Source organism: Brevibacillus sp. M2.1A, assembly GCF_013284355.2.
GTDB lineage: Bacteria > Bacillota > Bacilli > Brevibacillales > Brevibacillaceae > Brevibacillus.
In genome coordinates this window covers 346,029-461,371 of sequence record NZ_JABSUY020000001.1, presented here as the reverse complement: position 1 = coordinate 461,371, position 115,343 = coordinate 346,029, and the positions used below count along the sequence as shown (strand labels likewise).

At 48.6% G+C, this 115,343-nt stretch carries 99 protein-coding genes and 2 pseudogenes (2 of these 101 cut by a window edge); 60 read left to right on the top strand and 41 right to left on the bottom strand.

Annotated features, from left to right (window positions below; translation table 11 throughout):
* Positions 1–272 (top strand): annotated as a pseudogene (locus HP567_RS02015) (Tn3 family transposase) (its annotated part extends 187 nt beyond the left edge of the window); the annotation flags it as partial.
* 206 nt (positions 273–478) lie between these two features.
* Here HP567_RS02015 and HP567_RS02010 read toward each other — a convergent pair.
* Complete coding sequence (locus tag HP567_RS02010) at positions 479–2,653, bottom strand: serine hydrolase domain-containing protein (RefSeq protein ID WP_173611703.1); 2,175 nt, start codon at positions 2,651–2,653, stop codon at positions 479–481.
* Positions 2,654–2,914: 261 nt separating this feature from the next.
* On the opposite strand from HP567_RS02010, the gene HP567_RS02005 reads away from it, so the two are divergent.
* The gene (locus tag HP567_RS02005; protein ID WP_173611704.1) at positions 2,915–4,705 is read left to right on the top strand and encodes a helix-turn-helix transcriptional regulator; all 1,791 of its coding nucleotides are present in this window, start codon (positions 2,915–2,917) and stop codon (positions 4,703–4,705) included.
* Positions 4,706–4,734: 29 nt separating this feature from the next.
* Here the strand turns inward: HP567_RS02005 and HP567_RS02000 are convergent, their stop codons facing one another.
* Positions 4,735–4,893: a hypothetical protein gene (locus tag HP567_RS02000; protein WP_172801873.1), complete on the bottom strand. Its 159-nt coding sequence runs from the start codon at positions 4,891–4,893 to the stop codon at positions 4,735–4,737.
* Between the two features lie 259 nt (positions 4,894–5,152).
* Here HP567_RS02000 and HP567_RS01995 point away from each other — a divergent pair, with 259 nt between their 5' ends.
* A complete protein-coding gene (locus HP567_RS01995) occupies positions 5,153–6,490 on the top strand; it encodes an erythromycin esterase family protein (protein WP_173611705.1) in 1,338 nt (445 codons plus the stop codon).
* A 55-nt stretch (positions 6,491–6,545) separates the two neighbouring features.
* On the opposite strand, the gene HP567_RS01990 is transcribed toward HP567_RS01995, so the two are convergent.
* Positions 6,546–7,136, bottom strand: a complete 591-nt coding sequence (locus HP567_RS01990; RefSeq protein WP_173611706.1) for a DJ-1/PfpI family protein — start codon at positions 7,134–7,136, stop codon at positions 6,546–6,548.
* A gap of 149 nt (positions 7,137–7,285) precedes the next feature.
* Between HP567_RS01990 and HP567_RS01985 the strand changes: the two genes are divergently transcribed.
* From HP567_RS01985 to HP567_RS01920, 14 genes are all read left to right on the top strand, one after another.
* Positions 7,286–8,158: a LysR family transcriptional regulator gene (locus HP567_RS01985; RefSeq protein ID WP_173611707.1), complete on the top strand. Its 873-nt coding sequence runs from the start codon at positions 7,286–7,288 to the stop codon at positions 8,156–8,158.
* A 183-nt stretch (positions 8,159–8,341) separates the two neighbouring features.
* Positions 8,342–9,121 carry a DeoR/GlpR family DNA-binding transcription regulator gene (locus tag HP567_RS01980; RefSeq protein WP_173611708.1) on the top strand — a complete coding sequence of 260 codons (780 nt, stop codon included), beginning with the start codon at positions 8,342–8,344 and terminating at the stop codon, positions 9,119–9,121.
* 34 nt (positions 9,122–9,155) lie between these two features.
* Entirely contained in the window at positions 9,156–10,019 is an 864-nt protein-coding gene (fba, locus tag HP567_RS01975; RefSeq protein WP_173611709.1) for a class II fructose-1,6-bisphosphate aldolase, read from the top strand.
* Positions 10,020–10,048: 29 nt separating this feature from the next.
* Positions 10,049–11,140, top strand: a complete 1,092-nt coding sequence (locus HP567_RS01970) for a bifunctional phosphoglucose/phosphomannose isomerase (protein WP_173611710.1) — start codon at positions 10,049–10,051, stop codon at positions 11,138–11,140.
* Position 11,141: 1 nt separating this feature from the next.
* Positions 11,142–12,086 (top strand): 1-phosphofructokinase family hexose kinase, encoded by a 945-nt coding sequence (locus tag HP567_RS01965; RefSeq protein WP_173611711.1) that lies wholly within the window; start codon positions 11,142–11,144, stop codon positions 12,084–12,086.
* 28 nt (positions 12,087–12,114) lie between these two features.
* Positions 12,115–13,113 (top strand): ROK family protein, encoded by a 999-nt coding sequence (locus tag HP567_RS01960; RefSeq protein WP_173611712.1) that lies wholly within the window; start codon positions 12,115–12,117, stop codon positions 13,111–13,113.
* Positions 13,114–13,131: 18 nt separating this feature from the next.
* A complete protein-coding gene (ebgA, locus tag HP567_RS01955; protein WP_173611713.1) occupies positions 13,132–16,236 on the top strand; it encodes a beta-galactosidase subunit alpha in 3,105 nt (1,034 codons plus the stop codon).
* Between the two features lie 93 nt (positions 16,237–16,329).
* Positions 16,330–18,066, top strand: coding sequence for a cache domain-containing sensor histidine kinase (locus HP567_RS01950; RefSeq protein WP_173611714.1), 1,737 nt, complete (start codon positions 16,330–16,332; stop codon positions 18,064–18,066).
* Complete coding sequence (locus HP567_RS01945) at positions 18,038–19,231, top strand: response regulator transcription factor (RefSeq protein WP_173611715.1); 1,194 nt, start codon at positions 18,038–18,040, stop codon at positions 19,229–19,231. The genes HP567_RS01950 and HP567_RS01945 overlap by 29 nt, the downstream gene beginning before the upstream one ends.
* Positions 19,232–19,349: 118 nt before the next feature.
* Positions 19,350–20,648, top strand: coding sequence for an ABC transporter substrate-binding protein (locus HP567_RS01940; RefSeq protein ID WP_173611716.1), 1,299 nt, complete (start codon positions 19,350–19,352; stop codon positions 20,646–20,648).
* A gap of 57 nt (positions 20,649–20,705) precedes the next feature.
* Positions 20,706–21,626 (top strand): carbohydrate ABC transporter permease, encoded by a 921-nt coding sequence (locus HP567_RS01935; RefSeq protein WP_173611798.1) that lies wholly within the window; start codon positions 20,706–20,708, stop codon positions 21,624–21,626.
* A complete protein-coding gene (locus HP567_RS01930; RefSeq protein ID WP_173611717.1) occupies positions 21,578–22,435 on the top strand; it encodes a carbohydrate ABC transporter permease in 858 nt (285 codons plus the stop codon). The genes HP567_RS01935 and HP567_RS01930 overlap by 49 nt, the downstream gene beginning before the upstream one ends.
* A gap of 28 nt (positions 22,436–22,463) precedes the next feature.
* On the top strand, positions 22,464–23,120 hold the full coding sequence (locus HP567_RS01925) for a YesL family protein (RefSeq protein ID WP_173611718.1): 657 nt from the start codon (positions 22,464–22,466) through the stop codon (positions 23,118–23,120).
* A complete protein-coding gene (locus HP567_RS01920; RefSeq protein WP_173611719.1) occupies positions 23,110–24,801 on the top strand; it encodes an amylo-alpha-1,6-glucosidase in 1,692 nt (563 codons plus the stop codon). The genes HP567_RS01925 and HP567_RS01920 overlap by 11 nt, the downstream gene beginning before the upstream one ends.
* 66 nt (positions 24,802–24,867) lie before the next feature.
* Here HP567_RS01920 and HP567_RS01915 read toward each other — a convergent pair whose 3' ends face one another.
* The 3 genes from HP567_RS01915 to HP567_RS01905 are packed head-to-tail and all read right to left on the bottom strand — an operon-like array spanning position 24,868 to position 27,077.
* Entirely contained in the window at positions 24,868–25,590 is a 723-nt protein-coding gene (locus HP567_RS01915) for an amino acid ABC transporter ATP-binding protein (RefSeq protein ID WP_173611720.1), read from the bottom strand.
* On the bottom strand, positions 25,587–26,240 hold the full coding sequence (locus HP567_RS01910) for an amino acid ABC transporter permease (protein ID WP_173611721.1): 654 nt from the start codon (positions 26,238–26,240) through the stop codon (positions 25,587–25,589). The genes HP567_RS01915 and HP567_RS01910 overlap by 4 nt, the downstream gene beginning before the upstream one ends.
* 51 nt (positions 26,241–26,291) lie before the next feature.
* Positions 26,292–27,077 (bottom strand): transporter substrate-binding domain-containing protein, encoded by a 786-nt coding sequence (locus HP567_RS01905; protein ID WP_173611722.1) that lies wholly within the window; start codon positions 27,075–27,077, stop codon positions 26,292–26,294.
* A gap of 196 nt (positions 27,078–27,273) precedes the next feature.
* Here HP567_RS01905 and HP567_RS01900 point away from each other — a divergent pair, with 196 nt between their 5' ends.
* The 5 genes from HP567_RS01900 to HP567_RS01880 all read left to right on the top strand — a co-directional run bounded on the left by HP567_RS01900 (position 27,274) and on the right by HP567_RS01880 (position 32,396).
* On the top strand, positions 27,274–27,975 hold the full coding sequence (locus tag HP567_RS01900; protein ID WP_173611723.1) for a response regulator transcription factor: 702 nt from the start codon (positions 27,274–27,276) through the stop codon (positions 27,973–27,975).
* Positions 27,968–29,074 (top strand): sensor histidine kinase, encoded by a 1,107-nt coding sequence (locus HP567_RS01895; RefSeq protein ID WP_173611724.1) that lies wholly within the window; start codon positions 27,968–27,970, stop codon positions 29,072–29,074. Before HP567_RS01900 ends, HP567_RS01895 begins: the two co-directional genes overlap by 8 nt.
* Positions 29,075–29,223: 149 nt before the next feature.
* A complete protein-coding gene (locus HP567_RS01890) occupies positions 29,224–30,486 on the top strand; it encodes an efflux RND transporter periplasmic adaptor subunit (protein ID WP_173611725.1) in 1,263 nt (420 codons plus the stop codon).
* Positions 30,487–30,498: 12 nt separating this feature from the next.
* Entirely contained in the window at positions 30,499–31,218 is a 720-nt protein-coding gene (locus tag HP567_RS01885) for an ABC transporter ATP-binding protein (protein ID WP_173611726.1), read from the top strand.
* On the top strand, positions 31,215–32,396 hold the full coding sequence (locus HP567_RS01880) for an ABC transporter permease (RefSeq protein ID WP_173611727.1): 1,182 nt from the start codon (positions 31,215–31,217) through the stop codon (positions 32,394–32,396). The genes HP567_RS01885 and HP567_RS01880 overlap by 4 nt, the downstream gene beginning before the upstream one ends.
* A gap of 148 nt (positions 32,397–32,544) precedes the next feature.
* Here the strand turns inward: HP567_RS01880 and HP567_RS01875 are convergent, their stop codons facing one another.
* Positions 32,545–33,093, bottom strand: coding sequence for an NADPH-dependent FMN reductase (locus HP567_RS01875; protein ID WP_173611728.1), 549 nt, complete (start codon positions 33,091–33,093; stop codon positions 32,545–32,547).
* A gap of 105 nt (positions 33,094–33,198) precedes the next feature.
* Positions 33,199–35,091, bottom strand: a complete 1,893-nt coding sequence (locus tag HP567_RS01870; RefSeq protein ID WP_173611729.1) for a serine hydrolase domain-containing protein — start codon at positions 35,089–35,091, stop codon at positions 33,199–33,201.
* Positions 35,092–35,246: 155 nt separating this feature from the next.
* On the opposite strand from HP567_RS01870, the gene HP567_RS01865 reads away from it, so the two are divergent.
* A complete protein-coding gene (locus HP567_RS01865) occupies positions 35,247–37,091 on the top strand; it encodes a helix-turn-helix transcriptional regulator (protein WP_173611730.1) in 1,845 nt (614 codons plus the stop codon).
* Between the two features lie 63 nt (positions 37,092–37,154).
* The gene (locus tag HP567_RS01860) at positions 37,155–37,496 is read left to right on the top strand and encodes a zinc ribbon domain-containing protein YjdM (protein ID WP_173611731.1); all 342 of its coding nucleotides are present in this window, start codon (positions 37,155–37,157) and stop codon (positions 37,494–37,496) included.
* A gap of 78 nt (positions 37,497–37,574) precedes the next feature.
* Here HP567_RS01860 and HP567_RS01855 read toward each other — a convergent pair whose 3' ends face one another.
* The 9 genes from HP567_RS01855 to HP567_RS01815 form a co-directional block, all read right to left on the bottom strand.
* Positions 37,575–38,522, bottom strand: a complete 948-nt coding sequence (locus HP567_RS01855) for a hypothetical protein (protein WP_173611732.1) — start codon at positions 38,520–38,522, stop codon at positions 37,575–37,577.
* Between the two features lie 226 nt (positions 38,523–38,748).
* Entirely contained in the window at positions 38,749–40,620 is a 1,872-nt protein-coding gene (locus tag HP567_RS01850; protein ID WP_173611733.1) for a glycosyltransferase, read from the bottom strand.
* A 26-nt stretch (positions 40,621–40,646) separates the two neighbouring features.
* Positions 40,647–41,570 carry an MBL fold metallo-hydrolase gene (locus tag HP567_RS01845; protein ID WP_173611734.1) on the bottom strand — a complete coding sequence of 308 codons (924 nt, stop codon included), beginning with the start codon at positions 41,568–41,570 and terminating at the stop codon, positions 40,647–40,649.
* Between the two features lie 28 nt (positions 41,571–41,598).
* Positions 41,599–42,375 (bottom strand): hypothetical protein, encoded by a 777-nt coding sequence (locus HP567_RS01840; protein ID WP_173611735.1) that lies wholly within the window; start codon positions 42,373–42,375, stop codon positions 41,599–41,601.
* Positions 42,376–42,410: 35 nt separating this feature from the next.
* Positions 42,411–42,779, bottom strand: a complete 369-nt coding sequence (locus HP567_RS01835; protein WP_173611736.1) for a hypothetical protein — start codon at positions 42,777–42,779, stop codon at positions 42,411–42,413.
* Positions 42,780–42,836: 57 nt separating this feature from the next.
* Positions 42,837–43,193: a hypothetical protein gene (locus tag HP567_RS01830; protein ID WP_173611737.1), complete on the bottom strand. Its 357-nt coding sequence runs from the start codon at positions 43,191–43,193 to the stop codon at positions 42,837–42,839.
* 321 nt (positions 43,194–43,514) lie between these two features.
* Positions 43,515–44,216 carry a hypothetical protein gene (locus HP567_RS01825; protein ID WP_173611738.1) on the bottom strand — a complete coding sequence of 234 codons (702 nt, stop codon included), beginning with the start codon at positions 44,214–44,216 and terminating at the stop codon, positions 43,515–43,517.
* Positions 44,217–44,218: 2 nt separating this feature from the next.
* The gene (locus tag HP567_RS01820; protein WP_173611739.1) at positions 44,219–44,920 is read right to left on the bottom strand and encodes a glycosyltransferase; all 702 of its coding nucleotides are present in this window, start codon (positions 44,918–44,920) and stop codon (positions 44,219–44,221) included.
* Positions 44,877–45,779, bottom strand: coding sequence for a class I SAM-dependent methyltransferase (locus HP567_RS01815; RefSeq protein WP_173611740.1), 903 nt, complete (start codon positions 45,777–45,779; stop codon positions 44,877–44,879). Before HP567_RS01815 ends, HP567_RS01820 begins: the two co-directional genes overlap by 44 nt.
* A 173-nt stretch (positions 45,780–45,952) precedes the next feature.
* On the opposite strand from HP567_RS01815, the gene HP567_RS01810 reads away from it, so the two are divergent.
* The 4 genes from HP567_RS01810 to HP567_RS01795 all read left to right on the top strand — a co-directional run bounded on the left by HP567_RS01810 (position 45,953) and on the right by HP567_RS01795 (position 50,364).
* Complete coding sequence (locus HP567_RS01810; protein ID WP_173611741.1) at positions 45,953–47,101, top strand: glycosyltransferase family 2 protein; 1,149 nt, start codon at positions 45,953–45,955, stop codon at positions 47,099–47,101.
* Positions 47,102–47,315: 214 nt separating this feature from the next.
* A complete protein-coding gene (locus tag HP567_RS01805; RefSeq protein WP_173611742.1) occupies positions 47,316–48,284 on the top strand; it encodes an ABC transporter substrate-binding protein in 969 nt (322 codons plus the stop codon).
* Positions 48,285–48,371: 87 nt separating this feature from the next.
* Entirely contained in the window at positions 48,372–49,379 is a 1,008-nt protein-coding gene (locus HP567_RS01800; RefSeq protein WP_173611743.1) for a FecCD family ABC transporter permease, read from the top strand.
* A 1-nt stretch (position 49,380) separates the two neighbouring features.
* On the top strand, positions 49,381–50,364 hold the full coding sequence (locus HP567_RS01795) for a FecCD family ABC transporter permease (protein ID WP_173611744.1): 984 nt from the start codon (positions 49,381–49,383) through the stop codon (positions 50,362–50,364).
* 51 nt (positions 50,365–50,415) lie between these two features.
* On the opposite strand, the gene HP567_RS01790 is transcribed toward HP567_RS01795, so the two are convergent.
* Positions 50,416–50,961 (bottom strand): GbsR/MarR family transcriptional regulator, encoded by a 546-nt coding sequence (locus HP567_RS01790; RefSeq protein ID WP_173611745.1) that lies wholly within the window; start codon positions 50,959–50,961, stop codon positions 50,416–50,418.
* A gap of 243 nt (positions 50,962–51,204) precedes the next feature.
* Between HP567_RS01790 and HP567_RS01785 the strand changes: the two genes are divergently transcribed.
* The 6 genes from HP567_RS01785 (at position 51,205) to HP567_RS01760 (ending at position 62,746) form a co-directional block, all read left to right on the top strand.
* The gene (locus HP567_RS01785; RefSeq protein WP_173611746.1) at positions 51,205–52,296 is read left to right on the top strand and encodes a putative 2-aminoethylphosphonate ABC transporter substrate-binding protein; all 1,092 of its coding nucleotides are present in this window, start codon (positions 51,205–51,207) and stop codon (positions 52,294–52,296) included.
* A 20-nt stretch (positions 52,297–52,316) separates the two neighbouring features.
* Entirely contained in the window at positions 52,317–53,348 is a 1,032-nt protein-coding gene (locus HP567_RS01780; RefSeq protein ID WP_173611747.1) for an ABC transporter ATP-binding protein, read from the top strand.
* A gap of 14 nt (positions 53,349–53,362) precedes the next feature.
* The gene (locus tag HP567_RS01775; protein WP_173611748.1) at positions 53,363–55,063 is read left to right on the top strand and encodes a putative 2-aminoethylphosphonate ABC transporter permease subunit; all 1,701 of its coding nucleotides are present in this window, start codon (positions 53,363–53,365) and stop codon (positions 55,061–55,063) included.
* Between the two features lie 38 nt (positions 55,064–55,101).
* On the top strand, positions 55,102–55,884 hold the full coding sequence (locus HP567_RS01770; protein ID WP_173611749.1) for an HAD family hydrolase: 783 nt from the start codon (positions 55,102–55,104) through the stop codon (positions 55,882–55,884).
* A 112-nt stretch (positions 55,885–55,996) separates the two neighbouring features.
* Complete coding sequence (locus HP567_RS01765; RefSeq protein WP_173611750.1) at positions 55,997–59,893, top strand: metallophosphoesterase; 3,897 nt, start codon at positions 55,997–55,999, stop codon at positions 59,891–59,893.
* Between the two features lie 177 nt (positions 59,894–60,070).
* Positions 60,071–62,746 carry a YhgE/Pip domain-containing protein gene (locus HP567_RS01760; protein WP_173611751.1) on the top strand — a complete coding sequence of 892 codons (2,676 nt, stop codon included), beginning with the start codon at positions 60,071–60,073 and terminating at the stop codon, positions 62,744–62,746.
* An 82-nt stretch (positions 62,747–62,828) separates the two neighbouring features.
* Here HP567_RS01760 and HP567_RS01755 read toward each other — a convergent pair whose 3' ends face one another.
* Positions 62,829–63,248: a YybH family protein gene (locus HP567_RS01755; RefSeq protein WP_173611752.1), complete on the bottom strand. Its 420-nt coding sequence runs from the start codon at positions 63,246–63,248 to the stop codon at positions 62,829–62,831.
* 120 nt (positions 63,249–63,368) lie between these two features.
* Here HP567_RS01755 and HP567_RS01750 point away from each other — a divergent pair, with 120 nt between their 5' ends.
* The gene (locus HP567_RS01750) at positions 63,369–63,719 is read left to right on the top strand and encodes a winged helix-turn-helix transcriptional regulator (protein ID WP_173611753.1); all 351 of its coding nucleotides are present in this window, start codon (positions 63,369–63,371) and stop codon (positions 63,717–63,719) included.
* Between the two features lie 40 nt (positions 63,720–63,759).
* On the opposite strand, the gene HP567_RS01745 is transcribed toward HP567_RS01750, so the two are convergent.
* The gene (locus HP567_RS01745) at positions 63,760–65,151 is read right to left on the bottom strand and encodes an MFS transporter (protein ID WP_173611799.1); all 1,392 of its coding nucleotides are present in this window, start codon (positions 65,149–65,151) and stop codon (positions 63,760–63,762) included.
* Between the two features lie 109 nt (positions 65,152–65,260).
* Positions 65,261–65,686 (bottom strand): MarR family winged helix-turn-helix transcriptional regulator, encoded by a 426-nt coding sequence (locus HP567_RS01740; RefSeq protein ID WP_048035355.1) that lies wholly within the window; start codon positions 65,684–65,686, stop codon positions 65,261–65,263.
* A gap of 168 nt (positions 65,687–65,854) precedes the next feature.
* Between HP567_RS01740 and HP567_RS01735 the strand changes: the two genes are divergently transcribed.
* On the top strand, positions 65,855–66,508 hold the full coding sequence (locus HP567_RS01735) for a glycosyltransferase (RefSeq protein WP_173611754.1): 654 nt from the start codon (positions 65,855–65,857) through the stop codon (positions 66,506–66,508).
* A gap of 65 nt (positions 66,509–66,573) precedes the next feature.
* On the opposite strand, the gene gcvPB is transcribed toward HP567_RS01735, so the two are convergent.
* The 3 genes from gcvPB to HP567_RS01720 are packed head-to-tail and all read right to left on the bottom strand — an operon-like array spanning position 66,574 to position 70,407.
* Complete coding sequence (gene gcvPB, locus HP567_RS01730) at positions 66,574–68,163, bottom strand: aminomethyl-transferring glycine dehydrogenase subunit GcvPB (RefSeq protein WP_173611755.1); 1,590 nt, start codon at positions 68,161–68,163, stop codon at positions 66,574–66,576.
* A 24-nt stretch (positions 68,164–68,187) separates the two neighbouring features.
* A complete protein-coding gene (gcvPA, locus tag HP567_RS01725; RefSeq protein WP_173611756.1) occupies positions 68,188–69,573 on the bottom strand; it encodes an aminomethyl-transferring glycine dehydrogenase subunit GcvPA in 1,386 nt (461 codons plus the stop codon).
* 51 nt (positions 69,574–69,624) lie between these two features.
* On the bottom strand, positions 69,625–70,407 hold the full coding sequence (locus HP567_RS01720; protein WP_173611757.1) for an SDR family NAD(P)-dependent oxidoreductase: 783 nt from the start codon (positions 70,405–70,407) through the stop codon (positions 69,625–69,627).
* A 252-nt stretch (positions 70,408–70,659) separates the two neighbouring features.
* On the opposite strand from HP567_RS01720, the gene HP567_RS01715 reads away from it, so the two are divergent.
* Positions 70,660–72,414 (top strand): sigma-54 interaction domain-containing protein, encoded by a 1,755-nt coding sequence (locus HP567_RS01715; RefSeq protein WP_173611758.1) that lies wholly within the window; start codon positions 70,660–70,662, stop codon positions 72,412–72,414.
* A 57-nt stretch (positions 72,415–72,471) separates the two neighbouring features.
* A complete protein-coding gene (locus tag HP567_RS01710; protein ID WP_173611759.1) occupies positions 72,472–73,248 on the top strand; it encodes an arylamine N-acetyltransferase family protein in 777 nt (258 codons plus the stop codon).
* A gap of 76 nt (positions 73,249–73,324) precedes the next feature.
* Here the strand turns inward: HP567_RS01710 and HP567_RS01705 are convergent, their stop codons facing one another.
* Together HP567_RS01705 and HP567_RS01700 are read right to left on the bottom strand one after the other, a co-directional pair.
* Positions 73,325–74,755 carry a M23/M56 family metallopeptidase gene (locus HP567_RS01705; RefSeq protein ID WP_173611760.1) on the bottom strand — a complete coding sequence of 477 codons (1,431 nt, stop codon included), beginning with the start codon at positions 74,753–74,755 and terminating at the stop codon, positions 73,325–73,327.
* A 4-nt stretch (positions 74,756–74,759) separates the two neighbouring features.
* A complete protein-coding gene (locus tag HP567_RS01700; protein WP_173611761.1) occupies positions 74,760–75,134 on the bottom strand; it encodes a BlaI/MecI/CopY family transcriptional regulator in 375 nt (124 codons plus the stop codon).
* A 113-nt stretch (positions 75,135–75,247) separates the two neighbouring features.
* Here HP567_RS01700 and HP567_RS01695 point away from each other — a divergent pair, with 113 nt between their 5' ends.
* A complete protein-coding gene (locus HP567_RS01695; RefSeq protein ID WP_217367280.1) occupies positions 75,248–75,916 on the top strand; it encodes a class I SAM-dependent methyltransferase in 669 nt (222 codons plus the stop codon).
* Between the two features lie 47 nt (positions 75,917–75,963).
* Here the strand turns inward: HP567_RS01695 and HP567_RS01690 are convergent, their stop codons facing one another.
* Positions 75,964–77,502, bottom strand: coding sequence for a hypothetical protein (locus tag HP567_RS01690; RefSeq protein WP_173611762.1), 1,539 nt, complete (start codon positions 77,500–77,502; stop codon positions 75,964–75,966).
* Between the two features lie 144 nt (positions 77,503–77,646).
* Between HP567_RS01690 and HP567_RS01685 the strand changes: the two genes are divergently transcribed.
* From HP567_RS01685 to HP567_RS01645, 9 genes are all read left to right on the top strand, one after another.
* Positions 77,647–79,050, top strand: a complete 1,404-nt coding sequence (locus HP567_RS01685) for a sigma-54 interaction domain-containing protein (RefSeq protein WP_173611801.1) — start codon at positions 77,647–77,649, stop codon at positions 79,048–79,050.
* A gap of 202 nt (positions 79,051–79,252) precedes the next feature.
* Positions 79,253–80,602 (top strand): 4-aminobutyrate--2-oxoglutarate transaminase, encoded by a 1,350-nt coding sequence (gene gabT, locus HP567_RS01680; protein WP_173611763.1) that lies wholly within the window; start codon positions 79,253–79,255, stop codon positions 80,600–80,602.
* A gap of 27 nt (positions 80,603–80,629) precedes the next feature.
* On the top strand, positions 80,630–82,054 hold the full coding sequence (locus HP567_RS01675) for an aldehyde dehydrogenase family protein (RefSeq protein ID WP_173611764.1): 1,425 nt from the start codon (positions 80,630–80,632) through the stop codon (positions 82,052–82,054).
* A 261-nt stretch (positions 82,055–82,315) separates the two neighbouring features.
* The gene (locus HP567_RS01670; RefSeq protein ID WP_173611765.1) at positions 82,316–83,770 is read left to right on the top strand and encodes a polysaccharide deacetylase family protein; all 1,455 of its coding nucleotides are present in this window, start codon (positions 82,316–82,318) and stop codon (positions 83,768–83,770) included.
* A gap of 33 nt (positions 83,771–83,803) precedes the next feature.
* Positions 83,804–85,117, top strand: coding sequence for a nucleotide sugar dehydrogenase (locus tag HP567_RS01665; RefSeq protein WP_173611766.1), 1,314 nt, complete (start codon positions 83,804–83,806; stop codon positions 85,115–85,117).
* A gap of 26 nt (positions 85,118–85,143) precedes the next feature.
* Positions 85,144–87,027, top strand: coding sequence for a glycosyltransferase (locus tag HP567_RS01660; RefSeq protein ID WP_173611767.1), 1,884 nt, complete (start codon positions 85,144–85,146; stop codon positions 87,025–87,027).
* 36 nt (positions 87,028–87,063) lie between these two features.
* The gene (locus HP567_RS01655) at positions 87,064–88,824 is read left to right on the top strand and encodes a polysaccharide deacetylase family protein (RefSeq protein WP_173611768.1); all 1,761 of its coding nucleotides are present in this window, start codon (positions 87,064–87,066) and stop codon (positions 88,822–88,824) included.
* A gap of 27 nt (positions 88,825–88,851) precedes the next feature.
* Positions 88,852–89,916 (top strand): glycosyl hydrolase family 18 protein, encoded by a 1,065-nt coding sequence (locus HP567_RS01650; RefSeq protein WP_173611769.1) that lies wholly within the window; start codon positions 88,852–88,854, stop codon positions 89,914–89,916.
* A gap of 277 nt (positions 89,917–90,193) precedes the next feature.
* A complete protein-coding gene (locus HP567_RS01645) occupies positions 90,194–91,027 on the top strand; it encodes an undecaprenyl-diphosphate phosphatase (protein WP_173611770.1) in 834 nt (277 codons plus the stop codon).
* 42 nt (positions 91,028–91,069) lie between these two features.
* Here the strand turns inward: HP567_RS01645 and HP567_RS01640 are convergent, their stop codons facing one another.
* A complete protein-coding gene (locus HP567_RS01640; protein ID WP_173611771.1) occupies positions 91,070–91,537 on the bottom strand; it encodes an OsmC family protein in 468 nt (155 codons plus the stop codon).
* 201 nt (positions 91,538–91,738) lie between these two features.
* Positions 91,739–92,070, bottom strand: a pseudogene (locus HP567_RS30095) (transposase); the annotation flags it as partial.
* On the opposite strand from HP567_RS30095, the gene HP567_RS01635 reads away from it, so the two are divergent.
* Positions 92,007–92,285, top strand: a complete 279-nt coding sequence (locus tag HP567_RS01635; protein WP_173611772.1) for a hypothetical protein — start codon at positions 92,007–92,009, stop codon at positions 92,283–92,285. The pseudogene HP567_RS30095 and the gene HP567_RS01635 overlap by 64 nt on opposite strands.
* 165 nt (positions 92,286–92,450) lie before the next feature.
* On the opposite strand, the gene HP567_RS01630 is transcribed toward HP567_RS01635, so the two are convergent.
* The 3 genes from HP567_RS01630 to HP567_RS01620 form a co-directional block, all read right to left on the bottom strand.
* On the bottom strand, positions 92,451–92,795 hold the full coding sequence (locus tag HP567_RS01630; protein ID WP_137031697.1) for a hypothetical protein: 345 nt from the start codon (positions 92,793–92,795) through the stop codon (positions 92,451–92,453).
* 55 nt (positions 92,796–92,850) lie between these two features.
* Entirely contained in the window at positions 92,851–93,330 is a 480-nt protein-coding gene (locus HP567_RS01625; protein WP_173611773.1) for a hypothetical protein, read from the bottom strand.
* A 299-nt stretch (positions 93,331–93,629) separates the two neighbouring features.
* A complete protein-coding gene (locus HP567_RS01620) occupies positions 93,630–94,307 on the bottom strand; it encodes a hypothetical protein (RefSeq protein WP_137031699.1) in 678 nt (225 codons plus the stop codon).
* 298 nt (positions 94,308–94,605) lie between these two features.
* Here HP567_RS01620 and HP567_RS29925 point away from each other — a divergent pair, with 298 nt between their 5' ends.
* Complete coding sequence (locus tag HP567_RS29925; RefSeq protein WP_370647946.1) at positions 94,606–94,896, top strand: helix-turn-helix domain-containing protein; 291 nt, start codon at positions 94,606–94,608, stop codon at positions 94,894–94,896.
* A gap of 677 nt (positions 94,897–95,573) precedes the next feature.
* Here the strand turns inward: HP567_RS29925 and HP567_RS01610 are convergent.
* The 8 genes from HP567_RS01610 to efeO all read right to left on the bottom strand — a co-directional run bounded on the left by HP567_RS01610 (position 95,574) and on the right by efeO (position 103,599).
* Positions 95,574–95,822 (bottom strand): hypothetical protein, encoded by a 249-nt coding sequence (locus HP567_RS01610; RefSeq protein WP_137031700.1) that lies wholly within the window; start codon positions 95,820–95,822, stop codon positions 95,574–95,576.
* A gap of 58 nt (positions 95,823–95,880) precedes the next feature.
* The gene (locus tag HP567_RS01605) at positions 95,881–97,569 is read right to left on the bottom strand and encodes a hypothetical protein (RefSeq protein WP_173611774.1); all 1,689 of its coding nucleotides are present in this window, start codon (positions 97,567–97,569) and stop codon (positions 95,881–95,883) included.
* A 27-nt stretch (positions 97,570–97,596) separates the two neighbouring features.
* Positions 97,597–98,037 carry a divergent PAP2 family protein gene (locus HP567_RS01600; protein WP_173611775.1) on the bottom strand — a complete coding sequence of 147 codons (441 nt, stop codon included), beginning with the start codon at positions 98,035–98,037 and terminating at the stop codon, positions 97,597–97,599.
* Positions 98,038–98,060: 23 nt separating this feature from the next.
* Positions 98,061–98,417 (bottom strand): SMR family transporter, encoded by a 357-nt coding sequence (locus HP567_RS01595; protein WP_173611776.1) that lies wholly within the window; start codon positions 98,415–98,417, stop codon positions 98,061–98,063.
* A 36-nt stretch (positions 98,418–98,453) separates the two neighbouring features.
* Entirely contained in the window at positions 98,454–99,383 is a 930-nt protein-coding gene (locus HP567_RS01590; protein ID WP_173611777.1) for a decaprenyl-phosphate phosphoribosyltransferase, read from the bottom strand.
* A gap of 222 nt (positions 99,384–99,605) precedes the next feature.
* On the bottom strand, positions 99,606–101,390 hold the full coding sequence (locus HP567_RS01585; protein ID WP_173611778.1) for an FTR1 family iron permease: 1,785 nt from the start codon (positions 101,388–101,390) through the stop codon (positions 99,606–99,608).
* Positions 101,391–101,417: 27 nt separating this feature from the next.
* On the bottom strand, positions 101,418–102,695 hold the full coding sequence (gene efeB / locus HP567_RS01580; protein ID WP_173611779.1) for an iron uptake transporter deferrochelatase/peroxidase subunit: 1,278 nt from the start codon (positions 102,693–102,695) through the stop codon (positions 101,418–101,420).
* A gap of 4 nt (positions 102,696–102,699) precedes the next feature.
* The gene (gene efeO, locus HP567_RS01575; RefSeq protein ID WP_173611780.1) at positions 102,700–103,599 is read right to left on the bottom strand and encodes an iron uptake system protein EfeO; all 900 of its coding nucleotides are present in this window, start codon (positions 103,597–103,599) and stop codon (positions 102,700–102,702) included.
* Between the two features lie 370 nt (positions 103,600–103,969).
* Between efeO and HP567_RS01570 the strand changes: the two genes are divergently transcribed.
* From HP567_RS01570 to HP567_RS01535, 8 genes are read left to right on the top strand one after another with little or no spacing between them, the layout of a single operon-like run.
* Positions 103,970–104,758 carry an HAD-IIA family hydrolase gene (locus HP567_RS01570; RefSeq protein WP_173611781.1) on the top strand — a complete coding sequence of 263 codons (789 nt, stop codon included), beginning with the start codon at positions 103,970–103,972 and terminating at the stop codon, positions 104,756–104,758.
* Positions 104,759–104,779: 21 nt separating this feature from the next.
* The gene (locus tag HP567_RS01565) at positions 104,780–106,864 is read left to right on the top strand and encodes a glycerophosphodiester phosphodiesterase family protein (protein WP_173611782.1); all 2,085 of its coding nucleotides are present in this window, start codon (positions 104,780–104,782) and stop codon (positions 106,862–106,864) included.
* A 60-nt stretch (positions 106,865–106,924) separates the two neighbouring features.
* Positions 106,925–108,025, top strand: a complete 1,101-nt coding sequence (locus HP567_RS01560; RefSeq protein WP_173611783.1) for an ABC transporter ATP-binding protein — start codon at positions 106,925–106,927, stop codon at positions 108,023–108,025.
* Positions 108,026–108,050: 25 nt separating this feature from the next.
* A complete protein-coding gene (locus tag HP567_RS01555) occupies positions 108,051–109,367 on the top strand; it encodes an ABC transporter substrate-binding protein (RefSeq protein WP_173611784.1) in 1,317 nt (438 codons plus the stop codon).
* Between the two features lie 27 nt (positions 109,368–109,394).
* Positions 109,395–110,282, top strand: coding sequence for a carbohydrate ABC transporter permease (locus tag HP567_RS01550; protein ID WP_047070124.1), 888 nt, complete (start codon positions 109,395–109,397; stop codon positions 110,280–110,282).
* A gap of 12 nt (positions 110,283–110,294) precedes the next feature.
* Positions 110,295–111,098 carry a carbohydrate ABC transporter permease gene (locus tag HP567_RS01545; RefSeq protein ID WP_047070123.1) on the top strand — a complete coding sequence of 268 codons (804 nt, stop codon included), beginning with the start codon at positions 110,295–110,297 and terminating at the stop codon, positions 111,096–111,098.
* Positions 111,099–111,116: 18 nt separating this feature from the next.
* Positions 111,117–111,938, top strand: a complete 822-nt coding sequence (locus HP567_RS01540; protein WP_173611785.1) for a sugar phosphate isomerase/epimerase family protein — start codon at positions 111,117–111,119, stop codon at positions 111,936–111,938.
* A 1-nt stretch (position 111,939) separates the two neighbouring features.
* Positions 111,940–112,506, top strand: a complete 567-nt coding sequence (locus tag HP567_RS01535; protein WP_173611786.1) for a glycerol-3-phosphate responsive antiterminator — start codon at positions 111,940–111,942, stop codon at positions 112,504–112,506.
* Between the two features lie 109 nt (positions 112,507–112,615).
* On the opposite strand, the gene HP567_RS01530 is transcribed toward HP567_RS01535, so the two are convergent.
* Positions 112,616–113,473: an S-layer homology domain-containing protein gene (locus HP567_RS01530; protein ID WP_173611787.1), complete on the bottom strand. Its 858-nt coding sequence runs from the start codon at positions 113,471–113,473 to the stop codon at positions 112,616–112,618.
* A 241-nt stretch (positions 113,474–113,714) separates the two neighbouring features.
* On the opposite strand from HP567_RS01530, the gene HP567_RS01525 reads away from it, so the two are divergent.
* Together HP567_RS01525 and HP567_RS01520 are read left to right on the top strand one after the other, a co-directional pair.
* Positions 113,715–114,812 carry a nitric oxide synthase oxygenase gene (locus HP567_RS01525; protein WP_173611788.1) on the top strand — a complete coding sequence of 366 codons (1,098 nt, stop codon included), beginning with the start codon at positions 113,715–113,717 and terminating at the stop codon, positions 114,810–114,812.
* A gap of 100 nt (positions 114,813–114,912) precedes the next feature.
* Positions 114,913–115,343: the 5' portion of an RNA polymerase sigma factor gene (locus HP567_RS01520; protein WP_173611789.1), read on the top strand. The gene runs 157 nt beyond the window's last position; the window shows 431 of its 588 coding nt (coding positions 1–431); it begins with the start codon at positions 114,913–114,915; its stop codon lies beyond the right edge, outside the window.

The following is a 115,343-nucleotide window of genomic DNA, read 5'->3' as shown; positions in this document are numbered from 1 at the left end:
ATCATATTCGTTATGGTGGGTATGGCGGAATTACTTATCATCATATTTCAGATACCTACATTGCTTTATTTAGTCATTTCATTCCCTGCGGAGTATGGGAAGCTGCCTACATAATAGATGGCCTACTAAAGAACAAATCAGACGGGGGAGATGGCGTGATCGCTGAGAATGATCCAGAAGAACAGGAAAAACGCATCAAGTACAACGATCTTGTAGCGAATGCAGTCATCTTTCAGAATGTTATAGATATCACCCTGATTTTACGGGACTTGATTTAATTGATGGGGTCATACTATATTGCCTCCTGTATTTTTTGATTGGGATACAGTTGCTATTCTAAGGTCGAGTTATCGATAAAACAAATTATGTTTTAATAGCGTATACATAAATAAATTTATCGATATAATTGAAAAGGAAAAAGGCTTATTGCTCTTGGAGTTCCCAAGGCAAAAGCCTTCTATCAATTTTCCTTTTTAACTTAACGGTTAAATTCCTTTTCGAACATGGCTTGGTTAGTGACGACAGGTTCTGGACCGACCGCATTGATGTTCGTCACCAAAATATCCTTCCCGCCTAAGGTACCACCCGCTAACGTTTCAAACCCATGAATGCCGCCTCCATGAACCCAATAGGTCTTTCCGCTCGGCAGTGTCACCCCGTAAATTCCCAGCCCATATTTGCCAAAAGGCGATTCCACACCTGTTGTCATCTGCTTCATCATCTCGTCATTTAATAATTTCCCACCCAAAAGCGCACTAAAAAAAGTGGTCAAATCTTTCCCTGTCGAAATCATTTCCCCCGCAGCATTCGCGAATGAAGGATTATACTCTGTGAAATCAAACAGTTTCCCTGCCCGATTCAAGCTATAGCCTGTGGCATGCTGGCCCGGGATTTTTGGATTACTACCACTAAAAGATGTATTTGTCATCTGAAGCGGGTCGAGGATCCGTTTCTTCATCTGCACATCGTACGTTTCTCCTGTCACCTTTTGAATAACAAGACCAGCCAGTACGGTATTTGTATTCGAATAGTCAAAGCCAGCCCCTGGTTGAAATACTGGCGGCTTAGCCAGTCCCATACGTACAAGGTCATCAACGGTATATTGAGGGAATGAGGTAGCGTACCGCATGTCTGTATTCGTATAGCTTGCAATCCCGCTCGTTTGGTTCAATAACATACGAATCGTGATTTTGTTGCCGTCATACCCATTACCCTTTACCACACCTGGGAGCCATTTTTCTACCGAGTCTTCCAGATTCAGCTTTTTCTCCTGAGCCAACTGTAAGACAAGGGTAGCAACAAACGCCTTTGTGACACTGCCAATACGGAAAGTAAAGTCTGGTTCCATCGGATTTTTATGATCGAGGTTGGCTACACCCGCTGCATAAGACCAGTATTCTCCGTTTCTTAACCCAGCGGCAATTATTCCAGGGACTCCCTCGACTTTTGCTTTCTGATCAATGAAGTCCTTCATTTCTTGCCCATGTTTTTGAGCTGCTTGATCCGGGGTGGATGGTTGCTTGGCTTGTCCCGAGAATTCAGTCATCTGGATGTTCTCCATATGAGAAACAGTATCTCCTAATGCATTGATACTCATCGCGATCACGTGCTTGCCGTCTTTTGTTCCACCTGCGAAGTTGGTGAATCCAGGAATGCCGCCTTGATGCCCCCATATGGTAGTGCCATCCGGCAATGTTACTTCCTGAATACCGAGTCCGAATTTCCCGTATGGATTAGAAACAGTGGTTAACATTTCTTTCTGCATCTCAGGTGTTAACAATTTTCCGCCCAATAAAGCGCTAAAGAACGTTGTTAAATCTTTCGTAGTCGAGATCATAGCCCCTGCTGCGTCTGCAAACGAAGGGTTAAGGTCAGTTATATCCATTAATGTACCGGCATTGTTAAAGTATCCATTCGGACTGTTTTTCGGAATGGATCGAGAGTTTTCCGGGAAAAACGTTTCTGTTAGTTGAAGCGGCTCAATCACTCGTTTCTTGATTTGTTCGGCAACCGTTTCTCCTGTGACCTTTTGGATAACGAGTTTCATCAGCACTGTATTCGTATTCGAATAGCCACCTGTGGTCGGTGTTTGCTTTAATGCGCGAGAAATGAGTTGTTCTGCTGTAAACGTTTGAGTGGAGTTCTGGATTATACTTTCCTTGAGTTCATCATCTAAGTAGTCTGCCACTCCACTCGAATGATTTAATAACTGACGAATCGTAATTTTGTTACCGTCATATCCGTTTCCTTGAACGACACCTGGCAGCCATTTTTCTACCGAGTCATCGAGGCTTAGCTTCTTTTCCTCAGCTAATTGCAGAGTCACTACACCGACGAACGATTTCGTTATACTCCCGATTCGAAATGAAAAGTCAGCTTCCATCGGTTTCTTACTTTCTATATTCGCTTCGCCGGAAGCATACGACCAGAAATCATTTCCCTTCTTTACTGCAAAGAGGACACCTGGAATGTTTTCGCTGGCAGCAGCTTTATCAATCGCTTCTTTTATTTTGGCATGATCCGTTTTCTTTTGTTGCGTGATTGCTTGGTCCACACTTGCTTCCGCACAACCGTAAGTAGGAAGTATCAGTGTCCCTATTAATAGTGCAGATAACGTAAGGGACGCTCCTTTTTGCATAGGGAATGGTTTCATTTCTCATCGCTCCTGTAAGTTGATTTGTGTTGTCTTTACACATCCACCTTATTCTCAGGGCTGTAAAATCACATAGTGACAATACCGTTCTATCTATGCATGACATCGTGCTAACCGATCATATTTACGGCATGATAGAATGTCATAAAGGCTATATGACACGGCGCATTTTGCTTGACGAATCGGGAATTGGTGAGGCATGATGAGTCAGAAACATTCGGGAAATTCCTTACCATTCAAACGAGCAGGAGTACATGACAAATGTTATCTATGATAAAAAAATGGTTCTGGTACAATTGGGTGATTTTTGCCTTGCGAACGATTTGGCTAGGTATCATCGTCATCGCAGATATGATGTATCCGGCAATGATAGCCGTTCCGTTCGGAGTCATCATCCTAATTGCCCTTTTGGTTTATGCCATTCCATTGATCGTTCAATATAGAAAAAAAGATTGGTATCTGGCAGTCGAAGTCGTAATGACAGGCTTTTTTTATCTATTTGTGGCCTTTGTAGCACCAGGATGGACTTGGCCTTTCGTTTTACTAGTAATCATTATTGGTGTGGCCAGTAGTCGCAGAACGTATATGTGGACGGGAATCTCTAGTGGGATTATTTTTCCGGCTTTAAACGGGTTGATTACCAATCGTCTCCCGTACGAGTTTATGTTTAGTTGCAGCTTTGGTTTTGCGATGGGGATGGCATTTAGCATATTAATTGAGTCACATAAGCAAGGTCGCATCATTCAAGAACAGAAGCAATTATTGGAGCAGCATATTAAGCAAATCGAGGAGCTGACACTGATCGAGGAACGTAATCGGTTGTCACATGAGTTACATGACACGATTGGCCATTCGCTAACCTCTCTGATTGTTGGCGTTGAGTCGCTCCGATCCTCGGTTCCTGATTCACAGGTCGAACGAGTTGATAAACTTGTCTCCATAGCACAGGGCAGCCTGGATGATATCAGAAAGCATTTGCATCAGCTCTCTCATGCTCATGCTCGGTTCAACCAGTCGTTAAGTGAGTCACTCCTGGAACTGACGGAAGAATTTATGAAGTCAACAGGTGTAACGGTCAACTTCCGTGTGATCGGCAGTGAGACGCTCGTTATGCAAAAAATGAGCATTTCTTTATATCGTTGCCTGCAAGAATTGCTTACAAATGCGGTTCGTCACGGCCAAGCAAGTGTGATAGCTGTTGATCTGTATTTCGAAAGTCAGCAACTCCGTTTACAAATCGAAGATAATGGCAACGGACTAGAATCCAGCGAATTCGGCTTAGAACTAAAGGGAATAAAAGAACGGCTTGAGCAACAGCAAGGTACGCTGTCCGTTCATTCACAATCAGGGCAAGGGACCGTTGTCATTTGTAATGTTCCCATACAGGCAGAAGCTGGACAGGGAAGTATCCGTCTGCTTATTGTTGATGATCAGGTGATGATTGCCGACAGCTTACAGCAAATCTTAAGCCAGCAGGACAACTTTATTGTTGTGGGTACAGCGAGTGATGGGCAAGAAGCTTTAGAACAGTGTGAGCGACACCAGCCGGATATCGTGTTAATGGACGTGCACATGCAAGGGATGAACGGACTGGAGACCTTCCTTCAAATGAAAGAACGCTGGCCGAACATGAAGATTGTGGTCATGACAACGTTTGAGGATTCGGTACAGGCAGCATCAGCGTTGGAGCACGGGGCGGAAGGATATATGCTGAAGTCTACTCGTCCAAAAGAGATGATGGAAGCGCTGAAGCTCATCTATAGCGGGGGGACGTGGCTTGATCAGTCGATCGCTACACGCGTATTTGAAGAGATGAAGCGCCAACGTGAGCAATTAGAGAAGTATAGCCCGAATGATCCATATGGATTGACGAAACGGGAAAGGGAGATTTTACAGCTTTTATCGGATGGGCTTCGTTACAAGTCGATTGCCACCAAACTATATTTATCGGAGGGAACGGTACGGAATTACTGTTCCACTCTTTACTCGAAGCTCGGTGTCAGCAACCGGGAAGAAGCAATTGAACTGGCACGAACCGAGAGTATCCTATAGATGACAAAAAGACGGGAGAAATCCCGTCTTTACTCTTCCGGCGTTCGGTCGAGGAACAGCCGCGTTACCTTTGTGTAATCCCCTTTTTCCACTTCTTTTTCCGTCGCCTTTTCTTCCAAAGGATCATGACCGTACATGCTTGGCGCTACTGTGGGCTCGTGCTCGGCAGAACCTCGCTTTTTCTCCATGATTCACCACTCCTTTTGCCAGTAGGGTGTGATGGATGGCTTATTCTTATCCCCGATTGCAGCATATGACATAGGAAATGCTATTTCAAAAGTACCGATCTTCAAGATCCGGTGCTTTTTTTGATGACAAATTGTCATATGGGGTAGGGAGAAACCGTTGGTAACAGGGCGTCTCAAACTTATGACAAAACGCTACTTGTTGTACAGGCAGTGCCCATGCGATACTTTGCGCCAACGAAGCTTTTAGGGGGAAATAGAAATGAACTTTTACAGAAGTAGCATCGTCGCGGTATCGATTTGTGGTTTACTCATAACAGGATGCACGAATACAGCTCCATTAACCGAGACGGACAGCGAACAACAACAAGGGAAGAAGGCAGAAAATCTAAGTCCAAAAGAATGGTTAGAGCTGAACTCTTTTCAATTGAATAGCGCTGAGCCTGGGACTGATCTTAAAGATATTGAACCGCTGCGCCAAATGATCGGTTCTGCTTCAATCGTAGGTTTAGGTGAGGCAAATCATGGAAGTCGTGAAATTTATACGATGAAACACCGGTTTGTTGAATTTCTCGTCATGGAAATGGGCTTTACCACCCTTGTATTAGAAGAAAACTGGGGCAACGCATTGAAACTTGATCATTACGTTCTCACAGGAGAAGGGAATCCGAGTAAATTCCTAATGCCTATATTTCAAACAAAAGAAATCGTAGACATGCTGGAATGGATGCGTGAGTACAATGTCGATCCCGAGAACGAAACGAAACTGCGGGTGGTCGGAATGGATGTACAAAATGTCAGCGAAAATGTATACGATGAGATCAGACAGTATATAAAAAAATATAAGCCTGACCTGCTGCCCCGTGTGAATAATAAAATGAAGGAACTTGCCGAAGTTACGAAGGACCTGGAAACCTATTCAGCTTTGCCACAGGCCATTCAGAAAAAACATCAGGAGCAAGCGAAAGAAATCACGGAAATATTGGAACAAAACAAAAGCAGTCTGAACGGCCAATCCAAGGAGTTCGCAAGGATTAAGCAACACGCCAAGGTCATTGAGCAATTTACTGGCATGTATTTCAACTTCTCGGAGAATCCATCTGATTTATTTTTGAAGCATGATATCGCGATGTTTGAGAATGCGAAGTGGGCTCATGAACAGCTGGGAAAAACAATCGTATGGGGTCACAATGGGCACATCGCAAAGAACAATATGTTGCAAGAGGTATACCCGAAGCTCGCCGGTCAGTATTTACTGGAGCATTATGGAAAGGAATATGTAACGATTGGAACTTCATTCGGGAAAGGCGATTATAACGCGTTTAACATTGAAAATAAAATTGTTCCAGCTACCATTGAATCGAATGATCCAAAAACATTCAATCATACTCTGGATCAAGTCTCAAAGGATCAATACTTTGTTGATTTACGGAATGCTACAGGTCTCACCCAAAAATGGTTAGAGGAAGAACGGCCGTTTTTGATCGGATTCGGTTCTGCTGATCCAAGCAAACCAAACTCTATAACAACTTCGCTTGGGCAAGCATTTGATATTCTCATTCATTTAGACACAGTGAGCGCTGGCGAGCTTGTTCGTTAAATAGCAGAAAGAAACCGGCATTTACCCAAGAGCATTGGGAAAAATGCCGGTTTTATTATACCAGAAACCCCATCAAGCGCTTCACATTGTCGGTGTTTTCGCGGGATGTCAGCGACTCCAGCAAGGTGAATGCCACATCAAAAGCGGTCGAAGGGTTGTACGAGGTGATGATATTGTTGTCGATGACGATGGATTGGTCAGGGATGACAGTGGCACCCATCGCTGCCAGCTGCTTTTGTCTCAGTTGGTTGTTCAGGTTGTAGGTCGTTGCGTTTCGTCCTTGCAAAATCCCGCTTTTCCCGAGGGGCAGAGCACCCACGCAGATGGAGGCAATCATTTTGCCTTGCTTTTCAAATTCACGTATGAAAGCGAGAACGTCCTCGCGATAAGCATCTTCATAAAAGCCCGCCTGCTCAAAACCGCCAGGCAGTGCCAGTGCATCGAAGTCATTTACATCCGCATCGTCGATCACCATCTCGGGGATCACAGTAAAATTCCACGTGCATTTCAGCTCCTTGCGCGTGCCCACCGTCACGAGCTCCGTTGTTCCGTCGCCCTCTTCCTTGTTCCAGCCGATTACGTCTGTAAATACGCTAGCCTCTACTGCCTCAAAGCCATTCGGTAATAACAAGCACACTTTTTTCATAGAAAATCAGCTCCTCTGTTCGAATCGTTCAAGCCGTACCGGTACTTATCAAGAATCATATGCTATCATTAATTATTAGTAAAAATGAAAGTTCTGAAGATGATCTTCAGGATTTCTAATAATAAACATGCGAGCAGGGGGGAGCCGGGATGGAGATTCGCCAGTTTCAAACCTTTAAGGCAGTCGTCGATTTCAACAGCTTTACGAAGGCCGCACAGGCACTGCAATATTCACAGGCGACGATTACATCCCATATTCAGCAGCTGGAAGAAGGAATGGGTGTCCCGCTGTTTGATCGACTGGGAAAGAAAATTCAGTTAACCGCCTATGGCCGTGAGCTGTATACGTACGTCGAGGAGCTGCTGGTTTCGTATGCGAAGATCAAGGATATATCGGCAAATGAGCAATCACTGCAAGGCGAGTTACGCATCGGGGCCTCGGAGACAATTACGATCTATCGGCTGGGTGACATTTTGTCCAGGTACAGAGCGTGCTATTCGGGCGTGAATATTTCGTTTGTAATGGACGACTGCATTCGCTTGCGGGAAAAGCTGCATGATGGTCTATTGGATATCGTGATCACGCTGGAGCCAAAGCTCGATGATCCGAATCTGGTCGTGGAGCCGTTCTCTACCGAGCGACTGGTTTTTATCGGTGGGCGGGATCATTCGTTTGAAAAAATAGAGGATGCTGGCGAGGAATGTATGATTTTCAGTGGAGAGCATTGTGCTCTGCGGCGGTTTTTCCTACGCTTCCTGGAAAAAAGGGAGATCAAGCCGAAGCATCACCTGGAGTTCTCCAGTATGGAAGCGATCAAGCAGAGCGTGGCAAACGGGCTAGGCGTGAGCTTGATGCCGTATATTAGTGTCGAAGCCTTGTTGAATGAGCAAAAAGTGAAAATGATAGCGTGCGAGGAAGAGCTGTTGTTCTATGCGCAAATTGCCTACCATAAAAACAAATGGCTTTCACGGGCGCATAAGAAGTTTATTGATTTCATGCTGGAAAGTCGGGATATCGGGTAAAGAGGTAAACAGCCAGTCTGTTTTGGTCGAGAACCAGAGCAGGCTGGTTTTATTTTCGGAAAATTTCATAACTTGTTTGACATTCGTTTTTCTACAATGCTAAGATCGAAGTGAAAGTAAACGAAAGATAAAAAGAAACAAAACGAAACCATACAATTTATGATCGTAAGGAAGTGAAGCAATATGCTGGCAGCCGAACGGCATAGCAAGATCCTCGAACAATTGAAGGCAGAACAGAGCGTAACCGTCAGCCAATTAAGTCTGGCGCTGGATGTGTCTGAAGTAACGATCCGAAAAGATTTGATCAAACTCGAAAATGATGGTCTGCTGACGCGCATTCACGGGGGCGCGACGATTACGAATTTCTTGCCATTGGAGCGCAGTTTCACAGAGAAGCTGGAAGAGAGAAGCGAAGAGAAGCAAGCGATTGCTCATCAAGCGCTGTCGCACATACAGCCGGGGGACACGGTTATTCTCGGGGCAGGGACCACGATGATGGAGCTCGCCAAGCTGCTGCGCGGCTTGAATGATCTGACGGTCGTGACGAATGCGGTCAATATCGCGATGGAGCTGAACAGTCAAGGCAAGCATCACGTCATCTTGATCGGGGGAGAGATGCGCCACAAGTCATTTGCGCTCGTTGGTTCTGTCGCATCGGACAATTTGCGAGGACTTTCTGTTTTCAAATGCTTTATCGGGGCAGATGGGGTTCATCCGGAAAATGGACTGACGACGCTCAATCTGGCCGAAGCGCAAATTAACCAAGTCATGATGGAACGCGCCAGAAAAGTCTATGTGCTCGCCGACCATAGCAAGTTCGGCGAGACGCATTTGGCGAAGTTCGCCGGGGTGTCCGATGTCGATCGGATTATTACAGATGCGGCGGCACGGCATCTTGTCAGTAAGTATGCGGAGCTGGGCATCAACCTGGAGCTGGCCAGCTTGCAGGGCGTGACCAGGTAAACTACGAGATCAGAAAGGAAACGGAGGGATCGATATGGCGTTGGTATCATCGACACAGATGCTGCGCACAGCAAGGGAGCAAGGATATTGTGTAGGCGCCTTCAACGTACACACGATGGAAATGCTCCAAGCAGTAGTGGAGGCGGCTTGCGAAGCAAACGCACCGCTCATTTTACAGACCACAGTCGGAACGGTCCGGCATCTTGGACCGGAGTATGTAGCAGCAATCGCCCGGGTAGCCTCAGAAGAGGCCCGGGTGCCGATTGCCCTGCATTTGGATCACTGTCATGAAGAGGAACTGATCATGCGATGTATCGAAGCGGGTTATACATCAGTCATGATCGACGCGTCGATGCATCCTTTTGCAGAAAATGCGGAGATGACGCGGCGTGTAGTGGAGCTGGCTCGGGAGCGCGGTGTCAATGTGGAGGCAGAGCTCGGCAAGGTCGGGGGCGTGGAGGACGATCTTGTCGTCGATGATGCAGATGCTGCACTGGCTGACCCGATTGAGTGCGAGAGGTTTATCGAGTTGACTGGCGTGGATACGTTGGCACCGGCGATTGGTACGGCTCACGGGATTTACAAGGGGGAGCCGCGCATTGATTTTCCTCGCATCGAGGAGATTGCCCGTCGTGTTTCTGTACCACTTGTGTTGCACGGCGGCTCGGGAATTCCCGAGGAGCAGGTGAAGCGGGCGGTTCAGCTCGGCATGGCAAAGATGAACGTAGCGACAGAGCTGCGTATCGCGTTTTCGCAAGCGATCAAGGGCGTTTTTGACAACAACCCGCAGGAAAACGACCCGCGCACCTATATGAAGCAGGCCAAGCAGGCGGTTAAAGAAGTCGCACTCGCCAAAATGGAGATGTGCGGTTGTATCGGAAAAGCGAATGTACGTTAATCCAAAAAGACAGGAAGGGACGATTTTACATGCGTATAAACCTCGATGATGCGAAAGCGTTGCGCGAACTGGACACGATTTCTGCCCTGCAAGATACGGAAAGCTACGATGAACAGTTTAAAACAGGTTTAAAATTATCTGATAGTTTAGATGTGTCTAATATTTCTGTTAAAATTGAAAATATTGTGGTGCTTGGCACTGGGGGCGGTTCGGCTGCGAGCGTCAATTTGATCAAGTCGTATTTGTTTGACGAGCTGCAAGTGCCGCTTCAGTTAAATCAAGGGTATACCATCCCGGCTTTTGTGGATGCGAAGACGCTCGTCATCGTCGTTAGCCATTCCGGCAATACAGAAGAAGTCGTCAGCGGCTACGAAGCAGCTATCGCCAAAGGAGCACAAATCGCTGTCATTACGGCGGGCGGAAAAGTATTGGAGATGGCCCGTGAACACAATCATGCGTGCTTGCTCGTGCCAGGCGGAATGATGCCGCGGATCGTACTCGGCTATATTTTCTTGCCGATTCTCGCCATCCTGACGAAGCTCGGGCTGATTTCCGACAAGCGTGCGGAGGTCGAGGAGACGATTGCCCTGTTCGAGGAGTGGAAGCACATCTACGGAACGGATTCTCCGATCGCGAAAAATGAAGCCAAACAAATCGCTATCGAGATGGATGGGCTGATACCTGTCGTGTATGGAACGCTTCCGTTTTTCGATGCCCCTGCGTGGCGTTGGAAAAACCAGCTAGGGGAAAACAGCAAACTGATGGCATTTTGGAACGCCATACCGAGCCTGCACCACGACGAGGCTGTGGGTTGGGATTCGCCGTCTGCTCTGCTGAAGGGTGTTCATTTTACACTCATTCGCGATCTGGAGGACAGCGAGAAGACGATCCAACGTGTAGAGATCAGCGCTGACATTTTGCGTGAGCGCGCTGGTGGGGTAAGCGTGGTTCATTCCCACGGCGTGTCCCGAATGGCTCGTTTGTTTTCTATCGTGTACTTGGCTGACTTCGTGTCGCTGTACGCTGCCCTGATTCGCGGCGTCGATCCAACCCCGGTAGAAGTGATCAATTTGTTCAAACAAAAAATGGGGCAGCCGCTCGTTACTGTGCAGGTGAGATAGCATGCTGGTAACGGTAACGCTGAACGCGGCCATCGATAAGACGTATCGCCTCTCGCATTTTCGTTCTGGAGAGCTACACCGCACGGGGGATGTACTGAGCTTGCCCGGCGGAAAAGGGATAAATGTAGCGCGTGTAGCGAAAGCATTGGGGCAGGATGTAGTCGCAAGCGGTTTTGTCGCCGGTCATAACGGGAGGTTCATCGCGGAAGGCTGCGAACGTGAGGGGATCACGTCCTCGTTTATCGAAACGCGCGGAGAATCCCGACTGTGTCTCGCTTTTCTCGACGAACAGGAAAAAACGGTGACAGAAGTGCTAGAGCAGGGTCCCTTGCCCAGTGAAGAAGAGATCAGTCGCTTGCAAATGCGTTTGATCGAGCTGGCGGATCAGGCACAGTACATGGTTTTTTCCGGAAGCTTGCCAGGTGGCGTTCCAGCCGAAACATACGCTGCACTCATTCGAGGTGTCGCCAGGAAAGGAACCGCATGCGTGCTGGATACGAGCGGTCAGGCACTGTTAGAAGGAATAAAGGCAACGCCCACGCTCATCAAGCCCAATCGACCGGAAGCGGAAGCGATTCTTGGATTTTCGCTGGATAGCGACGAGGCACGTTGCAGAGCGATACGCGAGCTGCGTGAGCGCGGTGCGCAGCGAGTCCTTCTCTCGTTAGGGGAGGAGGGCGCGTGGTTTGGTGATGGCCAGGAGACGTGGCGTATTTCCGCGATCCCGTTGGCGGATGCCGAAGTGAAAAATACAGTGGGCTGCGGTGATTCCATGCTTGCGGGTGTCCTTGTCGGAAAGCTGCGGGGCTTGGCTTGGCCAGATGCGATTTGGTTGGGGATGGCATGCGGCGCGGCGAATACACGGTCGTTTGGAGCAGGCATGATCGAGCTCGATGATGTGCAGCAGTTGAGGAGTCAGCCGATGCATGTGGAGCGAGTCGAGTAGAATAGCTGGTTCAGAAGGGAGGAGTAGCATGCGTCATGTAATTGGCCTCGATGTCGGTGGTACGACAATGAAAGGGGCGGTCATAGACGAGAATGGGCAAATTCTCCTCCGGGCTGCCAAGGAGACAAAAGTCCATAACAACTTGCCCATCTTGATTGAGCGAATGGCTGCCTTGATTAAAGAGCTGCGGGTTCAATCACCCGTTCCAATAGAGGCAGTAGGGATCGGATTTCCTGGTCCTTTTGATGCGGAAAATGGGATATCGGTTCACTCGCCCAACTTTCAATTGCATCAGGCAGACTTGCGGACACCACTCGCGAAGCTGGTGGAGCTGCCGCTTTTTTTTGAAAACGATTTACGGACGGCTGCGCTCGGAGAAGCCATATTCGGTGCGGGCAGGAAGGTAAGCCACCTCATTTTTGTGCCGCTTGGTACAGGGGTGGGGGCAGGGATTGTAAACGAAGGCAAGCTCGTTCGGGGCAGTCACGGATTCGCGGGAGAGATTGGTCATGTGCGTTATCCAGGGCTTACCGCTCCATGCAATTGCGGCAAGCTCGGTTGTGTGGAGACGGTCGCATCTGCCACAGGTATTGCCAGATTGGCTCGTGAGCGCTTGGACCAGGAGCTCGATGCAAATCCGCAGCAAGCAAAAGCCTCTCCTCTGTTTACTCTATGCGATGGACAGATCGAGCGGATTACGGCTGAGCAGGTGGCTACGGCAGTGGAACAAGGTGATGCGGTGGCGACCTGCGCATGGAACGAAGCGTGTGAAGTAACTGGCTGGGCCTTGTCTGTGTTGGTGAACGTGTGCAACCCGCAACTCGTAGTGATCGGCGGTGGCGTCTGCCGGGCTGGAGAGCTATTGCTGGCCCCCGTACAAGCAAGTGTACAACGGTACGCCATGGAAGTCGTTCATCAACAGACAAAAATCGTTTTGGCCGAGCTCGGTGCGGATGCAGGCATGCTCGGTGCTGGCGCCTTGGCCCTGCAAGGCATGAACAGGGAACAAGGAACCGTGAAAATGTAAAAAGAGGAGTGTACATCGATGCAGCAACGGTATGACTGGGCAAATCATCAGCTGCTAGAGCGAAACCGCTTGGCGGCGCGGGCTTACTTTTTGTCTTACCCGGAAGAATCGGGAGCACTAACGTATGAAAGAGGCGCGACACCGTGGTTTCAATTGTTGAATGGGCATTGGCAGTTTGCTTACGCAGAATCACCACTGCGTGTGCCGGAAAACTTTTTTGCCGCCGATTACGATGCGAAGGAGTGGGCGCGAATTCAGGTGCCGGGGCATTGGCAGCTGCAAGGGTACGGGAAACCGCATTACACGGACTTGTACTATCCGTTTCCGGTCGATCCGCCGCATGTCCCGTCAGATAACCCGACAGGCTGCTATTTGCGAGAGTTTACGGTTGCGTCTGGGTGGAAAGATCAGCAGGTGATCCTGCGGTTTGAAGGGGTCGACAGCGCTTTTCATGTGTGGCTGAACGGAAAGGAAGTCGGCTATAGCCAAGGAAGCCGCTTGCCATCTGAGTTTGATGTGACGGAGCTGGTGCAGGAAGGCAGGAACCGCTTGGCAGTTCAAGTGTACCAATGGTCGGACGGCACGTATGTTGAGGATCAGGATATGTGGTACTTGAGCGGGATTTTTCGGGATGTTTCCCTGATTGCCAGACCGAAGTTGCATGTACGAGATCTGGCAGTCGTGGCTGATCTGGATGATGAATTTCGCCATGGTGTGCTTCGCGTACGTGTCCATGTAGAAAACAGTTCCGCTGCTGCCTATGACGGGGTGAGCGTGACCGCAAAGCTGCTGGATCAATCCTACACGCCTATCGCTTCGCTAACCGACACCGAAGCAGGCGAACTGGCAGCCGGACAGGAAAAGGTCGTGACCTTGGAGCTTCCGGTGCAGGAGCCGAAAAAATGGTCGGCGGAGGAGCCGAATCTGTATCACCTGCTGCTTGGGATTGAGCAGGGGTCGGGCGAAAAGACAGAAGTCATCCCGATCCGCGTGGGCTTCCGACGGATCGAAGTAAAAGGAAACAACTTCTTCGTAAACGGTGTAGCGATTCGTCTAAACGGTGTGAACCGCCATGATCATCATCCCGATCTTGGGCGAGCAGTCCCGTATGAAACGATGCGCGAAGATGTGCTCATGATGAAGCGTCACAACATCAACGCTGTTCGTACCGCCCATTATCCGAACGATCCGCGTTTTTACGATTTGTGCGACCAATACGGATTGTATGTCATGGACGAAACCGATTTGGAGACACATGGCTTCCAGTTGACGGGCAACATTAGTCAACTGAGCGATGATCCAGAGTGGGAGCAGACGTACGTGGAGCGTATGGAGCGCATGGTGGAGCGCGACAAAAACCATCCGTCGATCATCATGTGGTCGCTTGGCAACGAATCCGGCTTCGGCTGCAACTTCCGGGCAATGGCCGCTTGGTGCCGACAAGCGGACCCGACTCGTCTCATCCACTACGAGGAGGATCGCGAAGCAGAAGTGTGCGACGTATTTTCCACCATGTACTCCTCGGTTGAAAAAATGATTCAGCATGGTGAAAATGAACATCTGCAAAAGCCGCATATCATGTGCGAATATGCTCATGCCATGGGAAATGGACCCGGTGGCTTGCGCGACTACGCCAATGTGTTTGACAAATATCAACGCTTGCAGGGCGGTTTTGTGTGGGAATGGATTGATCACGGCTTGCGCCAATTTACACCGGATGGGCGAGAGTATTATGCCTACGGGGGAGACTTCGGGGACTACCCGACGAATGGCAACTTCGTCATCGATGGACTGATTCGTCCAGATCGCACGCCATCTCCAGGGCTGCTCGAATACAAAAAAGTGATTGAGCCGATCGTCGTAGAAGCGACTGATTTGGAAAGCGGGCTCGTCACCATTACGAATCGTTATGATTTCCGCACGCTTGCGCACGTGAAAATGGTCTGGAGTGTGACAGCAGACGAACAAGTGATGCAGAGCGGAACGCTGTCGCTGCCGCATACAGAAGCAGGAAGTCGCACGATTGTAGCTGTTCCGTATACCTTGCCTGCACAGGTGCCGGCTCGAACCGACTACTGGCTGACGCTCTCCTTTGTGCTGGATCAAGATGAGAGCTGGGTACAGGCTGGACATGAGCTGGCTTGGGCGCAATTTGCCTTGCCAATGACTGCTGCGCAACAGGTTACGGTCGCTCCGTACCAATCTGTGTTAGGCAGAGTGGATGGAAAAGAAACGAAAACAGACGTGACCCTTACCGGAGCAGATTTTCAGTTCGTTTTTGACAAAGTGAGCGGTGTGCCGACGAGCTGGGTGTTTGCAGGCAAGGAGCTGTTGGTGGCAGGACCTCGACTCACGTTTTGGCGTGCTCCGATTGACAATGACATGTACGTAGTGGAAGAGTGGCGCAAGGTGTACCTTGATCGTTTGCAAAACCGGGTGGAGCATGTAAGCATCCAGCAGGATCGAGAAGATCGTGTGGTCATTACCTGCGATGTGCGGATTGCTCCGCCTGTATACGACTGGGGATTTGCGTGCCGCTATACCTATACCGTGTTCGGAAATGGCGAAGTGCAAGTAAATGTTCAAGGCACACCCAAAGGCACCTCGCCAGCGATGCTGCCGCGAATCGGCTTGAAGCTATTGGTCGCCAAAGATATGGAGCGCGTCTCGTGGTATGGTCGTGGTCCGGGAGAGGCGTATATCGACAGCAAGGAAGCCAATCGTATCGGGGTGTATAACGCGAGAGTGGATGAGTTGTACACGCCATATGTATTTCCACAGGAAAATGGCAATCGCACGGACGTCAAATGGATGTCGATCACGGATCAGCGAGGCATTGGACTTTTCGCGATGGGTCAACCGACACTGGAATTTAGCGCACTTCGCTATGATACGGACGATCTGGAGCAAGCAAAGCACACGACAGATCTCGTAAAACGGGAGTATGTCACACTGCATCTCGATTATCGACAAAACGGGCTGGGTAGCAATAGCTGCGGACCCAAGCAATCCGAGCAGCATGCCCTGCGTCCAGAGGAGTTCCAGTTCCAGATGAGGTTGACGCCTTTTTCGAAGGATACGATTTCTCCGGTTCAGCTGTATAAGCGGAATTTGTGTGACTAACGATGTTGCTCTCGAAGGCATCGCCGAAACGTTGTACAATCTAGTTAAAGATTGAATAGTGCAACTAATCGAAATACGGTGGTGGTTTGTCACATGAAGTCATGGTCGCTCTTCCCGCGCAGAAGCATTCATGCCAAGTTGCTCGCTTTTATGCTGATTGCAGCCATTATTCCGCTGATTACTCTGGGGAGTATGGCGTATTGGAAATCGTCGATGGTCGTTCGCGAGCAATTTAGCAAGTCAGGCGAGTATATTGCCACACAGCTGCAAATTCAGATCGATAACTACCTGAGTCAAATGAGATACATGGCCTATGACATCAATACGTACGTGTCAGACCCGACATTGGTCGTCATGCGGGAGGAACAGCCGAAGACCTACACGGGCTTCCTGGAACAAAAAAACTTCGAGCGATACCTGGGGGCGCACCGCAACCTTGATACAAAAGGCATTTTTATCGTGACGCCCTCGGGCTATTTTTTCGGGGAAAATGTCATCAATGGACAGGATCTGATGCGGGAATCGTGGTGGAAGGCACTGCCCGCCAAGCTGGATGAGGAGCGATGGATCGGCTTTTACACACCACGGCATTATGTCGGGTTTCAGGATGAGGCGGAGCTGCGCAATCAGGAGAAGGTGCTTGGTCTGGTCGTTCCTGTTCTCAGCGGTTATGGCGTGTTGAAGGACAGCCGGATTTTGATCGAGATGAAAGCGGGCAAGCTGTTTCAATTGTTTTCCCAGCTGGAAAAGGACATGAGTGCGCATGTGACGATTACAGCCAAAAGTGGCGAGCTGATTTACCAGACTGCGGGTACGTTCGTCCAGCAAGAGAGCGATATCGTCTGGAACAAACCGCTGGAGTCCAACAACTGGATGATTCAAGTGCGTTTGCCTTACGAGCAAATGAACCGCTCTGCGGAGGTGATTCAATCCTTCTTTATCGCGGCGCTGATACTTTCGGCAGTGCTGGCACTCCTTTTGGCGTATTTATTTTCCAGACGGATTACAGGAAAAATCAAACGGCTTCAAGAAACGATGCGGCTGGTAGGAACAGGCGAGCTGCAGACGCGAGCAGAAGTAGACACGGAAGACGAGCTGGGGCGGTTAGGGGTGAGCTTTAACCAAATGGTGAGGCGGATTCAGACGCTAATCGCCGAGGTGAGTCGCACCGAGCAGTTGAAAAAGGAAGCAGAGCTGCGAGCTGTTCACTACCAAATCAATCCGCATCTGTTGTTCAATACACTCAATTCCATCCAGTGGAAAGCAAGATTATCTGGTGCCAATGAAATCGGCAATATGCTCTATCATCTCATCAAGGTGCTGGAGGGCAATCTCGACATCACGCAGGAGCTCGTCCCATTGGAAAAGGAACTGCAAACCGTCGAGCATTTTCTGCAAATCCAAGAGCTGCGGTACGGGCCTGTTTTTCAATTTGAACAGACTGGAGTAGAGGCTTGCCGTCGCTATTTGATCCCGCGAATGACTCTTCAGCCGCTTTTGGAAAATATCTTTTTCCACGCATTCGAAGACGGGCAGGGAACGATTCGGATCAGTGTCAGTGAAAAAGAAGGGCTTGTGACGCTGCTGTTGCAAGATGACGGCGCAGGAATTGTACCGGAGCGATTGGCCAAACTTCTCGATCCTGATCTGGAGCGTTCTAGCAAACGGGGACTCGGCGTGTACAACGTCGATCAGAAGTTCAAGCTTCATTTCCGTATGGAGCACGGCATGAAAATTTCATCTGTCAGAGGAGAAGGAACCACAATTCAAATCACATGGCCGAAAAGGGAGGAACTTCCTGATGAGCATCAAGGTAATGATTGTGGATGACGAAGTGCTGGTGCGAAGAGGACTGAAGGCAATGGTGCCATGGAGTCGCTATGGGATGGAAGTGGTGGCGGATGCACCGAATGGTCGGAAAGGCTGGGAGGCTTTCTTGCAAGTACAGCCCGAGTTGGTGATTACGGACATCGTTATGCCGGAAATGGATGGATTGGAGCTGTGCAGGCGGGTGAAGGAGCACGCACCACAAACAAAGGTGCTTCTGCTCAGTTGTCACCGCGATTTTTCTTTTGCCCAGCAGGGAATCTCTCTCGGGGTGTCGGGATATTTGTTGAAGACCGAATTCCAGGATGAGGAATGGGGTACGTTGTTGGAAAAGCTGCGGAATGAGCTGGCAGGCGAGAGTGCGCGACCCGAGCAGATTCGTGAACGCCCTGATGAATGGAAGCGGGAATTCGGTGCGTGGTTGACTGGCTTGAGCCGGGATTTCGAGCAAAGCTTGGCCTCCCTCCTGCAATCACACTGGTCGTGGATGAACGATTCCATGCGTGTATGGCTCTTGGAAGGGATGGGCAGTGCGAACCGGGAGGAGCAGGAGCGCGCATGGGTAGCAAGTGAGCTGGAAGGCGAATGGGAATGGATTGCATGTGGCGATATCCGGTTTTTGCTGACCCCCGCAGGTACTGGCAGGCAGGTAGAATCCTTGCTCGTGGAGTGGAAGCTGGCTGGAAGGGTGACGAGTTGGGAGACAACAAGCCCGTTTGCTGGACTCGAACCGTGGATGCAGACAGTACGGATGCTCTACCAGCGCAAGGAGCGGGCGCGCAAGTACGGCGTTATTCAAGACCCGTGGCAGGAACCGATCAAGCAGGCTGTTCATTACGCACTCGATCGTCTCGATACCCCATTGACGGTCAGTGAGGTAGCTTCACAGGTGGGACTGAGCCGCAGTCATTTTAGCGTGATGTTTAAAAAGGGAGTGGGCGAGAGCTTTGGGGAGTTCCTCGACAAACGCCGGGTAAAAATGGCCCGAGCGATGCTGGATGAAACAGCTCTGTCCATTCAGGAGGTAGCAGAGCGAGTCGGTCTTCCTGACGCGAAATACTTCAGCAAGTGGTTCAAAAAATATACAGGGATGACCCCGAGCCACTACCGTTTCAAACAAAAGGAGGAGTCCAGTCGAACAATCGTCCACTCCACCGCGCAAACCTGAACGAAGCGAAAAAAAGGAAACAAATTCACACACTATTGCGAACAGTTGGCGGTTTCACCGTTTTTTTCCCTTCATTAAAATAAAGAAAAATGAGGGGCAAATCTAGGGGGGATCACAGATGAAAAAGGTTGCGTCAAAATGGATGGCAGCTGGCATGGCACTTCTATTGGCCGTCGTAGCTGGTTGTTCACAAGCCCAGCCAGCAGGATCAGACGGCACGTCTAGCAACACAGGTACGACAACGCCAGCGTCGTCTGATAAAAAGGAAACGGTTACATTGCGTTTCGCGACATGGGACACGGACCAAATGCTGAAGATCCAACAAGATATCGCGAAACAATTCGAACAGAAAAATCCGGGTGTGAAGGTACAAGTAGAGGCATATGCAGATGGTTTTGATCAGAAGCTGGTAGCGGCATTCGGAGCCAAAAACCCGCCCGATGTCATGTACATGTGGGATTTCCCCACGTACCACGCCTCACTCGAGCCATTGGATGAGTACGTAAAGAAGGACCCATCCGTGGCAATCGACGACTTTTACCAAGGCCTCCTAAACTATAATCGCTTCGATGGAAAATTGTTCGGTCTCCCGGCGGGCTTCTCGACGCGGGTCGTCTTCTACAACAAAAAGCTGTTTAACGAAGCAAATGTACCACTTCCGACAGACGACTGGACGTGGGAGGATTTCAAATCGGCAGCCAAACAGCTAACCGTTCGCGACAAGAAGCAGTACGGCTTCGCGGTTCGTTCAGAGCCGGATACGTACGATTTGCAGCAGTTCGTGTGGAGTAACGGCAGCAGCTTCATCAGTCCTGATGGAAAAACAATCGAAGGCTACATGAACAGCAAGGAAACGGCAGAAGCCCTGCAAATTTTCAGTGATTTGACGAAAGACAAGAGCGCTTTGCTCGTTGGTGGCAAAAACCAGCAGAGCGGGAATGACTTGTTCAAAGCGGGCAAGCTCGCGATGTATGACAACGGCGTATGGTCGCTCGAGTCGTACAAGAAGGCGAATGTCGACTTTGGTACGGTCGTGATGCCGCAATTCCCTGGCAAGCCTGGTAAGGGTGTCATTGCAACCTCCTCTGTATCGATCGCCAAGGATTCCAAAAACAAAGAGCTTGCTTGGGAGTTTTTGAAGTTCTTCGTTTCCAGCGATGCGATCAAGATGCGTACATCTGATTTGCCTGTCCGTATTAGTGTCGTACAAGAGAAGAAGCTCGATCAGGACCCGCTCTACGCGCCGTTCTACAAGACATTGGAGCAATCGACTGACACGCCTGCCTTCCTGTTGAATCCGCATTGGAACGAAATCAACCGGAACCTTTCCGCAGCGGTCAATGCGATCATGATGGGACAAAACGCCGAGGAATTACTGAACAAGGCAGTCAAAGACTCCCAGAAATTCTTGAAATAACGGGAAGGGGTCAGGAAATTGAATACAGAGAGTGTTGTGACACATAAACAGCCTGCCATGACCGTTCAACCGAAAAAACTCAAGGGAAGGGCGTTTCTTACGCCCTATCTTTTTATCTTGCCTTGGATTCTCGGCTTTCTCGCTTTTACACTGGGACCGATGCTGTTTTCACTCGTCATGAGCTTTTTTGATTGGCCTGTCGTTGGTGAGGTTACGTTTGTCGGCGTGGACAACTACGTCAATATGTTTACGGATGATCCATTGTTTTGGCAATCGCTCTGGGTCACGATTAAATTTGCGCTGTTGTTTGTCCCGTTGAATTTGTTCATCGCGTTGTTTTTGGCCATGATGCTGAATCAGAAGGTAAAAGGCAGCGGCTTTTTCCGCACAGTGTTTTACTTGCCGAGCGTGATTTCCGGTGTGGCGCTGGCGATGATTTGGGCGTGGGTATACGACGGGGAATACGGCATTTTCAACTATTTGCTCAGTCTGGTTGGAATTACAGGTCCAGATTGGCTAAACGATACGTCGTGGGCGCTCGTTGCCATGGTGATTGCGAGTCTGTGGGGGCAGGGCTCCATGGTATTGATTTTCCTGGCGGGGCTCAAAAGTATCCCGGAGAGCTTGTATGAAGCGGCTTCGATTGATGGGGCAGGGGCGGTGCAAAAGTTTTTCCGCATTACACTGCCGATGGTCAGCCCAACGATTTTGTTCAACCTGATTATGACGATCATTAGTGCGTTCCAGCAGCTGAGTCTAGCACTCTTGCTCACAGGAGGCGGACCGTTGCAGTCTACGTATTTCTATGCCATGTACGCGTATGACAACGCCTTCAAATACTTCAAGATGGGGTATGCTTCGGCGAACTCCTGGTTTATGTTTGTGATCATTCTGGTATTGACCTTCCTCGTATTTAAAACGTCAGGCAGATGGGTGTACTACGAGGGCGACAACCGCAGAGGAGGGGAAGAAGCTTGATACGCAAAACGGTCGCTTATGCGAGCTTGATCTTTTTCTCTTTCCTGTTTCTCGCACCGTTTTACTGGATGATCTCTACTGCGCTCAAGTCGGATGATGAGATTTTGCAGTATCCACCCAAATGGATTCCGGATGTGCTGCATTGGGAGAACTTCGGGAATGCGTGGATGTCGCAGCCGTTTCATCTGTATTTGGAAAACTCATTGACGGTGACGATCCTGACCACGATTGGCCAGTTGATTTCGTCTTCGCTGGTCGCGTACGGCTTTGCCCGGTTTACGTTTAAAGGAAGGGACTTCCTGTTCATGGTCGTTCTGGCGACGATGATGATTCCGTGGGAAGTGACGATGATCCCACTGTACATGGAGTTCAACTATCTGGGCTGGATCAACACGCTCAAGCCGTTGATTGTGCCTTCGTTCTTTGGGTCAGCGTTTTATATTTTCCTCATGCGGCAGTTTATTTTGACCATTCCGCGTGAGCTGGATGAAGCGGCGCGTATTGATGGTGCTGGTTCGTTTCAGATTTACGCCCGGATTATTATGCCGTTAATGATGCCTGCTCTGATTTTGGTGAGTGTATTCAACATCTTGGGCACATGGAACGACTATTTGGGTCCACTCATTTTCTTGAATGACCAAAGTCAGTACACGCTGACGCTGGGACTGGCGCAATTTAAAGGGATGTATGAAGTAGAGGCTACCGGGCTGATGGCGGTAACGTTCCTGATTTCGCTTCCGCCGTTACTCCTCTTTTTCCTCGCACAACGATATATCGTAGACAATTCAGCTGGCGTTGCCATTAAGTAAGAAGTTATCAGGTAAGGAGGGAGCTACAGTGGGGAATCGGGCGAAATGGGAAGGCTGGGCATGGTCATTTCATCAATTTGGTGAGCGATTGTTGCGGATGGCGGCAGCGCATCTCATGTGGGTGGTGTGCACGCTCTTGGGAGGCATCGTCTTTGGAATCTTCCCAGCGACAGCTGCTCTACACGACGTACTTAGCGGCAAGTGGAATGACCGTGGGCTTTTGTCCGCTTTCTGGCATGCTTTTCGCCACTACTTCTGGAGGAGCCAATGGCTTGGCGTAGGGACGGTGCTATCGGGGGCAATCCTGTGGGTCGATGTGGTGTTTTTCCTTCGAATGGGCACCCTGTGGGGGCTCTCGATTGCGGCCGTTTTTGCGGGGATTGGATTCTTGCATGCGGCTACTTCTTGCCATGCTTTTTCCCTGCTTGTTCGGGAGAATGCAGACGTGAAGCGGACGCTCAAGCAATCGTTTTGGCTAGTCGCGGCCTTTCCGTTGCATTCGCTCGTCACGATGGGAGGCTTGCTCCTTCTCTTGATTCTTTTGCTGGCGGTTCCCGTTTTGCCGATCTTGTTGGGAGCGAGCCTGCCCGTCTGGTGGATGAACGCCAGAATGAGTCGTCTGCTGGAAAAGCGCGATCGTACACGATCGACGAAGCAATCTCGAGGTGAGACATATGCAGTTTGATTTGGGAATGGTTCCTTTTAGCCGATACGGGTCGTATCTCGTACTCTCGCGTCTGGGTAACGCCAAGCGAAAAGAAGGACTATATTTGCGCAATATTCGTGGAGGAGACAACCACGATGGCGCGATTTTTCGAATCGAAATGGTAGCCGATAGCGTGGCGATTCCATTTGAGACGGAGGCTACGCCAACCTTGCTGCGTCTTTACGGGGATAAAGGCGAAGTGAAGCTGTGCATGAGCGAGCCGCGGCTGGTGCAGGTACGTGGTCAAGGCGTTGGTTTGCGCCTGGTGCTCGAATCGACAGCGGCAGATTATGCGATTCAAGCTGGAGCCGGATGCTGGGAAATCAATCACTTTTCCACAGAAATTCGCTTGCGATTGACTCCGCTTGCTGGAGCGCTCGTGGTAAGCCCTACGAAGGCATCGCGGGAACAGCAAGTCGTCGTAACCTTTCTTCCCGACGAGGAAACGGGTGTATTGGAAGGCGTATGGGAGGAGTTCCATACGGTATGGAAGGAGCGCAGCTATCCTGCCTTTGCCGATGGATGGGAGCAGGTAAAAAAAGAGTACGACGAGTGGCTGGAACGGACACTCTCTGTAGCTCGGGAGCATGGCGAAGGCTTGAACGAAGCAAGAGAACTCGCGGCCTACATCACCTGGTCTTGTGTGGTGAGACCTGAAGGCTATCTGCCACGGTCCGCGATGTACATGTCCAAAAACTGGATGACGAATATCTGGAGCTGGGATCATTGCTTCAATGCGATGGCACTGACGCGAGCAAACTTGCCGCTGGCGTGGGATCAGCTCATGATATTTATCGACAGGCAGGATGAGAGTGGTGTTTTCCCCGATTTTATCAATGATCGGTATGCGTTGTGGAATTGCTGCAAGCCTCCGATTCACGGCTGGACGCTGCGCTGGATGCTGAATCGGAACGACGCAATTACAAACGAGATGCTGGAAGAGGTGTACGAGCCGCTTTGTCGATGGACCGATTGGTGGTTCCGTTACCGCGATGATGATCAGGACGGGATTCCGCAGTACAATCACGGTTATGACTGCGGTTGGGACAACAGCACGATTTTCCTCGATGGGGCGCCGATTGAAAGCCCGGATTTGCCTGCGTATTTGATTCTGCAAACGGATTTGCTGGCGGATTTGGCGAAGAGGATGGGGCGTTCGGAAGAGGCGGCGAAGTGGCAGGAAAAGGCCGAAATGACACTGCAACGACTGCTGGAGAAGCACTGGAATGGCGAAAACTTCTTCGCGACCCACTCCGGCAGCGACCAGCCTACCCGAGGGGACAGCTTGATTCGCTATATGCCTCTCGTGCTTGGCGAAAAGCTGCCGCAGGACATCCGGGCCAAGCTGATTGCCGATTTGCAGGAGCGGTTTTTGACCGAGAATGGACTGGCTACGGAGAGTCCAACCAGCTCTTTCTACCGCGCTGATGGCTACTGGCTAGGCCCGATCTGGGCGCCAGTGACGATGCTTTTGGTCGATGGATTGCGGCGAGCAGGTGAAGTAGAATTTTCTCAGGAGATTGCCAGACGTTTTTGCCGAATGGCAGCACGCAGTGGCATGGCGGAAAACTTCGATGCGCGGACAGGTGATGGTTTGAGGGACCGAGCCTTTACGTGGACGTCCAGTGTGTTTTTGATGTTGGCGCATGAGTATGTGTAAAGTAGTTTCATAGGAAAAAACAAGCGGGCATGATGGATGAAAAATCGCATCATGCCCGTTGCTTGTCTACAGCACTTTACTGAGAAATGCCTTGGTTCTCTCATGCTGGGGATTGTCAAAAAGCTCGGCTGGTGTGCCTTCTTCGACGATATATCCGCCATCCATGAAAATCACGCGATCAGCTACTTCACGGGCAAAGCCCATCTCATGCGTAACCACGACCATCGTCATTCCTTCTTTGGCCAAATCCTTCATCACCTGAAGAACCTCTCCGACCATTTCCGGGTCGAGTGCAGAGGTAGGCTCGTCGAACAGCATGATGTGGGGGTCCATGGCGAGCGCACGAGTAATGGCTACGCGTTGCTGTTGACCACCAGACAACCGATCGGGGTACACGTCTCGCTTGTCCGCCAAATCTACTTTTTTGAGGAGTTGCAGCGCCTTTTGTTCATTTTGCTGGCGCTCTGAATTTTTGACATGCTTGGGCGCTAGCATGATGTTTTCCAAAACAGTGAGATGCGGGAAGAGATTGAACCGCTGAAACACCATGCCGACACGCTCCCGCAGCTTGTTAATGTCCACTTTGGGGGAAGTAACCTCCATGCCCTCAATGGTGATTTTGCCAGACGTTACTTCTTCCAACTGGTTCAGACAGCGCAGAAACGTACTTTTTCCCGAGCCGGAGGGACCAATGACACAGACAACTTCACGCTCTTGAATAGTAGTTGAGATGTCTTTTAAGACCTCCAACGAGCCAAAGCTCTTTTTCAAATTCTCTACATGAATCATTTCGCGTACCTCCTCTCAAGGGAACGGGACAGCAGACTGAGGATGTAAATCATCAGGAAATAGAAGACCGCTACTACAGCCCAAATTTCGAATGAGCGAAAGTTGCTAGAAATGATAATCTCACCACTGTTCATCAGCTCTCGGATACCGATGACCGTTAAGAGCGAGGTGTCTTTTAGCGTCACGATGAATTGGTTGACGAAAGCAGGAATCATACGGCGAACAGCCTGTGGCAAGATAACCAGGCGCATGGCTTTTCCGTGCGAGAGTCCCAGGGAGCGAGCAGCTTCCATCTGTCCTTTATCAATGGAGAGAATCCCCCCACGAAAAATTTCAGCCAGGTACGCTCCGGCATTGAGGCTGAGCGCAAGAATACCTGCGGTTGTCTCTGGAATTTTAATATCAAGGACAGGCGGCAAACCAAAATAAATAAAGAAGATTTGAACCAACAGCGGTGTGCCGCGAAGAAAGTCAACGTAAGCGGTTGCAATACCGCGGAGTATTTTGGAGCGGCTGGTGCTCATTAACCCAAAAAGCAATCCGATTAAGAGAGCGAAAAACAGGGAAATGACCGTTATTTTTAACGTGACCACAGAGCCTTGGGCCAAGACAGGAAGAGCATCGACAATGACATCCCAACTACTGCTCATTTGGACAACTCCATTCTTTCTAAGTTGAAAAAAAGGCGCGTCTTGCGCCTTTTACTTTTTCGTGCTCAAGTATGTGTTGATGATTTCGTCGTATTTCCCGTTCTCTTTCAGCTTCTTCAGACCGGAGTTGAGTTTGTCCTGCAGCTCTTTGTTCCCTTTTAAAACCGCGATGCCGTAGTGGTCACCATTGAGACGATCACCTACAATTTTCAGCTTGGAAGCAGGGTCTACCGTAATTTTATAAGAGATGACCGGATAGTCCTCGATGGTTACATCTGCGTTGCCGTTTTGAACCTCTTGGAACATGGAAGGGCTATCGTCGAAGTATTTGACAGTCGCTCCGTACTTTTTACCGAGCTCATCAGCAAAGGTCGCGCCAGTCGTGCCTTTTTTGATCGCAATCGTTTTGCCAGCCAAATCTGCCTCTCCATTGATCGTTGTGTTGTCCTCACGTACGACCAGGGAAAGACCTGCTTGATAGTAAGGTTCAGAGAAATCCAAAATTTCTTTGCGCTTATCATTGATGCTGATCCCCGCAATGGCACCGTCCAATTGCTTCGCTTGAACAGCTGGAATGATTCCTTTGAAGTCCATCGGCTTAATTTCTACCTCAAAGCCTTCTTCTTTAGCGATCGCATTGATCAGATCGATGTCAATTCCCACGTATTTTCCGTCTTTTTCAAATTCAAAGGGAGGGTATGTTGCATCTGTACCAAACACGTACTTTTTTGCACCGGATTGCCCAGATGTTGAGGCAGCCTGATCTGTGCCAGTGCCACACGCACTTACCGTAAGTGCCAACAAACCAGAAACCACAGCAAGCATTAGTTTTCTCATAAATTACCCCCAAGTATATTTATATTAGATATGATATGGACATGAATATATTAATATAGAAAAGTCTGCAAAGTCAAAACAAACCGAAAGTAATTATTATCCATAATTGTATGAATGATATCATGGTTAGATAACAGAAAAGACTTTTTATACCTGCTATAATGGTAGGAAATGTATACAAGGGATGGGAAAAACGATGAAGCATGTCACCATATTGATCGCCGACGATGAAGCGGAGATTGCGGAGCTCGTTGCCTTGCATGTGAAAAAAGAAGGTTACCACACAATTATTGCAGCGGATGGAAAGGAAGCCCTCCAAGCTGTGCAGACGCATTCGATTGATTTGGCGATTCTCGATATTATGATGCCTGGGCTGGATGGCTATGAGGTCACCCGTCTCATTCGCGAACAACACAATATGCCGATTATCTTTTTGAGTGCCAAGACGTCTGATCTGGATAAAATTTCGGGATTGGTGATGGGCGCAGATGATTATATGACCAAGCCATTCAACCCAATGGAATTGGTCGCTCGTGTGAATGCCCAGCTGCGACGCTTTAAGCAGCTGAACCAACCGGCAGTAGCAGTAGCGAGTAACAAGGTGGTAGAGGCAGGTGGACTTATCATTTATCCAGAGCAGCGAACCGTGAGCCTGTACGGAGAAACGATTGAGTTAACGCCAAAAGAGTTTGATATTCTCTACCTGCTGGCCAGCTATCCAAAGAAGGTGTTTAGCGCGGACAATATTTTCCAGCAGGTGTGGGGCGAAGCGTACTATGAAGGCTGCAATACAGTCATGGTGCACATTCGCACCTTGCGAAAGAAGCTGGGAGAAGAAAAAACCAAAAACAAGTGGATCAAAACGGTCTGGGGCGTCGGGTATTCATTCCATGGATAACATGATACGAAGCTTTCGGTTCCAAATGGTCAAGCTATTGGGCCTAAGTCTGCTTCTATCTGGTTCGGTTACCTATGTGATCTTTAAAGCGCTACAATTTTACTATCGATCACAGGTGAAAATGGAAAGTATTTTAGCGCCGATTCGTCATTTTATGCGAGAAATAGGGGACATTTACTTCTTTCTGATTATTTTTGTTCCACTCGCCATACTGTTTTTCTTCTTGCTAACCAAACGCTATGCCGTCTACTTTCAGGAGATTTCAAGAGGAATTCATCATCTTGCAAACGGCGACTTTACCCATCATGTTCAAATACCGTCAAACGATGAATTTGGAGATATTGCCAAGGACATCAATCTGGCGGGTGAAAAATTGCAGGAAGCAGTACAAAGAGGAGATTTTGCCGAAAGCAGCAAGGATCAGTTGGTTTTAAACCTGGCGCATGACCTGCGGACGCCACTGACTTCTGTTTTAGGGTATTTGGACATCATTTTGCGGAACGAGCAGTTAACGGTGGAACAAGCCCGACATTACACGAATATTGCTTTTACCAAGTCGCAGCGTTTGGAAAAGCTGATTGATGAGCTCTTCGAAATTACGAGAATGAACTACGGCATGCTCACCATCCAACAGAACCTGATAGACCTGAGTGAACTGCTCATGCAGTTAAACGAAGAGCTATATCCTTCCTTGGAGAAAAATCAGTTGGAAACGAGAATGAATGTGGCCTCACGATTGACGGTTTGCGGGGATGGCGAGCTCTTGGCACGCGTTTTCGAGAACATCATGACGAATGCCATCCGTTACGGGCACGATGGTCAATTTGTTGATATCAACGGTTTTCTTGCGGGTGACGAGGTCGTTGTGCAGATTATCAATTATGGTCACGAGATTCCCCCGGAAGATCTGCCGCATCTTTTCGAGGTGTTTTATACAGGTGACAAGGCCCGAAGCCATCAAAACGGAAGTACAGGTCTCGGGCTATTTATCGCCAAAAATATCGTCGAGCGCCACGAAGGGACGATTTCTGCGCAGAGCAATTTGATCCGCACCGTTTTTGAAATACGCTTACCTTACGAACAGACTCCCTCACTTTAAAAAAATTTAAGGATTACCCCACTTTTTCTTTTAAAAGTTTTCCTTATCCTGATCGGGTGACGAGCCAGGGTGGAACCTAATAGAAAAAGTGGGGTTTTTTGATTGGCTAAGAATGGTCGGGGTTTAAAGTTTTTGGGGAGGTAAGGAATATGAAAAAACGTTTGTGGATCTGGCTGGGGGTAGGCGTACTTGCCGCTGGGCTTGGCGGCTATGCGGCTTCTTCGGGCGAAAAGAAGAGTGGCGTTCCTGTCACGTTATCAACGGTGGTAACGGCCGACTTGGAAAGTACGATTTTGACGTCGGGAATGGTCAAAGTACGAAATGAACATACATTGTTCGCCAACTATGCAGGCGAACTGCGGAATTTCTCCATCAAGGAGGGAGACAAAGTAACGAAAGGACAGGTGATCGGCAATATCGACATGTCCGATGTCAGCAATGAAATCATGGATATCGAGGCGCAAATCACCATTCAGGAAGCGAATATCGCAAGGCTCTCCAAAGGTGTGGAACCCGAGGAAGTCACGAAAATGCAGGAGCAGCTTTCCCAGCATGAACGGGAATACCAAACGGCATTAAAAGATTACCAGCGAACGCAATCGCTGTTTACCGCAGGCGTGTCTACCCAACAGGCTGTAGAGGAGGCGAAGCAAAAGCTACAGACCGCGGAATCAAGAGTAAAGGTCGCGAAGCAAGACTTACTTTTGAAGCAAAAAGGGCCAGACAAGGCAGAGATTCGCTCCTACGAGGCACAAATTCAAAAGCTGAATTTGGAAAAAGCAAAATATGAAAAGCAACGTGTGCAAAGCAGTATCGTGTCTCCGATTGACGGGACGGTGCTCTCCATGAAGGTGAAACAAGGGAAGTACCTAAGTAAAGGCGAGGAAATTCTCACGGTTGGAGATACCAATGATGTTATGGTCGAAGCAGCAGTCGGAGAAACTGACTTGCGTAAAATCAAAATCGGACAGGATGCGGTGGTCTCAGGCATTTCCTTAGGCGGAGAACAGTTGCAAGGTAAGGTGTCGCGCATATCCCCTATGGCTGTAACCAGCAAAGAGCCGGGTGGAGAGAGTACGGGAGTGCCGGTCGCTGTCCATCTAAATGAGACGAGGGAGTATTTGAAGCCAGGTTTTCACGTCGATGTGAACATCGTCCTGCAAAAAGCAGCAAACGCCATGCAAGTCCCCATTGAGGCAGTCGTGACGGATCAAGATGGATCTTCTTTTGTCTGGGTAGCGGAAAATGGCAAGGCCAAGAAGAAAAAAGTGACGACTGGAATTGAAAGTGAATTGTTTATCCAAATTGAAAGCGGATTGGATGGCAGTGAAGAATTGGTAGCGAATCCACCGGAAACCTTGCAAGAAAATGAAGTGATCTTCCAAGCATCTCCCGAAGAGTTTGCGGAGTAAAGGAGGATACATATGCTGAACATTGAGGGGTTAACCAAACGGTACAAGACGGATGAGCTGGAGCTGTTCGCTTTGCAAAATATCAATATCCACGTGGCTCAAGGTGAATTCGTGGCGATCGTGGGACCTTCTGGTTCCGGAAAATCGACGTTTATGAACATGCTGGGTTGTCTGGATCGGCCAACCACGGGCACGTATGTCTTGGATGGGATTGATGTTACGAAGTTGAAGGATAGTGGGCTGGCGCAGGTACGCAATCAAAAAATCGGTTTTGTCTTTCAATCGTTTCATCTGTTGCCACGTGCTACTTCGCTGCGAAACGTAGAGTTGCCGATGATGTATGCGGGCGTCGGCATGACAGAGCGCAAAAAAAGAGCGAAAGCGGCGTTGCAGCGTGTCGGACTTGCCCAGCGGATGGATCATAAACCAACGCAGCTGTCCGGTGGTCAAAGACAGCGGGTAGCCATTGCCAGAGCTTTGGTCAACCAGCCTGCGATTTTACTTGCTGACGAGCCGACAGGGAATCTGGACAGTCACTCCAGCATTGAGATCATGGCGATTTTTCAGGAGTTGCATGCGCAAGGGGTAACGATTCTGCTCGTCACGCACGAGGCGGATATCGCTCAGCATGCCGAGCGCGTCATTACGTTTCGAGATGGTCATATCATCCGAGATGAGCGAGTGGAGAATCGTTTGTTTGCTACTCCGTCCGAGGAGGTGATCCTCACGTGAATTTACTCGAAAGCTTTCGTACGGCTCTGGAAGGGATTGGGACAAATAAGCTCCGAGCTACCTTGACGATGTCTGGGATCATCATCGGAATCATGTCTGTTATTGCTGTATTTACACTAGGAAACGGCAGTCAGCAGGCCTATACCGATCAGTTGGAGAAGCTGGGTGCTACTAATTTCAACGTTACTATTTGGTGGGGCCAAGGAAGCAAGATTACTGATTTGACAGTGGAGGATGCTTATGCACTTCCCCAACAATCGCCCTACATTGAAGCGGCCGTGCCGTTCTTAGATCTTTTTGGAACGATTCGAGGCCCGAAAAAGGGGAAGGACGCATATATACAAGGAACAAATGAGGATCTGTTAAAGGTTCAACCCAACTTGAAAATTGTTGCAGGCAGATATTTTACTGCGAAGGAAGTAAGAGAGGGGAAGCCGGTTATCGTTTTAACCGAAAAGCTAGCGGCAGGGCTTTTCGGACATGAAGACCCGATTGGCAAGCGTTTGACTTACCAAACAGCATCAGTCATCGTTATTGGCGTGGTAAGGGAAGCCAAGCTGATGATTGACGCTGGTCGATCCGAGGGTGCCTATGTGCCGATTACCTTTCTGCACAATATGGACGGGCTCAAATACGTTCAAACGATAACCGTAAAAGCCAAGTCGAAGGAAACAATGGAAGCAGCCAAGAGGCAGACAGAGAAATACTTAAACCGCAGGCACGATCGCGAAAACTATTACCAAATCGATAGTATCGAGAACGCACTGGGGGAGATGGATTCCTTTTCCGGTACGCTCACCACGATTTTTAGTGTTGCAGCCGGGATTGCGCTGTTTGTCGGTGGGATTGGCGTCATGAACATCATGCTCGTATCCGTCACGGAGCGGACGCGGGAAATCGGCATTCGCAAAGCGTTAGGGGCGCGTTACGGAGATATTATGCTGCAGTTTTTGATCGAGTCGATGATCGTCTGCCTGATTGGTGGAACGATTGGCGTGCTGCTCGGCATCGGGACAGCCATGTTTGCCTCGCAATATGTCGATGTGCCGCCGTTATTATCGTGGGAAAGTATCGTAATCGCTTTTGGGTTTTCCAGTGCCATCGGTATTTTCTTTGGGCTCTATCCGGCTCATAAGGCGGCGAGGCTCAATCCGATTGACGCGTTGCGATATGAGTGAGGAACGAAAAAGAAATGACTAGCAGAAATCGCTGCTAGTCATTTTTCTGTCGTATAGGAATTTATAAAATAAATTCTGGAGCGCATGGAAACTTTCCGCTAAAACGCGGTCGCTCCTCCTTGAAAAGGCCTCGATAGAGGTTTTCTTATTAGTCCCGAACCGATTTTAATGCTGTTGACCAACTAATCACTTGATTTAACATGTCGTTTACATGTGGGGTGTGCAATTCGGATGGTTTAAAAACAGTGTAATTTTCAAAATCCGTAAAAAGATTGAAGGCAGGTTGTGTACGGACGTCGGCAACCTGCAATTCTCCCAGGATTCCCCGTAAGTGCTCAGCTGCACGAGTTCCGCCTGATGAACCGTAGCTGACGATACCAGCCGCCTTGTTGTACCATTCCTTGCGGGCGAGGTCGAGTGCGTTTTTTAATACCCCTGTGATGCTGTGGTTGTATTCGGCGGTAACGAATACAAATCCATCTAGGCTGGATAGCTTTGCCGCCCATGCGGCTACTTGTTGCTCACCACTTGGATCGCCAAAGAACGGTAAGTGAAAGTCCGCAATATCAACGATTTCATACGCTGCATCTCCTCGTTGATCGGCAACTCCTTTGAGCCACGCACCTACTTGGGGACTGACTCGGCCTGGGCGAGAGCTGCCCAGAATAATCCCGATTTTTAAGCTTGAAGTACTCATGGTTCGTTCCTCCTTATGCGGCTTTGTTTAATGGTAGTTCTTTGGATCAAACATTATGCTTCAAAAAAGGCCCCAACTGTAAAACTCAGTTGCGGCCTCGGAGTCCTATGAGTAATGAATCGAAAGAAAGTTCCAGTAAAATAAATAGCCAGTATACAGGATGGAGAGTAACGCTGCTGCGCTATTCGCTACCTTCCAGCGATCCCGTTCCTTGGCTGTTCCAATTCGCAGGAGCAAATAAGCAGCGGCGGCCAACGAAACAATCGGCAGGGATGCGACAACGACTTGGTAGAAGGCCGGGTAGCCATAGACAAGCTCTGCGTTTGCATAGGTGAATTGGATGATAAAAAACAAGCTATGAAGCAGAGCCATAATCGGAACGATCTTCGAAATAGCGTGCGATTGTTTGCGCCATTTGCGTAGCCCGAAACGAGCGATCCAGACGAGCGAAAGAAGGATGAACATGGTTCCAGGAATCACATACAGAGCCAAGAGAACAGGTGGACTTTCGATGAAGGAGATACGAGGGAGCGAAAAGTTCATCGGTCCTGTCATATAAAATTTCCCTTGTTCCTCGTGAAAATATAGCTGTTCCTCACCGTCGATCTCTTGAAAGAAATGCTCGTCTACTTGCACAAACTTTTTCTCAAGGGATTGCTGTCCTTCATTCTGGAATAAACCAGTTACGGATATTGTCTGCCCATCCAATGCCTTCACTGTGTAAGGGTAGCTACTGAGCAGACGAAGCCCTTTGCCCCAGCCATTCTCGGGCGTCAGGGTAAGTAGATACTGACCCTCCAGCTTTTTCATTTCGTCTATGGTGCCATCAACAGGAGTTAGGGGCTTTCGGACTTGCTCTGTCAGTAGCTTGTCGGTAAACGCGTTCACGACATTGCTGTGCAGCTCCAAGCCCGGATGCGTGGCGTTCACCGTAACGAAGATGCCGATTGATTCTGAGGGAAGCAGCACCATTTTCGAGATAAAGCCATCAATCCCACCGTTTGCCCATAGGGTAGGAATGCCGTTTTTCGTCTCTCCTTTAAAAAAGCCGTAGCCGATCCCATACATGCGCTTATGAGCCGCGAATTGCTGGGCATGCATAAGCTGGACAGTTTCTGGTTTGAGCAGAGATGTGCCGTTATAGCTGCCGCCAGAAAGATGGGAGATCATATAGGGGGCGAAGTCGACTGGTGTCATATTAGCGGCACCACTCCCTGGGAAAATAATCCCCGAGTAAGGAATCGTTTGATAGCCGTTTCCGTCGTAATAATAGCTTTTAGCCAGCTTGCTCCTGTCCTCTGGGAGATACAATTCGGCGGAATCCATACCTAGCGGGCGGAAGATATTCTCCCGCATATAGTCATGCAAAGATTGACCGGAAGCTTGTTCGACTACACTTCCTAACAATCCGGTGCCCGCATTGCTGTATTGAAATTTGCTGCCTGGCGTGAAAATCGTCTCTTGCATCTGAAGCGTTTCATTTACGGTTTCGGTCGAGAATTCCGGTATCACACTCTGGCGGTTATCTCTTTTATAAATCTTTTCATCTATGCCAGCTGTATGTGTGAGCAGGTGGTGGAGTGTGATCGGGCCGTAACGATTATTGGTAATTTTGTAGTCTTTTAGGACGGTATTCAAATCTTCACGTAAGGAAAGCTTGCCTTTTTCCACGAGCTGCATCGCTGCAGTAGCAGTAAACGACTTGGTCACGGAACCGATTCGAAACACCGTACGCTCAGGATCAACGGGGATTTGCTGTTCGACGTCGGCAAAACCATAGCCTTTTTCAAAAATGATGCGATCTCCCTGGGTAATGACAATGGCTGCGCCCGGGATATGCAAGTTGTTCATTTCATTTTTCATGACGGGATCAACTACTTGTTCGATGGAAAGAGCGGTAAGAGGGGAGCGAGCATTGACCACAGATAGGGGCTGTATCAGCATGAGGCAGGATACGAGCAGAACGGCAAACCAATTTCGTAGAGCTAATAATGTCATGTTCATCACCTTTCGCGTTTTGCGTCCGTCAATTGTTGTAAGCCAGCGACAGGGATGAGTATAGGGGGATGAGTGTCACGGTGAGAAGTAACGGAATGTCATTGTTTATCGTGATAGTAGCTGGGCGTCATCTGAGAATATAATGGAGAGAAAGTTTGGGTGTAGATGAGGTGTGCCAATTGCTTGCATTTGTTAAACGATGGTTATGGGTCGACTGGATGATCTTCATCATCCACTTTATGTGGGGATTGACGATTATTCTCGGCTTTGTCCGCCATCACGATCAATTGCCCTATCCGATAGTGATGACATGGATCGTTTTGTTCTTCGTGCTTGTCGTCCCCAGTTGTTTGCGTCGATACTCTCGTAACCTATATTTGTTCGCTGAGATTATAGTGAGTGGAAGCTTGTGTATTGCCTTGAACTTCTTTTTTGAAGGAGTAAGATGGCAGTTCATCCCCATCGCTTTTCTCATCGGATATCACAGTGTGGAACGATCTTATCGCTGGACGGGACCATTGGCGATTTTGGCGATTCCGTTTCTTGTGGGCGAGGCAATTGGGTTTGATTTCGAGCCTATAGCCGTAAGCGATCTAATTGTGTATCATTTCGCGGCATATGCACTTGGCTTTGCCTTTCAATTGCTTAGCCGTATGCACAAGCAAGGCCTGATTATTCAACACCAGAACCAAATCTTGGAGCAATACACCTCCCAAGTGGAGGAAATCACGCTGCTGGAAGAACGGAACAAAATGTCCAGAGAGCTGCATGATACGATCGGACACACGATGACATCACTCATTATGGGGATGGAGATGCTTCGGTCTAAAATACCAGATACGGAGGCTAGTCGGCTGGATATGCTTTTGCAGATGGCCCGACAAGGTTTGGACGAGTCCAGAGGGATTTTCCACAAGTGGGCTCAGAATGGCTATGAATCTACTACGACCATGGAGTCCGCCTTCGTTGAACTGATCGAGCAATTTCAAGTGGCTACAGGGGTGTCCGTCAAGCTGCGTATGTACGGCGCTGAGTATGCATTGAGCCGGTCCATGAAGCTGACTTTGTACCGCTGCTTGCAAGAGACGCTGACCAATGCTGTGCGACACGGAAAAGCATCACAAATTCAAGTGGGACTTTACTTTGAAGAAGCCCAGATCCGATTGCAGGTCGAAGATAATGGAGAAGGAAATGGGGCGATCGAATTCGGATTTGGTTTGCAATCGATGAAGGAAAGGCTGGAAGCTCTTCAGGGACGATTATCGATCCATTGTATGGACGAAGGAGGTGTGACGGTCATTTGTAGTCTGCCAGCTAAGCAGGCTGTACAAAGTGTAGGCATACGTATCCTGATCGTCGATGATCAGCCCATTGTGAGGGAAAGCTTGCAGCTCGTTTTACAGAATCAGCAAGATTTGCAGGTGGTCGGGATCGCAGAAAACGGCTTGATGGCACTGGACATTATTCCAAAGGAAAAGCCCGACGTCGTCCTTTTGGACGTTCAAATGCCTGTTATGGACGGGGCGAAGACACTACAAGCGATACGTGAACGGTGGCCGGATATGCGTGTCATTATGTTGACGACCTTCGAAGAAACAGCCCTTGCAGCAGAAACGCTAGGGAGAGGCGCGAATGGCTACTTGTTAAAATCGGTTAGTCCGGTCGAGCTCGTAGAGGCGATACGAGTTGTTCATCAGGGTGAAGCGTTGATTAACCATAAGATTGCGGATGTCCTTTTCAAAGAAATGCGCTTGCAGCAAGAAGAGCTGATTGGACTTCGCCAAAAGCAAGGACGCGAGTGTCCCTATGGGTTGACCGAACGGGAAAGGGGCATACTGGCCTCGTTAGTAGAGGGGCTTCGCATGAAAACAATCGCGGAGAAAATCTTTCTTTCTGAAGGAACGGTACGCAATTGCACCACAGTGATTTATGCAAAACTGGGTGTAAAAAATCGCGAAGAGGCCGTTAAAAAAGCACGGGACGAAGGGCTTACTGGTTAGATGGCCAGATTTTCAGGCTAGTTATGGTAGAATGGACAGTATCGAATGGAGGTTATATCAAAGATGAGTCAATTGCCAAATTGCCCAAAATGCCAGTCAGAATACACGTACGAGGATGGAAGCTCCTTGGTATGCCCGGAATGCAGCCATGAGTGGACTTTGCAAGCAGATAGCGACAACGGTGAAGATAACAAGGTTATCAAGGATGCGAATGGGAACGTCTTGAACGATGGCGACACCGTAACCGTCATTAAAGACCTCAAGGTAAAAGGGACTTCATTGGTCGTGAAGATCGGGACAAAAGTTAAAAATATTCGTTTGGTTGAGGGAGACCATGATATCGACTGCAAAATCGATGGTTTTGGTCCAATGAAATTGAAATCGGAATTTGTGAAAAAGGTGTAAGCCGAGAATGTAACGGATAGGAAAAAGCTGACTGCATGGTAGATTGCAGTCAGCTTTTTGCATAAAGGCAAGGTCTTGTTAGGTGAGACGATGAATGGACCAGACGATGCCCTCGCCGCCTCCACCTAAGTTGAGGTCGATGGTCAATCCATTGGCAACATAGAACAAACCGAGTGTATCACCTGCATTGAGTTGAACGTCACCTGCGAGTGTGATGGTTCCAGCACCCAGAATAGCTCTCAATGTGAGTACGAGAGCAATGTTTACGTTGAGAATTGGGAAGTCACCGATAATGAGACTTGTTGCAGTAGGGGTGATTCTCTGTACTTCAAATGCAGGGGTGATTTCTGGGCCTAAATTATCGGTAATGGTCGCGGTCGTTTCATAATTAATGGTTGCTTTTATGGCGTAAGTTCCAGTCGCTGGTACTGTATAAGTGCCAGTTAGCGGATTGAAACTTGGACTGCCATAATAGGGGCTGGCTGTTGACCAGTCAACTAATTGAGAAGATTCGTTAAGGGTCACCGTTGATAAGAAGGCTGAGAAGTTTTCAGTGGTGAAAGCAGGTCCAGTCGCGCCCGTGGCCCCAGTCGCGCCCGTTTCTCCAGTGGCACCCGTAGCACCCGTAGGTCCAGTATTCCCCGTCGTACCTGTCGCCCCTGTAGCTCCAGTAGTACCAACGCCCGTAGCTCCTGTGACGCCCGTAGCGCCCGTTATGCCACCTGTGCTGCTGGATGGAACAGACAGGATGTTTTCCAGTTTCGATTGCAAGAGCATTTCTTTTTTTGCAACGTCTTGCAAGGTTTGGCGAACGCTTGCATTCACCAGAAGGAGATCGCTTACCGAAGCAGGAACAGTCAAGCCTGGTAGTGTACCAATGGCATATTCCAATTTTTCTGCTTCTGCATTCAGTATATGCCCGAGGCTGAGCTCTTCGATGGCGATGGAAGTAAGGAGGAGATTGATAGCATCGTCTCTCGTTACAGTAATGGTGGGAGTAATATTAGGAATATTGGCTTGAGACATGGCATTCATCCTTCCTGTTACATTCAAAAACTTATTACTATGCTATGAGGCTTTATCTGTGCGCGTGCCTGGCTGTATGGAAACAGAAAAAAGCCAATCTGATTTCCAGATTGACCTTTGTGTTTACTGGTAAGCACCGTGCTCATCAAAAAATAGACCACCATTGCTTCTGGCATGTATACATTCACCCACAGGGTGGGTAACTTTTTCATGATCACGAGGGGAATCAGGTCAGAGACTCAAAATACCTTTTGTTGTAGAGAATGCTAGGGTGAGTGGGGTTGTAGGAGTAGGCAATATCATTGTGGTGACGTGATTTCTCGTTTTCCCCGATTTGAGAATAGCATAAGCAGAGTTGCAGATGAGGTAGCCAGGTCCAGGCAACGTGATCGATGTGTGCGAGCTTTTCAGCAGGTCGCTCTACTTTCGTTGCAAGATCATACCAAAAAATGGCCAGTAGCCAATTTTTATCTTCGACATGAATGGCTCCAATCTGGCAGCACGCTTCCGCCCGTGGGCGATCGTAGTTGAACGTACGATATAGCGACGACAGAACATTTTGTCTCTCGTAGAGGTGGGAATAGCAACTCGCCAACTTCAAGCAAGCGTTAATGTTGTCCTCTACCCAGCCTTGTTGGGTGTTTAGGAACTTCGTATAAAAAGTAATGGCCTCTTCATAATACTGATTGTCGCGTAATTCATTCGCATAATAGTACAAGTCCCGTGGAGAGAATTCTTCCCCTTTGGCATCCCTGCGTCGATAGATTTGCAGATTGCGGTCCGTGTATTCCTTTTGCTTGTTATGCGTGATGGATATGTCACTGTTGATGATGTTTCCGCTCACTTCCAAATACTCATGGACGGGTCCGATCCAGCGAAAACCGCGGTCGCGTTTTACGAGGCGATTGCGGCGAATGCTGTATGCCACATTCCCATTGCTGTCTACAGAAAGGTTGTAGTTCATCGTGACACTGTCGATGCTGTAATTCAATGTAAACTTCAACTCGAGGAAGAGCTGGCGGTCTTTTTCCAGAAGGATATCGTCTGCATCCAGCCACAAAATATAAGGGCATGTTGCCTTGCTGAATGCATAGTTGCGTGCAGCTGAAAAATCATCAATCCACTCGAAATCATAAATGGTGCAGCCATAGTTAGACGCGATTTCTTTCGTGCGGTCGGTTGAACCCGTGTCGACGATAATGATTTCATCGACGAGATCCACAACGGTGGAGAGGCAACGCTCCAGAGCGTCTTCTTCATTTTTAACGATCATGCATAAGCTGATAGAAATCTGATTCGCTTTCCCCGCTGTCATGCCATTTTTTTTGCGATACGCGCTCACTCCTGCCAGATCCGACTGACGGTAGATGTGGTACCCAGGAAGGTGTGTATCCACATGCAAAGAAAAGCCCATAGCTACTGCCCGAACACAAAAATGCCGATCTTCTCCCCAGAACGACAAGTTCCCTATTCGTTTAAAATTGACGCCTGCCTCCAAGACCTTTCGATGGATTAACGTGCATGCACCGAGGCCTCCTACCTCATACACCCCCGGCTTACGCAGCATCTCTAAAAAGTTTTGGTTCTCCGCTGATTCGGACGCGCCTTCGCGTGTCAGCGTGTATTGATCCATCAGCCAAACTTGAGGAAGCTCAATCGAATCAGGCTGCCAGCGTGTCCAGTAAATGTTGGAGATAATATCTTTATTGGCTTGCAGCAATTGTTGCAGGGTGTGAGGGTGTAAAACGAGATCGGAATCGATCAAAAACAGGTAATCGAAACCCTCTTTGAGCGCATAGGAGATAATCGTATCTTTCATTTGCGCTACTTTCCAAATATTTCGTTCCGTCCAATAATGAGTCATTTCATTACGGACATACGTATCATCGTCTGTGTTTTTGAGGATGACGGTTCGTTTGTTCTCTTTCTCGAAATCGACCAAGAGTGTACTGGATAGTGGGTCTTTGTTATCGTCAATGAACATGTAATGAACCAGTTCGTTTTTGGTAGTCAGCTCCGTGAGGGATAGAAGGAATTCCTCCAAAATGATCGGGAATTGCTGGATGGGACTACCGATTAAAATACGTTTTTTACCCATGGTACACCCCCATACATAGCCTGTGTTCAAGTGGTTGCCGCAGGTTTGCTGAATAGCAGTAAACCATTGTCCACTTTTGCGACAATTCGCTTCTCTTGCTGTAGTTCTTTTAAATAAGAGCGGATGATCGAGGTAGTCAAACCGTAGCGGTGCAAGTCATCTTCAAACCCATACTTTTGCATGACCTTTTGGACTACTTGTTCGAGAGTGCTTGGCTGCTCATGAATCCATGCTTCAAGAAAAGCAGAGGTGTCTTTTAGTAGGGTGAGATGCTTGTTAATTAACCCCGTGACTGTCTTATAGGGCCCGCCATGGTACAGCACATAAGCGTTCAATTTCATCATCGAGAGCTTCTTGAAGCTTCTTCTGGCAGCCCTCAGATCGTTAAAAAAAAGGAGCTCCTGCTTGTTCAATGTTTTGGCGCCAAACAAGGCATCGCCGCAGTACAGGACATGATCAGGGGTAAGAATGCCGACCATTCCTGGCGAATGCCCAGGCAAGGAGACGATTTTAAATGGAATGGTATGGACGTGAAAGATACCATCGGTGGATGGCAGATAATCCGTTACGAGTGCACGTATATTCTCATTGTTTTCATCAGGCTTCGTATCAGAATCTCCACCTGCGTCGAAAGCCAAAGGCTCGAGATGTGGATTTTCAATGAGATAGGATGCCAGATGTGTCGCATAGATGCGGAGGTTGGGGAACCTTTTTTTCAAATAGGGATTGCCACCGTGGTTAACAGCGTGACCATGTGTATGAACAACGGCAAGGATTTGATACCCTCGTTCGCTGATCCTCGTGCATACTTTCTCGATGACCGTGGCATTCGGTCCGCTATCCATGAAAACAGCAGTTTTGCTGGATCTATCCAAATATACTCCGATCCCGTATTTACCGGAGACCACATAACTGTTGCCGGCCACTTCGATCAATTCCAAACGATCCATATCCCTTACTCCTTCATTAAATTCAGGTTCATATGTGGATGACCTTGGTGACATTGCCGATACGTACCTTTACGGAGTTGGGTACAAAGGGAGGCTTTTTAGGTGCAGACTCTTGCTTTGCGAGCATTTTTTTCTGGCCACGCACTTTTACCATGTTTGTTACAGGCTTGGGACGCTTGGATTTGCGTTTGTTTTTATCGGGAGTAGGGACGGAGGCAGCCTGTGCTAATAATGGGGGTTTTGGACGTACTGATTTCCGGTTGTTGGCTGTATCGATGCGTGCGTTGTTTGCGAGCAATGGAGGGGTTGGGGCAGGCATAGGTGGGACGTCAGTGGTTTTCGGTTGCTCACCTGGATCTAGCTGTACAGGTTCGTGATCTGGAATATCTCCTTCCAGCTCCAATTGCATCGGTTCGTCGCAGGGGGAATCCTCTTCTGGTTCTATTTCTATCGAGTAGAAAGCTTGTAATTGCCGGAGATGATTTTCTATCAAGGTGGTGGTTTGCTTATGTGGAAACCTCCATGTCTTTACCAATTCCGATAACTGAGCTATCGCAGCAAGGACAGGAGTGTGCATTTCACTAGTGGGATGCGATTCAAAAAGGAAGCTGTGAGCAATCTGCTTATGATGTATGTGGGTATGCAGTCTGACGAGCAGATTGATCATCGTCGATATTTGGTAGCCAAACAGCATGAGCTCGTAATCTTTGGCATGATGAAAGCGAGATTCCAATCCTTTGATCAACTGGACGATGGAATAGGTCAGCTTTAGAACGGTTTGGTCATCGATACCTTTGTTCTTCATGGCAATTGACCTCGAATTCCTGAAATGATCAGTCGTTAATAGTCGATGGTGAAGTCGTCATCCGATTCATCCCCGAAATTGGATGCTTCCATCTCAAAATTTGATTTAAGCGCCACAGGGTACATGTGAATGGCTGCATCCAGCTTTTTTAACAAAAGCCACTCAGCCATCAGCACCGAATCCAGAATCGAAATGACTGTACGATTAAAGGTGATGATTTCATCATTGGAGGGGTTGTTAGGGAAGTCCAGATTTTTGCCAACGAAAGCAAGGGCTTTGTCAGCTTCGGCGTTTAGCAATCTGGACAAGGCTTCTTCCTCTAGGGCAATCGATTGCAGCAAATGACTCAGAGCTTCTTCGCGCGTAGGCACATCATATGAAGGAACTTTATCTTGTAAGGTCATCATCATCCCTCTTCAGTAAAATTAGGATCCCATGAAAAGCAGTGTAAGTAGTAAGGGTTATTCTTTGAAGCAAGAAAGGTCGGGGATGTTAGGGGCGTCAGGCAAGTCATCGTGATGATGCTCATGATTATGCATCTGCTCCAGCTTGATAATATCCTCCAGCCTGAATTGTAGGAGCATCTCGGTCTTGATGACATTGCGCAGCATTCGTTCTACGCTGTTGTTTAAGGCAAGCGCATCATTGAGCGAGAGCGATTGCTCCTTCACGATCCTTTGAATCTTTTCCCCCTCTGTATTAATAATGTGAGAAAGTCCGATTTCCTCCAGCGCAATGGAGGTGAGAAGCAGATTTAATACTTCGTTTCGTTTCAATATGATTTCCGGTGTTATATTGGGGACCGTGGGCATTGACATCGTTATCCACATCCTTTGTTTGTATGGCTTTGTATACCTACAAAATAAGACTGGCCCAATGAAGAAGGCGATCTGCTTCCCTTTATTTGCACAGAACGCCTTCGGCCAAGTTTCTTGCAACAAAAACGATAGGATCGTCATAGGATCGCGTGATTGATAGTGAAGAAATGGAAACTTCCTCGCAGTACATGTTATGTATCCGCGATCTTAATATGACAACTTAATCGTATTGATTGGATAACGAGGTAGAGGTGCTCGGGATAATGCTAACAGTGTAATATTTGGAATGGTTGCTTGAGACATACTCATCACCTCATGGACTTAATTTTTGGTTCCCTGGAGCCTTACCAAGACCCAGCGACGATTTCCGGCTATATCTCGAAAAAGCTCTTCGTAGTGATAGATTTTTCCGAGATATGCCAGAAAGGGATAGTGATCAAAATCATCTACGAGAATAAGTGCATCGGGTTTGAGTGTGTCAACAAATAGTGGGTAGGCAAGAGAGCGACCGTTGCCATGCGGACCGTCCACAACCATGACATCTACCGAATGGCCGGATAGCGAAAGCAGTAGTTGGTCCAAATCGGCGTAAAAGGTATTTTGTATAGAAAAATGATCAAATTGATTCTCGGGAACATTCTGTCCGATGGCAGGCCACAAGCTCTTACTCTCTGCTGGATTGTCGAAGACCTTGTTCCATTCCTCTTCGGATAGTTGCTTCAAAGAGCTGGTCACCAAATCGACATGCGGTACATCCCCTAGACTCTCCTTGATTTCCTTTGCACGAATCGGATGATGTTCCACAATGGTTGCTTGGACCCGGAGCAGTTCAAGATCGCCAAGTGATTTCCAAAACAGAGCGGAGTCACCTCCACCCAACTGAAGCACCTGACACTCCTCACGTTCTTTGTTGATATGACGGCATACATGTACGAGGGCCTGTTTGCTCAACGAGAGAGAGTTGTATCGCCATTGATTACAATTGGACTGCTGCAAAGCCTTTTCGATCTCGCGAATCATCATCTTCATTCCACCCATTCCAGCAGATTGGGATGTTGATCCAAGATGGATTCATACTGTTCCTTCCAGCCATATCTGGCGTCGGGGTCGAGGAGTTGATAACGGTTGTATTTGCTTTGTCTGTCTTCGAGTCGGGCCCAGCCAAAATGTTTCACGCGTGACGGATGGCACAGGTAAGGGAACTGGTGGATCGAGAGAGGGAATCTGCCGCAATGCTGAGGGGTTTCCCTCCATAAATATGGGAAGTCAGGGCGGTACTTGACCATAAAAGGACGATAGTAATGATGGGCTTTCCAATACTCATCTTCGCGATAATGCGTGTCACTCCACATATCGTACAAACGAAAGTAGATCACCTCGTATGTCTGCTGTTCCAAAATCTCGGAGACTTTCGAGGGGAAGGAGCTATCCATGAGTTCATCGGCGTCCAGATTCAAGATCCATCCCGGATCAGTCTGAATCGTTTCTTGCCATTGTTGTTTGCGCAAGGCGACCTCGTTGGAAAACTGAGAGGTAGCGTTTTGAACCAGATGAAGAGGAATGCCCTTGAGAACCTCTCTACAGAGATCCACGGTATGATCCATACTACCATCGTCGATGATGACGGCTGCGTCAATAAAGTCTTTATGTGCTTCCAGTGCTCGTCTCAAATAGCGATTGCCTTCATTTTTCACAATCATGGAAAGAGTTAGTTTGGCTCTGGTCATCTATGTGCTGCACCTCCTGCGCTTGTCGTGTTGCAATGCAGAAGATTTCATGGCCCTGGAAGTTCGACTGAAGATTCACGGCTAGCTTCATGATGTCCTGAATCGGCAAAGTTGTTTGCGTGGTCTTGCGCAGATGGTTTTCCAATCGGTTCGTTTCTTCTCGAGAAAAGATGGAGAGAACCTCCCAGCCACCCTGATGAAGGAGTGAGATTAGATTGTCACGGGAGTAATGAAAGAGGTGGTCGTTCTCGGTATACAGCGGGGAATACACTCCAAACAATTTATTGGTGAACGAGTTTTTGTTCGGCACGCTAAAAATGATTTTTCCTCCTGGTTTAAGAAACCCTTTCAATTCTTCAAGGTATTGCTTCGGATGCGAAATATGCTCAAAGACGTGACAAAAAACGATGGCATCAAATGTACCAATGTGTTCGGGGGCGAGCACGGCGGAGTTCCACAACGAATGAACCAGTTGTAACCCATACCTGTCTTGGGCGTATGCGCATGATTGTTGTGACGGTTCTACCCCAACAACCTCCCACCCAGCCTCACGAGCAAGGAATAACAACTCTCCTGTTCCTGGACCAATTTCGAGCAACTTCCCTTTTTCCGCAAACCACATATCGAGCAGCAATGTATGGAAGATCGCGTGTTCCGTAAATGTATTCTTGGCGTATTGATCCCGCATGGAGACCCAACTCGCGTCATAAATGTCTGCAACCAGCTGTGTCACGTTGACTTGGTCGAGGTGAGGTTGAAAAACGAGATCACAATCTTTGCACGTTAGGAGTGAGAAGGTAGAGTACTGGTGGAAAAGCGCCACCTGAGTACTGTTGCACAAAGGACATGAGTCATGCATGGATACGATCCCTGCTTTCTTTGTGATATCTGCCTACAACTACCTATGCGCTGCTCCAGGAAAAGGTTCGAAAGCCAAGGAAATGGCACCGTTCTGAAAAAAGCAGTCCACTCATAGAGTAAAGGGGGGATAGACTACGATCTCAGTGATGTGTGTAAAAGGAGATGAGCATCATGTCTGAGGCGCCCAAAATTTCCTTATGTATGATGGTAAAAAACGAAGAAAAGTGCCTTCACAAGTGCTTGGAAAGCGTGAAAGATCTTGTGGATGAAATGATTATCGTAGACACGGGGAGTACCGACAAAACGGTAGAGATAGGCAAGTCATTCGGAGCGGTCGTGCACTTGTATGAGTGGCAGGATAACTTCGCAGAAGCGCGAAACTTTGGACTGGAAAAAGCAACGGGCGACTGGATTTTGTGGATGGATGCCGATGAGGAAATGAATCAGGAAGACAGCAAGAACTTAAAGGAGCTGCTTCGCGGTCAAGAAGATTCTCTTTTTTATATCCATCTAATCAATTACATTGGAGATGAAATAAATGAAGACGATGCTTTTCATATCGCTCACTCACGTTTGTTTCGCAATGGCATCGGTTTTCGCTTCCATTTTCCGATCCACGAAACGCTCAACGTAGAAGAGGTTCTTCCCAATCTGACCGAGGATTTCCACATTCCAATCTTGCCTGTACGGATATACCATTACGGCTACCTGAATGAATGTACTGGCAGAAAGAACAAATTCGAGCGCAATATTCAACTACTCATGAAGGAATTGGAAAAAGAAGGCCACTCTCCATGGATTGAGTATCATCTTGCCAGTGAATTCTCACGTATCCAGGAGCATGAGAAGACGTTCAAGTTCGTGAATCTGTCTATTATCGGGTTTCTCGAAAACCATATGATGCCTCCTTCGCTCCTTTATAAGCTCAAATACTCTACATTGATCTCGATGGGCAGTGCTGAGGGAGCGTGGCCAGGAATTGAAAAGGCAATCGAGATTTATCCTGACTACGTTGATTTACATTTGTACAAAGGGATCATTCAATATTTGAAAAAGGACTACAAACGAGCATTGATGACGTTCGATCACTGCCTGGAGCTAGGTGAGAGCAACATTCGGCATCTGACCTTGAAGGGATCAGGAAGTTTTCACGCCTGGTATTACAAAGGGCTTTGCTACGAAGGATTGGGTCAAGTGGAAGAGGCTATGGCAGCTTATCAGACGACGGTGGCGATGGCGGAGAATCATGCGCCTGCCAAGGACGCATTAGAGAAGCTGAGCTTGAAGACGGAAGTAAGTCATACGCTAAACAACAAATAGCATCGTGGCGAAAAGCCGTTTACGTCGATGGTTCAGGCGTAACGGCTTTTTTTCGTAATGGCAGAGCATGAACAAAATGACGTTAATCATTTTTATTGCGGTAAAAGGTTTAATAAGCATAATGTTTCATTTGCGGCAGCGGATTGTTACAATAAAAAACGCATTTTATCGGTAATAATAATCATTATCAATAACATCAAGTGAGGGACAAAAAATGAAGCAAACAAACGGAATGAAGCGTCTCGGCTATATGTTTTGGACGCTTGCACTGGCAGGTACAGTATTACTGACCGGGTGTGGCAGCGCAGAGCAAAAACAGCCAGCAGCAGGTCAAGATAGTGCGCAAACCGCACAAAAGCGCATCGTGAAACACGAACTGGGCGAAACAGAAATTACCGGAGACCCGAAAAGAGTCGTCGCGTTGGAGTACTCCTTTGTAGACGGGTTATGGGAGCTGGGAGTGACGCCTGTAGGAATCGCGCAGGAGAAGGATAAGGACGTAGAAGGATTGATCGGCAAAAAAATCGAGTATACCCCTGTGGGGACACGCCAGCAGCCGAGTCTGGAAGTCATCAGCTCGTTGCAGCCTGATTTGATTATCGGTGATTTGAATCGCCACAAGGACATTTACAAGGACTTGCAAAAAATCGCACCGACGATCATTTTGAAAAGCCGCAACTCGACGTATCAGGAAAACTTGAGCTCGTTTGCCACGATTGGGGAAGCGCTGAACAAGCAAAAAGAAGCAGAACAGCGCCTGATCAAGCACAAGGAGATCATCGCAGAGTTTAAAAAGAAGGTACCCGCTGAGGATTCACGCAAAGTCATGCTGGGAGTATTCCGCGCAGATTCGCTGTCTGCACATGGGGCGAAATCGTTTGATGGTGAGTTGCTCGAAATGATTGGAATCAAAAATGCCATTCAAGATGCGCCAGAACCAACAGTAAAAATCAGCCTGGAGCAAATGGTGCAGTGGGATCCAGATGTGATTTTCCTGGCGGAAGCCGACGACGCGCTGTTGAACGAATGGAAGCAAAATCCGCTCTGGAACAATATCACCGCTGTCAAAAATCAAGAAGTACACAAAGTAAATCGTGACCTCTGGACGCGCTATCGTGGGCTGAAATCTGCGGAACGCATTGTAGAAGAGGCAGTGAATCTCTTATATAGCAAAGAAAAATAACATACGATGCAAATCCTGGAAGAGACCGATCGCTGATCTGGTCTTTTCCGTGTTCCTGCACGTCGTAGTTGATCGAGGTGGCTTGTATTGCAGAAAACAACGACACGACAACGAAAAAGTACTTTCGTCCTCATTGCGATCGGCTTGGCAATCCTCTTGTTCATTGGTTTGTTGCTGAGCTTGTTTACCGGAGTAGCTTCGCTGCAAATTCGATCATTAGTGACGCATTGGTTATCGGGTGAATACTCCAAAGAGCTCTTGATTTTCCAGACCATCCGCGTTCCGAGAGCTGTGCTGGGAGCTATCATTGGGGCGAATTTGGCTGTGGCAGGAGCCGTGATGCAGGCCGTTACCCGCAATCCACTGGCATCCCCGCAAGTATTTGGCGTGAATGCGGGGGCTTGTTTGGTGGTTGTACTCGCGATTGTGTTTTTACCGGATATCGGGAAAGCCAATCTCATCTATTTTGCCTTTGCTGGAGCGATAGTCGGGGGACTTGTTGTCTTTGGATTCGCAGCTTCCAGCGGGATGACCAATCTCAAGATTGCTTTGGTAGGAATGGCGATCCACCTGCTGCTCACCTCCATTACGAAGGGAATTATCATTTTTAACGAACACATCTCGAATGTATTGTACTGGTTGTCTGGCTCTATTAGCGGAGTGGCTTGGACGGATGTGCAATTGATTTTGCCATGGTCGATAGCGGGACTCCTGCTGGCGATCTGGCTGTCCGGCTCATTGTCAGTGTTTCGACTGGGGGAGGAAGTCGCGATGGGGTTGGGACAAAAAATCGCCCGCGTCCGACTGCTGTCTTATGTTGTGGTCGTTATTTTGGCAGGCGCCTCTGTTGCTGTCGCCGGAGCTGTTGGTTTCGTCGGACTGATGGTTCCGCATATCGCAAGGAGGCTCGTGGGTTCGGACTATCGGGTCGTTATCCCTGTGTCTGCGCTTGGTGGTGCTGTCCTGGTGACAATCTCCGATGTACTGGCTCGATTGATTTCCTATCCGTTTGAGTCTCCTGTAGGAATTGTAACGGCTCTCCTGGGAACCCCGTTCTTCCTTTACTTGGCGAGAAAAAAGGGGAGGGAAAAATGATATGAGTTCGCGAAAAAACACCCTGCTCCTGGTTGGCCTCGGGGCCCTGGTCATAGTGGCAGCGTTGCTTAGCATGGGGATCGGCCCGATCTTTATCGGCCCTGATCAAATGATCCGAGTGATCATGGGCGAACCTTCGTCGCTTACATTTATGATTGAAAACTATCGATTGCCGCGGGCGCTGCTCGCGATTCTTGCCGGAGCGGGCTTCGCGATCGCTGGTGTGATTTTGCAAGGAATGATCCGCAATCCGTTGGCATCTCCGGATGTCGTAGGGGTAACCAAAGGGGCGGGCTTGTTCGCGGTTGTGGTCATCATTTTGTTTCCGCTGGCTTCACCACTTCTTCTCCCGATTGTCGCGTTTTTGGGAGCATTAGCGGTAGCAATTGCCCTCATCTATTTCGCTCGGAAAAGCGGTGCACAGCCAACTACGTTTGCCTTGGTCGGCATGGGAGTAGGGGCAATCTGCCAAGCGTTGACGGAATTCATTATGGTGAAGTATCCGATGCAAGCCAATGATTCTCTTGTCTGGCTGGCAGGGAGCTTGTGGGGGAAAGGCTGGGATGAAATTTACGCTTTGCTGCCGTGGCTGCTCGTATTCATTCCTATTAGCTTTGCCCTGCATCGTAAGCTGGACATTATCAGTCTGGATGAAGGAAGCTCTACGGGGCTCGGATTGAATGTCGTGCGAACACGCTATATGCTCTTGTTACTCGCGGTTGCTTTGGCAGGCGCATGTGTAGCGGCAATTGGCTCGATTGGCTTTGTGGGATTAATTGCGCCACATATGGCGAGAAAGCTGTTCGGTCATCAGCATCGTTATCTATTGCCGGGTGCGGCGGTTTTGGGCGCGTTGATTCTCGTCATTGCAGATGCATTGGGGAGGGGACTGAATCCTCCGATCGAGATTCCCGCGGGTATCGTGACTGCGGTCATCGGTGTTCCGTACTTCTTGTATTTGGTGCGTCAAGAGAAGAGAAAGTAAAAAGAAAAGCCATCTTTTCCTCTAGCTTTTGGAGAGAAAGATGGCATTTTTTTATTCGGGCTCCTCTTCGAAAAAAGCACCTTGTTCCAAGGCATACACAAAATTTTGCAACCACTCGTAATACTTTTTTGCATGTCTGAGCTTATGCAAATCTTGGAGAGCGAGCTTTCGTTCCTCATCAGAGATACTTTCCTGAAGGATCAGCTCGGTTAATTCAGGTAGTGCCTGATCGATGGCACCGGTCATCACATCGACTTCTCGTTGCAGCTTATATGTGAAAAAGTTTTGGAACGCTGTGAAGAAATTGGTCTCCGCCGCATACAGCTCTTTTCGTTCCTGCTTTTCCTCGAGCTTTTTGACCATACGGGATTCCATTAAGGATCTCACCGCATAACTCATATTGCTTTTGCTCATGTTCATCTGTGTTTTCATCTCGTCGAGCGTCATCGGACGATTCTCGAAGAACATGACACCGTAAAGCTGACCCGAAGAATGAGTAGCCCCATACAAGTCCATTGTTTCTGCAATGGCTTCGATCATTTGTTTACGAATATGAAGGCGTTTTTCTTCAAGTACATTTTCCTCGTTCAAAGACATGCAATATTCACTTCCCTCTCGTGCCACCGTCATCATCATTTTCGTTCAATTCTTTTTGTATGTTGCTTCTATTATAGCAAAAAGTTTTCCTACACAGTGATAAAGCTATTGTTAGGAGTATTTACGTAATCTTAATGCTCAATTAACAGTGGTTTCATGGGCGGAACACAATGCGAATGTACAATAATTTTTGAACGCAGGATGTTTTTATCCGATACTTTCTTTCAGAAGAGGAGAATCATCGTGAAAATCAAGTGGAATGTGATGGCAGCAACGTTGGTCGTTACGAGTTTGTTGGCAGGCTGCGGAGCACCGAAGACAGAGGGAACAGCATCGAGCAGTGGGCAAACCGGTTCGGAGGCTGCTGTGTCTAACGCATCTGGAGAAATCAATGTGTACACGGCAATTGAAGATGAACAGATCAAGACGTACCTGACTTCTTTTAAAGAGCAGTATCCGGATATCAAAGTAAACATCGTTCGTGACTCCACTGGCATTATGACAGCCAAGCTGATTGCCGAGAAGGACAACCCGCAGGCTGATGTGATCTGGGGACTGGCTGCCACGAGTCTCTTGGTGATGGATGATAGGCAAATGCTTGCGCCATATGCTCCCAAAGGCGTAGATCGTGTACTGCCTGAATTCAAAGACAAGGCCAACCCGCCAAAATGGGTAGGCATGGATATTTGGGAGACAGCCATTATTGTCAACAAAGCAGAGATGGAAAAACGCAATCTGGCGATCCCACAGTCGTACGAAGATTTGGTCAAACCAGAATACAAAGGCTTGATCGCCATGCCTCACCCTGCTTCTTCTGGAACGGGCTACTTGACCGTCAACGCCCTGCATCAGTTGTACGGCAAGGACAAGGCTTGGGCATACATGGACAAGCTGCATGAAAACATGATGGTATACACGCACTCTGGCTCCAAGCCGGCGAAGATGGCGTCCTCTGGTGAAGCCCCAATCGGTATCTCTTATGGATACAGCGGCATTAACGAACAGAAAAAAGGAGCGCCAGTCGAAGTCGTGTTCCCGAAAGAAGGCTCGGGCTGGGATATGGAAGCAAGCGCGCTCGTAAATAAAAAAGACATCAAGCCGGAAGCAAAATTGTTCCTCGACTGGGCGATCAGTGATGAGCCGATGAAGGAATACAACAAAAACTACGCGATTTTGAGCATCAAGCAAGAAGGAAGTCAAATTCCGGAAGGCTACAAACAAGATCCTGTATCGCAGCTGACCAAGCTGGACTTGTACCAAGCAGCAAGAGACCGCGAAGGCATTTTGAGAGAGTGGGAGCAGAAGTACGGCTCCAAGGCTGAACCGAAAAAGTAAAGAATAAAGGGGCATTTGTGATGGAGCAAGGCTATTTGTCATTACGCAATCTCGCTAAGCGATTTGGAAAGCACACGGCGCTTCAGGACATTCAACTGGACATTGCCAAGAATGAATTCATCTGTCTGCTCGGACCGAGCGGCTGCGGTAAAACAACGTTGTTGCGCATCCTTGCAGGACTGGAAAAAACGGATCAAGGGAGCGTCGTCATTGCCGGGAAAGACATTACCTCGTTGCCAGCAGGGAAACGGAATTTTGGCATGATGTTTCAATCATACGCTTTGTTTCCGAATTTGACGGTCAGTGAAAACATTGCTTACGGATTGCGTAATCGCTTCTCCAAGGCACAAATTGCTGATCGGGTAGAGGAAATGCTTCATCTGGTGGAGCTGGGAGAACACCGCAACAAAGTCCCGGCTCAATTATCAGGAGGGCAGCAGCAGCGGGTAGCACTGGCGAGGGCCTTGGCCTTTTCGCCGGACTGCTTGCTCTTGGACGAGCCATTATCTGCGCTGGACGCCAAGGTTCGTGCCAAACTCCGAAACGAAATTCGTCGACTCCATCATCAATTCGGGATGACGACGATCATGGTGACGCACGATCAGGAGGAAGCGTTGACGATGGCGGATCGCATCGTGGTTATGAACCAGTCGCGCATCATTCAGGTCGGTACGCCAAAAGAAGTGTACGAGCGTCCCAAAACACCATTTGTCGCTGATTTTATCGGAGTCATTAGTTTTATCCAGTCGGATAAGCACTCGGATCAGGCTATGCTCGCCATCCGTCCGGAGCATGTTCAGCTGCTGCGTGACGGTCATGAAAAAGGCAGACAAGGAATCGTGCGCGAGCTGGAATATCGCGGTACGCATTACCGCATTGTGGCAGAGTTGATCGGCCCACAAGGTACTTTGTTGCAACAGTTTGTCACGATTGATGTCCCGGCACATGCAATGGTGTCTCATCATGTTTGGCCTGATCAAAAAATTGCCTTCACCCTGCCGCCAGAGCATGTCATCCGTTTTGATGATACGGCAGACCTGGCTGTTGGCTAAGGAGCGCACAGAATATGGACACCTGGTTAAAACGAATACGACCGGACGCCAACCAATGGAGCCAAAACGCAATTATCATCTGTATGACCATTGCGCTGTTGTTCGCCATCCTGTTGCCGCTTGGTGAGCTGGTGATCAAGGCAGTTACCGATCAAAACGGAAACTTCATCGGGTTCATGCACTTTGCGAATTACTTCTCGACGCCGGCCCTCGTGATGTCATTGTGGAATTCCATCAAGGTGTCGACGGTCACGACGATCATCTCCGTTACGTTAGGCTTCGGATTTGCTTACGCACTGGAGAGAAGTGCGATCCGCGGCAAATGGTTTTATCGATCTGTTGGGCTCTTGCCGCTATTCGCGCCCTCTATGCTGCACGGCTTGGCGCTGACCTACCTGTTTGGCAATCAAGGGCTGATTTCTACCGGATTTTTTGGGCTCTTGCCGGAATTCCGCATTGAGCTCTACGGGCCTATCGGGATTGTAATGGCGGAAGTGCTCTATACGTTTCCACAGGCGTTTCTGATGCTGTCAGTGGCACTCGCAAGTGCAGATTACCGGATGTATGAAGCAGCAGAGACGCTTGGAGCGTCCAAGTGGCGCAGATTTTGGACGGTCACGGTACCGGGTACGAGGTTTGCGCTGATCAGTGCCATTTTTGTCTGCTTCGTTTTGACCTTTACCGACTTCGGGGCTCCCAAAGTGGTCGGAGGGCAGTACAACGTGCTAGCGACAGATTTGTACAAGCAGGTGATCGGGCAACAGAACATGCAAATGGGTGCGGCCGTTGGGGTGCTGCTGCTGATACCAGCCGTCATTTCATTTGTGATCGATCGCATCTCCCAGCGCAAACAGAGCGGCTGGTTGAGTGCGAAGTCTACCCCGTACCGAATTGAACGCAACAAACTGCGGGATGGGTTGTTCTACACGCTTTGCTCCGCCGTTTCCGCTGTGATCATCGGAATCATCCTGGTTGCTGTTTACGGCTCTCTTGTAAAAGTGTGGCCGTACAATCTATCCATTTCCTTTGCGCACTATGAAGACTTTTTGGATGGAGAAGGACCGTTTGTGACGAGCTTGCTTATTGCCTCGGCTACGGCTTTGATCGGCACAGTCGCTACTTTTTTGTTCGCGTATCTTATCGAGAAGTCACGCGGGCATCGTTTGCTGCGTCAGTCAGCGTATTTTCTGTCTATGCTGCCGCTCGCATTGCCAGGACTCGTGCTCGGTTTGATCTACGTATTCTATTTCAACAATCCGAATCAACCGCTGCACGGGATTTACGGCACGATTTGGATCGTCATTTTGTGCAACATCGTTCACTTTTACTCGGTTTCCTTCCTGACGATGACGTCCGGTCTCAAGAAGCTGGATAGTGAGTTCGAGGCTGCATCGGAATCAATGAATGTGCCTTGGTATCGGACATTGCTGCGGGTCACAGTTCCGCTGTCATTGCCGACGATTTTTGAAGTGTTCCTCTACTATTTCATCAACAGCATGGTGACGGTCTCGGCCATTATTTTCTTGTATGCACCGGACCTGAAACCGGCTGCGGTTGCGATAGTGAACAAGGAGGACTCGGGCGATATCGCGCAAGCTGCTGCGATGTCTACGTTAATCATCGTGGCGAATCTGTTGGTACGTACCGCGATCATGTGGGTTTCAGGCAAGATTCAGAAAAGAACGGATGCGCTTCTCGTCAGGACGAAAGAGTAAAGCCATATCCGATGATAAATGGAATGCAGGTGGATAAGATGCCCGACTTGCTTGTTAACAACAAGAGATATACGGTCAAAGCGATTTTGTTCGATAAGGATGGTACTTTGCTGGAGTTTGTGAGGCTCTGGGGGTACTGGAGTGAATCCGTCTATCGTCATTTTGCCAACCAGCTTCCACGGCCGACCGAGATCGCCCCTCTTGCAGAACTGTGGGGGACTGTAAACGACGAAGATGGGCACGTATGCGACTACAGCATCAATGGTCCGTTAGCGATGGGCTCGACAGGTGATTTGCTTGCGATCCTGGCATGGCAGGGATATCGCCAGGGACTATCGTGGGGAGAATCAATACAACTTGCCCGAAAGTGCAAGGAACGAGCCTATCAGGATATGGACCAGATTCGTCCTGCCTATCCGATTCCGGGGCTGATCCCGTTTCTCGAACAATGTCGCAGCCACGGAATGTTTATGGGGATTGTAACCGCAGATGAAACAGAGGAAGCGATCAAGCACATGGAATGGATGGGCATTCGCTCTTATTTTCCGGTCATTATCGGGAATGATCAGGTAGAGCGTGGCAAGCCTTATCCGGACATGGTGGTAAAAGCCTGTACTCAACTGGGCTTGAAGCCGAGAGAAGTCGCTGTCATCGGTGATACGAGCGGCGACATACGCATGGGGAAAAGTGCAGGGGTCTTTGTGACCATTGGCATTGTAAGCAAGGAAGACTCTTCTGACCGGATACAAATCCTGGAGGAAGCAGAAGCGGTGATTTCCTCCTACGCGCAGCTGAAGGTAGAGGCATCACGGCATGAATGAGGGAAGTCACTCATTGTGATTGGTGTCAATGGTCTGAAAGTCAGCAGCAAGGTCGTGTAAAAATCATCAGTCGGACTCTATCAATCTGATCGAAATGAGGTGCGCGTTTATTATGAAAGTGATAAACAAAACGATGTCGATGGTACTGGGTGTTACGGTTGCCTTTATGGGAATGACTCAACCTTTTATGATCCAGGGCGTTCAGGCAGCAGGAGAGCAAACCGTCACGATGGACAAGCAAACCTATTTGTATGGTCAACCGATTTCCTTGTCGTATACAGGAGCTTCTCTAAAGGATTGGATTGGACTGTATAATGCAGGTGCCATTCCACAGGGCAGCAACCCCTCTCTTACTTGGCAATACACGAGTGCAGCCGGTCAGCCAAACGGTACGATGAACTTTACGAAGTCATTGCCAGCAGGTAAGTACGAAGCGTTGTATATGCAAAATGATGGCTACAACATTTTTCAGCGTGCTCCTTTTTCGATCATTACCTTGAATCCTCCTGCGGGCATTACTTTTGTCGATACAGATGACGATACAGACCAGATCGCGGGCGATGTGAAAATCAAAATTCCTGCCGATCCTGCGAATGTGACTCACTACAATCTTTACTGGGGAAATGATGTAGGAAAGCTGCCAGGAGAGCCAATCATCGCACAAGTGGAGCCTCCAACTACACCAGGTGAAACGTATGCGACCTATACAATCCCAGCGAACACGGTCATTCCGAAGGGCGCGACGAAGCTCCTTGCTTACTCGGATTCAACTGCGGGTGAAACGACTGCGAGCGCTGAGATTACAATCCCTGGAATGGTGAAAGAGAAGCCATTGGTCAGTTTTGAAGTCATCACAGACATGCATGTGCAAACCAGCAAGGATCACGTTCATAATAAAAACCTCGAAGATGCCTTCAAAGATATGATTGCGCTGAATCCGGACAGTGACGGACTCATGACCATCGGGGACAATACCGAGAACGGAACCGAAGCGCAATATATGGAGCTGGCCCGGATTTTTAACATGTACAAGGACCAACTCCCAGAAACGTATTTTGTCCAAGGGAACCACGATGTTCGCTGGGGGGACTGGACACAATTTTCGGAGCTGTTCCACAAGTACACCAACATGAAGTCTAGCTACTACAATGTGTGGATTAACGGCTACCAATTCATTTTCCTTGGGACAGAAAAAGGGCTGAAGGACTTCTCCTACCTGTCGGAAACGCAGTTGAAATGGCTCGACGAGAAGCTGGCTGATTCCCAAGGCAAGCCCACGTTCATTTTCCATCACCAGCCGTTGAAGAACACGGTAGCCGGTGCCAATGATGGCTATCTCAAAAGCAATTACTGGTACGGTGTCAGACAAGATACGGAATTGAAAACGATCCTGGCGAAGCATCCTGGCGCTTTCCTGTTCAGTGGACATACACACTGGGAGTTGGGTGCGAAGGATACGATGTACAACGCCAAATACGCCACGATGTTTAATGCGGGCGCTACCTCTTATTTGTGGACAGACGCCAATACAGGCAAGGACGGAAGCCAAGGCTTTTTCGTGGAAGTTTACGGAGATAAAGTCCGGGTAAAAGGCAGAGATTTTAAAAACGACACATGGATCGCCAACGCCCAATATGAAATCGATCTATTCGAGAAAATTCCAGTGGTAGACCCTTCTTCCGATCCAGATTTGACCCTGAGTAATCCTACGGTTCAGATGGCGAAAGAGAAGTACCTGTCGTCAGAAGCGATTGAGGTGGGTTACACGAACTCGGTAAGAGAAGACTGGATTGGAATTTTCCCTACAGGCACGAAGTTGGGCAAAAATATAAAAGCAATCGCGCAGCAAAAGACGAGCGGCGTGAAGCAACCGAATGGAACGGTCTCATTCAAGGATTTGAAGCTCGCTCCGGGCAAATACGATGCGATTTATGTCGGGGAAGCTGAATATCGCTCAGATAACGACAATATTGAACTCGGTCGAGTTACCTTTACGATTGTCGATGAGACGCAGGCGCAAGGACCACAGGCAGTATCCTTTACCGATGCGGACAAGAATAAAGGTGTGATTGGCGGGGACGTCACGATCACTCCGGCGGCAAATGAAGCGAACATTGACGAGTATGTACTTTACTGGGGGAACGAAGAAGGCAAGCTGTCCGGGCAATCTGCAATCGCATCTGTAGCCAAGACAGGCGAAAAGGTCATCTATGTGATCCCGAATGGTACGGCGATCCCGAATGGCGCGACGAAAATTCTCGCTTTTTCCAAGCAAAAGGACACAGAGTCAGCGGACTTTGCCCAAACAGCATTGAAGGATGCGTTTACCGAAGTACCACCAGTCACACCACCGGTAGATCCGCCTGTACTCACGCCAGATGAGCAGTTGCGCCAAGCGAATCGTGCTGCTGCAGAGGTGATGAAGAACGCGACAGATGAGGATGTAGTAGAGGAGCAAGCAGAGAATGCGATCAAGCAATTGTCCAAGCTGATCAAGGACGACCAGCTCAGTGATTCTACGCATCTTGCATTGGTTTCCGATTCAACAGATACCGTTTTGGCAGCGATGGTTTCCAAGTGGAAAGAGGATATCGTCGATGAGGATCAAGTGTTAGAACAGACCTACTCGCTGTTGAAGGACGCTTTCTTGCCAGTTGTAGATGAGATCGAGAAAAACGATCAAGAACAATGGGAGCAAGCAGTCAAAGTCATGGCTCATGTAGCAGAGACGACGCTTGCCAAGCTGGATAAAGACGATCTCTCTGAAAAATGGGTGAAAAAGCTGAAAGAACCCATCACTGAACTTTTGGCACAGGTCAGCACAATTGAAGCAGACGATACCGAAAACACAGAGGAGATAGTCGCTCAGATCGAACGTTTTGCCCAAGCGGTAGAGGACATCGAGACAGCATTGGACAAGCAAGCATCGCTGTTTGGCTTGGAGAAGACAATCGAGATTCGCATGGATCGCGCTCGCCATGAAGTTCGTGCAGCGAAAAAATCGGAGGAAGAAGAAAAATCCTCCATGACACTAAGTGGTGATCTGGTAGATGCTTTGGGACAAAAGCAAATCAATGTGGCCCTAGTGAACAAGGAAGACGCAGGTGTGTGGCTGTCCACAGAGCTTCTTAAAGAGAATGACGGTGCGGATATCCGCGTCGAGCTCTCGAAGCCGGAAAACATCAAAAAGCCTTCGAAATCAGGCAATGCCAGCGATATGTACGAGGTTCGTCTGGAAGCAGACAACAAGGAATTCAAGCGCTTTGACAGCGAGACTGTCCGCATGATTCTGCCGTACGAGCACAAGGAAAAATATTTGATGCCTCAGTACTATGATGAATCGAAGCGAGTATGGAACGTCCTCAAGACCTCCAAAGGCAAAACAGTAGATGTGATCAAAACGGGTGACCGGGCAAGCTTCGAAATCGAGAAGCCGGGTATCTATATGGTAGCAAATACGGGTCTGCAAAGAGTGAACGTGACACCAAGCCGGGCATCCCTGTTGCCGGGTGAGAGTCTCCAGCTCGAGGTAACCGGATGGTTTTCGAACCGCACCGAGCAGGATTTGACTGATGGAGAGAGCGGTACCGTCTATGAATCTGACAACAGTGGCGTCACGGTTGATGAAAACGGCTTGATCGAGGTTTCCGAGGATGCGCGAACTGGCAAAAAAGTTACCATCAAGGTGAGCAACGGAGAAAAATCGACCAAAGTGACGTTCACGATTGCAGAGGTCAAGAGTATCAGCCTGTCCGCCAAAAAGAGTACAGTAAAGCCTGGTAGTACGGTTCAAATGAGCGTATCGGCTACCATGACGGACCGCAGCAAACGAGACATGACCAAAGAAAGCACAGGAACCACTTACACTGTCGTGGAAGCCGAATATGCTGAGATCAGCGAGGATGGCTTGGTAACCGTCCATGAAGATACACCGGACAAAACTGAAGTGACGATTGTCGCCGAAAACGATGGTCATACAAGCGAGTACACATTGAAAGTGAGAAAATAGAAAGACCGATTTACTAGGAAGAGTCTGACCAGTGATGGTTGGGCTTTTTTCATCATAATTTAGCGTACAGCGGCTCATGCTACTAGTGGCAGACTCATTCCCGACCATTTCCTTTCATGGTAAACTGTCATGTAAGTGTCATGCTTCACTCATTCTTTCCTACTAGGTGGTACATACATGCGGTCTATATGGAAGATTTACAAAACGGACTGGATTAACATTTTCAAGGTCCCGACCGGGATTTTTCTGATCATCGCCATCATTCTCATTCCTTGTTTATACGATTGGATCAACATCAAATCAGTATGGGACCCTTACGCCAATACGCAAGGGGTCAAGGTGGCAGTGACGAGCGAGGATCAGGGAGCTATGGTTGACGATAAAAAGGTCAACATCGGAGACGAGCTCATAAAGAGCTTGCATAACAACCAGAAACTAGGATGGACCTTCGTGGACAAAGAAGAGGCCAGACGAGGCGTGGAGCGGGGCGATTATTATGCCAGCATCCTGATCCCAGCTGACTTTTCCACAAGAATCACGGGAATTGTTCATGGCAACCTGACCAAGCCCGAAGTGATCTATACGGTCAATGAAAAAGTGAACGCCGTCGCACCCAAAATCACCTCATCAGGTGTTTCGGCGATTGCCAAGCAGATCAACGAGAGTTTTACGGAAAGCGTCAGTGAAGCCTTGCTCACGAAGCTTACAGAGATCGGCATTAAAATTGAAGAGCAATTGCCGACCATCCGCAAAATCGAGAGTGGCGTTTTCCAATTGGAAAAAAGCCTGCCTGAGATTCATGCCGCAGGGCAAAAAGTACTGGAGATTGAGAAGAAACTTCCCGAGATTCACGAGAAAGCGCAGATCATTCTGGAAGTGGAAAAAAGAATCCCCGAGATCAATCAAGCAGGGCAGGCCGTCCTCAAAATTCAGCAAAACTGGCCGAAAATCAATGAGGCCGCGTCTGTCATTATCGGGATGGAAGACAAGCTGCCGGTGATTGAGCAAGCCGTTGGACGAATTGAAGAGCTGGATCGAAATTTTGATAAAGTGGCAAACGCAGTGACTACAGCCACAGAAAAAGCGAGTCAGGCCATTGAGATCGTTTCGGCTGCTCAAGATGCGTTGCCGCGTATCGCTGATCTGACTGATAAGGGCGCGTCTGTTGCCGATCAGCTCAATGACTTTTTTGCGAAGCATGACGGTGCCTTTGAAACGATTGCACCGCTGATCAAGCAAAATCTCATCTTAGCCCAGCAAGCCGCGGATGCCCTCACACAGCTTACGGACAGGCTGCTGCAAATCAATCCGGATCGCCTGCCTACTGCCAGTGAGGTAAATGCCGTGAAAGACAGGTTATCCAGGGCTGCGAATGTTTTGGGGCATACCGCATCGATTGTAGAGAAAGTAAACAGTTATATTCCAGGACAGCCACTGAGTCATTTCGCAGAGCGGCTGCGTACGATTGAGAACAGAATGAACCGGCAAATCGAGATTCTCGGCATGATTGCAAGCGCGCTGGAAAACGGCAAACAGCCTGCGAAAGATTTGGTAGAGAGCCTGAATCAGCTCTCGAAAAACACTAGCGCGGAATTGGGAGACATCCTGTCCCGTTACGATAGCGAAATCGTCCCGAAAATATCCGAGGGCATTGACAGGCTAAAGGTGATCACAGGAGAATCTGCAGATCTACTGCATAAGGCTCAAGAAAAACTTCCGGATATCGAAGCGATTCTCCAAGAGACAAAGACGGGCTTGGAGCTGGGATTGGCAGAGTTGAAGCGAATCCAACAGGAGATGCCGCAAATACGGGCGCACGTCCACGAGCTAGCACAAACGCTCAGAAGCAAGTCGGATGCTTTTGCAAATGCGATTCGCGTAGCAGCGCCATTCCTGAAGAGCAATCTTCCTGCCATCGGGAAAAAGCTCAACGAGGCAGCGGCATTTGTCCAGAACGATTTGCCCAAAGCGGAGGCAGATTTGACCAAGCTGGCTGATTTTGTGCGCTACAAGCTCCCGGAAGTGGAGACAGGAGTCCATAGAGTTGCTGCATTGGTTAGAGACGATCTGCCTAAGCTGGAGAGTGCCATTGGGCATGCGGCTGACAAGCTGAGAGAAGTCGAGGCGAACAACAACTTCGCCGATCTTGCCAAGCTATTGCGCGGCGACATTAAAAAAGAGAGCGAATTCCTCTCAAGTCCCGTGCAGATCAAGGAAAACCGCCTATACCCGATTCCGAATTATGGTTCGGCCATGTCGCCGTTTTACGGTGTGCTGTCTCTCTGGGTAGGCGCGACCTTGTTGATTTCCCTGCTGAAGCCGAATGCGGAAAATCCAGGCGGCGTATACAAGCCGTATCAGTTGTACCTCGGTCGCTTGGGGACATTTGTGACAATCGGGTTATTTCAAGCGTTGTTCGTCACACTTGGTGATATTTACATCCTCGGGGCCTATGTAGCGGATAAAGCTCCGTTTGTGTTATTCGGTATGCTGGTCAGCCTGGTGTTCGTCACGATTACGTACACGCTGGTGTCCGTCTTCGGCAACGTGGGCAAAGGCATAGCGATTATTTTCATGGTATTCCAATTCTCCAGCTCGGGCGGTACGTTCCCGATCAGCATGACCGCGCCGTTTTTCCAAGCGCTGAACCCATACATGCCTTTCACGTATGCGATCAGCCTGTTGCGTGAAGGGGTGGGTGGCATTCTCTGGGAAACGGCGATTCGGGATATATTCGTACTATTTGGCTTTATCGGTATCAGCCTGTTTGTGGCACTCGCGCTGAAGCGTCCGTTGAGCGGAATCATTGAAAAGTCGATGGAGAATGCGAAGAAGACCAAGATTATTGGGTAAGGGTTACACGATAGAATAGAGCAGGGTGTCCCCACGTAGGTATCACTACGGGAGGGGCACCCTTTTTTCAAGGACTGCGTGTCTAAGCAGGAGAATGAATGACAGGCGGATTCGCGCCAAATGGATGATCTATGACATACAGCCAACTGCCATCTGGCTGCTTCCGCACGATTTCAGATGTATGGCCTTCTATTTTCATGGCGTTGCCTGCGTCATCTGTGGTATGAATGATAAAGTGAGCCCGCAATAAAGCGATATTTTCAAACGGAATACAAAATACATTCTCGGAAACCATCGTACCTTGCACTTGGAGTAATTGCTCCAGTGTTGCGCGGATGGATTCAACTCCGTGGCTCTGCTCGTTGTCTTGGGTTATGAGGATAGCCTGCGGTTCATAAAGAGCAAGAAGATTGTTGATGTCGCCAGTGTTGAATGCTTCTGCGAAGGCGGGGTTCATATCTTCCGGGTTTTTGACAGGTTGATTGCGATGAGAGAATGGCATGGGAACTCTCCTTTTTGGTATCGTTGAGTTGCGTGTTAAGCATAGCTCGAGACGATGTAAGCGAAAAGTACGCACATTATAATGACTAAGTCATAAAAAGCTGACTGTTGGGAGGCTGAGATGCCGTATCAAGATGGCGAGTTTGGATGTCCTGTCGAGGTGGGGCTCCAGCTGATCAGTGGAAAATGGAAGCCTCGAATCATTTATGAATTGCTCAAAGACACGAGAAGATTTGGAGAATTACAACGGCTGATCCCGGAAGTATCTCGACATGTGCTAACTGTGCAGCTGCGAGAACTGGAGAACAGCGAAATCGTAGTACGACAAGTGTACCCGACTGTGCCACCAAAAGTGGAATACTCACTTACAGACTTTGGTAAGAGCGTAGCGCCCATCTTGGAGCAGATGATTGAAGTCGGCGAGCAGTATATTTCCAGACAAAAAAAGAAAGCTATGCCTCCTGAAAAATAGGCATCGGAGGCATAGCTAAAAAAGTATTGGATACCTTTTTTCAAGGTGTCCTTTTTTCTTGAACAGGTACGGATCGTGTCGCCAGTCGGGCAGCAGATACCAGTCCCAGTATGACGATGAACGTCTGAAGGAGCAGGGAAACCGTAATTCCAACAGAAAGTGAAAACGCAAAGGCAGTCATCACAGATAGGATGGCGCCTCCCACCCCAATAACAATCGCAGGCGTAAATGTATCAGCGATAGATAGTTCAGCAGATACTTTTCCTTCTTCACCGGATTTTGCCAGAGAAAACGCAATAGCACCGCTTGTCGGGTGAGCCAAACCGATTCCGAAGCCCATAATGATCTGGCTAACAATCGCGGTCACGATACCCAAAAGGTCTTGTTGAATCAACGTCAGCGGTACGGTGCAAGCGACTCCGATGAGCATAATGACGAGACCGATGATAATTCGCTTTTTGCGACCAGCCCCCTGATCTCTTTTGTCCAGCTTTGCCTGTACATTGGCTGCCAGCGACCAACTAATTGCTGCGGAGGCAACAGCTAAACCAGCTTTGTCGGCGGTTAATCCTAAAATCGAAGTGAGTCCAAGGACGAGAAACGTTTGTGTGCCGTAATAGGCAGCGACAAATAGACCCCGAGACGCGATGACAGCAGGTAAGCCTGAGCGTGCGAGGAGCGTTCCTTTAGGCATCAGCTTGTATAAGGGCACACTGAGGGCGAGCAAACCCGCGATGGATAGCAGGAAACCGTAGATCGAGGGAATTTTGCCGAGTCCAAATAGCAAGGCACCAGTCCCAATGGCCAAGAAAAAGGGCAGGAGAAGACTACGATTGTTTGCAGCGCTTGCTTTAGGCGGTTGTAAGCCTCGGAAAGAGGGGGTGGTTAAGAGTGCAGACAGAAAGATAAAGGGAAGGATCAACCAGAAGACATATCTCCATGACAACTGTTCAGCAATAATCCCGGCGACATACGGTCCGAACAGTCCTGGAAGGATATAAGCGCTGGAGAAGACAGCAAGAATCTGAGGGCGAAGAGAATCAGGGTAGCGCAAAGTAATCATGGTATACACACAATTGACCAAGGCACCGGCTCCGAATCCCTGCATCACTCGCCCAAGCAGTAAAGTAAGCATATCAGGCGCAATTGCAGCAACTACAATGCCAAGGGCAAAGAGCACGATCGTGACAATAAAAGGCTGGGCAGGCCCTTTTCTATCGACGAATTGACCTGTGACTACAGTTCCAATCAGCTGAGCCAACAAATAAGCGCTGAATACCCATCCATAAAGATCCTCACCCTGTAGCTCTCGGGAAAGACCGGGGGCGATTGTCGTGACAGCCAAGCCTTCAAATGCTGTAGCAGTCACCACAATAATAATACCAATCGTCAACGCCCGGTAATGCGTGCTCCAGATCCCTTCTGTGCTCATCATTTTCACTCCTTTTTTGTATATATTTCGCCTTGAAAGTTGTTATAAATACTGTTGCTACAACAACTAATTATATACAAAAAATGACAGCCTGCAATGGTTTTTGTTTTTACAAGTTTTTTACGTTCTCATAAATGATATTGAGTGTTCTTCGAAATTGGTTCACTTCTTCTTCGGTCAATCCTGCAATGGTTTTCTCGTACGCTTCAATGGAGGGAGGAAGGACCTCGTCTTTTAAAAGTCGCCCTTTTTCCGTCAGATAGACACGTAGGGAGCGACGATCCTTTTTATCTGTTTCGCGATGAATGAATCCTCTTTCTTCCATGAGAAAGAGCATCCGTGCGATATTTGTTTTGTCCTTGTAGGTACGATCTGCCAATTCGTTCTGGGTCAGACCTTCTTCTTCCCATAACACGACAAAAATCATCCACTGATCGATGGTGATGTTATACGGATTGCATACTTTTTGATAATAGTTGTTCAGTTTTAAATCCGTTCGTTTCACGATGACGCCAATATACTCATCCAATTTCATTGCGAAACCTCCTCGGTTAGGCAGTCAGGGCAACTGTTGATAAGACAACTATAAGGATGCTTCCGAAAAGTGTCAATTTGCAGGGATGATATGTTGGACGCATGAAAAAGCCAAATTTGCTCAAAATAACAGCGGGATTTAATACTTATCAAAAAGGAGAAGGAATAGATGACTCCAATGCTCAAGAAAGTAACATTGTTGATGATTTGCGTGGCATTGCTTGGTGTGCCGGGTATGGCAGCAGCCAAGGAATCGCAAGGAAATGTAAAGCAGGCAGAATGTATAAAGCCGAAAGAAGTAAAACTACAGGGCGATATGCGCAGGCTCTGGATTGATCATTTGCTGTGGGATCACACCTATATGGTAAGCGCCTTGGCAGGGCTGGAAGACAAAGACGCCGTACAGGCACGACTCTTGAAAAACCAGGTGGATATCGGGAACGCAATCAAGCCGTATTACGGAGAAGAAGCAGGTAAAAAGCTTACCGAATTGCTGACGGCTCATATTACCATTGGCGGCAAAATCATTGACGCAGCCAAAAAAGGCGATCAGGCTACTGTGGCAAAGCTGGATAAGGACTGGCACCGGAATGCGGATGAGATCGCCAAGTTCTTGAGTAGTGCCAACCCCAATTGGAACGAGAAAGAACTAAAAGAGATGATGTACGTGCATCTGAAGCTGCTCACTGATAATCTCCAGGCGAGATTGAGAAAAGACTGGGAAGCGGATATTGCTGCGTTTGATCAAGGTGAGGATCACATCATTTCTTTGGCGGATGTACTGACAGCAGGCATCATTAAGCAGTTCCCGAATCAGTTCTAAAAGAAACTTCTCTAACGAAATGAACGCCAGCACTTATCGTAATCCGTGCTGGCGTTTCTTTCTTTTTATCCCTGTGCCGTCTTTTTCAAATAAGCTCTCCATGTGATGCACCATTGATCAGGATCATCGAGCACGGACTCTAATACACGGTGACCTGTACTATTGTGCGGCGCTGTTTTGACAATTTCCGGATTCTCATAGGCTTCCTGTGAAATATGGGTCAGTGCCGCGATGTATTCGTCCAGCTCTGCCATGGAGTAGGACTCCGTCGGTTCCAGTGTAAACGGCTCCGGCACGACGTACGGGTGGTGACTGGTCCAGTAATGGTGGGCAAAGTCGACCATGCGGCGCTGAACATCGTATGTCGTGACGCCTGTGTCTTCTTTTAGCTGCTGCCAGCTATAGCGAACCTGCTCCAGACGTCTGCCTTGTATATACGGAGCGCTCGCACCGCGGATTTGCAGGATTTTGTGATAGAGATAGTTGTTGTTGAGGCAAGCAATTTCGGCGACTTCCCTCAAGCCGTCAGCTCCAAGTGCACGGACCCAAGCGTAGGAGCGCAGGACAGCAGGTGGTACCCCATAAAAGCTGCGGACTTTTCCGATGCTGTTTTTCAAGTCACGCTTATAAAAGTAACGCTCTCCGTCGAAGTCTACGATCGGTCCCGGCAGGAATGGCGCAAGCTCGGCAGTGACCCCGATAGCGCCTGTTGCAGGTCCGCCGCAAGCGTGTGGCACGGAAAAGGTTTTGTGCAGGTTGAAGAAGCACATGTCGAAGCCTGCTTCCAGTGCGCGGGTAATGCCGAGCAAACCATTGGCGTTTGCCTGATCGTAGCAGCACAGTCCCCCTGCGGCGTGGACGACGTCTGTGAACTCCTTGATGCGGGAGTTGTAAATGCCAGTATCCTCTGGATTCGCTACGGCAAAGGCAGCGGTTCGCTCCGAGACGAGGCCCTTTAGCGCTTCCAGATCAGGGTAGCCGTTTTCATCGGCAGGTACATAAATGATTTTGAAGCCTTTGACTGCGGCCGTCGCGGCTTGGGACGGATGGGAAAAATGGGTGGTAATAAACTCGTTGCGCTGCTCTCCTTCGCCGCGAGATTCGTGGTATTTGCGCACGATAGAGGCTTGGGTAAACAACGCCTGTGTGCCGCTGCCCGGTTGGAACGAAAATTTGTCCATTCCCGAAATCTCGCGAAGATATAAATCGAGCTGGTACGTCATCTCCAGCATCCCTTGGACAGTGGACTCGTCTTGCAGCGGATGCAGCTCCGCCATTTTCGGCGAGCGCACGAAGCGTTCATTGATTTTCGGGGAGTATTTCATCGTGCAGGTGCCTTGCCCGATCTCTACGTTGAAATCCGACCCCAGAACCTCCTGAGAGATGCGGGAGTAGTGACGGATCACGCGATACTGACTGATCTCGGGAAGATTCGGCCGTTTTTTCCGGCGCAGGCTGTCTGGCAACTGAGAGATGCCATCGCCTACTGTCTCTACGATTTGTGGCTCGACGGGTGGTACCTCGACGCCACGCTCACCGGGCTGGCTCAGCTCGAAAATGACAGGCTCATCCCACTTTGCTTGGTGGAAGCGGCGTACCTTATGGTCTCTCGGAATCCGTTTCATTTTGTCGATGGTTCCTTCGGATGTTTTCATGGGCGGTTTCCTCCTTTTTCGTTTTTACAAAATGCTTTTCATGGCAGTAACGAGCGTATCAATATCCTCCTGGGTATGAACCTCCGTGACGCAGTAGAGTGCACATTGACCCAAATCCGGGTAGTGTTCAGTCAAATCAACTCCGCCGAAAATGCCTTTGGCGAGAAGCGCAGCGTTGATGTCTTTGACGGTTTTGCCTGTTTGCGAGAAGTCGATCACGAACTCCTTGAAGAAAGGAGCGGCGAATTTGGCCTCGACCCCGGGAATGGAAGAGAGCTGCTTGGCGGCGTATTGGGAGCGCTGCATGATGCCTTGCCCGACTTCTTCCATGCCCACTGGTCCCATCGTCGCCAAGTACACGCCTGCGGTGATGCCCCATAGCGCGGTTTGCGTTCCGACGGACTCCTTGCCTTTTTCACGTTTGGCAAAAGAGGTGCGGTCGTACGCGACATCTCCGAAGCCGTATTCGCCTTCGACCTCTGTCGGAGCGATTCCGAACAGGCGGGACGGATATTCCATGACGTAGGTCGGGTCGTCATGCGTCGCGATAAAGCCGGATTGTCCGCCGCCGTAATGCATGTGTACGCCAAGCGGCTGCAAATCTCCGCACACGATGTCCGCGCCGTAATTCGCCGGAGCTTCCATCACGCCGAGAGAGATGGGATCGACGCCGACTACGCAAATGGCACCCGCTGCATGGGCCAAGTCTGCGATCGACTGTCCGTTTACTTCCACGGAGCCGAGGAAGGTCGGGTTTTCGAAATAAACCGCTGCTGTATCTACACTGAGCTTTCCTTTTAGATCATTGAGGGCGAGTCTGCCTGTTTCGTTCTCAAAGTCGATCAAGGTGACGGTAAGATCAGGAGACGTATAGTTTTTGATGATCAAAAGCTTGTCGGGATGGATATTTTTCGAGACGAGTAGCTCTGTGCGTTTGGTGATACGTGCTGCCATGCGCAGAGCAGTAGAAGCAGCCTGTGCCCAGTCAAAGGTCGGAACGTTCACAACATCCATATCGACAAGCTCAGCTACGAGGCTTTGGTACTCGAACAACGCCTGAAAGCGCCCTTTGTCTTCATAAGGCTCACCAGCATACGCCGTTACAAACTCCGCGCGGGAGTTGATTTCATCACAGACAGCCGGAACAAAATGGGGCCAGCAGCCTGCGCCGAGGAAGCTGATATTTTCTTTCGTGGTTTTGTTTTTGTTCATGAGCTGGTTGACGTGGCGTTCCAGTTCGTATTCGGTCAAAGCTTTCGGGATGTTCATTTTTTCTTTTAGGCGCAGCTCCTCGGGAATGTCCGCATAGATATCCTCGATGCTGGAAAAGCCGATTTCGGCAAGCATTTTCTCTTTGACTGCAGGTGCAGAATTCGGAATATACGGGTGGGCATAACGCTGTACGCTCATCTCAGGTTCCTCCATCTCTTCGTTGGAATATTCAGTCGGAATAATGAAAAATTAAGCCAAACCGCCGCCATCGACGACCAGTACAGAACCCGTCACCCAGGATGACAGATCGCTGGCAAAGAACAGGACAGCATTGGCAATATCTTGCGGAGAACCGAGACGCTCCAGCGGACGCCCTTGGGCGGAGGAGACGAGGAATGCTCCTTCTTCCTTTTCCAGCTGGCGCGCTTCTTCACGCAACAGAGGTGTGTCGGTATCGCCAGGTGACACGCAATTCACACGGATGTTTTCCGGACCGTGGTCAATCGCCATTGCCCGCGTCAGGTTGACGACGCCTGCTTTTGCCGCGCAGTAGGCCGCAGCCTTGTCACCGCCCTTGATTCCCCAGCCAGAGCCTGTGTTAATGATGCTGCCTCCGCCTGTTTTCGCCATGACCGGAATGACGAATTTGGATAGGTTGTAAGCGCCCTTCAAGGAGACATCGACGACCAGATCCCAATCGTCTTCTTCCAGCTCGACGACCGTCTTTCTTCTGATCACGCCTGCGTTGTTGAACAAAATATCGATGCGACCGTACGCTTCCTCGATCGCTTGCGTTACTTCACGACAATCCTGTTGGGAAACTACATTGCATGTAAAATAACGGGCTGATCCGCCCTCTGCTACGATTTCTTGTGCCGCCTTTTCCCCTAGCTCCTCGTTGATATCAAGCAGCATAACGTTTACTCCGAATTGGGCCAGTCGTTTCGCTGTTGCAAGTCCGATACCGGAAGCAGCACCTGTCACCAAGGCTACCTTTCCTTGCAGATTGAATACCTCGTTCGTGTTTACCATGGTTGATCACTCCCCCTAGATGAAAAGTTTATAATGCAAACGCTGTGCCAAGTGAGAAGTGAATCCCGCTGGGTAACATGCTCCTTACTGGACCGCAAAAAACGAGGCTCCGACTGTGTTTCGTACCGTTATGACAGTGACAAAAGTGGCAATGAGTTGTCATGATTGGCAAACATCAGTGGCAAAACGTTTGTGAACTATCTAAATATTTCGTAAAATGGAGAGCAAGGACAATAAGCAGGGAGGATATCCATGGTTTCGTTGGATCTGTGCAAACCAGCCATCGAAAAGGTCATTACTAGCATTTCAGATATATTGAACGTGGATGCAGCGGTGATTAACGAGCGCGGCCTCTTGGTCGTGAGTACGGAGCGCTACTTGAAACAAAAAGGCGAAAATGTGCATGTGCCCTCGATTGAATTCGTGTTGGCAAAAGGACAGTATGTGGTAGACAAACCCGGCTCCATGGAAATGTGCAAAGGATGCCGTTTTCTCGACAGCTGCCCTGCCAAAGTCGAGCTGCTCTCTTCCATTAAGGTAGCCAACCATGCAATCGGGGTCGTTTCTCTCACATCCTTTACGAAAGAGGGACAAAATCGGCTCTCCAGGCATACAGAGAGATACCAGCAAATCCTGACAGAAGTCAGCGAGATGATTACGGCGATAGTACAGTCCCATGAGACGCGACAGATCGAATCGTCTAATGACACCATTCGGCTATTGGAGGGGGCACTGGATACCGTCGCCGATGCGTATTTCACCTTTGACCGAAGTGGCAATGTCATTCACACGAATGCCAGCGCGCGCAGACTGCTGTCCCAGCATGAGCTGCTGCCAGCGGAGGTTTCACGGATGCTGCTACCGTCATTATCCGGGATGACCGCGCATTCCTTGCCGATCGCTAATTGTCTCGTTGACAAGCTGGATGCTCCGACCGAGGCCACGCCGATCATCGTTAACAATCAGCTCATCGGCGGCGTGCTTCGCGTGCAGAGGGGATCGCTAACCGTTCCGCGTCTGATGGATCATCAAGGGAGCGGTAAGCCCGGCAAAGCGGATAGCCTTGCTCAAATCGTAGGAAACAGCCCAGCCATCAAGCAGGTCAAAGAAATGGCGATGAAAATCGGTAACAGCAGCTCCACGGTACTGATTACCGGCGAAACAGGGACAGGCAAAGGGCATCTGGCAAAAGCGATTCACGAGGCAAGCACGCGCGCTTACTACCCGTTTGTCGCCATCAATTGCGCCAGCATTCCGGAAAATCTGTTCGAAAGCGAATTGTTCGGTTATGAGGACGGCGCGTTTACTGGAGCTAAAAAGGGAGGAAAGCCAGGACGGTTCGAAATGGCAGAGGGAGGTACGCTTTTTCTCGATGAAATAGGCGATATGCCGCTATCGTTACAGGCAAAGCTACTGCGTGTCTTGCAGGAAAAGGTCGTGGAACGCATCGGCGGCACGCGATCATTTCCCATCAATGTACGAATCATCGCGGCGACGAACCAGAACCTGGAGGAGCTCGTGGAGAAAAAAGTGTTTCGTGCCGATCTGTACTATCGGTTGAACGTCATTCCGATACACGTCCCGTCACTCGCAGAGCGCAAGGAAGATATCGAGCTCCTGGCCGTTTCATTTATGGAAAAGCACGGAGAGCAAGCTGGACGCACCTTCTTCGGAATAGCACGAGAGGCGATCAACCTGCTCAAGAACTATCACTGGCCGGGCAATGTGCGGGAGCTGGAGAACGCCATCGAGTACGCCATGAACATGGAGCAAGACACGGTTTTGACTGCTGACAGCTTGCCTCCGCGCCTTCGTGCACGTACTTCAGTGGCTCCTTCGCATTCAGGTCCAGCTATCAAAGCGAGAGTCGCCGATGCACAAGCGGACGCCATTCGCGCTTCGTTGCAAAAGCACGGCAGTGATTTGAAAGGGAAGCAGCGAGTGGCAGAAGAACTCGGGATCGGGCTCCGCACCTTGTATCGGAAGCTAAAGCTGCTCGGAATTTAAGAATTCGGCAGGAGCTTGGTGTAAACTTGTGGGAGAAACGATAGGGGAGGAAGAAGCATGAGTGAGCTGAATGTTTTATTTCGGAAAAGAATCGGTATGCCTGAAAATGAAACGATTACCTTCGATACATTGGATCGCCTCCTTGATCTGACAGCATTGGCGATTCCTTTTGAAAACCTGTGCATTGTGGAAGAGCGAACGAGCGTAATCTCCAGACAGTCCATCATGGAGAAGATATTGGTCAAAAATGAAGGCGGTCTTTGCTACGAGCTCAATCCCATACTGTATTACTTCTTGTTGGAAAATGGCTTTGACGCTCATCTGATTCGTGGAGTTGTTTACAGGCATGACGTTGGCGAGTATTACACGATTGGCCGAACGCATGCCACGATTTTGCTTACACATGAGGGGCAAACGTATTTGCTCGACACGGGCTTCGGCTCGAACCTGCCGTTAAAGCCTGTTCCGTTAACAGGGGAGACCATCTCTTCGCGCAATGGTGAATTTCGGATCAAGAAAGAGCAGACGGAGTATGGCGATTATGTACTCGAAATGAAGCTGCGGCACAAGGATACGGACTGGAGAACCGGCTATACGTTTGATTCGCAGAAGCTGGTGACGGATGAAACGGAATTAAACGAGATTCAGACGATCATCGCTGATCATGAACAGTCTCCCTTCAACAAAAGCCCATTGCTTACGCAGCTTACAGAGAGAGGCAATGTCACGTTGACTAATAGTTCTTTTACGCAATGGGTGGACGGTGTTATGACGAAAGAGACGATTGATGAGGAACGATCTAAAAAGCTGGCGAAGCAGCATTTTGGGTTATAAGAAAAAAGCAGAAGCGATTAAAAACGATGAAAACCCATCAGATGTTCTTAACCTGATGGGTTTTATAATGGGGCTACTACTGTGTATTCGCATTCAAAAGCAGCTTCATCGGATCAACGGGTATACCATTTTCGAGAACCTGGAAAGCAAGATGCGGTCCTGTGCTGCGTCCCGTACTTCCCAACAGCCCAATGAGCTGGCCTTGGGTCACAGTAGCGCCAGCGGTGACCTCCAGCTTTTCCAAATGAGAGTAAACGGTTTGATAACCTCCTTCATGCTCCAGAATGACCTGGTTGCCTTTCCCTGTTTTTGTATCGTACTCAGCTTTGAGTACCTTACCTGCGGCGGCTGCCTGAACGGGCGTATTCAGGTCGTTTACGATTCTCAAGCCCATTGTTTGGTCAACAGGACTTTTGAGTGTACCTTCTGCGGGGACGACGAAGGCATGCTCGTTCCCAAGTGCTTTTGTTGCATCGGTCAAAGTGAAGACGCCTAAAGCCAAGACGACCACGATACCAGATAGGGTCCACGTATACGCCCGTTTTTGAAAGTGACGAATCATTTCTATTCTCCTTTTCACCTGTTTTTTGGAGCTGGAGAACCCGGCAGTGAAGTGGATTTGTTTGGGCTGGGGATACAGCTCGAGCATTTTGATCATGGTGTATCCGTAGCGAGGTACCTCCGTCTCCTGCAAATAGGTCAAAGCCAAGGCATCACAAGCCATTTCCTGGTCCTGACGCATGCGGGAAGCGGCGTACCATAACAGCGGGTTGAACCAGTTGAGGATCAGCAGCACGCTCATGATGCTGTTCACAGGAATATCTCGTCTTTTCCAATGCGCCAGCTCATGCAAAAAGATGTGGCGCAGCTCGTGCTCGTTGAGTTTGTCCAACAGATTTGCTGGCAGCCAGATTTGCGGTCGCCAGATTCCCATCAAGGCAGGACTTGTCATCTGATGACTCATGCGCAGGGGAATGGATTTGGTGATGCCCATCAGTTTTTGGCATTGGAAAAAGACGCGCAAAACAACTTCATCCTGTACGAACACTTCCTTTTTTAGCTGAGAGAGCAATCGGTATGTACTGCGAGTCATGGTGATAGCGAAAATAGCGATGCCGCCGAACCAGATGAGGGAAAGCAGGCTGATCCAGGAAAAGCTCGCTTCGTTTGCTAGAGAGGCATCTGATTGGAGGGCAGATTCATGCGGTTGCAAAGCCTCAGTAGCGAGAACGATCGGTTCCGTAGGCGGGTACGCTTCCTGCACGGATGTCCAGGACGAAGTAGGCAGCCAGTTATACAAACTGATCGTGCTGTCTATCGACCAGGGAACCGCGAGCTTCCAGAGAAGCAGGAACCATACGGCGTGGTGCCAGCGGATGGGGAAATGCTTTTTGCCGAGCTGCTGGCAGAGCAGGATCAGGAGCACAAGAAGACTGGCCTCGATGGAGTTATACAGTGTCCACGTAAATGCTTGGTTGAGGGTGAGTGTGAGCCATTGCCAATCCACCAGCTTATTTCTCCTTTTCGGAAAGGATTTTTTTCAGCTCGTCAATCTCTTGGGAGGAGAGCTTTTCTTCTTTTAAAAAGTGAACTAGCATGGGCTTTAAGGCCCCGCCGTACACGCGCTGCAAAAAGGATTGGCGCTCTTGGCGCTTGCAATCTTCCTCTGTGAGCACAGGGGAGTAATAGTAGACGCGATTGACCTGCTCGTAGGTGAGAATGCCCTTTTGCAACAGGCGGCTGAGCAAGGTTTTGATTGTGTTGTCTTTCCACGTCTTGTTGTCTCGCAGAGCGTGGATGACATCGGCTGCTGTTGCGGGTGACTTTGCCCAGATGACCTTCATAATCTCCCACTCGGCATCCGAGATTCGCGGTTGCTCGTCCAAGTACGAAACCTCCCTCGACTACATTTGTAGTCGTTGATTCTGTTTTAAAGATTACACTTGTAGTCATCAGGTGTCAACTATCATTCTTGTCAATCTGTTCCATGTGACTGTCGTTGGAAGATGACGAGCGAATTGGTACACTGAAGAAAAATCGGATAAAGGCTGTGATAGATATGAATCTGGCCGAGCAGTTTGGCGAGATGGATATTTACTTGTTTGATCAGTTGTTAAAGGGGCGGGTAACGAAGGAAATGCAACTACTCGATGCCGGTTGCGGTTCGGGCCGGAATCTGGTCTACTTTTTGCGAAATGGCTATTCGGTGTATGCGGTTGACCAATCGGCAAAAGCCATTGAAGCTGTACAGCGAATGGCATCGCAACTGGCACCGAACTGGTCAGCGGAGCGCGCTCGTGTGGAACCGATTGAGAGCATGGGCTTTGAAAACGAAAGCTTTGATTTCATCATCAGTAATGCCGTTCTACATTTTGCTGAAAACGAAGAGCATTTTCGCCAGATGCTAGAGGAGCTGTGGCGGGTACTGAAGCCAGGAGGCATTCTATTTATGCGTCTTGCATCCTCGATCGGGATTGAGGATGCTGTACAGCCACTGGGGAACGAACGTTATTTGTTGCCGGACGGAAGCACCCGTTTTCTCGTAAACGAACGGACGATGGTGGGCATGACGGAAAAACTGCAAGGTGTGTTCCTGGAGCCAATCAAAACAGTGAACGTAGCCGGACAGCGTTGCATGAGCACGTGGGTAATCAAAAAGAATGATTAAGCACAAGACGCCGCCTTCCAGTTGGAGAGGCGGCGTCTTTTTCTCACTCAAAAATCACGCGTCTGATCAAAAGTAGCAAAAAGCTCATCTACATCTACTTCCACACCTGCAGCAGCCAAATTCCGTTTTGCCGACTGAAGCAGCTCATCGAGCACAACGAAAATTTCTTCCCGCTCAACCGTTTCGATAAAGCCTGTTCGTCGATCCATCTTGTTGAAAGTCTCTGTGTACTCTTTGACCAAGGCACGCAAAGCAGTTTGTATTTCTCCCGCATTTGTCGCGTCTTCGCTGCCTTGCTTTTCGAGCGCACTAATCGCAGTGTTCATTTTTTTATAGAGACTGGCGGCTTTGTTGGCGTGAGCCTTTGAGATGTGCTCCCTGCCATCCCAATCGCGAAATGGATTGGTTAAATTATTGGCCAGCCATTCGGGTTTGCGCGGCTTGGTGATGGACAAATCCAGCCCATTTTTCACTTCTTTTTTATAGGCGGCTTTAATGGTCTTGGCCGCTTCTGCTGGGAGGCTCGTCATCCAGAGCGTGGAGAGCTTGGGACATTGATCAGGCGAAGGGAACTCGTCCCCGGAGAAGCCAAACAGATCGTAGGTCGTAAACGTCAGTAGCTCCTTCAAGTACTTGATACTACCCAGATTGCTGAGGGTACCAGGCTTGCCCCATAGACGGATGTCCCGGAGCGAGGGATACCGCTGGACGAGTGGCTGTAAGTCCAGCTCCGTCACATTACGCAGACGAAGTGCTCCTAAAAGGTCAAGTCCGCGGTGTAACGGCAGCGAATCCGAGAACGAGGCGGTCAGCCAATACCCATCCTCTTCGGCTTCTATGAACAGGTTGGATGAAATGCCCTTGTCCAGTATGAGTTCCCTAAGACAATCGTTCAGATGCAGTGACTCCAGGCCGTCCGCGTTTTGGAGAGAGAATTTACTGAGATGGCTTCCTGTCAGATCAAGAGAGGAGCCATTGGCTTTTTCCAAGTGAAGCTCCAGTAAAAACGGATTGCTTTTGACAAAGGCAAGCAAGGAATCGGTGGGCTCCTCTGCATAGATTCTTGTCAGGCAAGGGAGCTTTTCCAATTCAGAGATGTCCGTCAGGCGTTGCAGGATGTCGGCATGAAGGACGTTGATTGATCGGCGCAGGTTCACCCCGCCTAACGAAATCATCGTGTCATCTTTTGCCGCTTGTTTAAATAGCTGGCGACGCTCCTCGGGAATTTGATTCCATTTATGCTGACGATAGAGGCTCCCTCCGACATCCCAACTGCCGTAGCTTCTTGTTTCTTCTGTCACGAGAGGGGGTATATTCCCTACTTTTATGTAGCCTTTAGGCACCACATTATCGACATAGCTGTGCTCGAGCACATTGTTCCAGAAGAAGTAGTCACAATATAAGGGCTTCATCTGGTACAGCTCTGATTCATCAGGCAGTGTATCGCTGCTCCAGTCCAGCTCGAGGATACTGATGAGGTTAGATTTACTCGTGCCAGGCTCTTTGATCGATGTGACCTGGCAAGCTGCGTACTTTTGCAGCTTCTCGACAAAAACACAGTAGATGTCTCCGACTGTGGGCGTCATTCCTACCATCCTTTCCATCTCGCAAGGCTTGTTATTATGGCTATTTTTACATATTTTTCATGTGTTGTCGTTGTTCTTGCTGTTTTCTATAATGAAAAAATAAACATGGATCGGACATTACGGCGTGTGGAAGGCGGCGAAGAGATGAAGAGAGAAGAGAGTACGGAAAAGTGGATGAGCCGCGTATTGGAGGCCATTGTTGAAACGTCGCGTGATCATTTGTTAATCACGGACCCTGAGGGCTACATCCGGCTGGTTGGCGATTCGTCCTATGAAGTGTATGGCATCGGAAAGGAAGAGCTCTTGGGCAAGAACGTCATCGAGCTGGAAAAAAGGAAGGTCTTTTCTCCATCTGTCACGCGAAAAGTCATGGATGCCAAGACGCCACAGACGATCATGCAGGAAATACCCGGGGGCCGAAAGCTGATGGTGACGGCGTTTCCCGTCTGGAACGAAGATGGCAGCATGCATTCGATTATCAGCTATTCGCATGACCTGACTGAAATTATGGAATTGAAACGGCGCTACGAAGGTCTGACAGAGCAGCTCAAGCAGTTTGAAACCGAGATTGAGGAGCTGCGAGAAAAGCATCAGGAGGGCTTCGTGGCAGTGAGCCAACCGATGCAAGCCATTGAACGTCTCATCAAAAAAGTCGCGGCTGTCGATTCGACTGTCCTGATCCTCGGGGAATCGGGTGTCGGGAAAAATGTGATCGCAAAAGAAATTCATCGCAATAGCCGCCGTGCGGGTGGGCAATTCGTGGAGATCAACTGTGGCTCGATCCCGGAGGGCTTGCTGGAATCCGAGCTGTTTGGCTATGAGGCGGGTTCGTTTACAGGTGCCGCCAAGCAGGGCAAGCAAGGGATTATCGAGATGGCGAACCAAGGGACTCTCCTCTTGGACGAGCTGGGGGAACTGCCACTTACCTTGCAGGCCAAGCTGTTGAAGGTGATTCAAGAAAAACGGTTGCAACGCGTTGGGAGCACACAGTACCGCGACGTGGATTTTCGTTTGATTGCCGCCACCAATCGCGATTTGGAGAAGATGGTGAAGGAAGGGAAGTTTCGGCAGGACCTGTATTTTCGCCTGAATGTTGTCCCCATCCACGTCCCGCCGTTACGAAATCGGCCCGAGGATATCGCGGCTCTCCTGAAACGCGCCGTGCGCTCGCTCAATGAACGATATGGAATGGACAAGCGACTGGACCCTGCCGTAACACATGCCTTGATGCAGTACGAATGGCCCGGCAATGTGCGCGAGCTGGAGAACGTTTTGGAGAGAATGGTGGTCACAGCGGACGAAGACGTGATCACTTCTTCGCACCTGCCCGTGGAAATCAGATTGGCAGGGGAAGAGCAGACAGCCATGGAGCCGAGTCTGGCAACTTCCAAGATGTCGCTAAGGGAAGCACTGGAGCAGGTAGAGGAAAAATGGCTGCGCTACGCATCCGAGCACTGCCGGACCACGGGAGAAATCGCGGAGTTTCTCGGCATTAGCCAGCCATCTGTCGTGCGGAAGCTGCAAAAATATCGGATTCGTTCCAGGTGATTCAAAAATGAATCGTTTATTCAAAAACGAATCGAACATTCGGGTGTTTTGATTCACTTTTGAATAATTTGATGTAAACGTAGTACGGAAAACGCGATTTCATCAAACTCTGGCGTTTGGCATAGGTATTGCTACATATAGTAGTTGAGTTTACAAGCAAGCAATCCAACCAATACCATCTCGAACGAGGAGAGGAAACGATATGTCCAAACAACGTCAATTTGTAAACGTAGCTGCTGGTGTGCCAGGTCCCAAGGGAGCAGCCCTGATTGAAAAAAGAAAGCAGTTCGTGCCAAAAGGTGTCGGCAACAATACCCCTGTTTTTGTAGAGTCAGCTTCAGGCGCATTGGTAACGGATGTAGATGGCAATACGTATATCGATTTTGCCGGAGCAATCGGTACACTGAATGCCGGACACTGCCCGCCGGAAGTTGTTGAGGCACTAAAAGCGCAGCTGGACAAATACATTCATCCTTGCTTCCATGTAGGGATGTATGAGCCATATGTGGCCTTGGCTGAGAAACTGACGCAAATCACGCCAGGCAGCTTTGAAAAGAAGACGATGCTCGCAAACAGCGGGGCAGAAGCGGTAGAGAACGCGGTGAAAATCGCCCGCAAATACACAGGACGCCCAGGCATCATTTCCTTTAGCCGCGGCTTCCACGGTCGTACGCTTTTGGGCATGTCACTGACTTCCAAAGTGAAGCCGTACAAATTCCAGATGGGTCCATTTGCTCCAGCTACGTATAAAGCGCAGTTCCCGTATCCACTGAACAAGCCGGAATCCATGACAGATGATGAGTACGCGCAATTCTGCGTGCGTCAGTTCGAGGACTTCCTTTTGACTGAGGTTGCACCGGAAGAAGTGGCTGCCGTGATTATGGAACCGATTCAAGGAGAAGGCGGCTTTATCGTTCCGCCTGTGTCTTTCGTTCAAGGCGTCTATAACATTTGTAAAAAGCATCAAATCCTATTTATTTCCGATGAGATTCAAACAGGCTTCGGTCGTACGGGCGCCATGTTTGCCTCCACCCATTTCGGAATCGAGCCAGATATCATCACCATGTCCAAATCCATAGCGGCAGGCTTGCCCATCTCTGCGGTTACGGGACGCGCAGAAATCATGGACGCGCCAAACCCGGGCGAGATCGGCGGTACCTATGGAGGAAGCCCGCTTGGTTGTGTAGCGGCGTTGGCAGTCATTGAGAAAATGGAGCGCGAAGACCTAGCTGGCCGCGCGCAGGCGATCGGGGACAAGATCAAAGCGCATTTCCACGCGTTGCAAAAAGAGTTCCCTGTGATCGCGGAGGTGCGCGGACTAGGTGCGATGTGCGCCGTAGAATTTATCGATCCAACAACCAAACAACCAGCGAAGGAGCTCGTTGCTGGCTTGACCAAAGGCTGCTACGAGTCTGGTGTCATCGTGCTTTCTGCTGGCGTCCACAGCAACGTACTGCGCTTCCTGTCTCCGCTGGTCATTACAGACGAGCAACTGGAAGAAGCGCTGGACATTATGACGGATGTTCTGAAAAGCCAATACGTGACAAACTAAAAACGCCCGAGGGGGTTCTCCATACTCATGAAAAAGCATCTCTACATCAACGGACAATGGAAAGAAGCAAAAGAATACGCGCCGCTCCACTCCCCGTATTCTGGGGAGCTGCTGGCTGAAATCGCTCAGGCAGACGATCATGACGTCGACGAGGCAATCAAGGCGGCAAAAGCTGCTGCCAAAGTCATGGCGAAAATGCCAGCTAGTCAGCGAGCTTTGATACTAGAGAAGGCCGTTGCGATTATGGAGGCACGCAAGGAAGAACTGGCGATCATCCTCGCACAGGAAGCCGCCAAGCCACTTCGCACGGGTCGTGTAGAAATTGCTCGGACGATCCAGACCTACAAGTTTGCAGCAGAAGAAGCGAAGCGTATCCACGGAGAGACGGTGCCGCTCGATGCAGCACCGGGCGGTGAAGGACGTCTTGCTTTTACCGTACGCAAGCCGATTGGCGTAGTTGGCGCGATCACGCCTTTTAACTTTCCATTCAATCTCGTGGCGCACAAGGTCGGGCCTGCCATTGCCGCAGGAAATACTGTCGTGCTGAAGCCAGCGAGTCAGACGCCGCTCAGCTCGCTGATCCTGGCCGATATTTTCGCAGAGGCGGGATTGCCTGCCGGAGCGCTCAATATTTTGCCTGGAAAAGGCGCAGTCGTAGGCGAAAAGCTGGTCACTGACAGCCGAATTGCCGCGATCACGTTTACCGGAAGTCCTGCGGTTGGAATCGCGATGAAAAACAAAGCGGGACTCAAACGCGTGACCTTGGAGCTTGGCTCCAACTCCGCAGTGATCATTGACCACAACGTGGAAATTACGCAAGCATTGATTGATCGTTGCGTGACGGGTGCCTTCTCCTTTAGCGGTCAAGTGTGCATCTCGCTGCAACGCGTCTATATTCACCAGAGCAAGTACGAAGAGTTCCTGGAAAAGTTTAAGGCTGGCACAGAAAAGCTCGTGCTGGGTGATCCGCTGAACGAAGCGACAGACATGTCCTCCGTGATCTCCGCCAAGGATCATGAACGCATGGGAGCATGGGTACAGGAAGCAGTAGAAGCAGGGGCACACGTAGTTACTGGCGGGAAGCCTGTCAGTGACAACCTCTTTGCCCCTACGATTCTGACCAATGTCGGCGCTCATGTTGCCGTCTCCTGCCAGGAGGTATTCGGTCCAATCGTAGTCGTTACACCGTTTGAGACGATGGACGAAGCGATTGAAGCGGTAAATGACTCCCGATTCGGCTTGCAAGCAGGCATCTATACGAGTGACATTCACGCGGCTATGCGCGCAGCGGAAGAGCTGGAGGTCGGAGGCGTGATGATCAACGACATTCCGACGTTCCGCGTGGACAACATGCCGTATGGCGGTGTGAAAGACAGTGGTTTTGGCCGCGAAGGTATCAAGTATGCGGTCGAGGAATTAACGGAACTAAAATTAATCGCGATCAAACTGTAACAGCGAATGACGGGCCCGATGAGGCTCGTCTTTTTTTGATAATAGCGTCTTGATGGCGATTTTACCCATTTCCATAAATTGTCACATATGAAACCGCTTCATAAAGTTGTTTGATTTAGATGGTTATGTTAGTCTAGCGTGTGGAGGCAGACTATGTTCATTTTTGCGGAAGAGTGTTTGATTACACTTGACTTGTTGCGCAGATGAAATAGTCGTTTTTTTATGCGAAAAGGGCATTTCTTACATGAAAAGGGGACAATCATGATTAGTCATTGGAAAGGGGCCAGTGGGTTCCGAGTATTTCAATGGATCTCCCTTGTAGGGATCGTGGCATTATTGGCAGGCTGTTCACCGTTTCAGGGGAATGAAAACGGTGCAGATAACGGACCTGCGTCAGTCAAACCTGAAAAAATCGAGCGTTACAAGGGGGAAAAGAGCAAGGCAGTGTCGATGGTCTACACGACGCAAAGACAGCTTGCTCTTACTTTTAATGGGATGGCAGATAAAGACAAGATGAAAAGATTGCTGGATGAGTTGGACAAGTACCACATCAAGGCAGCTTTTTTCATGCCAGGAATGAGAGTAGCTGAAGAGCCTGACATTGCGCGAGAAATTGTCGCCAGAGGTCACGAGATCGAAAACAATACGTTGAACAATTCTGATTTGCAGAACCAACCTTACGAGAAAATGTACAAAGACATCGAGTTGACCAATGAGGTCATTCATAGAGAAACGGACAAAACACCGCGGTATATCAGAACAAAGTCGGGTGAATACAACGACGATCTCCGATTGGTAGCTGCTCACAATGGACAAGAAGCCGTCGTGTCCGCCAGTCTGTTTCTGCACAATTGGCAAAAAGAGACGGAGGAGCAAAAAATTCATTACCTAAGAAAATATATGAATCGCGGCGGCATCATCGCGATGGATACAGAGGAGAACAAGTCTGTCGTAGAAAACATCCGGCTACTGGCAGAGGCAGCTACTCATGTCGGTTACAGATTCGTCCCCTTGCACGAGTTGATTGCACAAGGAGGGGAGCGAAAGCCGCTGCAAGATATTCCGGGTTTTGATGCAGCAAAAATGAATGCGGCGTATTACGAGTCCAAGCCAAATCTCATCTATCGAAAAGAAACGGACAAGAAGATGGTCGCCTTGTCTTTCGATGATTGGGGTACGGATCAAACAGTTACGAAGATTCTCGATATCCTGGACAAAAAAGGAGTAAAGGCTTCGTTTTTCCTTCGTGCAGATGGTGTAGAGCGAAATCCAAACTTGGCGAGAGCAATTGCGGAAGCGGGACACGACGTAGCCAATCACACTTATTCTCACCCGGTGAATACCAAAATTGCGCCGGAAGAGTTACAAAAAGAGATTGTTAAAGCCCATCAGATCATTACGGAAGCGATTCAGCAGAAGCCGACGATGTATTTCAGACCGCCAACTGGGGCGTTCGACGATCAGACACTCAAGGCGATTGCAGCAACGGGCTACGAGGATATTACGATTTATGATGTGACGCCGTCCGATTACGACAAGAAACGGAGTGCGGACGATATCGTCAAAACCATTATGGAGCAGACGCGGAGCGGAAGCGTGATCCTGCTGCACATGCTCGATGATATTCACACAGTAGAGGCGCTACCAATCGTAATTGACCAGCTTAGAAGCAAAGGATACACGCTTGTACCCATGACAGAGATGTTTGGCCAATAAAGCCCAAAACAGAACAGGGAGAGGGACCAGCTTATGAATTTGTACGAAGGGATTGTGGAGAGGAAGGAAAAAATTGCTGTCGTCGGTCTTGGGTACGTAGGCTTGCCGATTGCGATGGCACTGTCAAAACGTTCTTCTGTGATTGGATTCGATGTAAACGAAGAGAAAGTAGCAGCCTATCAAAAGGGAAACTTTCATGATGTGGACGTGGAACAGGGGCTGACGAGTGACGCTGCTATTGAATTCACTTCAGATGAAAATAGATTGCAGGAAGCGCGATTTTTTATCGTGGCCGTGCCTACTCCGGTCAAAAGCGGCAATGTTCCAGACCTGAAATATGTAGAAAGCGCGTCCCGCATGGTGGGCAGACAGTTGAGAAAAGGGGCAATCGTCGTATTTGAATCGACTGTTTATCCTGGGGCAACCGAAGATGTTTGCTTGCCGATTCTGGAGGCGGAATCGGGCTTGCGTTGTGGTATAGACTTCAAGATCGGCTATTCACCTGAACGCATCAACCCGGGAGACAAGGTAAATCGTCTGGAAAACATCGTCAAGATCGTATCGGGGATGGATGAAGAAACACTGGGAATCGTAGCAAGCGTCTACGAGCTCGTGATCAAGGCAGGCGTTTATCGAGCAGAAAGCATCAAGGTAGCGGAAGCGGCAAAAGTCATTGAAAATGCTCAGCGGGATGTCAATATTGCGTTTATGAATGAGCTGGCGATGCTGTTCAACCAGATGGATATTCCGACGAAAGCAGTATTGAAAGCGGCAGGAACTAAGTGGAACTTCCTCCCTTTTTCACCGGGCTTGGTTGGCGGGCATTGCATCGGTATCGACCCGTACTATTTAACGTACAAAGCAGAAGACAGCGGCTATCGCTCCCGCATTATTTTGGCAGCTAGACACATCAATGATGGCATGGGGAAATATGTCGCCCAACAAATCATTAAGATGGCTGTTCGCTCAAAGCTCGATCTTCAAAATGTACGGATCGGTATATTAGGTCTGTCATACAAAGAAGACTGCGCAGATATCAGAAATACCAAGGTGACGGATATTATTGAGGAATTGAAAGAATACGGCATAAATCCGTTGGTCGTAGACCCGATGGTGAATCCTCGGGAGGCATACGAGGAATACGGCATCGAGATGTCAGAGATGGGGGCTCTCCACGACTTGGACATAGTGGTTGTAGCGGTACCGCATGCTCCCTTTGCCCAGATGGAAGTCGCTGATTTTGCCGCAATGTACGGTAAGAATGAAGCAAAAATCATGATCGATATAAAAGAGATTTATTCCAAAGCTGACTTTGTAAACAGTGGATTTCATTACTGGAGCTTGTAGGCAGTGGAGGGGAGAGAGCGGCAGTGATGAAACGGTTGATAGAGAAAATAAAGCCGAAAAAGAAAGAGAAAATCGAAGAAGTACTGACGGTTTCCAAAACAGAGAGGCGCGTGTTATCGAATGTGCCAGACCCGGAGAAAATTCGTGTCCAAGTGGATCGCCGCGGTGCTAAAGATACGAATGAGCCAGGAAAGCTGGAGGACCCGGAATACCTGAATCGCATTCGGATGCTGAGTCTGCGCTATATGGCGGATTTCCCGGTGACGCTGTTGACCAAGAAACAGCGGATCAAGGATGGAATCAAGGCCAGAGCCGTCGATATTTCTTCGACTGGTCTATTAGTGGAACTAGATTCGGAGATGGTAGACATCCAGGTGGGACAAGTGTTTATGATCCATTGCACAATCCCGCCAGGTACAATGCCAGAAGGCTATGAGTCAACGGTGAAGCTGGATGCAACGGTTGTTCGCTCGTTTACCCAGGAGGAGGACGGGCGTCAGAAGTTCATGCTCGCCTTCGAGTTTTCCAAACCGCTGACTGACTATTTACGCAAAAAACGCTGGGGATACGCCATTTATATTGCAAGTACTTTCTTGTTTTTCGCTGCGGCGTTTATCGTGCTCATGCGCGCGGAGAGTGTGATTTATTTCAAATACAACATGTACTTGTATTTGTACAGCTTGATTGCCGCGGCCTTTTTGCTGACACGGTATTTATTCGGTGCTCTTTATCGGGGGGTTCCCGTCAATCCGGACTATACACCGGGCGTGAGCATTATTATCCCGTGTTTTAATGAAGAGCAGTGGATTCACCGGACGATTTTGAGTTGTGTCAATCAGAACTACCCGATTGATAAGCTGGAGGTCATCGTGGTAGACGACCGCTCGACAGACCGATCCGCAGAAGAGATTCAAAAGGTCATCGATATGATTCATAACGAGGCCGAGCGCTATATGACCCGCGAGCGCGTGAGGATGCACATTCTTCCGGAAAACGGCGGGAAACGGGTCGCTTTGGTAAAAGGTGTGGAAATGGCCAAGCACGATTTGGTTGTCTTCGTTGATTCAGACAGCTTTTTGGAACCGACTGCGATTCGCAACCTCGTACAGCCTTTCCAAGACCCGAAAATGGGTGGTGTCGCAGGGCGTACGGATGTGGAAAATAAGTTCACCAACTCAATCACCAAGCTGCAAACCGTTCGTTACTACATTGCCTTTCGCATCATGAAAGCGGCTGAGTCCTGGTTTGACAGTGTCACTTGCTTGTCTGGGCCGTTGTCTTGCTATCGTAAGGAATTGATTTTGCAGCATTCTGAGGCATGGCTGAATCAGAAGTTTCTCGGGCAGCCAGCCACTTTTGGCGATGACCGAAGCATGACCAACTTTATTTTGCGAACACATCGGACGGGCTATCAGGATTCTGCGATTTGCTCGACGATTGTGCCGTCAGATATGAACGTATTTTTGAAGCAGCAGATGCGCTGGAAGCGTTCGTGGTTGAGGGAATCTTTGCGTGCCAGCGGCTTTATTTGGCGCAAGGAGCCTTTTATGGCGATCTTCTTTTACATTGGTCTGATTGTTCCTATCGCTGCTCCTGTCATCGTCCTGTACAACCTCGTATACGTCCCGCTCGTTCATCACATTTTCCCGGGCACGTTTTTAATGGGCTTGCTGTTGATGGCGCTCTTAATGAGTTTGGCCCATCTGTTTTTCCGTAGAAGCAAGCTATGGGTTTTCGGGATTGTCTTTTGTGTGTTTTATGAGCTGGTGCTGTTGTGGCAGATGCCTGTGGCTTGGGTGACATTCTGGAAATCTACTTGGGGTACGCGAGAAACACCGCAGGACGTCGAAGCGAGATTGAAAAAAGAAGCCCGAAAAAAGAACAAAAAAGGCTTTGGCCTGCCATTTTAAGAGGGAAAGCCAAAGGGAGTGAAGGTGTCAGGAGCTATGGGGAAAACGACGAGCGATGTCTTGGACTATCGGAAAAAAGATCGCAATAAATTCATCAAGACGCTGATCCAGGTCGCTATCTTGGTCGTCCTGGGTGTCATGTTATATAATGCCGCCTTTGATTGGAAGAAGTACGAGGAGCCGAATAAAGCGAGCTGGACGAATGACAAAGGCTTTATCGCCATCTCCTATTTTGGCGTGGGTCGTACGGGGACACCGAAATTAGTAGCCAAGAAGCAATTGGACGAGCAGCTGCAGGCGTTGTATGACCAGGGGTATCAAACGATCTCGCAACAAGATATCTTGGATTTTTACAAGAAAAAGAAGCCACTTCCTGACAAGGCCCTGTTCCTAGCCTTTGAAGATGGCCGCAACGATTCGAGCTTGTTTGCCCAGCCGCTTTTGGAGAAGTACAACTTCAAAGCGACGGCATTGTCATACGGCAATAAGATGGGAAACAGCGAGAACAAATTCCTGCAGCCGGAAGACATGAAAAAAATGATGGAAAACGGCTACTGGGAGCTCGGTTCCAACGGTTATCGACTGACGTATATCAATGTATTTGATGATCAGGGCAATTTCATCGGGGTGAAGGATGAGAGTGAATTATCGAATAAAACAAAGGTAGGCTACTATAATCATTACTTGATGGACTTTATTCGTGACAGCAATATGATCCCGATGGAAGACAGAAGCAGGATGGAAGCGAGAATCAACGAAGACTACAAGCTGATGAATGATACATATATGGATCAATTGGGCTTTGTCCCGGGTGCCTATATGATCATGCATGCGAACACCCTGTATGGCGGGATGAATCGCTTGGTAGCGGATGCGAACGACGCGAATATCAAAAAGTATTTTACGATGCACTTTAACCGGGAAGGAACCGCCTACAACGACAACAAGAGCAATCTGTACAACCTGACTCGCGTGCAGCCAGAGCCTTATTGGTACACGAATCATTTGTTGATGCGCATCCAAAAAGACACTGACGAAAAGATTCGCTTCGTTCGCGGTGATGAAGAGCAAGCGAAAGAGTGGGATCGTCTCGGTGGCGCTGCGCAATTTATGGAGGATCAGATCGTCTTGACCTCTCCAGCTGCTGGCTCTGGCATGTTATATTTAAAAAACAGCGACAGCCAGAAGGATATCAAGCTTTCTGCCAAGCTGGAAGGGAATGTAATCGGTAAGCAATCTATTTATTTGCGCTATGATCGGGAAAAAGACAGCTATGTACGGGTCGTCCTGCATGATAATGAGCTGCGCGTCGAGCAGAAGAAGGAAAAAGGCGAGGTACAGGAGCTTTTCAAGACGGAATTGAGCCAAGTGATTTGGAATCCTGAGGATTTGACCTTCGACCGTGCCTCTGTTTATACGAGAGAACAAGGTGAGTCTGGTGCTCCCGAGCTGGAAAAATACCCGATCAACATTAAAAATACGCGTTCATTCGAAATGACTGTTCAAGGGGACCGTCTCAGTGTTTCCGTGGATAAGACAACGCTCTTGGACAAGCAACAGATCGACCCAAGCGTTAGCAACGGTGGAGTTGCATTGGAAGCGGCCTATAGTGAAGTGAACAAAAAGGATGACATTTATGACGGGGTGTTTGCGGACGTACAGATTGCGTCCTTAGAGCAACCAAATGATGAGCAGCAGATGCTGTTCAGCAATGTGCAGACAGGACTTGCAGGAGTCGTCAGTTCGATCAAGAAAGCTATTTCTGTCGCAATGGACTGGGTCATCGACACCTTTTAAATCCGAAACAAGGGGGCTCCGTGCAAGGTGTCAAACATCAAGAAACGATCGATCATTTTGACTGCTCTTCTGATAGTAGTGTGTGTCATCCTCGTATGGTACATGATGAAATGGAACGATACCGAAAGCTTGGAGAGTGTAGATGCGGCTAACAACACGACGGAATTGTCCGCTTGGGTGGTAGACTGGCAGTGGGAATCCGGTTTGGAGGATTTCCGCAGGATGACGGATGGCTTGTCCAGTTTGCAGGTTTTCGCGGCGTATTTTGATGAAAATGACAAGCTGCATTTTACTGACCGCATGATCAAGGCGATGCCTGAGATCAAGGAAGCATCGAAGCAGGGTAGCTATGTCGACCTAGATTTGACCATTGTGAATGATCGCCTTAACAGTGATGGTACGCAGGTTCAAAAGGACCCGTCGATTGTCAGCCGTCTCATGGCGACAGATGCAAGCCGTACCAAGCATATTATGGAGATCAAGAATGCCGTGATCCAGAATGGCTTTCATGGTTTAGAAATCGATTATGAGAGAATTGACGAGAAAGACTGGGACAACTTCCTTACTTTTATCCATACCTTGTATCAGCATATGGAGAAGGAGGGAAAGTCGCTTCGCATCGTATTGGAGCCGCGCGCGCCGATTGAAGAGTTGGCATTGCCAAAGGGCCCTACTTACGTCATGATGGCTTATAATTTGTACGGTACGAATACAGAGCCAGGTCCCAAAGCTGATCATGCATTTATCGAGGAGCTTGCCCATCGCATGCAAAAAGTGCCGGGTGACAAGGTCATGGCCCTATCTGTAGGCGGGTTTGACTGGGCTAGTGATGGAAAAGTGACGGCAGTGACAGAAAAGCAGGCAGATGACCTTGCTGTGTCAAGTATCGAGCCACCCAAGCGAGATGAAGCGAGCGGCAGTTTGTACTTCAACTATATGGGTGAGGACGGTCAAAAGCACACGGTTTGGTATGCGGATGAAGAGACACTGTCTCAATGGGTTGCGGTCGCAAAGAAAGCGGGTATTGAGAGAATCGCGCTTTGGCGACTCGGTGACATGGGGGAAGGGACGTTGCAATATGTGAATCGATGAGGGGCTGTGGTGGAGGGAAGAAGCGAATTTCCAGTCTACGCTTCGGCCTACGCAGCTCTTGATTCACATCTTGCAGAGTTGATATAAATCAAGAAAAGCAAGATGGCTATCACTGTGGGGACATCCCATCCATCCGGAATTTACTAGAATGTTTTTCGATCACGATGTAACTTTGTACCGGAGATGAACGTTATAATGCTAGAAGCGGTAGTCTGCTCTTTTACAGGGCGGCTGCTACATATTGATTTTGGACTTCATTCATAGGAGCGTGGAATTTTTGGGTCTCTGGGAAGCTTTTGTTGCGATTGTGCTGGGGCTAGTAGAAGGTTTGACTGAGTTTGCTCCGGTTTCCTCTACGGGTCACATGATCATCGTGGATGACTTTTTGTTCCAAACGAAAGATTTGTTTTCACCTGAAGTGGCCAACACCTTCAAAATTGTCATTCAGCTCGGCTCGATTTTGGCTGTCGTGGTTTTGATGTGGGATCGGTTCATGAGCTTGCTCGGCCTCAACAGACTGGCGGGTAAGCGTGAGGTTCAGGCAGGACCTCGACTGAATTTGGCTACGGTCATTGTCGGTTTGATTCCTGCGGGGATTCTGGGTGTTCTGTTTGACGACTACATCGATGAGTATTTGTTCTCGACGAAGACCGTGGTAATCGGTCTGGTGCTGGGCGCTTTGCTCATGTTGGCTGCGGATTGGTTCCGACCAAGACGTCCCAAGATTGAGTCGGTTGACCAAATTACGTACAAGCAGGCATTTCTGGTCGGACTTATTCAATGTTTCTCCCTGTGGCCTGGCTTTTCCCGTTCGGGTTCCACAATCTCCGGGGGCGTACTGTTGGGCATGAGCCATCGGGCGGCGGCAGACTTCACGTTTATTATGGCTGTGCCGATCATGGCGGGCGCTAGCTTTTTGTCGCTGTTGAAACGTTGGGATGCGATTACAATGGACAGCATTCCATTTTTCGTCGTTGGTTTTATTAGTGCGTTTGTGTTTGCGCTTCTGTCGATCCGTTTCTTCTTGAAGCTGATTAACCGCATCAAGCTGACACCTTTTGCGATTTATCGTTTGGTGCTGGCAGCGGTTATTTACTTTGTGTTTATGTAAATATCAAAAAGACGACAAAGGCTCCCAGATGGGAGCCTTATTTTAATCATTCGCCTTTATCTCACTCGGTTTTTCAATAACTATTCCGTTTAGCTTAAGCGTAACAGGATTGGCAATCGTATCTCCTACGGGGCATGTCTGTTCCAAAAATTCCACGAAAGACTCTACTTGCTCTCTAGGAGCATCGGTTTTGATATGAAAGGTGTATCGAATCTCGGAATACCCGCGTCGGACATCAGATTTGTTCATGAAGCCATCTGTATCGAGATCGCCTTCAACTTCCACCCAAAAATCGTCGAGCTGAACGTTAAACTTCCTGGCATATACTTTGGCAACGATAGATTGGCAGGCGCCTAATGCGGAGAGTACCAGTTCAACCGGGTTCATGCCGGTATCCGTACCTCCCAAGCTTTTCGGTTCATCGATGGTTATTTCGAAATCTCTCGAACTGGCCTTCACAACCATTCCCTTCTGTAGATGTGCAGTTGCTTTGAATGTTTCAACAGGCATGATGCACACTCCCTTCTGGATAATCAGTACAAGTAAATTTTACCATGGTTTTCCAATGATCATTATGAAAATTTTTACATTTGTGCAAGCTGGTGTCTCGTCCACTACACACCTAGAAATAAAAAAGGGCTGTCTCAAAAGTCGATTTCCTGACTTAGAGACGCCCCATATATGTTTTATTTCAAAAGGTAAACCGTACGCGTCCAGCACATTTTTCATTCGTTCGGAATGAAACCGATTGATCGTACGAAAACAGGTTGTTGCCGAGCAGCAAGCCAGATGTTGTCGGATAGGGCCTTAGCGATTTGACAAGACGGATATATTTTTTGCGAGTAGGCGTAGATGGGTACTTTTGTCATCATCTTCGGATGATAGCTGTCCCTGTCTCCTGGATAAGCATACGCAACATTGAAGATGGCATCGTCCAAACGTTCTACGACATCATTGATAATCCTTAGGGTATGATGAGGTGGAATCCACGCTTCAAGGTTCATCGGCAACCAAAGCTGATCCATGTTATATTGAATATACAGAGCAATCGACCTTTTCGAAAATGGTGGGTGGTATTTCCATTTTATTAAAAAGAGGCTATTACTTTATTGTTTTTCTTGAAAAAAGAGGACTATCCCACAGTCATTTTAATGACGTTTGGGACAGCCCCGTTTCCCTAGGGGACGGAAGCGCGAATAATACTTTAAAGGCGTTAGCTCTTCGCGGCAAGACGACCGTCAATGCCCCAGTAATATAGTGAAACGGGAAATTAGCACGTCAACGTTATTCTTGAGCTAAATAATTGAAAAGTTACCCACCTAACTGGTGAATTCATTTTGTCCTGGTGGTCAATTTTTTGATGAGCACGCAGTCAACATTTCGATTGACATTTACATATCTTCTCAAAGAGACATCTGATTATCTATAAAAACAACGTCGATATGAGATAAGTCACCAATGAAATAAAAAAGCAAATCAGGCTAAAAAAGAAAAACACGATAGACATATTTTTTACTTTATCATTTTCATTTCTCAATGCTTCTTTATTAATATGATTTTCTCCAAAAACTTTTGGAGAATCAGCATTAGACATGCGCTTACGGTCGAGCCCTAAATACGAACTAAAAATAACCCCGGACAACACGAATCCTATCACACCAACAAGAAACTCATAAAATACGAACGTTTTTAATATGCTATTTTGATAGAATGCATACAATAGGATCAAAGCCGACGTAACCAGACTTGAAATTAAGCCGGTTTTCATTATAGAAATCCCCCTCTGAAAGAAAAGAAGGCGATTTTTCGCCTTCTTTTCTTTGTTAAAATTTATCTATACTATTTTCTTGTAACGGCCACTCTTGATTAAGGTTAAGATGGAATTTTCCAGAAATATTTTTTGCCCCCATATATTCCTGCACACTCGTGTTATGCTTTAATATTAATTCTGATCCCTTATCTTTTAGTTCACTTTCTAATTCTGCGGGTATTTTTAATACTACATTACCGGCATCATCTTTAATATCAATTATCTTCGTTGATTCTTGAAGACCACCGAACTTATTTATTTCTTCCAGAATCTCATAAACTTCATCAGATAGTGGAACAGTAAGTCCTGTCAAACCAACATAAACCCCTTGTCTGTTTTTATCGACTACCGTTACAGGAATACCTACAATAATTTCTGGTTCTTGAATAGCCAAAGTTTGTGATTCATTTTCGGCTTTTGTATTACTGCCCCCAGAAATTAGTCCCCCTATTAAGACAACAACTGCTAATCCTAAAAAAACATTTTTCTTCACTGCGTACTCCTCCTTAAAAGTTTATATATGCAAAACGAGAAAATTACATTCTAGCTAGATTGGAAATGGAGTAAAAAATAGGCTCGATATCAAGAGTGAGAAAAATCGCTTCGAAACGTTGGGGAGGTTCCAACTCAAATAAATTTTGTATATCAACTTGTTATATAATGGGCATAGTAGTCAGCCAATCTTTTAAGTTTTAGATTTGGGGAAGTACTCCTTTTCTCGTATCTTGAAACTTTGGTGTTTGGAACTGATGAAAATTAACTCATGCATTATCTATTAGGAAAAATCAGCACTCAAGGATTAAGCGTTACTGTGCCCCTTGACCAAAAAATACTTCTTAGCGATCTTTCTTCATTACCACCAGCAATAACTTTTGTATGAGTTTTACCTGGGAATTCATTCCAATTATAACTGGATCTTGGTTTTAAGTATTCATAATGCATACCGCCTCCGTAATCATTGTACCTAATTGACTCTGAGGAATTGAATGCCCCAAACCAATGTTCAACTACATCATATTGATTCCCCGGTGATATAACAACATTTGTTGGTTGTATATAATCAGGTTGACATGAATTACTATTACCATAATAGCAAGTAAAGCCATGGTATCGAAGGTAATTTCTATCGAACATATGTAAAACCCTAGCATGTACATCGGCCCCACCGTTTCCTCTGTACAACACATTTACTAACTCACGAGAGTTGAGATTGCTGGTGTTTCTAACTTCATATTCATATATCTCGTGGTCCACACTAAGATCGGAGATAAAAGGAGTATTGTTAGCATAGTATTTTTTCATTGAGCCCTCTGAACCACTGGTTAAGTTAAAGTCAGTTTCCGCATATGCAACATTAGAGAGCATAGATAACATAAATAGCGTAGCCAATAAACTGAATAATTTTTTATTCATTTTGTATTGTCCCCTTATTTTAAAATTTTTCAAAGCAAACCCGAAATCTGCTTCCATGCTTCTTTATCCTGATAGTAATGTCATGATACCCCTTTATCACTAATGATGATTTCAAACTGTTATTGGTAAGGTTCCTGCGTGAAAACCTCATGGAGTTGTTACGGGAATTTTGGGAAATTATAAAAAGAATTTATTGCTAACTTCTACCCATTCATCCACTCTCCCTATCCTGAATAGTATCATCCTCTCTGTTTTTAATATATCAAACAATTAGGAAAAATTTAACTTTATATATCTTGCAAATTTCTACATAACTTTACAAACAAGATCGAAACTTGTTTGTTATTGTTGAACAGTGTTGAATCATTTGTTATATTCCTACTCGATTAAATTCAAAATTTGGGTTTTATGTAATCGGAAGGATACACGTACAGAAAAAATCAATTGGAGATATGCTGTGTGTGAATGCCGAAGAAATAGCAACCTCTCTTTCGCTAAGTTGGAGGCCAGAACTGGTGTCAGTAGGGGTGTACTCCAAAAATTAGAGAGTGGGAACACAGAACACGCTGCATTTAAAACAGTGAAAGCATTAGAATCGGTTTTGGGGTATACGTTTGAAGTAATTATCCAAATATATAGACCGTGAACATAGAAGCCACACTTTATTTGAGATTCTTCAAGAGATCATTCAGCGTAAGTATTATTCATTACTGTACAAAGTATCCTTGAAAATTCTTCAATTTCGGAATTACTGAATTGATAGAGTGTTGGAATAACTCTATCAATTCAGTAATTACACTGCTATGACTGTAACAAAAAACGAAATATTGCTACCACTCTACAAGGCCATCGCAAAAAACTACGCTCGACAGGGTGGAGAGCCCAAATACATTGCCAAAGCTTTATTAGAATCGAACGAAATGATCTCAAAAGGCTAGAAGAAACATTTCGAACGGGCGAAGAGATTTTTCACTATACTGACTTTTTGGACCTCAGGAAAAAAACTACCTATTTTTTCAGAATACGCTCCATGCTTATAACACCCTGAAGTATAATCAGTGCATTGAATTATGTGAGTCTGGACTTGCACTCGAAACAGTTGACACAGAGTTAAAGGTTAGTGCTTATCTTGCCATGATCAACTCTTTTTTCTTCTTAAATAAATTCGTTGCTGTTGAACAACACTTGGAGGAATTCGGGGAATTTTACTACGAATTTGTTCTTGAATCTATAAAAATTACTCGCCTAGTTACTAAATCACGTGATGAATTGTCAACCCAAGTACGATAATTTTTCAGCCCAAACCATTTTCTTGGTTGGGTGTTAATTAGATGCAAAGCATGAACCAATTTTTCCGAACTGCTTCAAAACACTGTCGCTTAGCAATTCGACTTCTGTGAGCAACAGTTGGCGCGATTCACACAAATGCTGCAAAACCCCGATCCATCTGCAGCGATGCAACTCCAAATGCTCCAGCAACAAATAAATAACACCCAAACTCAAGTCATTCAGGCTCTGCAACAAGTAAATCAGCCGTTGTCCCACATCGACGACCTGACTGACAAGATCCAAAACTAATCCACCTATAAAAAACGAGCGCAACTCACAGGAGTTCGCTCGTTTTTTATGATTACTTCATCAGGTAAACAGCTCTTGCACCAACAAAGCCTTTGACCTTTTCGCCTTTATCCAGCTTTTGCTCGACGAAAGGAATGCCAGCTTCTTGCAGACGTACTTTCACCGCATTGAAATGGTGGAAGTCTACGACCAGCGTTTTGTTGCTTGCTTTGATTTCTTCTAGCTGCTTTTTCACTAATGCATTGGCGCCAGACTGTCCAATGATATGAGAAGCATTTACCATTACCATATTGGCGAGTAAAATGACGACCAGAACCCTGCCCGCATAGCGGAAAAAGCCCTTCTGAATATCCCAGACTGCCAGCGCAATCAAGAGTGGAATCAGCCAAAGTTGCGGAACATAGCGCGCCCACCAGCTTTCCGGATTAATCAGCACGGTCACGAAGAGCACCAGACTGATCCACAAGAAAGGTGCCGCCTTTTTACGATGAGTCCCCAAAAGCAAGGCGACGAGAATCAGGCATGTGACAATCACAGCTCCTCCGAAAAGCGGTCCGAATCCGGCTACACGCACGTCAGGAGAGTAGAACACGGCGAGCTCTTTCCATGTGACTGTAAATGGCACTTTCCATGTAGGGCTATGGGGTGTTGCGATGTTCTCCGATTTGGAAAATAAGGAGATAGCCAGATTTTCTATGCTGGAATTGTCTTTGAAGCCATGCGGGCTATTCGAGGTCATGATATCAACGGCGCCTTTGCCCGCCAACGGATAAAACGGATGTCCCTTCGTTAGCGTGTTGGTGACATACGGATTGTACCCGACAACCCCTACGGTGATAACCAGACTAATTGAAAGCCACACGAGCATGCTTTTGAAGTGCTGACGGCGATCGTAGAAAAAGAAGAGCACGAGAATAGCCAAGCCGAGCAGTCCGGCATACCCCAATGCCGTGAATTTGATCTGGGCCAGCAGCATGAGCGCTGCGCATAGTGCCAGTAGCGTCCAGGCATGGTATCGCTTATACAGCAGATAGCCAAGAGCGCAGATGATAAGCACGAGTGAACCAAGCTGTCCGTCAATATAGAAGGAAGTCGATTGCGTAATCACAGTAGGATTGAACGCTGCGAGCAGCGCGAAGGCAATCGCCGCCCCTTTTCTCTTCGGGAAGGCGGTTCGGATGGCAGCGAGGGTCAGGAAAAAGGACGATGCAATCAACAACAGGTTAAATATTTTGCTAACCTCAATCTGACCAGTAAGTTTATACATGACCGCATCAAGCATCCAAGGACCTTTGGCGTAATGATTGATCCACAGGTGAAAGGCCGAGAGAATCTCTTTATTGTCCATCTCCTCCACTTCTTTTGAACCAGGAGGCTTGAGGATGGGCTGGTCATGAACTGGGTTCCAGCCGTTGGTTATCTTCACGATTGCTTCTTGATGATACGTTTGTCCGTCAAAAGAGAGATCAAACGTATTGGCGCTGATGAAGTAGCCGATGCCTGAAACAATCACCAGTCCAGCCAACAGGGAGAAAAACCAGGCCCGGCGACGTGAACTTACGAAGACCGACACCATTCCTCCCAATGCAGCCAAAGCGGCAACGAGGCCAATCCAAAAGCTGGCGGCCGTCACGGATACGCCGAACAAAAATAAAACCGATGTGCTAAGCACAATCGTAGCCATAAACAATAGCAAAGCCGTCCCGAGCAGGAACGAGTACGTAGCTGTACGGTTATTCATGAACATAATCTCCTGTCTACGAATCTACTAGCCAATGAGGTTAGGGAGGTTCGCTGCCAGCAGATGCAATACGGTAGCAAGCAGTACCCCGAGTACCAGACCCCCGGCAATTTCCCATCTGGTATGTCCCATGCTTTCGCGCAAAGGCTTGGTGGGAAACACGTCCGGATGTTCCTTTGCGAGCTTGTTGAGTGCCTCTGCATGTTTTCCTACCGCTCTGCGCAATCCAGTCGCATCGATGATCACAATAAACGTCACAGCCACGCCCAGCCCGAATGCCGGATGAGTAAAGCCCTCCTGCAAACCAATCAGAAACACAGTGGTCACCATAACGGTTGTGTGCGTGCTGGGAAACCCGCCGTTCCCGACCATTTCTTTGGCACGAGACCCAAAACGGAGGTAATTGATCAAAAATTTGGTTATTCCAGACACGAGCCAGCCGATAAACGGCGCTGCTGCATATAACATGAGAAAACTCCTCTACGTGATGATTACGACTGAGATATGACGACGACGCCCACGACGATAATCGCCAGACCGGCAATGCGTGTAAGGGACAACGGTTCGTTGAAGATCAAGAAGGATAGCACAGCTACCAACACGTATCCAAGTGCTGCCATGGGATAAGCATAGGAAAGCTGCACCTTTTCCAGCGCAGCAATCCAGATAAACGCAGAAAGTCCGTAAAGCGCAAGTCCCACCATAATCGGCAGGTTCGTGAAATAGTGCAGGAACTTCAGTAGCAGCATGTCATTGTTGCTGGTGAGCGAGGATGCGCCCATCTTCATCGCGACTTGTCCACACGCACTGAGGATCACGGAAACGATGATGAGAACAATTGATGGCATAGTCTGATCCACAACCTATCTGTGCAAGTAACTTCCTTATTTAAATTCAAACATGTAAATAATCCCGGCTACCATGACGACATACAGGGACACCGTAATGAGAATCGGCTTGTCCTGCAACAAAACTTTTTCCGGACTGCCGCCCTGGCCTGCGACAGTGATCAAATACAGGTAACGGAAAATACCAAAGATCACGAGCGGAATGGTCCACATCAAGTGAATCGTGCGTCCTGAGGTAAAAGTGAACAAGGAATAGCTGATGATTGTCATGGTCGTCACAATCGTATTCAACTGATTCAATAACTCGGACGAATAACTGTCGAGCACTTTGCGATGCGTTCCTTTATCCTGCTGTAACAAAATCAGCTCGTGGCGACGTTTGCTGATGGCCAAAAACAGCGCGAGCAGCATCGTACAGAGTAAAAACCACGGCGTGAACGGCGTTTGGATCATCAGACTTCCGCCGATGGCACGCAAAACAAAGCCGGCTGAGATAATCATGACGTCCAGAATGACCACATGCTTCAGCTTCAGCGAGTAAGCGACGTTGAGTACAAAGTAGACCAGCAGCACGAGCGCGAATAATCGGTCAAAGTAATAAGCACTAAACAGGGAACCCAGAAGCAAAAACACACCAAATGCTAATGCGAGCGCTGGTGGCAATGCCCCAGAAGCCATGGGCCGGAACTGTTTTTCCGGGTGATTTCGGTCATTTTTGATATCGACAAAATCATTGAGGATGTAGACGCAGCCGGATACAAAACAAAACAGCAGGAAGGCCAGCACTGACTTTCCAATGACATCCGGACTTACTTTGTGCAAGGAAAATAGCAAGGCAGCAAAGACGAGCAAGTTTTTCGTCCATTGATGTGGACGAAGCTGCTTCACTAATAGGTAGACCATATTTTGTCGAACGCGTGGCGTTGTTTTGACGTCAACTTTAACAGAATTTGATGTTGCCCCCATATCTAACTCCTATCCTATTATCGAATCGTACCTTCTAATGACGGAAAATGTAAAAAGAAGGTTACACCTGTAATATGGTAACACAACTTCCCCCATAAAAATTTAACGATAACAGAAAAAATGTGAACTTGCGAGAAAGAATGATTGCCAAGAATAATATCGGGGGTTACAAGAAAACGCAGCCCTCGTGATGGAGCTGCGTTTTTCAGGGTATCTCTTTATTTAGTTCACCCGCGGAATCGGAGTGGCAGCTTTTTTTCGAGAATACAGGAACAAATTGAAGAGTACGATCACGAGTATGATCAATTGCGGGATCGTTGTTTCCCAGCTCGCGTAAATGCCAAGCGTCGGTGCGTACAACAAGTAATCGCTGCTGTGTGCAGATAAGCTTCCCGTTACCTGCAAAGCGTGGATGCTGACGCCGACGAATTTAAATGCCATGTAGTAGAGCAATAGACTGGCTACAAAAAAGAACGGACGCACGGGTATGCGTGCACTGAGCTTGATGATGACAAAGCCAATTACGGCCAAGACGACAAGCGCGCTCAAAATGCCGATCGCCAGGTCTGACATGGAGATCGTAGCGGCCATCCCCATATAAAAGATAATCGTTTCTGCCCCTTCGCGGGCGACAGCGAGAAAGGCGGTGAATGAGAGTGACCACAGAGCTCCTTTTGCCAAAGAAGAGCCGATAGATTTCTCGACAAACTGATTCCATGCCTGCAAATTGGACTTCTTATGCAACCACGCACCGATCGTCACCATAAAGAAGACGGCAATCAGTCCGGTTACTCCCTCAATCGTTTCTCGCGAGTTGCCTGTGGAGAGGTTGGAGAAAACGACACTGAGGATGACGGCAAGAATAGCGGAAACCACGATCCCGGCAAATGACCCAGACCAGATCCATTTGCGCTTGTCGGCATTGCCTGACTTGTTCAGGACAGTAAGCAAGGAGACGATGATCAAGATAGCCTCCAGTCCTTCACGGAACAAGATGAGTCCCGCATCCCAGGCGGTGTACGAGGATGCCGTCGCAAATGGCGAAAGCTCTGTCTTCATTTCTGCAAGATGAGCCGCTGCCTTTTCCCATTGCGGGGGATTGGACAGGATGAGTGTCGGGATGGCGACCATCTTGGCTTCAATGCTGCTGTAGGTAGCAGGCGATTTGGTCATGACTACGCCTTCTACAGAGGGCCAAGAGATGATAAAGGTCTCCATTTTGTCCGAAGCAGCAGTTGCATCCTGATTGGCGATATCTGTTTCTACCGATGCAAGGAGTACCAGTAGAGACGAGATCGTGGGCTGCTCGGAAGAAGGATTCGCAGCGGCCTGTTGGACTGCCTTTCCTGACAAATAATTGTTTACCGCAGTAATGAGTGCCTGTACCTTCTCTGCGCTCTTTTTAGGATCGGGTGGTTCTGTGTTTAGGGCAATGCGCGCACCGCTGATTTTGATTTCCATATCACCGTAGACGGCGGCATTTTCCGCTCGAACAAGACCCTCTGCCTTGTACCAGCCGGTGACGAAGCTGTTGTACGACTGCTTGGCTTTCGGCAGATCGCCTTCCGTGATGGCTGTCATGCTGTTTTGCAAGAGCGGTAGCAATGCCGCAATTTGCTTGTGTGCCCGTTCTTTTGGCTGACCGCCTTCTTCTTTGGACGAGACGTAACGATCCGTCGCTTTTGCCAGACTGGAGATAGCTGCTTTTGCGGTGTCAGGATTCGCCTTCGCTTGGGCAAGGGCTTGCTCTGCTTCCGCGATTGCTTGCGTCAGCGCTTGGGCATCTGCAGAGGTTTCTTCCGAATTGCCCTCCCAGATGCTCTTCATGCTGCTGAGTGCTTTAGCTGCTTCTTCCCAGTTGTTATCTCCACTGCTAATCAAGGCATCGCTGGAGAGGGCGATCATTTGCTTGAGCTGCTCTGGCACCAACGGCGCGGCTACAGCGGCAGACAGAGCAGATGTCCATAGCAGCATGCATGTACAAAGGATAAACAGATAGCGTTTCAAGGTGTTCACTCCATCCCAGGTAGTTGGTTAAAATAGCGTGTCCCCGATGTATCCGCCCTCACTTGCACCAGGTAGACAGGCGTACAAACCACTGCCAACATGGGTGATATATTCATTGAGCAGGTCGACAGATGCGAGCTTTTGTTGCATCGGTATGAATTGCTTGCGCGGATCACGATTGAAGCAAATGAACAACAGCCCAGCATCGAGCTGACCAGTCTTGAGATCCATTCCACTCGAATAAGAGTAACCGCGACGCAAAATTTTCACCTTGCCGTCCATATGGGCCAGGGCGACATGGGAATCGACAGGAATAACGGGTTTGCCCTTGGCATCCTTTCGATCCAGCTCCAGCTCGTCAAACTCATTTGCTTTGCCAAGAGGAGCCCCGGTTAAACGGTGACGACCAAATGTATTCTCCTGATCGGTGAGGGAGGAGCGATCCCAGACCTCGATCCGCATGCGGATTCGACGCATGACCATGTAGCTTCCGCCTGCCATCCACGCGGGACTTTCAGCAGTGTTAGCCCAGACGACTTCATTTGCAATAGCGGGATCGTTCACCTGCGGATTGTTCGTGCCATCCTTGAAGCCCATCAGATTCCGTGGCGTGGAGCCAGTCGGGTCGGATGCACTGGTACGCTGGAAGCCTTCCTGCAGCCAGTGGAGGACAGCTTTTCCTCGAGCGATCCGAGCCAAGTTCCGGAGGGCATGGAAGGCGACCTGTGGATCGTTGGCACAGACCTGCACGACAATATCGCCACCCGACCATTCCTTTCGCATTTCATCGCTGTTGAAGCGAGGTAAATCGACCAATGGAGCTGGGCGTTTGGATGCAAGACCAAAGCGCTCATCGAAGAAAGAAGCGCCAAGCCCAAATGTGATCGTCAATTTCATTGGGCGCAGGCCCATGGCTTCTCCCGTGTCGACAGGAGGAAGAAGGGCGTGATCGCTCTCCTCATCGACGTTTTTGCCGGCAGTCATGCGTGCTGCTGCCTGCGTCCAGCTTTGAAACAAGCTGCGGACATCCCCTAGCGAGGTCGTCGTCAAATCAAAAGCACCCATGCAGATAAAATCCTGCATAGGTGTAATGATCCCGGACTGATGCTTGCCATAAAAGGGAATGACCTCATCTGCACGGGTCGGAGTGGTACTTGTCTGTTCATTTTTGGGAGAGGAGGGTAAAAGGGTATTGACCCCAGTCGCCCCCAACAGCAGTCCAATCCCTCCGACCCCAGCCAACTTCAGAGCCTCTCGACGTGTGATTTTGTTCGCTGTGGTGTTTGCGAGATGCTTGTCATTCATCTTGTTAGCCTCCTACGATCTTACCCATTTTGGACAATGGCTCAGCCAATGCATCGAGGGACTGACTCAGCTTTTTCACTTGGTCTTCTTTCAATTCGGTGTACAGCACATAGCCGTCGCCTTTGCGGTACGGTGCGAGGGCTTTGTCCAAATCAGCAAAGCGAGTTTCAATTTCACTTGCAAGAGCAGAGTCTTTTGCCGTAACAGCAGGCTTCAATACTTTATAAATTTCGTGAGCGCCTTCCACGTTTGCAGCAAAGTCATACAAATCCGTGTGGGAATAGCGTTCTTCCTCACCAGTCACCTTGCTCGTCGATACCTCGTTCAAGAGTTCAACCGCACCCGTTACTAGCATAGGTACATCAATTTCGACGCTCTCAACCTTCACGCGGAGCTGCTTCACATCTTGCAGCAGTTGATCTGCCACTTTTCCTTGGTCAGCAACCGATTTGGTTTCCCAGAGTGCTTTCTCCAATTTGTGATAGCCGCGCCATTCGTTATCAGGCACATCGCCTTCGCGGGCATCGATCCACGGATCAAAGTCTCCGAGAGATTCAGCGATAGGCTCGATTTTCTCAAAGTAAGCACGGGCTGGAGCATATTCCTTTTTCGCTTTCTCCATATCGCCTGCTTTGACAGCGGTGGTGAAGCCTTCTGTTGCCTTTACGAATTGGTCAGTTTGGTCAACGACCCATTTTCGGTATTGATCAATAGAGGCTTGCAGCTCAGGAGAAGTAGCAGGAGCAGTGCTCGCTGTCGCGGACTGATCAGCAGCGGCAGGCTTGTCAGGCTGCGTAGCTTCCGGTTTTTTCTCTTCAGTTTGTGTTTGTGCGTTTCCGCAAGCAGCGAGTAAGGATGAGCCGAGAACAACTGCGGCGAGTGGATAACTCCATTTTTGAATCATGAAAAGACATCCCTTCATATGATATGAGTGTATAATTATATGATTATATTTCGATAATGAATATCATTATCATCCACAAAGAATTTTACTCTTTCTTAGACAGTTTGCAATCTTTTTTTGGCAACAATCACTTGGTTAGTTTTGGAGTTGTTCACATAAAACCAAAAGTAGCTCAACAATCCCTTAACAATGACCTGTTATGATCGAGCTATCACCCAAATGAATAACGTCTGTAAGTGGGTCGAGACGTGGAGAAAGCCCTCATACAGCAATAGATTTGAAGAAGACCGTTCGATCGGTTTGTTTCTTTGTGCTATTGCCGTGTATGAGGGCTTTTTGTGTTTTCGAATGAAAGGAGCGAGTAAGGGATTTGCTAGATACAGATAGGTACGATGCGTATTTTTTTGATTTGGATGGAACGATTTTTCTCGGGAATGAACTGCTTCCTGGAGTGGAAAAGACACTTGCCGAGCTGCGGGAGAAGCAGAAGAAAATCATGTTTTTGACCAATACGACGGTACAGACAAGAACAGCTTGTCAAACTCGCCTCCAGAATCTCGGATTGACTGCCCGGCGGGAAGAAATCATGACGGCTGCCTATGCAGCGGGATTGTATCTTCAAGAATATGCGGAGCAAGCGCGTGTCCTGATCGTTGGGGAGCCCGCCTTGGAGGAAGAGATTGCGAGCTTTCATATAAAGCAGGTGCAAGATGCGGAGGAAGCTACGCATGTATTGGTTGGAATGGACCGTGGATTTACGTATGAAAAGCTGCAACAGGCTGCTGACGCTGTGCGAAAGGGAGCGCACCTGATCGTAGCGAACCCCGATCCGGTGTGTCCGGTGCCAGGGGGTGCCATTCCTGATACGTGGGCGTTGGCGAGAGCGATTGAAACGGCTGGTGGGGCCTCTGTCTGGGCGATGACTGGCAAGCCGTCCCGGTACTACGCCGAGCAGGTTTTTCAACAGCTTCAAGTACAGCCCGAAAAATGCGTCATGGTGGGTGACCGTTTGGAAACAGACATTTTATTGGGGAAAAACAGCGGCATGAAAACGGCGCTGGTCATGACAGGTGTGACGACCAGTCGCGAGCTGGAAGCCACAGAGATTCAGCCAGATTACATCCTTCCGACGATGGAAGCCATGGTGCAAGTCGAGTAGGAAAACGAGGAGGCATGGGAGATGGAGTTGGGAAAGAGCAGCAAAAAGTGGTTGTGGTCACTAATGGCAGCAAGTCTGGTGACAGGCAGTATTGCGCCTGTGATGGCGCAAAGCGCGGTGAGCAAAACCTTGCTCATCACCGAAGTTGTCAATGATCCCCTTTTTGATGAAAGCACAGGCGAATTTATCGAAATCACCAATATCTCCAACGACCCGATTGATTTGAGTGGATATATGATCGGCGATGAGGAAAAGCGTGGAGGAAATGAAGGGATGCATGCGTTTCCGGAAGGCACCATGATTGAGCCTTACCAGACGATTGTTATTTCCCGCTATGCCGACGGGATCGTGGAACGCCATGGCGTCACGCCCGATTTTGAATTGTTCGATTCCATGGAGGACGTCCCTGAACTGTTGCCGACAGATTGGGCGACAGGCAGCATTTATTTAGCCAATGGCGGCGACCACGTCATTCTGATGGACACTGAGTACAATGTGGTGGATTCAATGGCTTATATGGATGCGAAGGTTCCGGGAGTCACCTCTCATCCGGGAGTCGCTGGGGGGCATTCAATGGAACGCCTGACGGAAAAGGATACAAATGATGCATCCAAAGATTTTGTCGATCAGCCCAAGCCGACCCCTGGTGAGCTGTTGTTTGGTCCGAATGCACAAAAAGACAAGATTCCGGTCTCTGATCTGAAAGACGACGTACTGATTGTCCCTGAGCCTAAGACGGGAATTGTGCTTCCGCCGACGGTGATTGCCATGTACGACAAGAAGTCCGAGATCGATGCGATTCTGGAAGCAGAGGTGTCTTCCGTTTTTATTCCGGTGAAAAAATCCGGGAAGAACGGAGTCGTCACACAAGACGGCACTCCTCTGGACGAGGTGCTGAACGAGATCAAGGGCAAAGCGATTCCGGTGATTCATATCGAGGACAAGAAACTGGTAGCGGAGGTCGATCGCCTGCTCCAGGAAGAGAACCTCACTGATGTGCACATTGTGTCTTCCCGACCGGAAATCGTTCAAGAGATGCGAGAAAAAAACAATGAATACCGTGGTGCCCTCGTGTATGTCGACGGCAAGCTGAACGAAAAGAAACAAAAAGAGCTCGTACGCTCGGCCAGAAGCAGTCGTTCCAATGTGATCGTTCTCTCGCAAACTGCGATGACGGAGGAGGTCATTCGCTACTTCCGCAATCGCGGGTTGTCCGTGTGGGGAATTGATCGGGCGAACAAGAGCCAAGCGAGCGAAATGATCGAGATGGGGGTGGCGGGAGTTGTCTCACACGATCCAAAAGAGGTACATGAGCTGCTCGCTGCGTACCCAGAGAAAAGCATCACGCAGCCTCCGATGGTCATGGCGCATCGAGGTATCCCTTCCTTAAAGCCGGAAAACACGATGTACGCCTTTGAAGAAGCAATGGAGCTGGGTGTAGAAATCATTGAGACAGACGTCCACAAAACAAAGGATGGCCACCTTGTCCTGATCCACGATTTTGATCTGGAGCGTACCACTAACGGGACAGGGAAGGTAAAGGATTTCACGCTAAAGGAACTGCGCGAATTGAACGCGAACAAGCTCGACCCGGCAAATCCTTCCTGGTATCAGCCTGAGATTACCGATGCTGTCATTCCTACCATGGATGAATTGTTGGAAGCGGCCAAGGGCAAAGCGGTGGTCATTTTGGAAGCAAAGGGGATCGGGTACGAAAAGGAAATGGCGAAGGTCATCAAGGAGCACGACATGGTGGAAGATGTGATTGTCAGCAGCTTTAGCTCAGAAGTGTTGGAGCGTCTCGCCAAGCTCAATCCAGAATTGGGACTGGGCTTTACCTTGAGCGGGACCAAGCCAAAGGAACAGCTGGAACAGTATGCCGAAAAGCAGATAACAGACGCGGTACAACTGAATGCTCAATACTTTATCAACCATCAGATTGTCACGCCAGAGCTGATCCGTTTCGCCAAGCATCGGGGAATCATTCTGACCGTGTATACCGTTAACGAGGAAGCAGATATGAAGCGGGCAACCGAGGCGGGAGTCGGCGGGATTATTACCGACTACGCACAAAAACTTTACAATAGCCAAATATTACCTCAGTAAGCAATTGGTATAGTCGAGGGATACGTGAAAAAACAGCGAGAAATTTCAGGGGGGAAAGTCGTGGCTGAAGTGGAATTGCGGCGCATTTCCAAGATGTATGGGGGCCAGAAGGTAGTCAATGAAGTGAGCGCTCGTATTCTGCCAGGAGAATTTTTCGTGCTGGTAGGACCTTCTGGTTGTGGGAAATCAACCACACTGCGCATGATTGCCGGGCTGGAGGAGATCAGCACGGGAGAGCTGTTGATTGGCGGCAAGCCGATGAACCAAGTCCCTCCGAGCGGGCGAAACATCTCCATGGTGTTTCAAAATTACGCACTTTATCCGCATTTGACGGTAAAGGATAATATTTTGTTTGGTTTGCAGGTTCGAAAGGTAGACAAAGCGGAGCAGAGCAAGCGGTTGGAGTGTGTAGCAGAGATGCTGGGCATCGCGCATCTTTTGCAACGCAAGCCGAAGGAATTATCCGGGGGACAACGACAGCGCGTTGCACTCGGACGGGCTATCGTCAGTCAGCACCCTATCTGCCTGATGGACGAGCCGTTATCCAATCTGGATGCCAAGCTGCGCGGGCACATGCGTACGGAAATCCGTCGCTTGCAGCAAGAGCTGGGTATCACGATGATTTACGTTACACACGATCAGGTGGAAGCGATGACGATGGCAGACCGCATGATGGTCCTGCGCGACGGAGAGGTTCAGCAAGTTGGAAAACCGCTCGACGTGTACAACCATCCAGCGAATTTATTCGTGGCGGAGTTTACGGGGGCACCCCCGATGAATACGGTACCTACCATTTGGCGGGCAGGAGATCAGGCAGGGATTGAGTTGGAAGGTCAGCATTTTTTGCCGCTTCCAATGTTTCACGGTATCAAGGACCAGACCCCGGTCGTTCTCGGTCTGCGTCCAGAGTCATTGCAGCCCGCCCTTGAAGGGCAATCTGTCGATGTTTCCTGCCAGTTCCCTGTCACTGTACAGGGAGTAGAGATACTCGGTTCTGAGACCATTGTGGAATTCACCGTGGGAGACAAGCTGTGGAAGGCCAAATGGAACGGGCAATGGCACTGCAAAAGAGGCGAAACCATGCATGTTCGTTTTGATCCAGCCCAGATGAACGTGTTTGATGCAGAAACCGGAAAAAATCTAGCGGTTACGACCAATTGAGAAAAGAAAAGGGAGAGGTACTGCGATGCGTAAAGTTGTCAAAAGCTTGTTTGCGGTCGTCATGAGTATGAGTCTGATCACGGGTTGCTCCAGTGGCAATTCTTCGTCCACGAACAACGCGGCGCAAGGAGCCAATTCGTCAGGCAAAACAGAGCTGTCCTTCTATTATCCGGTTGCGGTTGGCGGTCCTTTGACCAAGATCGTGGACGGCATGGCAGAGGAATTTAACAAAGAAAACCCGGATATCACAGTCAAGCCAGTCTATACGGGGAGCTATCAGGATACAACGACAAAAGTACAGGCGGCTGTACAAGGCAAAACTCCTCCCGACGTAGCGGTGATGCTCTCCACTGAGCTACATACGATGATGGACATGGACGCAATTCTGCCGTTGGACGACTTCATTGCCAAGGATGGCGGTAGCGAATACGTAAATGATTTCTTCCCGGGCTTCTTGGCGAATTCCCAGGTAGACGGCAAGACTTACAGCATTCCATTCCAACGCAGCACCATCGTGCTCTATTACAACAAGGACGCGTTCAAGGAAGTCGGCCTCGATCCAGAAAAACCGCCAACATCCTGGGATGAGCTGGTTTCGTACGCTACCAAATTGAAAAAGGACGGACGCTACGGCGTAGAGATTCCTTCCTCGAGCTTCACGTATTGGATGTTCCAAGCGCTGGCCCTGCAAAACGGCAAGAACTTGATGTCCGAAGATGGGAAAAAAGTGTTCTTGGATACGCCAGAAAATGTAGAAGCTCTGCAATTTTGGGTAGATTTGTCCAAAAAGCATCAAGTCATGCCTGAAGGCGTTAACGAGTGGGCGACTGTGCCTTCTGATTTCCTAGAAGGCAAAACGGCGATGATGTTCCATACGACAGGGAACCTGACGAACGTGAAGAAAAGCGCGAAGTTTGATTTTGGCGTAGCGTTTTTGCCAGCAAAAAAGAACTACGGCAGCCCGACAGGTGGCGGTAACTTCTACATGTTCAAAGGAACCGATGAAAAGAAACAGGAAGCAGCATGGAAGTTTATTCGCTTTATGACCGAGCCTAAGCGCGCTGCTCAGTGGAGTGTCGATACGGGTTATGTTGCGACACGCAAATCTGCTTACGAGGAAGAGACGATGAAGCAATACGTCAAAGACTTCCCTGCAGCAGCAGTGGCTCGCGACCAGCTGGAATACGGACATGCTGAGCTGTCTACACACAATAACGGCAAAGTGACAAAGCTCTTGAACGACACGCTGCAATCCGTGATCACGGGTCAATCCGAGCCTGCGGAAGCATTGAAAAAAGCGCAGGAAGAAGCGGACAAGATGCTGGCGCCGTTCAACAAATAAATCAAGCAAGGCAATGGGGGAGCGACAATGGGGGAACTACGCGCAAAATGGAAAGTGAACATGTACGCCTGGCTCTTGCTCCTTCCCTCCCTCATCTTCCTGCTGTTGTTTACCTTCTATCCGGTTATACAAACGTTCATACTCAGTTTTCATCAAGCGGATCTGGGTTCTCCAGAGCCGTTTTTTAACGGGATAGATAATTATAAACAAATGGTGGAAGATGAAGTGTTTTGGAAGGTGCTGACCAATAATATCTGGTTTGCTATCGGAACGGTGCCGACGAGTGTGGCTCTCGCGCTGGGTATGGCTCTGTTCGCCAACAAGGCATTACGAGGGAAGAGCTTTATCCGCACGGCTTATTTTTACCCGACAGTTGTTCCAATGATTGCCGTGGCGAACATCTGGCTGTTTATTTACACACCGGAGTACGGTGCGCTTAGTCATGTGATGGAGTGGTTCGGAAAAGGCGACATGAACTGGCTCGGCGATCAGAAAAATGTGATGTGGGCGATGATCTTCATGGTCATTTGGAAGGAAGCGGGCTATTTCATGATCTTCTATTTGGCAGGGCTGCAAAACATTTCACAGGAGCTATACGAATCCGCCTCCATGGAAGGGGCATCATCGTGGACGGTTTTTCGCCGCATCACCTTTCCGTTGCTTATGCCAACGACGATGTTTGTCAGTATTATCGCCTTCACCAACTCTTTCAAGCTGGTAGACCATCTGGTGATCATGACCAAAGGCGGGCCGGATAATGCCAGCAATCTCTTGCTTTACTACATATACGAGACGGCGTTTTCCTTCTGGGATCAAGGAATGGCCTCGGCATTGACGATTGTCATGGTCGTGCTGCTCTTGTTAGTTGCTGCTTTTCAGTTTTTTGGTATGGATAAAAAGATTCACTACAACTAAGGGGGATGGCAGATGCTTCGCAAAATCACAACGGTTGGAATGTACGGCTTGGCCGTTCTCTGGTTGTTTCCTTTGCTCTGGGCGGTCTGGACTTCCTTTCGCCCGAGGGAGCTGGCGACTTCGTGGTCGCTCAGTGCAGATTTTACACTCGATAACTTTGCGAAGGTGTGGGACGCAGCACCCTTTGACCAGTACTACATCAATACCTTTTTGATCGTGACCGGTATTTTGGTGGCGCAAATGATCACGGCTACACTGGCGGCCTATGCCTTTGCGAAGCTGCAATTTTGGGGAAAGGATGTGTTGTTTGTCCTGTTCCTGGTCCAACTGATGGTCCCGGCGGATATTTTGATTTTCCCCAACTACAACGTCCTGCGTGACTTGTCTTTGCTGGATACCAAAATCGGCATTATGCTGCCGTATTTCGCTTCGGCCTTCGGGGTCTTTCTGTTGCGACAGACCTTCAAGACAATCCCGCACGAGCTGGAGGAGGCGGCACGGATGGAAGGCTGCTCCTGGTTCCAGATTTTGTGGCGGGTGTATGTTCCGCTAGCGAAGCCGACCTACATTGCGTTTGGTTTGGTCTCGGTCAGCTACCATTGGAACAACTTCATGTGGCCGCTGATAATTACGAATTCCGTGGAAAATCGTCCGTTGACGGTCGGTCTGGCGATTTTTGCCCAATCGTTTGAGACGGGGGCGCAATGGGCCGAGGTAAGTGCAGCGACGGTCATGGTGATTTTTCCGTTGTTGCTGGCATTTTTGTTGTTCCAGCGGCAGTTTATCAACAGCTTCATCCACTCCGGCGTGAAATAAGAGGGAGGGTCATGAATCATGAGAGACAAGGGCTCGTTTTCCGTATCCACCTATGCCTTATTTGATCTATCCTTGCGTGATGCGATTGTTCAGCTTTTGCAAAAAGACTGGAAGGGCATCGAGATTATGTGTGAAGAGAATCATGCCGACCTATTGGACTGGTCCTGGGAGCGGCTGAAAGAGTTGAAGCAGCAGGGAAACGAGGGAGAGATTGCTTGGTCTATTCATGCGCCGATTAGTGGCTGCAATCTGGCGGCGGATGCAGGATCAACCCGGGATCAAACGCTGAACACGATGAAGCGCTGCCTGGAGATTGCCAGCTTTCTCGACTGCACCCACGTCGTGATGCATGCGGGGGAAGTAGAAGATCGACTCGCGGAATCAGAGCGTGCTAGAGGTGTGGAAAATGTGAGTCAGGCAATCCACGTGTTGACCTCTGAGCTGTCCGCAGAGAGCAGAACCATACTGACGGTCGAGAATGTTCCCCCTTACCCAAAAGTGCTGGGGTGGAACGTTGAGGATCTCGTGCGTATATGCCAGCATGTCGATTCGTCTCGTGTGCGGATCGTGTATGACGTAGGCCATGCCCATTTGATTCGTCCGGGATATGCGATCGATGCATTGCAAAAGGTGCTCCCTTATTTATCCGCTCTGCACCTGAGTGATAACTTTGGCAAGCTCGACGATCATTTGGCAGTGGGGGAAGGAACGATCCCGTTCGAGCCTATCCTGTCACTTTTAAAAGACAACGGATTTGCGGGTCATTGGGTTGTAGAGACCAAGCAGCTTGCCTGCGCTGAGGCAAGTGTGGAACGGCTACTGAGGGCAGGAGGCAAATAACATGGACATGCAAACGATTTTGAAAACGAATCCGGTTATTGCGGCAACCGAACAGGATCGCTTGGGAGAGGCGATGGCGTCCAGAGCTTGTGCGATCCTGTTGATGTACGGAAAGCTGACCAAGCTGATGGAGGAAGCTGAAACCATCCGTCAGTCGAGCAAGCCGATTTTTTTGCACACAGACCTCATGAATGGCTTGTCCAATGACAAAGAGGCTTTTCGTTTCTTGTCCACCTATATCCAACCAACAGGCATTGTCACTACCAAAGGACCGATGATTCGCGCGGCCAAAAAGGAAGGGATGCTGACGATCCAGCGAGTCTTTTTGATCGATTCGACCTCTCTCACGACGACGATCAAAAACGTCTTGGAAAACCAGCCGGATGCGATTGAAATCATGCCGGGGATAGCGCCGTCTATTATTTCGTATATCAAGGAGCATTTGTCGCAGCCGATTATTTTGGGCGGGCTGATTTGGAATATGGAGCAGGTCAATGAAGCGTTGAAGGGTGGAGCAGATGCTGTTTCATTGAGTAAGTCGGAGATGTGGAATCATATGAATGTTTAGGAGAATGGGCAGGTGTGGAAGCACCTGTCTTTTTTTCATCTACATAAAAACACCTCCATGCCGGGTTGAGGAAGTGGAGGTGTTTTTATTGAGTAACGAGTTTGATCTTCTATTTGCTCGAGTGTAAGTGCAGGTTGCCTAATTCCTTCATATCCAGATACATTCTGTACAAAATGGTTACTGCTTCTGCGCGGGTTAACATTTCGTTAGGCTCGAACTCGCCATTCCAAGCGGTCATGATCCCTTTTTCTTGCAAGAGAGCGATGTTGTACGAAGTATTTACGCTGTAGGTATCATGGAAGCGATATAAGTCCCCATTTTTCTTGACGATGAAAGGAAAAAGTGTGTTCGTCCGGTTTTTTCCGTCATCATCAAGGCCAAAGCGTCCATCTGAGAGTAAATCGACTTTAGACGGTAAATCTGTATCAGGAGCAATGATAATGGGGATATCACGCATAGACATAATCGTCTGAACCACGGCAGGGTCATCGAGTTCGCCTTCTAGCAACCAAACAGGGAGGACGTTGACTGTACCGATGCGATTTAACTTGGAATCTGGATAGAAGTTGTAGCCGTTTGGAGAAGGAAAAACTGCATTCCACATTTCCATTGTCACGATTGAGCTGATCTCCTTATAGGCCCAGTGGTTTTTCGGCACATCGGCAAAGTGATCAATTTGGTAATGTGGGACATAGTAGTTACCATTCGGATCGAAAGGTCTGTAGCGATCAAACAGGCGATAGATCATCACCGTCATTTCAGCTTTGTCCACCCATCTTCCCGGCTGAAAGCTTCCATCGGGATAGCCGCTGACGACCCCCTTGTCTACCATGAAGGAGATAGCGTCCATTGCCCAGCCATATTGCTTGGGATCGACATCTTTAAATGCTGGTGCAGCCAGTGCTGCAGGTTGCTGAAAGGTCGTTAGTCCAATAATAAGTGCTAATAAGAGGATGAGGCGTTTCATATCCCTTCCTGCCTTTCTTTACCTACTTTGGGTAATCTTTATTTATTCATCGGCGAAAAGACCGTGACGTTACAACTTTTGAACTAGGAGAGCTTTTCCGTAAGTGTTTCTTACAGATATGTGTCCATATGCCTACATGATTGGTAATCAAGCATGAGTAATTTTATAATGTAGGTAACAAAATTCTACGATGAAGAAAATAACAGCGAAGTGACACCCTTCAGCGTGAAAAGAGGGTAATATGGAACCAATTCAATTGATGGAAGCGGCAGAGCAATTTATCCGGACATGCTATCGTGAACTGGACAAGACAACGGACGAAACCGAGCAACGACTGCAAGAAGTACGACAGCTGATTCATCAGCAGGGATACTATGAGCATACGGCCGAGGAGCTTCGTCATGGAGCAAAAATGGCCTGGCGCAATAGCAATCGATGTATTGGGCGATTCTTTTGGGAATCGTTAGTGGTGATAGATGAGCGGCATGTCGAAACAGAAGAAGAGATGGCGCAGGCCATGCTCCGCCACATCGACTTTGCCACCAATGGAGGGAAAATTCGCCCGACCATTACGGTATTTGCACCTGCTGTAGCAGGCAGACTCCCCATGCGCATCTGGAATGACCAACTGATTCGCTACGCGGGATACGAGACAGAGTACGGCGTATTGGGTGATCCAGTTTCGCTTTCGCTGACGAAGCTATGTGAGAGCTTGGGATGGCAAGGGAAAGGCACAAACTACGACGTTTTGCCGCTTGTCGTGCAAATTGGAGATCGGACGCCGCAGTTTTTTGAGATTCCTCAGGAGCTGGTCTTGGAGGTGCCGATCGTGCATCCCGATTTGCCGGGCTTTGCTGACTTGGAATTGCAATGGTACGGGGTTCCTATTGTTTCGAATATGCGCATGGAGATTGGCGGTATCGACTATTTGGCCGCGCCTTTTAACGGCTGGTACATGGGTACGGAGATCGGTGCGCGCAATTTTGCCGATCAAGAGCGATATAACATGCTGCCAAAGGTCGCAGAGGTCATGGGGCTTGATACGAGTAGGGAAGTGACGCTGTGGAGAGACAAAGCGCTTATCGAGCTGAACGTAGCCGTCCTGCATTCCTTCAAGGAAAAAGGAGTATCGATTGTCGATCACCATACAGCGAGCCAGCAATTCAAGCGATTTGAGGAAAGAGAAGAGAAATGTGGTCGAGCCGTTACTGGTGACTGGACATGGCTGGTTCCACCGATCTCCGGAACAGCTACACACATTTTTCACAGTCTGTACGACAACACAGTCCATACGCCGAATTTCTTTTACCAAGACAAGCCGGAGCTCGGCAAAAAATAAGGTCTTCCAATGTCGCGAACATGCTTCGCGGCATTTTTTTGCGTGCGATGTCACATACAGGGTGTTATGGTGCGTTATACCAGTTGAAAGGAGGGAGAGAGTGGACACGAAACAGATAGAAGAACTCGTGGATGAGATCATTCAGGGAGCGGATGACCGCTACGCTATCATTATGAAAAGCTACCAAACCCCGATATTTCACTACTGCTATCACATCTTGGGGAATCGATGCGAAGCGGAAGATGCCGCACAGGAGGTCTTCTTCAAGGCTTATCGCAATTTGAAAAAATACAGTCCAATTATGCCGTTCGCAGCTTGGCTTTATAAAATTGCCTATCACCACTGCATCGATCTCATCAGAAAAAGGAAATGGACAAAGTTGTTGCCATTTTTGATGCAGGACAAAGAGTCTCAATCAGACATCGAGCTGCATATTGAAAATGTTTATTTTAGTGAGGATGTATTTCTTGCCATGCAGACACTCTCGGTAGAGGAAAGAACGCTTCTCTTGCTGCGAGGCGTGGAAGAAAA

Excerpts from the sequence above, each read along its gene's own strand:
- HP567_RS02010 (WP_173611703.1), bottom strand. The coding sequence starts at position 2,653 with ATGAAACCATTCCCTATGCAAAAAGGAGCGTCCCTTACGTTATCTGCA.
- HP567_RS02005 (WP_173611704.1), top strand. The coding sequence starts at position 2,915 with ATGTTATCTATGATAAAAAAATGGTTCTGGTACAATTGGGTGATTTTT.
- HP567_RS02000 (WP_172801873.1), bottom strand. The coding sequence starts at position 4,893 with ATGGAGAAAAAGCGAGGTTCTGCCGAGCACGAGCCCACAGTAGCGCCA.
- HP567_RS01995 (WP_173611705.1), top strand. The coding sequence starts at position 5,153 with ATGAACTTTTACAGAAGTAGCATCGTCGCGGTATCGATTTGTGGTTTA.
- HP567_RS01990 (WP_173611706.1), bottom strand. The coding sequence starts at position 7,136 with ATGAAAAAAGTGTGCTTGTTATTACCGAATGGCTTTGAGGCAGTAGAG.
- HP567_RS01985 (WP_173611707.1), top strand. The coding sequence starts at position 7,286 with ATGGAGATTCGCCAGTTTCAAACCTTTAAGGCAGTCGTCGATTTCAAC.
- HP567_RS01980 (WP_173611708.1), top strand. The coding sequence starts at position 8,342 with ATGCTGGCAGCCGAACGGCATAGCAAGATCCTCGAACAATTGAAGGCA.
- fba (WP_173611709.1), top strand. The coding sequence starts at position 9,156 with ATGGCGTTGGTATCATCGACACAGATGCTGCGCACAGCAAGGGAGCAA.
- HP567_RS01970 (WP_173611710.1), top strand. The coding sequence starts at position 10,049 with ATGCGTATAAACCTCGATGATGCGAAAGCGTTGCGCGAACTGGACACG.
- HP567_RS01965 (WP_173611711.1), top strand. The coding sequence starts at position 11,142 with ATGCTGGTAACGGTAACGCTGAACGCGGCCATCGATAAGACGTATCGC.
- HP567_RS01960 (WP_173611712.1), top strand. The coding sequence starts at position 12,115 with ATGCGTCATGTAATTGGCCTCGATGTCGGTGGTACGACAATGAAAGGG.
- ebgA (WP_173611713.1), top strand. The coding sequence starts at position 13,132 with ATGCAGCAACGGTATGACTGGGCAAATCATCAGCTGCTAGAGCGAAAC.
- HP567_RS01950 (WP_173611714.1), top strand. The coding sequence starts at position 16,330 with ATGAAGTCATGGTCGCTCTTCCCGCGCAGAAGCATTCATGCCAAGTTG.
- HP567_RS01945 (WP_173611715.1), top strand. The coding sequence starts at position 18,038 with ATGAGCATCAAGGTAATGATTGTGGATGACGAAGTGCTGGTGCGAAGA.
- HP567_RS01940 (WP_173611716.1), top strand. The coding sequence starts at position 19,350 with ATGAAAAAGGTTGCGTCAAAATGGATGGCAGCTGGCATGGCACTTCTA.
- HP567_RS01935 (WP_173611798.1), top strand. The coding sequence starts at position 20,706 with ATGACCGTTCAACCGAAAAAACTCAAGGGAAGGGCGTTTCTTACGCCC.
- HP567_RS01930 (WP_173611717.1), top strand. The coding sequence starts at position 21,578 with ATGGGTGTACTACGAGGGCGACAACCGCAGAGGAGGGGAAGAAGCTTG.
- HP567_RS01920 (WP_173611719.1), top strand. The coding sequence starts at position 23,110 with ATGCAGTTTGATTTGGGAATGGTTCCTTTTAGCCGATACGGGTCGTAT.
- HP567_RS01915 (WP_173611720.1), bottom strand. The coding sequence starts at position 25,590 with ATGATTCATGTAGAGAATTTGAAAAAGAGCTTTGGCTCGTTGGAGGTC.
- HP567_RS01910 (WP_173611721.1), bottom strand. The coding sequence starts at position 26,240 with ATGAGCAGTAGTTGGGATGTCATTGTCGATGCTCTTCCTGTCTTGGCC.
- HP567_RS01905 (WP_173611722.1), bottom strand. The coding sequence starts at position 27,077 with ATGAGAAAACTAATGCTTGCTGTGGTTTCTGGTTTGTTGGCACTTACG.
- HP567_RS01900 (WP_173611723.1), top strand. The coding sequence starts at position 27,274 with ATGAAGCATGTCACCATATTGATCGCCGACGATGAAGCGGAGATTGCG.
- HP567_RS01895 (WP_173611724.1), top strand. The coding sequence starts at position 27,968 with ATGGATAACATGATACGAAGCTTTCGGTTCCAAATGGTCAAGCTATTG.
- HP567_RS01890 (WP_173611725.1), top strand. The coding sequence starts at position 29,224 with ATGAAAAAACGTTTGTGGATCTGGCTGGGGGTAGGCGTACTTGCCGCT.
- HP567_RS01885 (WP_173611726.1), top strand. The coding sequence starts at position 30,499 with ATGCTGAACATTGAGGGGTTAACCAAACGGTACAAGACGGATGAGCTG.
- HP567_RS01875 (WP_173611728.1), bottom strand. The coding sequence starts at position 33,093 with ATGAGTACTTCAAGCTTAAAAATCGGGATTATTCTGGGCAGCTCTCGC.
- HP567_RS01870 (WP_173611729.1), bottom strand. The coding sequence starts at position 35,091 with ATGACATTATTAGCTCTACGAAATTGGTTTGCCGTTCTGCTCGTATCC.
- HP567_RS01860 (WP_173611731.1), top strand. The coding sequence starts at position 37,155 with ATGAGTCAATTGCCAAATTGCCCAAAATGCCAGTCAGAATACACGTAC.
- HP567_RS01855 (WP_173611732.1), bottom strand. The coding sequence starts at position 38,522 with ATGTCTCAAGCCAATATTCCTAATATTACTCCCACCATTACTGTAACG.
- HP567_RS01850 (WP_173611733.1), bottom strand. The coding sequence starts at position 40,620 with ATGGGTAAAAAACGTATTTTAATCGGTAGTCCCATCCAGCAATTCCCG.
- HP567_RS01845 (WP_173611734.1), bottom strand. The coding sequence starts at position 41,570 with ATGGATCGTTTGGAATTGATCGAAGTGGCCGGCAACAGTTATGTGGTC.
- HP567_RS01840 (WP_173611735.1), bottom strand. The coding sequence starts at position 42,375 with ATGAAGAACAAAGGTATCGATGACCAAACCGTTCTAAAGCTGACCTAT.
- HP567_RS01835 (WP_173611736.1), bottom strand. The coding sequence starts at position 42,779 with ATGACCTTACAAGATAAAGTTCCTTCATATGATGTGCCTACGCGCGAA.
- HP567_RS01830 (WP_173611737.1), bottom strand. The coding sequence starts at position 43,193 with ATGTCAATGCCCACGGTCCCCAATATAACACCGGAAATCATATTGAAA.
- HP567_RS01825 (WP_173611738.1), bottom strand. The coding sequence starts at position 44,216 with ATGATGATTCGCGAGATCGAAAAGGCTTTGCAGCAGTCCAATTGTAAT.
- HP567_RS01820 (WP_173611739.1), bottom strand. The coding sequence starts at position 44,920 with ATGACCAGAGCCAAACTAACTCTTTCCATGATTGTGAAAAATGAAGGC.
- HP567_RS01815 (WP_173611740.1), bottom strand. The coding sequence starts at position 45,779 with ATGCATGACTCATGTCCTTTGTGCAACAGTACTCAGGTGGCGCTTTTC.
- HP567_RS01810 (WP_173611741.1), top strand. The coding sequence starts at position 45,953 with ATGTCTGAGGCGCCCAAAATTTCCTTATGTATGATGGTAAAAAACGAA.
- HP567_RS01805 (WP_173611742.1), top strand. The coding sequence starts at position 47,316 with ATGAAGCAAACAAACGGAATGAAGCGTCTCGGCTATATGTTTTGGACG.
- HP567_RS01795 (WP_173611744.1), top strand. The coding sequence starts at position 49,381 with ATGAGTTCGCGAAAAAACACCCTGCTCCTGGTTGGCCTCGGGGCCCTG.
- HP567_RS01790 (WP_173611745.1), bottom strand. The coding sequence starts at position 50,961 with ATGTCTTTGAACGAGGAAAATGTACTTGAAGAAAAACGCCTTCATATT.
- HP567_RS01780 (WP_173611747.1), top strand. The coding sequence starts at position 52,317 with ATGGAGCAAGGCTATTTGTCATTACGCAATCTCGCTAAGCGATTTGGA.
- HP567_RS01775 (WP_173611748.1), top strand. The coding sequence starts at position 53,363 with ATGGACACCTGGTTAAAACGAATACGACCGGACGCCAACCAATGGAGC.
- HP567_RS01770 (WP_173611749.1), top strand. The coding sequence starts at position 55,102 with ATGCCCGACTTGCTTGTTAACAACAAGAGATATACGGTCAAAGCGATT.
- HP567_RS01765 (WP_173611750.1), top strand. The coding sequence starts at position 55,997 with ATGAAAGTGATAAACAAAACGATGTCGATGGTACTGGGTGTTACGGTT.
- HP567_RS01760 (WP_173611751.1), top strand. The coding sequence starts at position 60,071 with ATGCGGTCTATATGGAAGATTTACAAAACGGACTGGATTAACATTTTC.
- HP567_RS01755 (WP_173611752.1), bottom strand. The coding sequence starts at position 63,248 with ATGCCATTCTCTCATCGCAATCAACCTGTCAAAAACCCGGAAGATATG.
- HP567_RS01750 (WP_173611753.1), top strand. The coding sequence starts at position 63,369 with ATGCCGTATCAAGATGGCGAGTTTGGATGTCCTGTCGAGGTGGGGCTC.
- HP567_RS01745 (WP_173611799.1), bottom strand. The coding sequence starts at position 65,151 with ATGAGCACAGAAGGGATCTGGAGCACGCATTACCGGGCGTTGACGATT.
- HP567_RS01740 (WP_048035355.1), bottom strand. The coding sequence starts at position 65,686 with ATGAAATTGGATGAGTATATTGGCGTCATCGTGAAACGAACGGATTTA.
- HP567_RS01735 (WP_173611754.1), top strand. The coding sequence starts at position 65,855 with ATGACTCCAATGCTCAAGAAAGTAACATTGTTGATGATTTGCGTGGCA.
- gcvPB (WP_173611755.1), bottom strand. The coding sequence starts at position 68,163 with ATGAAAACATCCGAAGGAACCATCGACAAAATGAAACGGATTCCGAGA.
- gcvPA (WP_173611756.1), bottom strand. The coding sequence starts at position 69,573 with ATGAGCGTACAGCGTTATGCCCACCCGTATATTCCGAATTCTGCACCT.
- HP567_RS01720 (WP_173611757.1), bottom strand. The coding sequence starts at position 70,407 with ATGGTAAACACGAACGAGGTATTCAATCTGCAAGGAAAGGTAGCCTTG.
- HP567_RS01715 (WP_173611758.1), top strand. The coding sequence starts at position 70,660 with ATGGTTTCGTTGGATCTGTGCAAACCAGCCATCGAAAAGGTCATTACT.
- HP567_RS01710 (WP_173611759.1), top strand. The coding sequence starts at position 72,472 with ATGAGTGAGCTGAATGTTTTATTTCGGAAAAGAATCGGTATGCCTGAA.
- HP567_RS01690 (WP_173611762.1), bottom strand. The coding sequence starts at position 77,502 with ATGACGCCCACAGTCGGAGACATCTACTGTGTTTTTGTCGAGAAGCTG.
- HP567_RS01685 (WP_173611801.1), top strand. The coding sequence starts at position 77,647 with ATGAAGAGAGAAGAGAGTACGGAAAAGTGGATGAGCCGCGTATTGGAG.
- gabT (WP_173611763.1), top strand. The coding sequence starts at position 79,253 with ATGTCCAAACAACGTCAATTTGTAAACGTAGCTGCTGGTGTGCCAGGT.
- HP567_RS01675 (WP_173611764.1), top strand. The coding sequence starts at position 80,630 with ATGAAAAAGCATCTCTACATCAACGGACAATGGAAAGAAGCAAAAGAA.
- HP567_RS01670 (WP_173611765.1), top strand. The coding sequence starts at position 82,316 with ATGATTAGTCATTGGAAAGGGGCCAGTGGGTTCCGAGTATTTCAATGG.
- HP567_RS01665 (WP_173611766.1), top strand. The coding sequence starts at position 83,804 with ATGAATTTGTACGAAGGGATTGTGGAGAGGAAGGAAAAAATTGCTGTC.
- HP567_RS01660 (WP_173611767.1), top strand. The coding sequence starts at position 85,144 with ATGAAACGGTTGATAGAGAAAATAAAGCCGAAAAAGAAAGAGAAAATC.
- HP567_RS01655 (WP_173611768.1), top strand. The coding sequence starts at position 87,064 with ATGGGGAAAACGACGAGCGATGTCTTGGACTATCGGAAAAAAGATCGC.
- HP567_RS01640 (WP_173611771.1), bottom strand. The coding sequence starts at position 91,537 with ATGCCTGTTGAAACATTCAAAGCAACTGCACATCTACAGAAGGGAATG.
- HP567_RS01630 (WP_137031697.1), bottom strand. The coding sequence starts at position 92,795 with ATGAAAACCGGCTTAATTTCAAGTCTGGTTACGTCGGCTTTGATCCTA.
- HP567_RS01620 (WP_137031699.1), bottom strand. The coding sequence starts at position 94,307 with ATGGAAGCAGATTTCGGGTTTGCTTTGAAAAATTTTAAAATAAGGGGA.
- HP567_RS01605 (WP_173611774.1), bottom strand. The coding sequence starts at position 97,569 with ATGAATAACCGTACAGCTACGTACTCGTTCCTGCTCGGGACGGCTTTG.
- HP567_RS01600 (WP_173611775.1), bottom strand. The coding sequence starts at position 98,037 with ATGTTATATGCAGCAGCGCCGTTTATCGGCTGGCTCGTGTCTGGAATA.
- HP567_RS01595 (WP_173611776.1), bottom strand. The coding sequence starts at position 98,417 with ATGCCATCAATTGTTCTCATCATCGTTTCCGTGATCCTCAGTGCGTGT.
- HP567_RS01590 (WP_173611777.1), bottom strand. The coding sequence starts at position 99,383 with ATGGGGGCAACATCAAATTCTGTTAAAGTTGACGTCAAAACAACGCCA.
- efeB (WP_173611779.1), bottom strand. The coding sequence starts at position 102,695 with ATGAATGACAAGCATCTCGCAAACACCACAGCGAACAAAATCACACGT.
- efeO (WP_173611780.1), bottom strand. The coding sequence starts at position 103,599 with ATGATTCAAAAATGGAGTTATCCACTCGCCGCAGTTGTTCTCGGCTCA.
- HP567_RS01565 (WP_173611782.1), top strand. The coding sequence starts at position 104,780 with ATGGAGTTGGGAAAGAGCAGCAAAAAGTGGTTGTGGTCACTAATGGCA.
- HP567_RS01555 (WP_173611784.1), top strand. The coding sequence starts at position 108,051 with ATGCGTAAAGTTGTCAAAAGCTTGTTTGCGGTCGTCATGAGTATGAGT.
- HP567_RS01550 (WP_047070124.1), top strand. The coding sequence starts at position 109,395 with ATGGGGGAACTACGCGCAAAATGGAAAGTGAACATGTACGCCTGGCTC.
- HP567_RS01545 (WP_047070123.1), top strand. The coding sequence starts at position 110,295 with ATGCTTCGCAAAATCACAACGGTTGGAATGTACGGCTTGGCCGTTCTC.
- HP567_RS01540 (WP_173611785.1), top strand. The coding sequence starts at position 111,117 with ATGAGAGACAAGGGCTCGTTTTCCGTATCCACCTATGCCTTATTTGAT.
- HP567_RS01535 (WP_173611786.1), top strand. The coding sequence starts at position 111,940 with ATGGACATGCAAACGATTTTGAAAACGAATCCGGTTATTGCGGCAACC.
- HP567_RS01530 (WP_173611787.1), bottom strand. The coding sequence starts at position 113,473 with ATGAAACGCCTCATCCTCTTATTAGCACTTATTATTGGACTAACGACC.
- HP567_RS01525 (WP_173611788.1), top strand. The coding sequence starts at position 113,715 with ATGGAACCAATTCAATTGATGGAAGCGGCAGAGCAATTTATCCGGACA.